The sequence below is a fragment of the Candidatus Zixiibacteriota bacterium genome (assembly GCA_016933955.1).
In the GTDB taxonomy this organism is placed as follows: domain Bacteria; phylum Zixibacteria; class MSB-5A5; order GN15; family PGXB01; genus JAFGTT01.
In genome coordinates, this window is sequence record JAFGTT010000031.1 from 1 (window position 1) to 113183 (window position 113183).

A 113183-nucleotide genomic window follows, 5' to 3' on the forward strand; every position below is an offset into this window, starting at 1 on the left:
ATATATTTAAAACATATTATTAACGGTGATGTTGTCAATCATTAAATATCGGGATTTTATTCGTTTCGGTAACGAATAAGATGTCGAAACCGCAGGGGTTTCGACCTACAGGGGCTGGTCAAAGTCCCCTCTCGAGAGGGGATTCAGGGGTGTGTAGAGCAGTTTGGGTAACACACCCCGTCTCTGCCTGCGGCATAAATGCCTCCGGCGGATCCACCCCTCTCAAGAGGGGATGAAGATGGATACCCGATCAGGTCGGGAATGACAAAAAAGGGGGTCGGGAATGACAAAAAAGGGGGTCGGGAATGACAAAAAAGGAATGGGAATGACAAGAATGGGGTGGGAATGACAGACTTTTTTCGGGAATGACAAAATAGAAATGGGAATGACAAAAAGGGGCGGGAATGATTCAATGCGGGGCAGACGAAGGAAGGCGTCTGCCACCCACGAAAACAAGAACTTAATATGTGCATTTCCGTATAACCAATTATCAGTAAGAAAATAGTCAGGAGAGCGGGACTCCTAACCTACCAGGATAAGAATAATATACGACAGATAAATCGGCAATAGTATTTTGGCCGGGAAAAGTGTTATATTACGATATGCTTATTCCGGGGGTGAAAAATAAATTGCTGATTGTCGATCTCGAGGCGACCTGCTGGGAAGGCAATGAGCGCGGGTTGCATAAGATGAATGAGATGGAGACAATCGAGATCGGGGCGGTGATGGTCGATCTTGAGGATCGCGAAAATATCCGTGAGTACGATATATTCATCCGGCCGGTGCGCAATCCGATCCTATCCGAATTCTGCAAAAATTTAACCTCGATCAGCCAGGGCGATGTTAATAATGCAGAGCCATTCCCGGTGGTGTTCCCCGGATTTCTGGAATGGGCCGGGGATAGGAATAATTACACCTTCGCCTCATGGAGCGGTTATGATAAATGGCAGTTCGAAAACGATTGCCTGTACCATAAGATCGAGTATCCATTTACGACTCATTTCGATATCAAGAAATATTTCGCCAGGGCGCATAATAATCAAAAAATGGGACTGGGTCGGGCCGTCAAAAAGAGCGGTCTGGAATTTGAAGGGACACATCACCGGGGAATCGATGATGCCCGCAATATCTGGTATGTCCTGAAGAAAATAATCCGGGATAACGATCAACTCAGCCTGTTTTAGAGGCGGCGCTTTTATCGAGATGCGGCGGATGGGGAAAAATCTGGCGGCCGCTACTGAACCATTTCAGGATAGAATAACCCATGAAATTGATCATGACGGGGAGCCGTTTTTCTTTTGGTTCATGGAAAGTGGTGAAAAATCCGGCCGCGGCCATTCGGAGAAGGCTGGAGACGGCAAACAGGATCTGGTAGTTGATAATTCTCTGCGAGCCGACCATCCAGGTGAAATCGATCAGGCTCTGAGCGATAATGCCGCCGATGATCGAGGCGACAAAGAAAGCCAGGCCGGTTAAAAGCGCGAACATGGCCAGGTAGATGGTGCGTTCGCCTCTGGGGCTGTTGGCGATGGGGATGTTGAAAGCGGCCAGGTTGAAGCCGGTCCAGAGGATGGCGGAATAAATCACCTCGGGGATCAAGATCCAGCGGTTGCCCGGATTCAGGAAGAGCCAGATGAGGGGGATGGCGGAAATCCCGAAGGCGCAGAAAACAACGACCGGTTTACAGCCGAAACGATCGATCAGTTTCCCCCAGGGTTTATTCAGGAGTATGGCCACCACCGCGGCGGCGGCCGAATAGAGGGAAATCATGGTGAAATTCATGCCGAGGTAATTGAGCATGTGGGGTGCGAAAAACGGGGCGGCGATTCCGATGGCCAGATTCCAGCCGATGAAAACCTTGGTTAACTGCCGGAAGTCTTTGTTTTTCAAGGGTTTGAAAAGATATGATAAATTTACCGGGGGAGGGGCGATTCTGGTGGCGGGATCGGGTACGCGGTTTAACAGGATTACGGCGGCGAGCGCGAAAACGCAGGCCGAGGCGATCAGAATGGCGAAGCCGGTGTTTTCCAGGTCGATGGGGCCGTACTGGTCAAGGATGATCCCTCCGGCGAGAGTGGAGACGATAGTTGATAAGGCCACGGCGGCGCTTCGAGTCCCGAAATAACGGCCGCGGATTTTGTCCGGGACCAGATCGGCCACCCACGACATCCATCCGACGGTGGCAATCATGATAGCGATATTGGAGATAATGACGATCGCAATCATGGCCTCGAGCCGCCAGGAACCGCCGAAAACCAGGATGGGGACAAGCAACCACCAGGACTGGCGGGCTATCGCGGAAAACCAGATGGTGATCTGTTTTCGTCTGCCGGTGCGGTCGATCAGGTAGGCCGAGAACAGCTGAGCCACCTGGGCGAAAAAAGGAATGGCGGCCAGGAGGCCGATTTCGAAATCGTTGGCGCCGAGCATCAGGGCCAGACCGGTCAGGAAGGCTCCCCCGGTCAGGGTGATAAACACCGTCGCCAGAGAACCCTCGACCGTCAGGATGGTCAGCCAGCGGCGCATGATCTCGTGGTTATGGTTTTCTCTTATGGCGGTTGTTTTCGTCTCCATCGTAAATTAGCCGGTTCGCGATTCGATTACTTATATATCGGCATTTTTCAGGCAGGCAATTTTGTGCAGTTATACAAAGTTGTCAAGTGGGTTGTGATTTTTCCGGATTGTTTTATGAGAAGGGGCGGGTAAGTTGTCTCCCCGCCCCTTTTAAATTCAAGCCGTTTTCTGGTAGAGGTGGACATCCGTTTGCGGGTAGGGGATGGTGATACCGTTTTCATCGAAAGCCATTTTGATTTTTTCGTTGAGGTCGAAGAAAACGGCCCAGTAATCGGCGGTTTTGACCCAGGGCCGGACGGCGAAATTGACCGAGTTATTGCCCAGTTCAACCACCCGGACCACCGGGGCGGGATCTTTGAGAATACGCTGATCAGTATCGATTATACCAAGCATGATATCGCGGGCTTTTTTGATATCATCGTCATAGCCGATACCGAAGACCATGTCAACCCGTCGGGTTTCCATGGCCGAGTAATTGGTAATATTCCCCCCGGTGATGGCGCTGTTGGGGACAATGACTTTTTTGTTGTCCGGTGAATTCAGGGTAGTGCTAAAAATCCCGATAGATTCGACCGATCCGCTGGTTCCCCCGGCCTCGACATAATGACCGACCTCGAAAGGCCGGAAGATGATCAACATGACCCCGGCGGCGAAATTGGAAAGCGAACCCTGGAGGGCAAAACCGACAGCGAGACCGGCGGCACCGATGATGGCTATGAAGGAGGTGGTTTCGACTCCCAGAGTACTCAATGAGGCCAGGATGACCACCACCAGCAGGGTGATCCGGGTCAGGCTCAGGACGAATTTGATAAGGGTTTTATCGCTTCCCTTTTTTTCAAGGATCCGGCTGATGGAACCGGTGATAATTCCGATCACGATCCGCCCGATGACGAAAATCAGGATGGCCCCAATTATCTTGAGGCCGTAGGCTGTTCCCCAGGTGGCCAGCCAATCCAGAATTTTTTGCATTTCCATGTTATTTTCCTTCCTTTGAAATTACTGATAATTCAGTCTGATTATAATGACATTGAAAGGAATTGACAATTGTTTAGTCCCGATTATATTAATCCGGTGATGATTATGTTTTTGAAAGACCGGCATTCCGGGCGGCAGGGCGCATTTGTCCCGGTTCCCGGTATCTCCCGATATCAGCCGAAATCATCATCCGGTCTCCAGGATGAGTAATCATCGATCAAAATTCTCAAGATCATTCGTAATAACAGTAAACCGTCAACCATAAATATCAATAGAGGTAAAAATGGCCATCATATTAAGCGGGTCCGAGCTGACAATCGAGAAACTGGTTCGGATTGCCCGAAATAATGAAGCGGTCGAGCTTCACTCCGAAGCTGTCGAGCGGATCAGAAAATGCCGGGCCATGCTCGAGAAAAAAATTCAGGCGCATGAAATCATGTATGGTGTCAATACCGGGATCGGTGAGTTTTCCGAAGTGGTTCTAACCGATGAGCAGGTCAGGGATTTTCAGAAGTACCTGATTTATAATCATTCGGCCGGGATAGGCGATCCGGCGCCGATCGAGTATGTTCGCGGGGCTATGGCGGCGCGGATCAATGTTCATGCCCACGGCAATTCCGGGGTGCGCCCGGAGGTAACATTGACGCTGGTGGAAATGCTCAATAAGGGTGTGACACCTTTTATTTGCCAGAAGGGATCGGTCGGCGCCTGCGGCGATCTGGCGCCGATGTCTCAGATTGCACTTCTGATGATGGGTGAGGGGAAAGCCTATTATAAGGGGGAGTTGCTTGAAGGCAAAGAGGCCCTGGACCGGGCCGGGATTCCGGTGCCGGGATTGAAGGCGCGCGACGGACTGGCGGTAATCAACGGGTCCAATGTATTGACGGCGATGAGCGCCATATTTCTGTATGATGCCAACCGCTGGTTGAAACAGGCCGAAATCGGGGCGGCCATGTCACTGGAAGCGCTCAAGGCCAATATGAAGCCGTACAGCGCAAGATTACACGAAGTGCGCGGTTTCATAGGGGCGGTTCGTTCGGCCGAGGCCATCCGAAAAGTAGTCGCCGGGGGCGACCTGGCGGAAAACCGGGTTAAATGCAAGGTGCAGGATGCTTATTCGATGCGGTCGACGCCGCAGGTGATCGGTGCGGCTCATGATGCCCTGGCATACGCCCGTTCGCAGGTCGAAATCGAACTCAACGGGGTGGGTGATAATCCGATCTTTTTCCCCGACGAAAATCTCCAGCTGTCCGGGGCCAATTTCCAGGGGACGCCGGTGGCGGTGCCGATGGATATGGCCGGGGCCTGTATTACCATGGTTTCGGTAATGTCGGAGCGACGGATGAACCGTCTCAACAACCCGGCCCTGTCGGTCGGACTACCGCCATTTTTGACCAAGGGCGCCGGGATGTTTTCGGGAATGATGCTTTCGCAATACACCGCAGATGCGCTGATTGTCGAGCAAAGAATTCTGTCCAGCCCAGCCTCGATTCAATCGATCCCGGCCGCGGCCGATCAGGAGGATTTCGTTTCGATGGGCATGAATACGGCGATTAAGAACATGCAGATTCTCGATAACGCTTATGGTATTCTCGGGATCGAAATGATGGCGGCCGCCCAGGCGCTCGATTTCCGCGATTACAAATTCGGCAAGGGGACTACCCGGGCCAAAGAAATCATCCGTAAGCATGTCGATTTTCTCGATATTGACCGGCCGCTTTATCCGGATCATACCAAAATGAAGGAGCTGGTTAAATCGTGCGAAATTCTCGAAGCGGTTGAAAAAGAGGTCGGACCGCTGGAATAAATAAGACCATATCAAGCCGCATCATGAGGAGCATGGTGCGGCTCGACATGATGACGGGGGGCTGAAAGCAGGGAGGGAATATGGAATACAGGGTTATCTGGGTGAAACGGAAATTCGTTTTCGATCTACCGCCGGAGATGTTTCCGATAGTGGTTGACCGCCTCCGGGGAACGCCGGCCCGGCTTGAAGAAAAGACGCTATCGCTATCAAAGGAAATTCTCACAAGGAATGAAGGAGATTCCTGGTCTATTCAGGAAATCGCCGGGCATCTGCATGACGCCGAGCAGCTCTGGCATGGGCGGATCGATGATTTCCGGGCGGGGGAGAAGGAATTCCGACCGGCGGATGTAACCGGCCGGATTACGATTAAAGCGAATCATAACAGCGCCGACATAAAGAATCTTCTGGTGGAATTTCGTAAATCGCGTCTGAGGCTGGTCGATCGCTTTGCGGAAATGACCGAAGATGAGGTCTCGCAAGCGGCGTATCATCGGCGGCTGGACGTAAATATGCGGGTGATCGATCTGGCTTTATTCATAGCCGAGCATGACGATCATCACCTGGCCAAAATCACCGATATGATTGAGAATTACAGCAAGTAGCCTTTTCACAGAATGAAGGGCTGATAAAAGGGCATATCTTTTGCATTTTGTAATTTCCGCCTTAAATTGGATGGCTGTATGGTATCTTAATACCAGCGGTGGTGGTGGCAGGGGGGGAACTCTGATTTGTTTTCCCATAAAAACCCGTTTAATAATCACCATTCAATAAATGAAACCCGTCTCATAAGAAAATCGTCTAAAATCTTAGAATCGGTTAAAATCAGACGGGAGACACCATGCGTAATTTTTTAATCTCACTAATCGTCAATATCCTTTTTCTGATACCGGCCGCCTATGCCGACTATTCCGAAATTCGGAATCTGGACCTTGAGGCCGATGGTATCGGTGTTATGGTAATTGACTGCGGGGCCGGATTCTTGAAAATCGAGGGAGCGGAAAATCTGGACAGGATCGAGGTCAAGGCGGAAATCGTTATCGAGGATATGTCGGGGAACAAGGCCCGGGAATATATTGAAAAATACGCCAACCTGAGTCTCGAGAACAAACATGGCCGGGCCGTATTGGTAAGTAATTTCGAAAACACCAAGACCTCGTTCTGGTCGCTATTTAGAAGTCAGTCGGCCTTGATTAACCTGACAATCATGGTTCCGAAGCAGATGAATCTTGAAATCGATGATGGTTCGGGGGATACCTGGATCAACGAGATAAAGGGGGATATTTATCTCGATGACGGTTCCGGGGATCTGGAGCTGACCAATATCAACGGTTTTATCGAACTTGATGATGGTTCCGGCGATGTTCATCTCTCACGCCTTGACGGCGATATCAGGGTCGATGACGGTTCAGGCGATATCCGGGCCGATAATGTGGCCGGGACAATCGAAATCGACGACGGCTCGGGGGATATCGAGGTTCGGAAAGTCGACGGCAATGTTGTCGTTGATGACGGTTCGGGCGATATCGAGATCAGTTATGTGACTCAGGACGTCAAGATACTCGATGACGGTTCGGGTCAAGTAAAAATCGCTCATGTCGACGGCCGGGTTAAAAGATAATCCCGGCCGCGGTCGATTATTATGGATGCGGCTGATCGGCCGGTTGTCCCGGAAGATTCCAGGTGGCCTTGCTGTTAAGATCGCGCTGGACAATGAACCATACCGCCGGTGAAAAGAACAGCCAGAGGATAAAGATTACCCAGCGGTCGTTTTTCTTTTCAAAAGCCTTTTCATAGAGCTCGCTGTACTTGTAGTCAGCGTAAAGATTGGCAAAGGGAATAAAAAGGAGGAAGGTCCATAAGCCGGGTTCGGCATAAGGGTCATTTGCAATTCTTTTCAATTCCGAGGCTGTTTGATAAAACCAATAAAAGGCGTAAAAGCCCAATGTGACAATCATAATAAGCACTTGAAGCCACATATTACGATACTTTACAGATTGATCCATCGAAATTCTCCTATCTTATTAGTAGTCCCGTTTTTGAAAAACAAGCAGGGTTGCCAGAAAGACAACAACGGCAAAACCCAGGGTCGAGAAGACCGGGTAGGTATTGACAAATCCTTCGCCGCGCATAAGCGGCTCGAAATTACCCGCCATTTCACCCATCTTCGGAGCGATATGATAAACCGTATTCAGAACGGTTTTCCACACCGAATCCCCGAGAAAGCCATAGACCACCTCACGACCCATAAGCAAATCAGTGGCAATACGAATGATGAAGTAGCCCATAATGGCAATTGCCCCGGAGCGGCTGGCGGTGCCGATGGCGAAGATGATTATATATATGACCAGAAAATAAACGAAAGCGAACAGGAGGCCATAGAAATAATATCCCGAAAAATATCCCAGACGAATCGAAATGGCCAGCCAGATAATGGTGGTTACAATGGCCATGATGGCGCACATGATGATATACACGGCAAGAAACTTCATCGTCAGCAGGGTCATTCGATTAATCGGTTTTGACAGGAGTAATTCCACCCGCCCCTTCTTCAGGTATGAGGGAAGGAATCCCGCTGAACCGAAAACCATCAGGAAGATCAAAAACCCGAGAAAGGCATCGATAAACCCCGCCAGAACTTCGGTAATCAATTCCGGGGATACCAGGTCACTTCCCATCACCGATTGACCGTCGATTTTAAAATTGGGAATAAGGACAATAATCAGCACCATGAACAAAGTCAGGGCGGCATAAAGGAAGATAATTTTGCGACTGGTGATTTCCAGGAGTGAATCGGTCAGTATGGCCAGGAATTTATTCATTGCCGATATTCCCCCTGATAAGACGCATGAAGCTTTCCTCGAGACTTATTTTCTCCGGGATTACCGAAATAATCCTGATACTGTTATCACGTAACAGGTCGATCAGGCCGTTGATCTGAGTGGCTTCCTCAAGAGATAGTATAATCAGGTTTCCGTTTACAGTCGCTTTGGGAAACTCGTCTTTGACCATTCGTTCCAGATCCTGCTGATCATTTTCAACCATCACCCGGTAGGCCGGTTTGGTACCGATCAGTCCCATAACAGGACCGGATTTAATCATTTTGCCTTTGTCGAGAATAGCGACTTTATCGCAGATAGTTTCCACCTCGGCCAGCAGGTGGGAGTTGAGAAAGACGGTTTTGCCGGATTTTTTCAGGTCCAGCAGGATATTACGGATTTCATGACGTCCGATCGGATCAACGCCATCGGTAGGCTCGTCGAGGAAGATCAACCAGGGGTCGTTGATTAACGCCTGGGCCAATCCCAACCGCTGCATCATCCCCTTGGAATATTTTCTGATCCTGGTATCACGCCACTGAGTCATGCCGACGAGTTCCAGCAGATTATCGGCGGCGGTTTTTATTTCCTTTTTTGACATCCCGGTCATGCCGCCGTAACATTGCAGAAACTGAAAACCGGTCATATAGGAGGGGAAACGGTGATTTTCGGGGAGATAGCCAATTCGGCGCCGGGCTTTCCAGGAATTTATTTCATGGCCGTTGATAGAAGCAGTTCCACCGTTGGGATGAAGGGAGCCCAGGAGTATTTTCACCAGGGTAGTTTTACCGGCCCCATTGGGTCCAAGCAAGCCGAAGATTTCTCCTTTGGCCACCTCCAGGCTGACATCGGAAAGAGCCTGGATCGGGCGGCCGCCAACTCCTCCGGAAAAACGCTTGGAGAGGTTTTGTATTTTGATACTCTGGCTTGAATCAGTCATGTTTTGTTCGATTTCCGAAATGTCGAATTGTCCCACAGTTAAATTATTGTGATCCGGATTAATTAAGACAATTTTACTATGGATGGCAAATAAAAAGCGGTTGTTCGGGGGAACTAACAGGGCGCATAAGCATATTGCTGTTCGGCAGGATTATACTGCCCTGGCCAGCGACACCAGACCCCAGATAACCAAGCCGATAATAATCAGGGGAATGGCCAGAGTGGCCACGGCCATTCCGATTCCGACCACCGCGCCGATCAGACCGGCGACAAGCCCGATAAAACCGCCAATCAAGCCGATAGCCAGACCGAACAGGCCGGCCAGAAGCTCAAAGCCGCCGCCAAAGAGTATTAAAATCAGGAGGACGATTAATATCCCCGTCAGGATCGATTTAGTCATGAGATGCCATCACTCCTTGTTTTTTTTAAATATACGGCCATGACGGACGGGTGGTTTCATATATCGCGATATGGGAGTCGTTCCGGGATTTAAAAGACAATAATAATTTCGAGATTTATCTTTCGACTTTTACATTTCGTAAAAACAGCGCCGCCTCTTCCGGGGCGACGGTGTTGATATAGATTCCCGAGCCGATTTCAAAACCGGCGGTAATGGCTATTTTGGGGATAATGACCATGTACCAATGAAAATATCGGGCATCTTCATCGCCTATCGGGGCCGATCTGATAATGTAATTATAATCGGGGTTATGCAGGCCGAAATATAGTTTGCCGAGAATTTCCCTTAAAATCCAGGCCAGTTCATCCTGTTCTTCGGCGGAATCGAGGTTAAGGAAACTGGGGATATGTCTTTTGGGATAGATTCGGCACTCGAACGGAGAGCGGGCGGCATAGGGGCAGAAAGCCGCGAAATTATCGGTTTCTTCGATGATTCTTTCCTTTTGGTCGATTTCTTCGCGGACCATGTCGCAGTAAACGCAACTGCCGAAATCATCATAGTACTGCACGGCCTGTTCTATGGGATAGCGGACATGAGGCGGGACAATCGGGGTGGCGATTATCTGCGAATGGGGGTGGGCCAGCGAAGTCCCGGCCCGGGCTCCGTGATTGCGGAATATTGTCACCAGGTTGATTTTGTCGTTTCGACTTATTTCGGTCTGGCGGAGCTGGTAAGCGCGGAGAATATTGGCCACTTCATCAAGAGTCATCAGGGCCGGATTCATGTCGTGGCGGGGATGCTCAATAACGACGTCGGCAACTCCGAAGCCCTTGGCGGCCATAAAATTTCCGACCCGCGTCCGGGTTACGGCCAGGTCCGGTTGCAGAGAGGCATATTTGTTGGGCACCACCCGAACCTGCCAGTTGTCATTATCCGGAAAAACGTAAACCGGTTTTTCGGTCTGGTTCTCATTATCGCGACAGAACGGGCAATCGGGCTCATAATCATTGAGGGTTTTTATCGGCGGTTGATTTTTGTGGTAATCAGATGGTCTTTTGCCTCGTTCCGGGGCCAATATAACCCATTCCTTGGTGGCCATATTCTGTCTGAATTCCGGCATGATAACTCCTGATAAAAATGTAATTCCCTCACCCAGGAATACAAGATTAAAATTATACGATCAATGGTCGTCGCTCCGGAGAAAATCCGGCTGTCATGATCGATACTATTTAATACGTTTTTGAAATTTCGGTTCACCTCGCGAAAGCAGATTGGCCAACTGGATATAGGAGTTGAGTTTTTTATCCATGTCGGCCGCTATTTCGGGCAGGGAATCGGCCAGGTTTTTTTCCAGATAGGGGGTATCATTCAGATTGAACAATTGTTTAAGGGCGTTAACCCAGTGAAAATAGAACTTATTTCCGACAATCATCCCGGTTTTTTCTTCATCGACAATAACGGCGAAGCCGGGATCATCTTTTCCAAGATGGAACTGATCCCGTCCCCAGGAATGGATTTTGGCTTTCGATAGAATCAGTCCGGCCAGGGTGGGAATGATATCCACCTGGCTGGCAGTGCGATCGATCGTAATGGCGCTGTCGCCAAGTATTCCCGGGGCGTATATGAGCAGGGGAATATGAAATTTATCCGGGTCAAGAGGGTAACGGCTGGACTGATGGGGGCAATGATCGGCCGTGAAGACAAAGATGGTACTGTCGAACACCGGATTGCCCCGGAAACCATCGACCAGCTGACCGATAGCCCAGTCGGAATAATAGAAAGTATTCAGCCGATCGTAATCGGGGACGGTATCGGCGTACAGTTTGAATCGGTCATCGGGGATGAGATATGGTTCATGGTTACTGATAGTCATAATGGTCAGGTTAAACGGGCGCGGATAGCGGTCGATATCTTTAACCAGTTTTTTAAAGACGACATGATCGAAAATCCCCCATTTACTCAGGCGCTCGGTATTATCGAAGGCTTTTTCGCCGTAGAATTTGGAGTAACCGACGCTTTTGAGAAAGCCGCGCATGTTATCGAACTCGATATCGCCGCCATAGGTAAAAATCGAAGTGTAATCGAAATCATCCAGCACCTGCGCCAGAGAGCGAAAGGGATAATCGGCGGCGTATCGTTTCATAATAGAGCGGCCAGGGAGCGAGGGAAAGGAGCAGGTGACGGCCGGAATTCCGCGATTGGTGCGAATGCCGTTGGCATAGAAATCGGTAAACAGGATACCATGTCTGCTAAGGCTGTCGAAACATGGGGTCAGGCCGAGGTTTGAACCCAGAATCCCGATTTGGCCGGCCGCCCAGCTTTCCATAATGACCAGGACGATATTGGGATGAAAGCCGAGGGTATATTCAGGTTCAGTCACATAGTCAAGGCTGTAGTTTCCCGGGTTGGGATCGGGATTCAGCTCCAGCATGCCCGCCACGGTCTTATACGCCTCGTCATTATCATAGAAGGAAAAGCGATGGATATGATATCCAAACAGGGTTTTACCGTCTTTGAGCTCCTCGTATATGGAATGAGACAATGAGAAAACAGGATTAAGAGAAAGCTGATTTAGAAATTGGCTATCACTGAAAAAAGCGATTCCCCAGTCGATTCCTTTCATCCCCAGCCGTCCCCTGATACCAAAGGCCAATAGAGCGGTGACGATCAAATATATCAGGCCGTTTCTGAAAATTCGGCGGGGCGAATGATAACTGGAGAAACGGATGAAAATCCATCTTATGACATACATAAATAAAACAGCGGTGACAATCCAGATCGGCAGTAAGAACCAGAATGAGGTGTCGGCTTCAATGCTGTAAAAGAACATCCCCGGCGATTCAAGATATTCGATGGCCCAGTAATTCATGCGACTGCCGAAGTGCTCAAAAAATCTCAGTTCCGCGACGCTGATGAAGAGCGATAGGATAAAAACGACAGCCAGCGGCAGGATAAAAACCGCCCGGTCGAGCTTTCGTTTGAAGTTGATGAATGGCAGAAGGGAAATTAAAAAGAGGGGGAGTATTATTATTGATACGACGGAGGTATCGAATCGGAATCCGAGCCAGAAAGAATGAAGCAGTTCGACAAACGGGCTATCTCCGACCAGATGCCGGTAATACAGCAGGAACATCAGCCTCATCAGGGTCCCGATAATAATACCAAGCAGATAAATACCGAACCAGATGGAGACTTTGTTGGGGATTCTTTTATACCATGTCATTCTTATAATACGCTTTTAGCGGTCTTAAACCCGGTATATTAATTGTATCCTTGGGCCGCCGATCGATCTCTTTCCTTATGTAATTGTTACAACCAGCGAGCGTCGGTGCCGTTCCAGTAGAAAATTCTTTCCTCGCGGTCTTTTTCCTCGGCCACCAGCCAGTAGAGAGTCCCGGAAGGAACTTTTTCGAAGACCAGCGGTCCGGTTCCGGCGGTTTTTTTGCCAAACGACTGCCACTCGTTATTATTCCAGAAAAGCAGTTCATATTCCACCCCGGGTGTCAGTTTGACACGAGCGACACCATCGGTCGAGGGAGCGTGTTCCATGGTGGTGGTTTCGGTGAGGCGGAGGGTGACGGTGTTAATGGTATCGGCGGCAAACCGGGCCGTGGTATCGCCAAGAAGGACCGGCGCTCCACAGGGGACGATGCTTTTATCGAGATACAATCCGGGAAGATAAATGATGTCCTTTCCCAGGTCAGTGAAATAAGCGATATTAAGCCCGTTGCTGTCCTCGATCCGGGCCCAGTCGATAGCCTTCCATTCACCGGAATTGAAAACACAGATATAGGCAATATCTATGGAATCGGGAGCGGTTTCATCGAAAAGGAAAGTATAATTAACAACAGGAATATAATCACGGGTAACATCGAGATAACTTTTACCCGCCAGCCAGCCGGGCACGGCCTCCTGTTTTTTTGTCTGGAAAGTCAGGTTATCTTTTTGCTCGGCAAAAGTCTTTCGATAGACCTTGGCCAGTTTGTAAGCCAGATGGTAATCCCCGGGATTACTCTCGGCTCCCATAAATGGAATCACCCGGCCGTCGGCTGTGACAATGGCGTTCCAGGCATGATTATTACCGGCGTTGGCCCAGTATGGGGTGTAGTCGCTGGTCACTGCCAGGCCATTGGCTCGAAAGGCATAGATGGTGATATTGGTCATATCCTCACACCGGCCCATCTTATGATCCAGCATTTCTTTTAAGCCCAGATCAGTCGGATGCAGGTAGAAACGTCGGTCGAATCTGAACCAGGCGCGGATATCATTATTGATGATAGCGGCGGCTTCGATCGGATCGGTGGAATCCTTCATGCGGGATTCGATATCAGCGTATTTTTCCATGAAATACCGGCGCCAATCCTCCAGCGGTTCATTGCTTCCGCGGTAAGGAAGGACATAATTGCAGAAATTATTAAACGACAGATTCCCGGCCCAGGGCTTATGGCGCCAGGCTTCAAAGGCCAGGTCGATTTGATTAATAAGATAATCGGCCGTGATGATGTCTTTATCATAAATAAGGGTGTCGCGATCGAAATCAAGAGTGCCTTTTTCGGATTCGAGCGAATCGAGGGTTTCCAGGAGTTTATCATAAGTTTCGAATGAAAGGACATCAAGGTCGATTTCCTGATCAGTCGAATCATGAAGATAATAAGTCACATAGCAGTGGCCCTGCATATTGCCAATCAGGAAATGGGCGGCGGCCAGTTTCAGAGTATCAGGGTCGGTTTTATAATGTTCCAGAACCTGCCGCAGTTGGGCGGCATTATCCCCGGCATCCGATAAGACGCCGGAAACATCCTCCGGGCAGGGACTTGTCCGGGTGCACGATGAAATTATCAGCGTGAGGCCCACGATGATAACGTTTAAACCGAGATATAACCTGCCTGTCATTTAATCCTCCGATAAAGAATGACTCCGTCTGCAATGATTAAAGATGGTACGATCTTTAACCATCGATGACAAGCATTAATTACGATTGGGCGCTTTACTCGACCGTGTTGAAAAGTCGATTCCAGCGGATGCGCTGAGGGAAATGGGCCGCATTATACAGGAATAAGCGGGGAACCGAAAGCGGATCGGTCAGGCTGACGGTTGGCGCCTCGGGATCCTCGGCCCAGGAAAAATGAATTATCATCGGCCGCCCGACGATAAGATCTTCGGGTACCGGTCCCCAGAAACGGGAATCATAGGAATTATCGCGGTTATCACCCATCATGAAGTAATGATTTTCGGGAACGACATAAGGGCCCCAATTGTCACGGCTGTTCTGATTGCCGGAGGGGCGGGGCATTACTACCCGGCTGATATATTTGGAATCCGGGGCATCGGGAACGGGTTGTCCATCGACATACAGCTGTTTATCCCGGATTTCGACGGTTTGGCCGCCGACCGCGATACATCGCTTGACATAATTGATTTTCCGATCGCCGGGGAATTTGAAGACCACAATATCGCCGGGTTGCGGTTTTTTGATGGCCGGCAGGCGCCAGTCTGTCAGGGGGATGCGTGCCCCGTAGATAAATTTATTACAGACAAAAAAATCGCCGATCAAAAGAGTATCTTCCATTGAGCCGCTCGGAACCTGCATAGTTTCCGCCACCCCGGTCTTGATTATCATGGCCAGGGCAAAGGCCCAAAGAACGACCTTGATATTATCTTTAAGGCCTGATTTTGAATGCGGTGTCATTAGTCGATCCTGATGCCAGAAAGTTAATTTAATATTATATCCCCCGGGGGATATGATTGGTTCCCGATTTATTTATCATCTTCCACGATCACGGCCGTCCCGTAGGCCAGAAGTTCGGCGGCGTGATTCATGATTTGCGATGTCGAAAATCTGGCATTGACGATAGCATTGGCGCCATCCTTGACCGCTTCCTCGATCATGCGATCAATGGCCTGTTCACGGGTCTCGGCCAGCATCTTGGTGTACTCCCTGATTTCCCCGCCGATCAAATTACGCAGGCTGGCCATAATATCTTTTCCGATATGGCGGACCCTGACCGAATTCCCCCTGACCAGTCCCAGCTGTTTGATGATTTTCTTGCCGGGAATAAAATCTGTCGTGACAACGATCATCTTTGAACCTCTCTGTAACGATCACGTGTGTAAGCAAACAATCGCTCTCGAATTGCGGAAACAAGCAGTACGACCATTCCGAGACCGCCGGCTCCGATACCGATTTTTAAAATAAGCGGTTGGGCCGGGTCCATGAAGAAACCTTTGACCAGGCAAAACAGGGCGAAGCCCAGGATGATTATAACCCCGATGGAAAGGAGAATCCATCCCAGTCCCAGTTCCAGGCGGCGATAGAGACTGCGCCAGTAATGATCCCAGACATGTTCCGGAATATCGGCATAACGCATAGCACCCGTCACCTCTTTCAGCCGGAGAAAAGTATTCATTTCCTTCCGGCATTCCTCGCATCCGGCCATATGTTTTTCGAACTCGGTTCTCTCTTCGGGCGATAGTTCGCCGTCGATATAGCCGGACAGCATAATCCTGTAATTTTTTTCATTTAAATTCATCACATAACTTTGCCAGTTTTTTTCGCGCATAATACAGGCGCGACATTACCGTTCCTTTCGGGATTTTAAGCAATTTGGCTATTTCATCGTATGATAGCTCCCGAAAGTGTTTCAACATCAAAATTTCCCTGTCCTCGAAATCAAGCTTCATCAGGGCATTTCTCAAGCATATGGCCTCCTCCTGTCTGATAAACTTTGTCTCCGGATTGCTCTCTTCCACCAGTAAAAAAGTGGTATCGTCAATATCGACCTCCTTTGACTCACGTTTTTCCCGACGTTGAAGGGTGTCTTTGCAAAGGTTGGCTATGATGGAATAAAACCAGGGGAAAAAGGACTGCGACGGATCGAACCGCCGGGCGGATTTGAAGACTCGTATAAACGCCTCCTGCGAGATATCATAAGCCTCATCCCGATTACCAACCATTCCCAAGGCCAGGTAGTAAGCCTTTCTTTTATATCTTTCGACCAGTTTTTTCATGGCCGCCTTTTGGCCTTTCTGCACGGCCGCCATCAGGCCGCTGTCGTCGATTTCGATAGTCTTCAAAGGATATACCCGGCTGATTTGGTTTTATTCGATTTTATGCCGATTTTTGGTCAATTTTAATAATATTAATCAATGGAAATGTTGATACCGTTTGGGAGACTGATCATCCGATCAATTTCCTTCCTGCGTTCCGGCTTATTTAACTCTCTGATAGATATAATCTTACGTCCGGACCTTCCTTTGCTGTCGGTTTTTTCGACGGCAAAATGATGATCAGCCAGCCCGGCAATCTGATGGAGATGAGTGATAACTAGCAGTTGCGCCTCTCTGGCGGCGGCCGCGAGTCTTCCGGCAACCAGATTGGCGGTTTGCCCTCCGATTCCGGCATCGATTTCATCGAAAACCATCAACGGGCGAAATTCCTTATAGTACTTTTTATCGGCGGCTTTAATAGCCAGCATGATTCGGGATATTTCCCCTCCTGAGGCCGTCCGGGCCAACGGCTTGAATGGCTCGCCGGGATTGGCGGAAATAAGAAAGCGACCGGTTTCCCATCCCAACGGTCCAGGTTTCAGTTTTCTTTTCTCGAACTCGATTCCATCCGGGTCGGACTCATAATCAAATTCAAACTCGAATCTGGCGGCTTCCATCCCGACCAGTTCCAGTTCCTGTCCGACTCTTGCGGCCAGATCGGCCGCGGCTTTACGTCGTTCGGCGGATATTTCACCGGCTTGCCTGCAATATTTATGGCGCAGATCTTTTTCTTCCGTACCCAAGATTCGGAGACGATCATCGACATCGATTTTAACCATCAATTGTTCATTAATCCGTGTGAGGGTGGTCAGTATGGCTTCCTCGGATCCGCCGTATTTTTTCTTCAGGCGGTAAATCTCGTCGAGCCTGAGATTGATTGCCTCCAACCGCTCGGGGTCATCGGGGATATCAGATAAGTAAGCTTCGATTTCGGATCGAAGTTCCTCGAGATTGATAATAGCCTGATCGAGCATTTCGGCCTTTTTTTCAAGTGATTTGTCCAACCCCGCCATGGTGGTCAGTTCCCGGCGGCAGGTATTCAATATTGACAGGGCGGTGCTATCATCACCGTCAAGAAGAGACAAGATGAGATTCGATTTTTCACCCAGCACCTGGGAGGAATCGAGAATTTTGCGTTCCGCCAGAAGTTCCTCCTCTTCGCCGGCGCGGATACGGGCCTTTTCAATTTCCTCTTTCTGGAAGAGCAATAACTCCCGTTCGTTACGTTCGGTGTCGCGGCGGGCTTCAAGGCCGGCGAGATCCCGTTTAACGCCCTGCCATCCGTGATATACATCCTGAAGGGCTTCGATCGGGTGGGTCAGTCCGGCATAGCGATCGAGAAATAACAGGTGGTTTTTTTCATCGAGTAATTGCTGATGTGAATGCTGGCCAAATAACTCGGCAAGATGGGCGGTGATTTCGCGCAACTGCACCAGCGGGACCATCCGGCCGTTGATAAAGCTCCGGGAAGCCCGATTTTCGGGGATTTCCCGGCGCAGGATGATAATGCTCTCCTCGTATTCAATTTGGAGGCTATCGAGTATGCGTTTGATGGTATCGTTACCGGAGAGATCGAATTCACCCTCGATTACGGCCAGTTTGGTGCCCGACCGAATATCGTCCTTGTCAGCTTTTTCGCCGAGTAGTTGGGCGATGGCGCCGACAATGATTGATTTCCCGGCCCCGGTTTCGCCAGTCAGGACATTCAGGCCCGGTTTGAAATCGATTTCCAGACGATCGACCAGGGCGAAATTTTCTATGGCCAGATGTTTTAACATAATGTCTATTTCTTGCGGCTTTTTATCAGGTTGGCGATTTCCTCGGCCAGCCGCCGGGCGGTTTCATTATCGCCGTCATCTTCAGCCGCTTTGAGTTCCGCTTTCAGGCGGTCAATAATTCTCTCGCGCCGGAAATAAAGGATTTGATTTAAGTAATCCCGAATCATGGTTGGGGCGTTGTCGCGATTCCAGTCGCGGTTGGCCAGTGCTGTCAGATCGGAAATCAGGGATTTATCCTCGAGCAGATCCACCAGAGTATCAACCGTAACCGCCCCTTCGGTTTCGTAAGCCGACAGGATATGAGCATATAAACGTCCCAGTTCAGTCATCTGGAAATCATCAGAGGACAATTTACCCCGGACGGTATCAATGAAATCAGGGAAATTAATAATGAGTGAGAGGAGATCACGTTCAAAATCATTGACCTTGCGCGGTTCCCTGATTTGAGTCGTCGGCCGTTCCTGTTTGAGAGCGGGAGCGAGCAGATTAAAAAAGCTACCGGGATCAACCCGGAGAATAGAAGCGGCTTCGGTTATAAAAATATCGCGGCGGGTTCGATCGCTGAGGCGTCCGGCCAGTTCGGCCAGTTCCTTGATTAGTTTTTCCTTTCCGATAATCCCCTGTTTTTTCAAATCGATATCCCGGGTTCGGAATTCCAGGTAGGGAAGAGCCTGTTCCCGGATTTTCTCAATACCATCGGCGCCGCTTTTGACGGCGACGGAATCAGGATCCTCGCCCTCCGGGGGGACCATCACTTTGACCTCCATCCCGGCATCATAGAGAACATCAACCGATCGCACGGCGGCGGTCTGTCCGGCCGAATCGGCGTCGAAAAAGAGGCAGGCCATTTCTGCGAAGCGAGCCAGAAGGCGTGCCTGGGCCGCGGTGAAGGCGGTTCCCGATGAGGCCACCACATTTTTAATCCCGGCCTGATGAAGCGAAATCAAATCGAAATATCCCTCGACAATAATAACCTCGTTTTTCTCCCGGATAGACTGGCGGGCGAAATTTAAACCATAGAGGACATTACTTTTGGAATATAAAATTGTTTCGGGGGAGTTGACATATTTGGCCGGTTCGCCTTTTCTCAGGGTTCGTCCGCCGAAGGCGATCGGTTTATCGCTCAAATTGAAGATCGGGATCATCAGGCGCTGGCGAAAACGGTCGTAGTATTTATCGTTTTTTTCCGAATAGCTGACCAGTCCTGCTTTGACCAGTTCTTTGGGGAACAGTTCTTTTTTCAGGGCATAGTTGAGAAAACCGTCCCATTCTTCGCCGGCCAGGCCGATTTGAAAGAATTCGATCGACTGGCCGGTTAGTTTGCGGGTTTCTTTGAGGTACCGGGAAATCTGATGCCGGTAGCGCTCGATTCGCATGGTCTTGCGGAAATAATCAAGGGCCACCTGGTGAGCATAGTGCAACCGCTCCAGCTCTTCTTTATAGGCACTGCTGACTTTTTTCTCCGGGATGGTAATTCCGGCGCGGGCGGCCAGATGGCGCACCGCTTCGACAAAGGTCATATTTTCATGTTCCATGAGGAAAGTGAAAACATTACCGCCTTTGCCGCATCCGAAACAATGGTAAATTTGTTTGTGGGGTGAGACCGAGAATGAGGCCGTTTTCTCATCATGAAAAGGACAGAGGGCCAGATAATTCAGGCCGCGTTTTTTTAGCCGGATGTACTGACTTAAAACATCCACGATATCGCTTGACTGGCGAACCTGTTCGATTATATCCTGTGGAATAATACCGGCCATTATTTCAGCTTCACAATCGTTACCCCGGCGCCGCCCTCATTCCAATCGCCCAGACGGAATTCTTTTACGGCCGGATGTTGTTTTAAGAAAGCGCCCAGGTTTTTACGCAGGGCGCCGGTCCCTTTGCCGTGAACGACATAAATCTGAGTCAAACCGGTCAGGACCGCCGAATCGAGAAATTTGTCCAGCGTCTCTTTGGCCTCCTCCACCGTCATGCCCATAAGATGAATTTCCGGACCGGGGGCCGAGAGATCGCGGGCTCCGACACTGCCTCCGGTCGCTCCGGAGTCTTTTTTATAATCAGTGATTTTTTTGAGTTCTGTCACCGGCACGGTACTCATGATATTTCCGATTCTTACTTTAGCCCGGTCATCACCGGCGAGACCGACGAATTCACCTTCTCTGCGGAGGGAATCTATCAAAACCATATCGCCGGGTTCCAATTGGTCGGGGCGGCTTTTTCGGGGAATATATTTGTGCTTAAGATGATCTATCTTAGCGGCGCGATCTTTCAGGAATTTATGAGTCTGTTTGACCGATTCACTCGAGGCCTTGCTCTCGCGGATCTGTTTGACCAGGCGCTCGATTTCTGTCCGGGATTCGTAGAGGGTTGATTCCAGTTCCCCGAGATGACGTTTCTTTATCTCGTCGATTTCAACTTCCAGGTTATTTATCCGGGTATTGTACTGCTCCTCGAGCCGGGAGGCGCTGGTCAGTTTCTGCTCCAGCGCGGTTTTATCATGACGGAGAATCGACAACTCCTTTTCCAGCGATTCTATCAGCGTGGTCAGGGAGCGCTCGCCTTTGCCAAGCAATTGGGCCGCGCGGCCGGCGATATCCTCGGGCAGGCCGAGGCGCCGGGCGATTTCAACGGCATAGGATCCGCCCGGGATGCCGACCTGAAGGCGGAAGGTGGGGCGGAGGGAAGCCCGGTCGAATTCGTATGAAGCGTTTTCTATTTCCGGCTGAATCATGGGCAGGGTTTTCAACTGGGAATAATGGGTTGTCACAATCAATTTGGCTCCGCGGCCAATCAGTTTGAGGATGATGGCCTCGGCCAGGGCGGCACCCTCCTTGGGATCGGTACCGGCCCCGATTTCATCCAGCAGAACCAGACTTTCAGAACCGGCATGGGAAACGGCATAAATAATCTGCCGGATGTGCGAGGAAAAGGTGGAAAGCGATAACTCGATCGATTGTTCATCGCCGATATCGGCAAAAACGCTTTTAAAGATGCCTATCTCGGAATCGACGCCGGCCGGGATATGCAGGCCCGACTGAGCCAGCAAGACCAGCAGTCCAACCGTCTTAAGAGCCACCGTCTTACCCCCCGTATTGGGTCCGGTGATAATCAATGCCTGGCGGGAATCATCGAGAAAAAAATCATTGGCGACAATTTCCTTTTTATTACCGGCATAGTACCAGAGAAGGGGATGCCGCGCCCGCATCAAATGGAGTTTGCCGCCGGTTATCAGCCGCGGCTGCCGGCCATCGGTCTTGATGGAAAAAGCCGCGGCGGCATGGATGTAATCGAGAATCCCGATCAACTCGCAGTTGGCCAGGAGTCGATATGAGCCTTCACCGATGAGGGTAGTGATATGTTTTAAAATCCGGTCGATTTCCAGCCTTTCATCCTGCATCAGATGAACCAGCCGGTTATTAGATTCGACCACTTCGTTGGGTTCGACAAAAAGAGTAGCCCCGGATTGGGAGCGGTCGTGGATGATGCCGGAATTGTGATGAAACTGCCCGGCGATAACCGGGATGACATAACGCCCATCGCGCTGCATAACGGTATCATCCTGCCACCCGGGGGATTTGGCTTTTTCCTGGAGGATATGTTCGAGCCGATGGATCAAGTTTCGTCGGGTTTCGCCGATATCGCGGCGAAGCTGTTTTAATTTCTGCGAGGCACCATCCAGGATTTCCCCGTTGAAATCGATAGTTTTAACGATTTCTGATTTAATCTCCGGAAAGGGATGCAACTCGGTCAGATATTCAGTAATGCGGGGGAAATTCTGCCGTTCCGAGCGGGCATAATCATGCAGTTCGGCGGAGATATCTATCAATTCCCTTATTTTCAGAATATCTTTGGGATCGAGACGCATGCCCTGAGTCCGGGACTGAACAATCAATTTGGTAACATCCTCAAGACGGGCCAGGGGAAAGGCATCGCCGAATTGAACGATATCTTTCATCTGGGTGACTTCATCGAGCCGGACGCAGATCGATTCCGGATCGACCGACGGGCCGGTGCGGTCGATCAGGTCGATTCCGTAGGGCGTCAGGCAGAGACCTTTCAAGATGGAAAGGATTTTGAAATATTCCAGGACGTCCAGGGTATGTCTGTCAAAACCGTGTATCATGGTACATAATAAATAAAAAGCCGGTAAATTACCGGCTCAAATATAAGAATTTATCCCGTTTATCAAACAGCTTATTTGATTAATTCGACTCCCGGGATCCGAAATAGCGGTCCATCTGGTAAATTACCCGGTAAACCTGTTCCCGCGATTTGGAGAGTTCCTGCCGATCGGTACTGGAGAGATCAGCGGACGGTTTTTGCAACAGGGTTTTTTCCACCTTAACCATGAAACTGGGATTTTTGGGGTGAAGCGTGGAGCTTCCCTCATAAAGGGAGGAGAGGGTTTTGGCAAAGGTCGGTCCGAGGAAAGATTGGTCGAAATCCGTATAAAAGCGGTCGGGCATGGGGATAAGAAATACAACAAAGGTCAGGAAACTCAGAATCATCCAGCCCCTCAAAGCACCGACAAAAGCCCCCCCGAGCTGATCTTTTTTCCCCAGCCTCTGCAGGTTGGCGAATTTGTAGAAAAGCATGCCGAGCAGTTTGAAAACGGCGTATACAAAAGCCAGCAGAATAATGAATGACAGAATAGCCGTCAAAAGCGGGGAGCCGCCCAGCTGTTCATAGACTTTGGTAGCGATTATATCAATATAATTGATGGAGACGATAACGGTCGCGGTCAGGACGACCAGGGCCATCAGTTCCCTGACAAGTCCTTTTTTAGAACCGATAATGACCGCCGCTACCAGAAGAATCAGAAGGATTATATCAACATAATTCATTGCCACACTCCTTTATGGCCAATAAATTTCTGTTTGAGTCAGTTACCGCCCCCGGACAACAGGTCGCGCACCAGTTGATTGACCAGTTTGCCATCAGCCTGGCCCTTGACTTTGGGCATCAGGTCTTTCATGACCAGACCCATCTTGGCCGGGGAGTCCGCACCGGTAATCCTGATAGATTCCCGGATTATTTCCCTGAGTTTATCCTCGGAAAGTTGCTGGGGGAGATATTGCCGGATGAGTTCCAGTTCGGTCGATTCTTTTTCAACCAGGTCCATACGGTTGCCGGCGCGGAATTGCTCGATCGAGTCCCTGCGTCTTTTGGCCGCGGCCGATAACACCCCGACGATATCATCGTCGGTCAGTTCCTCACCCTTTTCGATATTCTTATACTTAATATCAGATTTTAAGCCCCGAAGGAGAGTGACTTTATCCTGCTCACGGGCCTTCAGGGCTTTAATTAAATCGTCGTCAATTTTTTTCAAGAGCGACATAGAGGTTACTCATCTGTCTTTTGAAGCTTGCGCATTTTGCGGCGAGCCGCATTCAGCTTTCGTTTCCGTCGTTCAGACGGTTTTTCGAAGTGCTGACGCTTCTTAATATCTGAGAGAATGCCGGTTTTCTCACAAAACTTATTGAAGCGGCGCAGGGCTCTTTCGAATGATTCATCATCACGAACCCTAACACCCGTCATCTATATCATCCCTCCTTTCGGGCCATTTCGGCGAAAAATATACCATAGCAATCAATTATAACACAATTACATATGATGTCAACATAATATTTGAAGATTTCTAAAATACTTCCTTTTAGATCGAAGATTTAAACTTAAGCTTTACCCCCCCGGCATTGGACAAGAAATGAAAATGGATATGTTCGATAATCTGGCCGGCGGCCGCGCCATTATTTAATACCAGACGAAAGTTATTTTCCAGACCAAGCTGGGCGGCGATGGTTTTTATGGTATCCAGAAGCCTTAAAAGTAGATTTTCAGGTAATTCCGCCAGCCTTTCATAGTGGATCCTGGGGCAAACCAGAAGATGAATTTCGGCTTTGGGGAAGATATCAGCAAAGACGATCACCGTCTCATCCTCGAAAAAGACCCGGGCCGGTTTTTTCTTTTCGATTATCTCACAAAACGGACATTTCATAGTAACCTTATTTTAGTCAATAACTGAGATTCGGACAACAGTTAAATCGGCAATAAGTCGCTGGGCCTTAATTCTATAGAAAATGCCCAAAATGACGATAATTAAATGAGCAGCCAATTTTGCAACTTAGGGGTGTCATGTTAGCAATCATCGGATTAATCGTCGTGCTGGGCTCAGTAATCGCGGGGTATATGATGGAGGAGGGCCATCTGCTGGTCCTTTTTCAGCCGGCGGAATTCCTTATTATCGGCGGGGCCGCACTGGGATCTCTTTTAACGGCGACGCCGGTGAAAATGATGAAGAAAATGATCTCCCAGTTATTGGGGATTTTCGGTTCCGGTCCCACCAGTAAAGACTATACCGATCTGCTGGTGATGATGTATGAGTTATTCAATGTGGCTCGAAAAGACGGCTTGGTCGGACTGGAATCCCATATCGAACGTCCGCAGGAAAGCTCGGTTCTGACGAAGTACCCGAAATTTTTGAAAAATGAGCACGCCCTGCATTTTCTCTCGGACACCATGCGTCTGATCATCATGGGCGGTATCCCGGAACATGATCTGGAAGCTATGCTGGATCTGGACCTGGAACTTCATCATGAGGAAAACATCAAACCGTCCAGCGAGCTGACGACGGTGGCCGATTCCCTTCCCGGTCTGGGTATTGTCGCGGCCGTTCTAGGGGTGGTTATCACCATGGGCGCCATCGGAGGTCCGCCGGAGGAAATCGGTCATAAAGTCGGGGCGGCCCTGGTCGGGACTTTTCTGGGTATTCTGTTATCCTACGGGGTGGTGGGACCTCTAGCCCGGAATATCGGTCATATGAGTGAAACCGAGGCCAAGTATTATATCTGTCTCAAGCAGGGACTTCTGGCCTTCCATAAAGGTTTTGCGGCTTCGATCGCGGTCGAGTTCGCGCGGCGGATTGTGCCCAATGAGGTTCGCCCGGAATTTGTTGAGGTGGAAGAAGCCTGCCGCGCCGCGAAAACCAAATAACGCAAATCCATGAGCGAAGAAGAACCCAAAAAACAACCGGTCATTGTCGTCAAGAAAAAGGGCGGCCATGGCGGGCATCACGGCGGTGCCTGGAAAGTGGCCTATGCCGATTTTGTCACGGCCATGATGGCGTTCTTTTTGGTGATGTGGCTGGTGGCCCAGTCCGATGCGGTCAAACAGGCGGTTCAGGCCTATTTCCAGGATCCGGCCGGATTCATGAAGGGGCAGGGTAAAAATATCCTTAAAGGCGGTGAATCGCCGGTCGAGAGTTTTAAAAACAGCAAACCGAACGTGGCTACCAGGCTGGAGCAGGAACGGGAATCCCTGTCAAATGCCGGTGAGCGAATCCAATCAGCCATTTTGAACAGCGCCGAATTGCAGAGTCTTAAAGATTTCGTTGAGATCGAAATGATTCCCGAAGGATTGCGGATTCAGTTGATTGAATCGGATAAAAAAGAAAGCCACTTTTTTGATCTGGGGAGCGCCCGGCTCAAGGATAAGGCGGCACTTCTTTTGAAAGCCATTGCCCAGGAACTCGGCCAACTGCCCAATTATATTGTAGTCGAGGGACATACCGACAGCAAACCATATAACGGCACCAACAATTATACCAACTGGGAACTTTCGGCCGACCGGGCCAACAGCGCCCGCAAACTGATGGACGAGTCCGGGTTAAGGCGTGACCAGATTGTCGAAATTCGCGGTAATGCCGACCGGATCCCCAAAATCGCCTCCGATCCCCTGGACCCGCGTAACCGGCGGGTTGCCATTATTGTTCTCAACGATGATGCGGCCGCCCGATATGCGGCGAACTGATTATCTCTCCTGATCCTTCAAACTTAGTTTCGTTATCATGCCCGATAAATCCGCGGGGAATCACATTTGACATTATCCTCTTGATTATGTGATGCAAAAATATTAACATTAATTGATAGTACCGACAAACGAATTTGAAAATCGTGTATTTAAATATACCAGGAGGATAATATGTCCGGCCATTCAAAATGGGCGACCATAAAGCGTAAAAAAGGTAAAGCCGATGCCGAACGCGGTCGGATGTTTACCAAGTTGATTAAAGAAATAACCGTGGCGGCACGGCAGGGGGGCGGCGATCCCGATGCCAATCCCCGGCTGAGAACCGCTATCGGGACAGCCAAGGCGGCCAATATGCCGGCCGACAATATCAAGAAGGCCGTCCAGAAGGGCACCGGGGAACTGCCCGGGGTTAATTACGAAGAAGTTACTTATGAAGGATATGGCACGGCCGGGGTGGCGGTTTTTATCAGTTGCCTGACCGACAACAGAAATCGAACGGTGGCGGAGATAAGGCACCTGTTCTCAAGGTTCAATGGCAATCTCGGTGAAAACGGCTGTGTGGCCTGGATGTTCGACAAGACCGGTATCATTGAAGTCAACACGTCGGTGGTCGATGAAGACACCCTTCTGGAGATAGTTCTCGAAGCCGGCGCCACCGATATGAGCAAGCAGGGCGAGGTTTACGAAATAGTCACGCCGCCGATGGATCTGGAGCAGATAAGGGCCGCTATCGAGGCCAAATCGATACCGGTTGCATCCGCCGAAGTCACCATGATTCCCCAGAATACTATCAAGCTCAACGAGAAACAGGCGGAAACCATGCTCAAGCTGTACGAGGCAATTGAGGAGCATGACGATGTCCAGGCGGTGTATGCCAATTTCGATATTGCCGACAGTATCATGGAGAAACTGGCGGGATAGGCCATCCGGCGGCCGGCTGGCGGATTGATGGTTATTTTGGGTATTGACCCCGGTTTGCATATTACCGGATACGGTGTTATTGAATCCTGTGACTCCAAGCCCCGGGTGCTTGAAGCGGGGGTGATAAAGACCGGCCGCAATGTTGAATTCGAAGCGAAACTGGATGAAATTTTCGCGGAAACAGGTAAGATTATCAAGCAATTCCAGCCCGATTATATTGCGGTCGAAGAGCTTTATTCCCATTATGCCCACCCCAAAACGGCTATTATCATGGGTCATGCAAGGGGGGTGGTTTTTCTTCAGGCCGCAAGGAATAAACTGCCGGTGGTATCGTACGCCTCGACCCGAATAAAAAAGTCACTGACCGGGAACGGCCGGGCCAGCAAGATGCAGGTGCAGAGAATGATCCGCTCCACCCTGGGTTTAGAGCGGGAGGTGGAATCGGCCGACACCGCCGATGCCCTGGCGGCGGCCCTGTGTCATCATAACGCTCTGCTGGGAAGATGAAATGATATCGCAGATTTATGGAAAAATCAGCCGTTTGACCGAGGATCATGTTACTCTCGAAATCAACGGGTTGTACTATGAATTGATGATCCCGTCGGGTCTGTATAACGAGCTCAAGGAAGCGCGCGATACCGGGCGGGAGATCATGCTCCATACGATGTACTATATCGAGGCGGGCGACAAAAAGAGCAACCATTATCCGCGGCTGGTGGGATTCACCAAACCGGTCGACAAGGAATTTTTCCAGCTTTTTACGACGGTTTCGGGACTGGGGATCAAAAAGGGATTGAAATCGCTTACCCTGCCGATCCGGTCGATCGCCACGGCTATCGAGAACCGCGATGCCGCCACGCTGACCCGTTTGCCGGGGATCGGGGGGCGGATGGCGGAGAAGGTGATCGCCGAACTTAACGGGAAGATGGCCCGTTTTGCGCTGTCCAAGGCCGAGCAACCGCTCACCTCGGGGCGCAAGGAGCAACCGGATATTTTCGACGAGGCGGTGGAAGTTCTCAGCCAGTTACAGTACAACCGTAACGAGGCGGCGCGAATGGTCGAAAAGGCGCTGGCCGCCAATCCCAAAATCGATTCGACCGAGAAACTGATCTCGATTATATTCTCGCTGGAATCGGCGGCGCACAAGGCGGTCAAATAATGACGCGCGAACGGATAGTTTCCGGGGAGATCATTTCTCCCGAGGAAGAATCTTTTATTCTTTCTCTTCGACCGAAGCTGCTGGATGAGTACATCGGGCAGAAGAAACTAAAGGAAAAACTCAAGGTTTCGGTGGAGGCCGCCCGGAGACGGGGTGAGGCCTGCGAGCATACCCTGTTTTACGGGCCGCCGGGCCTGGGTAAAACGACCCTGGCACATATTATCGCCAACGAGATGGGGAGCCGCCTGGTGGCCACCTCGGGACCATCACTCAGCCGGACCGGTGATTTGATGGGGATTTTGACCAACCTGTCGGAAGGCGATGTCTTGTTTATCGATGAGATTCACCGTCTCTCGCCGGCCATCGAGGAGTTTATTTATCCGGCCATGGAGGATTTCAAGGTCGATTTCGTGGTGGACAAGGGAGCTTTCGCCAAAGTTATCAATATTCCTCTCAAACGGTTCACCCTGATCGGGGCGACCACGCGGGCCGGGTTGCTTTCGCCGCCGCTCCGGGACCGGTTCGGGTTGTACTATCATATCGATTTCTATCCGCCCGAGGAACTCCGGGAAATAATAATCCGTTCGGCGGGATTACTCGAGGTGACGATCGATGCGGAATCGGCCGGGGAAATTGCCCGCCGGGCGCGCGGAACACCACGGGTGGCCAACCGTCTGCTCCGAAGGGTGCGCGATTTCGTGACGGTCAAGAGCGACGGGATTATAACCCCGGAGCTGGCCTGCCGGGCGCTCGATGCCGAGGGGATCGACAGCATCGGGCTTGATAATCTTGACCGCAAATTCCTTCGGGTGATTGTCGAGTACTATAAAGGCGGCCCGGTCGGAATCGAGGCGCTGGGGGCAACACTCAACGAGGAAGTCGATACGCTGGTCGATGTGGTTGAGCCGTACCTGCTCAAAATCGGGTATCTCCAGAGAACCAGGCGGGGACGGATGGTTTCCCGTGAGGCCGTCAAGCATCTCGGTCTGAAAACAGACAAGACCGATCAACCCAACCTGTTCGAATAAATTCAATTATCTCCGTTCAGCCTGTCCGTTAGTTAATTGACATTTTAGTCTAATATGTTATATTAATATCAGATGGTATATTAGTATTGAGATTACCGTTATGAGTGAAATATCGGGCCGATTATTAGTGCTTTATGCGATATGTTTTCTGGTGTTTTTTGGATCTTATTCCAGAGCCGAATGGATAACAGGAGCGGTATTTTCAGAGCAGGCCGGAATCGATTCCCTGAACCAGTTCATGGTAATCCCGGATACTGATTCCAATTGCGTATTTGGCTATAAGATAATCCATTTGGGATATATTACGGAGGCCCCGCCCTTGATAATCAACTGGATGTCATTGTTAATGTAGACAATATAGCCTCAGGCTATGTTCCACCCAATTCCGCAGATAATTCGTGCGATTTGAACTATGATGGCTATTTTGATTTGATCACCGGCTATTCCAATGATATCCTCTATTATTATGAATTGCGTGTTTTTCTTGGCGGCCCGGAAGCCGATTCGATTCCGGATATTTATCTTGAAAATGCACATATCCCATATCCTCAGCGTAACTTGGGTGCTGAATTTGCCGGGAAAGGGGATTTTAACGGCGATGGGATCGATGATTTTGCGGCCCGTTCGGTAACCTCAGGCGGTTGCTGCTGGATGGGCTAGGTTAACGACAATCGGATGTAGTGCTGGATATTTATAATATTCTCGGGATGAGAATGAGAACCTTGATTAAGAAAGAACTCCCGGCGGGCAGTTATAATGTTTTCTGGGATGGTACAAATGATAATGGTCAGCCGGCGGCATCGGGAGTGTATTTTTACCAGTTGAAAAGCGGGGATGAAAGTTATACCAGTAAGATGGTGCTGTTGAAGTAGGGGTGTGTCAAGCAGATTGGATGACACACCCCGTCTCCGCCTGCGGCATAGATGCCTCCGGCGGATCCACCCCTCTGTCAGAGGGGATTAAGATGGATTCCCGATCGGGTCGGGAATGACAGACTTTTTCTGGGAATGACAAAAAAGGGGGTCAGGAATGACGAGAGGGAGCAGGGAATGGGGAAAGGGTAGGAAATAATAGGAAGTGGAAGTTGTAAGGAAATATCAACCGAGTATATCGCGACGACGCGTCACTGCCAGACCGGCCATACCCAGACCGAAAAGAACCAGGGTAATCGGTTCGGGAACCGTTGCCGGTTTGACTGTACTGTCATGGTCACCGTGATAACCGGTTTGGTCATCGCCGGACTGATCGGTTCCATGATCATGGTGGGCATCGTTCCATGATGCCGGAGGGGGAACCTGCTGATTGGATCCGGGATTATGATGTCCTCCGCCGGGGATGTTACCGTTGAACGGATGGGTCATTCCGGCTATCGGGAGAATCATTACGGCTAATAGCAGGACCAGTTTCCGGGCATTTCTTTTCATATAAAACTCCTCAAAAGCGGACAATAAATATCCTCAATTATATACGGTTATTTTAACACCGATAGAGGGATAATTGTTTCAGGGAGAATAATATTGTTTAAAAAACAACCCGATCGGCTATTTAAAAAAGCGGCAGAAAATAGCCGAGGTGTCTCGATATATCATAATACCACAATAACTTACGCGAGTTATGCGGCGGCGAGAGATTTAGAATGCAAGGCCGCCGCGAAAGATAAACATCGGACCGAATGTAATATCGTGTCTGTCATTACCACCGTTCGGTCCCCACAGGTATCCCATATCTATAACCAGACCCTGCTTCGCGGTAAGTTTATACAACATCTCCATGAAAAACTGGAAGGTTAAATAATCCGATTCCCCATAATTTGGAATATCCTGCGCCCATGCATAGCCAACCCCTACGGCGGGATGGAGGAAAAGGTCCGGGTCATTGGTTTTGATTCTGAATTTCGTGACCAGGCTGATGTCCAGAATGTAGTATTTGTCATCCCAGTACTCGAACTGGATAATATCTACAGCGGCGCCGAGATATAATTTTTTATGGATGGGATAGTCAAGATAGATTCCGCCCCAAACATCATCATCCGGGTTATAATCAAAATTATCGATCACGATATCACCATTGCCGTAATAGCCGAACTTGATGCCGAAAACGCTTGGATCTTTCGGCGGCGTGCCGGCCAGACAATCGGCCCATACAAAAAGAAATATGGACATAATAATAGCCTGTCCAATAATTCTGAAATTCAATTCGCACCTCCTGAATTCAAGAAAGATATAATATTTTAACATGACGGGATTAGTATGTCAATAATAAATACGGATAGTGACAGGAGGTGTCACCGATAGAACAAGACGCCGGTGTCTTCGACGGCAATGAAAATCATAAATCCGGCCAGAATCAGTTTGATAGTACGGCCGGGGATGCTGACCCGGAAAGGCAGTATCAGGAAGGCCCCGGAGACACCACTCATCGAGGTTAAAGTCGAGATACCGAAGGCGACCAGGGCCGGAAGCCACCAGTAAGTCTCAATACCGCTGATCGTAAAATGCACCATGCAATCGAATCCTATTCCGGGATAATCACCCGGGTTTCTTTTTTTCGTTTAAGGACGATAAAGATACCGGCAAGAATCAGTATCCCGCCGATCAGGGTCCACCAGCCGGGAATCTGATCGAAAAAGAAAATGGCCAGGATGGTGGCGCCGATCGGTTCGCCGAGAATGGTAGTGGCCACGAGATGGGCCGAGACATATTTTAACAGCCAGTTATACATGGTATGGCCGACCAGGGTGGGAATCAGGGCCAGAAGCAAAAAGATAAACCAGGTTTGGGCCGGGTAAGAAATCAGGTTAAGCCTGTAAAAGAGGGATATTATCAACAGGGTGACCGCGGCGATGGTATAGACCGGGAAAACGTAACCGAGATTGGACATATTGGCCCGCAGTTGACGGCCGATGAAAAGGTACAATCCGGCAAAGACAGCCCCGGCCAGAGCCAGCAGATCGCCGATAATGAATTCACGGCCGAGACTGAAATCGCCCCGGGAAATAATTATCATGCCGACGATGGCCACAGCCATACCGATGATTGACCGGGGTTTGATTTTTTCCCGGAGGAAAACAACCTCGAGAATCAGCACCCAGATCGGCTGGGTGGCCACGAGGATGGTCGAATTGGAAATGGTGGTATAGAACAGCGAGGTCACCCAAACGGTAAAATGGAGTCCCAGGACCAATCCGGAAATGACCAGCAGGATTAATTGGCGACGGGACAGGGAACCGAGGGTCCGGCGGATTCCGGGGAGGGCGGGGAGGGCCAGCAGAACCGAGGAAAAAGCCATACGATAGAAGGCGGTCGGAAGGGCTTCAGCGCCGGCCAGCTTGATCAGGATGGCGGCCCATGAAACCGCGAAGGTGGCAATAAAAAGAGAGAGATATAAAGTTCCTTGTTTTGCCATAAAATTAATTTATATTTTCCGCCCAATATACGTAGGCGCTGTTAATATGTCGATATATTTGCTTGTGGCGGTATTATTCTGGGGGTTTTCCTATATCGCCATTAAAAACTCACTTAATTATCTTACCCCGGTGGAATTGATCGCCTCCCGTTTTATTCTCGGGGCCGCCACCCTGCTGGTGATAATCAAGCTTAAAGGTTTCTCGCTGAAATGGAAGGGTCAGTTTAAAACCCTGTTGTTGTCGGCGGCAATATTATTTCTTCATTTCTGGGTAATGGCGACCGGGATGATAACCACAACCGCGACCAATACCGCCTGGATATTAACCACGGCCCCGATATTTATTGCTGTTTTGTCGTTTATATTGCTCAGGGAACCGATCTCCCGGATGCAGATAATCGGGATAGGTTTGGCCACGGCCGGAGTGGTTTTTCTGGTTTCCGGGGGCGATCTGGGTTCGCTCGACTGGATCTCCTCGACCGGCGACTGGATTGTCCTGGGCAGTTGCGTAACATGGGCCTTTTACACCATAGTCACCCGAAAATTGACCCGCCATCTCCATCCTTTGGTAGCCACTTTCTGGATGATTGCTCTGGCCGGGGCGGTGATTGTGCCGTACAGTCTTATCTCCAGCGGGATCCTGGTCTATGATATGCCGGTTGATGGGATAATCTCGGTGGTTTTTCTGGGTGTCGGTTGTCTGGCTATTTCGTTCTGGGCCTGGTCGGAAGGGCTGGCGAAAAAACCGGCCGCGGAAGTCGGGATTTATTTGTACATCGAGCCGATATTCGCCATGCTTGGTGCGGTTGTTCTTCTTCGGGAAGATATAACCATAGGGATTATCTCCGGGGCGGTCATGATTATGGCGGCGGTCTATATTTCCGAAAGATTCGGCAGATCCGGGAAGCCGGTCCAATTATAATCCCTGTCCAAAAAAATCCGATTAAATAGATTTAAAGGGTAGTAACCATTGATATATGTATTTTGACGCGATAAAAACACTGACAAGACTGAATATGCGAAGGACGATATTTATCGGTATTATTATATTCGGCGTTTTTTCCGTCAGCGACTGCTTTGGCAATGGCGGGCTATATGGGGCTCTTTCGGACAGAGTCCGGGAGAATCTGCGTGACCGGATCGAAGCGGCCGGGACACCGCCCGAAATCGAGGTGACCGAGGAATTGATTTATGCATCGGTGATGTTGCCCGGTTTCTATGAACGGCGCAGTTATTTTCCGGCCTGGAGCGATGACAATGGGCCACTGCCCGCGGTCGATTCCCTGGTCGAGGTCCTAAACCGGGCCGACCGGGAAGGTTTACGTTCGTCCGATTATCATCTAAAAAAAATAACGGAAATTATCGAGGACATCAGGAGCGGCCGCCGGTTATCTCCGGTTTCTTTGCCTCGCTATCTGGCGGATCTGGATTTACTTCTGACGGATACTTTTATGACTTACGGCTCACATCTGTTGAAAGGCCGGGTGAATCCCCAGACTATAGATCCGGAATGGTTTGCCAATATTCGCGAGATCGATCTGGCAATCACCCTTGATAGCGCCTTGGCGGGCAATAGAATAGGCGAGGCATTAAAAGCGTTACTACCCCCTCAGGCGGGATATTATTCTATGCGCCGGGCATTGGCCGGATACCGGATGCTGGCGGTAGCCGGAGGCTGGGAGAATATTCCGGATGGCCCCAAAATGCAGCTGGGCGACCGGGGAGAGAGAATCAACCGGTTACGACACCGTCTGGCGGCCTCGGGTGACCTCAAGGACAGCAATCGGGGCGATGGCGATTTATTCGATGAGAGTTTAAAGGAGGCGGTCATTCAATTCCAGAGAAGAAATGGATTGGAGCCGGATGGCGTGGTCGGCAAGGAAACCCTGGTGACACTGAATATCCCGGTGGAAAAACGGATTGAGCAGATAATTCTCAATATGGAGCGCTGGCGATGGCTGCCCCAGGATCTGGGACGAAGGCATATTATTATCAATATCGCCAATTATGAACTCGATGTTTATGAGAGCGATAGTGTGGTTCTTCCCATGCGGGTTATTGTCGGGAAAGACTATCGCCGGACGCCGGTATTCAGCGACAAAATTACTTATATGGTGGTCAACCCGTACTGGAATGTCCCTTTTAATATCGCCGTCAGTGATATTCTTCCGATGGTTAAAAAAGACCCGGAATACCTGACTCAGCAAAATATGAAGCTGTTTCAGGGACATGGCTCGGACAGGCAGGAAATTGATTACCGCCGGGTGGATTGGTCCGGGATCGACAAGCACAATTTCGATTACTGGATTCGGCAGGAGCCGGGACCAATGAATGCCCTGGGCAGAATAAAATTCATGTTTCCCAACAAATTTAATGTTTATCTTCATGATACCCCCGCCCGTGAGCTGTTCTCCAAAACAATTTGGAGTTTCAGCTCGGGGTGTATCCGGATCGAGAAACCAATGGAACTGGCGGAATACCTTCTCCGGGGAGATCTGCAATGGAACCGGGAAAAATTGCTGGCCGCTATCGATATGAAGGTCGAAAAGACAATTCGCGTCCCCGAACCGGTTCCGATTCATCTTCTTTACTGGACGGCCTGGGCCTCGCCGGACGGGACCATCAATTTCCGAAAGGATATTTATAACCGGGATGCGGTCCTTGAGGAGGCCCTGACCGAACATCCACCGGAGGCGGACCAGGGGTAATTTTTTAATTACGGAATGTTTATGGATGGACATGGAAGATGTCGGCCATTGACGGCGTTTCTGATTCCCTTCATAGTGATATTACTGTTACTTCTCCCGATTCATTTGGCCGCTCAGGAGTCCAATTTTCCACCGGGCAAAGCCGGGTTTGCGATCAAATTCAACGGTGTGGTTTCACCCTATACCATAATGAGTCGGTTTTTAATGCCCCGGGAGGAATTGAATGTTGAAGTAATCAGCCGGGGTACTTCCGGCATCTTCAGTTATAAGGCGGAAGGCGGTTTGATATTATCGCAGGCCGGGCGCAGTCTGAAATGGCGGGCCCCGGAAACGAGCGGGCTTTATAAAATCATAATTTCCCGTTCCGCGCCGGTTGATTCAATAATTCTCAATGTATTTGTGATGGTTTCCATGGCGAGGATGGAGGGAGAATATCAGAATGGGTACCGGATCGGTAAGTACCCGAAAAAATGGTACAAGGATCTTCCTTCGTACAAAGCGCCGGAGGGATTTATTGAAGTTACCAGAGAGGTCGAAAATACCCGTCTAACCCCGCATTTTACATTAAAGCAGTTTATCTGCAAGCAGAGTGGAGATTATCCGAGGTATATGGTTCTTCGGGAAAAACTTCTGATCAAACTGGAACTTATCCTGGAGAAGATAAATGAAAAGGGTTATTATTGCCGGACTCTTTCGATCCTGAGCGGTTTTCGAACGCCTTATTATAATCGGCAGATCGGGAATGTGAAATACAGCCGGCATCAATGGGGCGGCGCGGCCGATATATTTATCGATGAAAGACCGAAGGATAATATGATGGATGATCTTAACCGTGACGGCAAAATCAATTGGAAAGATGCCGCCATAGTATATGACATCATCAATGAACTTTTTGCAATACCCGGTTATGAGTATTTGAGGGGCGGGCTGGCCCGATATAAAAAAACCGCCAGTCATGGTCCCTTTGTGCATGTTGATGTCCGGGGCTGGCCGGCCCGCTGGGGATTTTAAAATGGTTTTTGATTGACACGGAGATGAGGCTAGCATGGAATTAATAACGGTGGTGGCAATCATCCTGTGCCTGATTCAATCAGGTATTTTCTCGGGTTTGAATCTGGCCGTATTCAGTATAACCCGATTGCGTCTCGAAATAGAATCGGAATCGGGCAACGAGGCCGCCCGCAGGGTTCTCAATCTGCGTCGTGATACCAATCTTACCCTGACAACCATCCTCTGGGGCAATGTGGCGGTCAACACCCTTCTGGCGATCCTGTCCAATTCCATTCTGACCGGATTGGGGGCGTTCATTTTCTCAACGGTGGTGATTACCTTCATAGGCGAGATTCTGCCCCAAGCATATTTTTCGCGACACGCGCTGAGAATAGCCTCAAGGCTTTATCCGGTGCTCAAATTTTACCGTTTTTTGCTGTACCCGCTGGCCAAGCCATCCTCGATGATTCTTGATTCCTGGCTGGGTCCGGAGGGCGTCCATTTTCTCCGCGAGCGTCATCTCCTTGAAATGATCAAAAGGCATATCGACTCTGATGAATCCGATGTCGATCGACTGGAGGGAATCGGGGCTCTTAATTTCCTGGTTTTCGATGATCTGGCTATTTCGGAGGAAGGGGAACCAATCGATACGGAAAGCGTTATCTGTCTTCACGTGGAAGGCAACCGTCCGGTTTTCCCTAAGTTTGACAGGTCTCCGGAGGATATATTTTTGCAACAGGTTGAGTCCTCGGGGAAAAAATGGGTCATTTTGACTGATCCCGGCGGTGATCCGCTTTTGGTTCTTGACTCCGATGGTTTTCTGAGGGCGGCCCTGTTTGGCGGTTCCACCTGCAACCCGTATGATTACTGCCATCGGCCTATTATTGTCCGACAGGCCGACACCGAGCTGGGAGAAGTGGTCTGGCGGTTAAAAGTCGAACCGAAGGATTATGAAGATGATGTAATCGATAAGGATATTATTTTGCTCTGGGGCGATGACCGGCGCATAATAACCGGGGCTGACATTCTGGGACGGTTGCTCCGGGGGATTGTAATCCGCGATGTGACCCGTGGTCGGAGTCCCGGTCCGGGTCATCAGCGGCAGACCGGTGAGGATCAGCGCGCTACTTAAAGGTCCGGCGGCTTATGACTAATCTGCTTTTACTGCTGACAGTTACATTCTGGGGGTTGTCCTTTGTGGGGACCAAGATCGCCCTTGACTATCTTACTCCGCCGGAAATAATCGCCCTGCGTTTGCTTCTGGGATTCCCGGTATTATATCTGGTGATGCGGCGAAAGGGCTTGAAAATCAGCTTCGACGGCCGCCAGGGGTTGATTATTATTGCCGCGTCGCTTCTGCTGGGAGTGCATTTTGTTATTCAGGCAATTGGCCTGATATATACTTCAGCGACCAATACCGCCTGGCTGATTGCCACCATCCCGGTATTTATTGCTATCCTGTCGTTTTTCTTTCTGAAAGAAAGATTAACGTGGAAGAGAATCACGGGAATCCTGACAGCCACCCTGGGAGTTTTATTGCTGGTCTCCGATGGGCATTTGAATAATCTGGACTGGCTGGAATCCGTCGGTGACTGGATTATTCTCGGGAGTTGTATTACCTGGTCGGCCTATACGATTCTGACCAGGAATATTTCACGAGTGATTAATCCGCTTTCACTTTCGGTGAGCATTCTTCTGATTCCGATGTTACTTTTGACACTCTATTTGATCGCTTTCACTCCGTTTGAGAAATTGACAGGTTTGCCCGTATCGGTAATTCTGGTTTTAATTTTTCTTGGTGTTTTCTGTCTCGGGATAGCTCATTGGTTCTGGTTGGAGGGACTGTCACGCAAGGGCGCCACGGAAGTGGGTGTATTTTTGTATATAGAACCGGTGGTAACGACGGTTGCGGCAGGGTCGATTCTGGGAGAAAAAATATCCATCTTTTTGGCGCTGGGGGCGGCTTTAATAGTGTTTGGAGTCTATCTGGTACAGCGGAAAAAACGGCCGTAAACGGCCTAATTAATTGATGCTGTGGAAGATATTCTCGGGAGGGATGTTTTTTTTATTGTCTTGGAGTCATTCCGGTTTTAATATTGACCGATATCAATAAAAAGACTTAAGAGGTGTTATCATGAGGAAAATCATCAATATTTATTGTTTTATGTTGATTTTTATCGCGTTGACCGGCGGCATGTCGGCGACAGCCGGAGTCAATTTGCGGGAGCTGGAAACGCTTTATGATTCAACCCGAATTGTCGAGGCGCCGATATTCGCTCCCAAAGCATTTGCCGATGCCGAGAAAAAACTGGGTGAGGTTCGGATGGCGATCGACCGCAAGAAAAAGGAGCAGACCATTGTCTCTTTGGCCGAGCAGTTTCGCGAATACGCCGAGAATGCCCTTAAGATCACGGGTGTGACCAAATTATCTCTCTCGGAGTACCTCGAACCACGCAATAAGGCCATTGCGGCCAAAGCACCCAATCTGGCTATTACGGAGTACCAGAAAGCCGAGGAGCAGTTTGTCAAAGCGACCCGAAAGGTCGAGGACGGGGATGTTAACGGCGGCATCAAGGAGGCCGAGAAATCGGTGAACTTATTCGATTTTGCCGAGCTCCAGGCAATCAAGGCCGATATAATGGGAGCCGCGGCGCGTTATGTGGAAAAGGCGGTGACCGATGAGGCGACCAAATACGCACCGACTTCACTGGATAAAGCCCGGACGGCTTACACCCGTTGCGACAGTATTCTTAATAAGGATCGTTATAACCGGACCGAATCGGTGGAAGCGATAAAGATGTCTGAGTACGAAGCGACTCATGCCTCGAGTATTGCCCAGCAGGTCCGATCTCTGGAGCGTAATGACCAGGCCTGGGAGCGGCTGATGCTGGTATATGAAATCGAGATGCAAAAAGTCGGCCGGGAGATGGGTCTGGAGAATCTTCCCTTTGATAATGGTCCGATGGCCGCCGCCGAAAGCCTGATTGTGGCGATCCGGGCCACCAAGGCGGCCCGTGCAGCAAGCCAGGAAACCAGCCAAAAACTGGCGGCGCAGTTGAAAAATATCTTTTTCAAGCTCGATATGGATGTCGAGGGGGATGATCCATTAAAACTGGTCGGGGTTCTGGAACGAACAGTTGCGGAAATAAAGGAGAACAAGGATCAGTTGTCATCCGAACTGAATGATAAATCCGAGAAGCTGGAGGAACTGAAATCAACTCACGAGCAAGTGACCTCGGAACTTGAAGAGAGGCGCATGAAGGAAGAAAAGATCGCGCGGGCCAAGAAAATTCTCAATCCCACCGAAGGTGAAATCTTTTTCAATCCCACCAATGATATTGTTCTGCGTCTGGCCGGTTTGTCGTTTACAAGCGGTTCAAGTGATATCAAGGAAGAACATATCGGGTTGTTGACCAAAGTGGAGGAGATTCTGGAGATGTTCCCCGATTCCAAACTGATGATCGAGGGCCATACCGATGACCTGGGTGATCGATCCACCAATATGCGCCTGTCGGAGATGCGGGCCTTTTCGGTAATGCAGTACATTCGCCGGTCATTGTCGATTCCGGCCGACAAGGTCAGCGCCGTCGGTTACGGTCCGGACAAACCGGTCGGGACCAATACCACCGCCGAAGGACGGGCCAAAAACCGCCGGATAGATATTATTATTTTTCAATGACACCCGGGAGCAAATGGACGGAATTGACGAGAGACGGCCAACATGATGGGTGAGTTCGGACGGAGGGTGGTATGGATTTGAAAGTTATGGCGCTTGATGCCGGACATGTCGATGATTTTTTCCGCGTTCATTCCGAAGAGAACGGTCATGGCTGGTGCTATTGCGTGGCCTGGTGGGCACCTACCTGGCAGGGGTGGATGGAGCGTACGGCCGAGGAAAATCGGCGGATGCGGGAGCAGTTGTTCGATGTCGAGCAGTACGACGGATACCTGATGTACGACGGGGACAAACCGATCGGCTGGTGCCAGGTCGGCCCCCGGGACAGGTTGCATAAGTTGGTTCTGGAATACAAACTGGCTCGTGATTCCGATGCCTGGGCGATAACCTGTTTTATTATAATCCCGAAATACCGTGAAATAGGCCTGGGCCGGTATATGCTGGAACAGGTCCTGAAAGATTTACAAAAAAAGGGAGTGAAATATGTTCAGGCCTTCCCGCGCCGGGGAAAGGACCTGGCCGTGGAGGATCTCTGGACCGGCCCCGAACGATTTTTTGAAAAAGCCGGATTCGAGCTGGAACGTGATGATCCCAAATATCCGATTTACGGCAAAAGGTTTTAACTTTTGATCGGTAAAATGGATTAATACGGTTCACGATCCGTTTATGAAGAGGGCCATTCGTTTTGAACGATATTGGAATGCCTGCCGATAATTCGATTAAATACCGCCTGAGGGGCCTTTTCTCTGTTTCAAATTTGTTTATTTACCCGTAATATATAAATGATGAATGAACCTTCACCGCCCCGCGTTGCCATAGTAAAATGTGACAGCTACGAAGAACATATCCTGGAGCCCCGGGTTCAGAATCTTCTGGAACTGCTGGGCGGATTGGATCGTTTTATCAAACCGGGTTCAAAGGTTCTTTTAAAGCCTAATCTGATTTCCGCCAAGGATCCTGCGCGGGCCATAACAACGCACCCGGAACTGGTCGCGGCGGTGGCACGTCAGGTGAGAAATCTTGGGGCGGACGTGATTGTGGGGGACAGCCCGGGCGGTGCCAAAAGAGGAATCAGGCGGGTCTGGGAGAATACCGGGATGCTGGCGATGGCTAAGAGAGAGGGACTGGAATTAGTCAATTTCGAAGCCGCGGGGGTGGAGAAGTTTCAATGTAACGGGCGGGCTTATTATCTGTCCAAACCGGCGGTTGAGGCCGATTTCATTATTAATCTTCCCAAATTAAAAACCCATGTTTTGACTCTTTTGACCGGGGCGGTAAAAAATGTTTTCGGTCTGGTTCCGGGTTTTCGCAAAGGCAACTATCATAAGGAATATCCCAAACCGCATCATTTTGCCGAGGTGATTGTGGATATTCTCTCGTTAAAGACCCCGGTTCTGACAATAATGGATGCGGTTTTATCTATGGAAGGGGATGGCCCGTCATCAGGGACCCCGCGCTGGACCAATCTTCTGCTGGGTTCACATGATCCGGTGGCGGTCGACGCGGTGGCTTCGGAGATTATCGGTTTGAAACCGGATCGGGTACCAACCACCAGAATAGCCTCCGAGGCCGGTTTGGGAATCGGCTATCTGGAGGCCATTAATATTGTCGGCGAGGCTCTTGAGTCGGTTAAAATCCCTGATTTCAAACTTACCTCGAATCGCAAAATGGAATTATTGCCGGGAGGGGTGGTGGCCATCCTGGGACCTTTTATCTGGATCAGGCCGGCCATAGATGCCGGAACCTGTACAAAATGCAGTACCTGTGTAAATTCATGTCCCACAGGGGCGTTACGTCTTGGTGGGGATAAAATACCAATTTTTGATTATGATTTATGTATAAGTTGCTGGTGTTGTCACGAATTGTGTCCATCCAAAGCGATCTATGTTAACAAATCATGGCTGGCCCGCAAGTTTATTCGATAGCCGAATTCGCAATAATTGCGTCGGCGCAAATATTGCTTGACAATTATTGATCAATTCACTAATTTCCTTTTAAAGGGTGAATCTCTTAATTTTGGCTGGTATTTTAAGGAAGTTTATTAATTAAAAATGGCTTTCAAAGGGTGTATAAAGTGAAATTCCTTTGAAAGCACTGATAGAGTAGGAGAGCTGTATATGAAACTAACCAAGGCTTTGGCAATCATATTTGCTATGGTCCTGGTTGTCATCTGCTTCAACGCCCCGGTCGTGTTTGGTGAAGATGAATACCCGTGGGATGAGGACAACGATAATTCCAGTGGAGGTATCCATGGAACGGTCGAGGATTCTCTGAAGTATGGGGATACGTTCAATCGACTGACGGCCGCTACCGGCGGGGCGAACGGCGGTAATACGGAGCCGTATATTTTTATTCAGTTCGTACCGATACTGGATATTATCATTTGGTATGACAATATTCCAGGGGTGCATGCGGATACCAAAGACGTCGTTAAAGCGGGTGAAAGTGAAGGTGTGGTTACCAGAACCAATGCAAAATAATTAAGAAGAAAAAATGAGCCTAACCTCACATCAAAATGCAAGTTTTGATACCAGGCTGCTTGAGATTGAGGAGCTATACCGCCAAAGAAAGCCTGATCTCGCCGGTGAGCAGCTGAAAGCCTTGGCTCCTGATGATTTTAAATCGGAGGGATTCGAGCGAGGGCTTTATCTGTTACTTCAGGCGACCGATCAGCTTCACTCCGGGAATTACAAGGAGTCTATCAGACTTGGGCTGGAAGCCAACAAGTTGCTGGCCTCCTCGGCTTTCCACCTGCGGGTGGGGCAGTTATTTCTGTTATTGTACAGGAACTATTCCGGTCTGGGTGATTTTAGAAACGCCGAGAGGTATGCTCAGGATGCGCTGGCCTTTTTAAGAAGGGCCGATGACAGCATTGGTATGGTGGGGGCGCTGAACGGTTTGGGCAAGCTCGCGTATATTCGCGGAGATTTTTCCAAATCAATTGAATTCATTACCGAGGCTATCGAATTATCGCGGGGCGACAATATTCGTATGGCCGAACTGATCGGCAACCTTGGCCGAATCGAGCTTCTGGCCGGTGGTTGGCAGAATGCCGAGGATCATCTGGGAACGGCCCTGAAGCTGGCCGGGGAACTCAATCAACCGCTATCAATAGCCCGCGGCTATCTTTCGCTGGGGCACCTTTATTTAAGACAGAGAAAGTTTAACCAGTCGGCGCAGGAATTCCGGGCGGCCGAGATTTTGATTGAGGCCAATAATTACCGCCGGGACCGGATTATTATGCTTGAGCTTGAAGGTGAACTGGCCTTTGAGCTGGGTGATATGATTCAGGCCCGAAAGGTTTTGACAAGGGCCTTTGATCTTGGCCGGGAACTGGCCCCGGAATCGGCTTTGATTACCCAGATAACGCGCCGGATGGCTCAAGTGGAATTGGCTCTTGATAATCTTGATGAAGCTTTGACATTGGCCCAGCGGGCGCTTGATCTGGCGGCCAGGCTGGGAGAAAAAGCCGAAATAGGTTTGAGCCGGATGATAATCGCCGAGATTTTTTCGGCTCGCGACAATAATCCCTCGGCTTTTGAATATTCGGAAAGCGGTCTTGAGATTCTGCGCGAAGTCGGTGATCCTTATGATTTGGGCCGGGCGTTGTTGATCCAGGCCAGGATTGCCAGTCAATCCAAGACAATAGGATTGAGCAAGATTGATAAATTGTTCGATGAGGCGTTCCGGATTTTTAACCAATTGAAATTATTCTACTGGTCGGCTGAAACCAGATTCCGGCAGGGCATTCTTTGCTGTCAATATTCAAGAATTTCCAGCGGTTTTAGAAATTTGCTGGAAAGCGAAAAGATTTTTGAAAACATTTCTGAGAAGGCCAAGATTCGATCGGTCCGGCTATTCAAACAGGAATTATCCAAGATAGCGGTAACGGCATCACTTTCAGCCGATAATGAATTCAAGATTTTCGGGGATTATTTTACCGAGACGGAATATTCGAACCTGAAAACGGGCCAAATCCAGAATATAATTGATATACTGAGTCAGCGGACAAGAGCCAGCCGGGTGATTATTTACAAGGCCGGGCAACAGGCTCATGATGCCCTGACCAATCTGGATTTAACGCAATTGCAGCGCCGCCGCTTTATCCAGCAATTCGATGATTTGCTGGGCGAGGAATTTAATCCGGACAAACCGACGCTGATTCTTGACAGCCGGAGAGACCCGTTCATAAACGATCTTCTCCAACCGGGAGGGAACGAGGTCATTTCGAGTGTTATGGTAATTCCGCTTATGATGGGGAAACAGGTTTCCGGCTATGTTTATCTTGACCGGTTGTCATCGAACGGGGATTTCCGGCCGTTCGGGCAGAAGGAGTTAAATTTCGCGGTCAGTTTTGCCGATTTGATTTCTCTTAAGATGGCCGAATACGAGAAGTTTCTCCTGGAAGAAGAAAACCGGAGGTTGAAATCCCAGTTAATGGAGGAGGCCGCTTTTCCCAACATTATAACCCAGAACAAGCAGATGCTGGAAATGCTGGCCAGGGTTCAGCAAGTGGTGAATTCCAATATCTCCATATCCATCGAGGGTGAAACGGGGAGCGGCAAGGATCTTCTGGCCAAGACGATTCATTACAGTTCCAACCGTAAAGACCGGCGTTTTATTTCGGTTAATTGCGCCGCCCTGCCGGAAACCTTGCTGGAATCGGAGCTTTTCGGTCATAAGAAGGGCGCTTTTACGGGGGCCGACCGTGACAAAACGGGGCTCTTTGAAGAGGCCAACGGCGGGACTTTTTTCCTCGATGAAATAGCCGACATGCCGTTGTCGATTCAGGCTAAGGTTCTTCGTATTCTGGAAGAAAAGGAGATTGTCCGTCTGGGTGAAACCCGGCCGATCAAAGTCGATGTTCGTATTATTTCGGCCACCAATAAGGATTTGAAGGTGGAAATGGAGGCCGGTCGGTTTCGCCAGGATTTATATTATCGTTTAACGGCTCTATGTTTTAAGATTCCGCCGCTTCGTGAGCGAAGGGAAGATATTCCGCTTTTGATCGATCACTTTGCGGAAGAAAAGGTAAAATTCGCGCCGGAGGTTTTGCGAAAGCTGATTACCTTCGACTGGCCGGGTAATGTCAGGGAACTTGAAAATGAAATAAAGAAATTGATATTACTGACCGGTGAAAAAGGGATTGTCGATGTTAAACTGCTTTCCGGCAAAATCCTCGACCGGGAGGATCGGGAAGACTCATATGAGATGACTCAGCCGTCGGATGTGAATTTTGACGCCCAATTTTCACTTTACGATTATCTGGCCCAGTACGAGCGGCGATTCATTATTAAGGCTCTCAGGGAACAGGGCGGGGTTAAGAAACATGCGGCCGCCATTTTGAACATTCCCGAATCAACCCTGCGTCTCAAAATCAAGCAGTATAATATCGACCTCAAGAACCTGAGTATCTCCGGTTGAATAAATATTCCCGGCCCAAATTTTTTATGTTTTCTTTTTCGTCCTATCTTGTTTAATTATAACAGGAGGTGAAAGTTATGCCAGGCAAAGTACCATCGAAAAAAGAAAAGAAAAAACCGAAAAAGAAAAAAGAAAAGAAAACGGAAAAAACAGGTTAGAGTTATTTCCTTAAAATTAAGCCCCGTTTTGACGGGGCTTTTTTTATTTTGTCGCCTTTCGGTTCCGAGAAACCGATTGAAATCCGGCGAGTTTTATTATATTATTGATCTATGGGGAATAAACATATCTGGGCTCCGTGGCGCGCCGAATATATTCTGGGAAAGAAAGAAAAAGGTTGTATCTTCTGTAATCGTTTGAAAAAGCGAACTGATGAGAAAAATCTGATCGTCTATCGCGGCCCGAAAGTATTCGTGATACTCAACAGATTTCCCTATAACTCGGGTCACAGCATGGTGGTTCCCAATCGCCATGTCGACAGTCTGAGTGCCCTGACGCATGAAGAGCTGTGCGAATTTATCGACACCATCCGTGTGACGGTTGAGGTTACGCGAGAGGCTTTCAATCCGGATTCTTTCAATATCGGAATGAATATGGGTCATGGCGCCGGGGCCGGTATTCCGGAGCATATTCATATGCATGTCGTGCCTCGCTGGAGTGAGGATACCAATTTCATGCCGGTTATCTGTGACACCGAAGTCGTCTCTTTTCCCCTTGACATGATTTATAAAAAGCTGAAAAAAGGATATGATGGACTATGCCTCGGCGGAAAATCCCGACCAAAGCGGAGTTGATCCAGCTTCAAAAACTCTATAAGACCGACGAAAAGATTGCCGAGCGGCTGGGCAATATTTCGCCGCAACTGGTGGCTTACTGGCGGCGGAAGAAAAATATTCCCAAGCATTCTTTCCCCAAGTTTTCGCGGCAGGAAATCGCGGATCTGTGGGAGCGATTCGGTGATGATTACCGGTGCGGTCTGGAACTGGGGATTTCCAAAGCGGCTTTTTATAACTGGCGGCGTAAGTACGGCCTGAAAGAGAAGCCGGCCTTTTTGAAGCTGGAGCAGTTGGAACTGGATCTGGGCGGACCCAGCAAAAGTACCGGTCGGAAGGCGAATTACGGTCATCAAACCATCACCCAGAAAATCCTGGCTGAAACGGCCGGACTGGAGCGGGTCGAACCGGGGGAAATGATCGAAGCGGAGCCGGATCTGGCTCTGTCGAATGATAATACCGAGCAGGTCATAAGGCAGTTTTTAAGTTTCGGATTAAGCTATGTCTGGAATCCGAACCGGATTGTGATTGCCCTGGATCATAATGCCCCGGTTTCTTCGCTGGCCGCGGCCGAGGGGCATCGGGCAATCAGGGAATTCGTCAAAAGGCAGAATATAAAGTATTTCTATGATGTTCGGGAGGGTATCTCGCACCAGTTGATTATCGAACGGGGGCATATTCTTCCGGGGCAGTTCGGGGTTGGAACCGATTGCCATGCGACCTCGTATGGAAGTATCGGCGCTTTTGCGACCGGGATCGATACCGAGGAGATGGCGGCGATCTGGGCCACCGGGAAAATCTGGATCAAAGTCCCGCCGACCATAAAGATTATTATCAACGGCCGGATGCCAATCGGGGTTTTTGCCAAGGATGTTATTTTATTCGTGGCCAGTAAGCTGAAATGTGACGGGGCAGTTTACCGGGCGATTGAGTTCAACGGGAACGCGGTCAGCCAGATGTCCATCTCGGAACGTTTTACCATGACCAATATGGCCATGGAGTTGAATGCCAAGGCGGCCATATGTTCATTCGATACCATCACCCGCCGTTATCTTTCCGGCCGGACCAAGATGCCGTACAGGCCGGCCCTGCCTGATAAGGATGCTCTTTACGATGAAACGTACGAATTCAATATCGATCAACTGGTGCCGCAGATTTCCTGCCCGGATAAGGTGGATAACGTTGAGACCGTGGCCGATCGGGCCGGACTGCCGGTGGACCAGGTGGTGATCGGGTCATGTACCAACGGCCGATTTGATGATCTTCGAATTGCCGCAGATATAATCAAGGATAAGAAAATTCATCCCGAAGTGCGTTTGTTGATATTCCCCGGATCACGGGAAATCTATCTTGAGGCGCTGAAGAAAGGTTTGATCCGGGCCCTGGTGGAAGCCGGAGCGATGATTATGAGCCCGGGATGCGGTTGTTGTACCGGTCTGCACCAGGGAATTCTGGCAGCCGGGGAGAGATGTCTGGCCACGACCAATCAAAATTCCCGGGGGCAGATGGGTTCCCCGGAAGCAGAAATATATCTGGTGTCACCTGCCACCGCCGCCGCTTCGGCCCTGCGGGGAGTCATCACCGATCCCACCGGTTATTTCAAATAAGGGTCAGCCTTCACATTTTGCAACCCGTTTGTCATTCTGTTTAGCCGCATAAGATTATAGAAGGATTAAGATCAACATTTTTCGGATATTGCATCATCAGGGTGCAGTGTGTATATTAATATCATATGAATATGATAATAACCGGAAGGACTGTTCTTCTGGGTGATAATATATCCGCCCGGATGATTTATCCGGATGAAGGCAATAAATCCTTAAATCCGGCGGAAATGGCGGCGCTTTTATTTAACGGGATTGGCGACACCGACCATCCCCGGTCAAACGTTGATGATATTATCGTGGCCGGGCGCAATTTCGGTATCGGGGATAACAGTCTTCCGGCAATAATGGCTTTACAAGCCGCCGGGATCAGGGGGATAATCGCGGTTTCGTTCGGACGGTATTTCTTCCGACGGGCCATCAATCATGGTTTGCCGATTATAGAAGCGGAAATGCCGGGAGGGCTTGCCGGCGGTCAGCAGATCGAGATAAACCTGTCCGGCGGGAAAATATCCTTTCCCGGGGGCGAGAAATTTTTTCAGCCTTATCCTGATTTTATCCTGAGGATTATTGAAGCGGGCGGATTGATCCCATCGGTGACCGCTGGAGTTTCACGCAGATAATCTTAAACGAATCTCCCAATCAAAATCCAATAAAACATCAGTCTTTCATCGAACTCAAGAATTTCTGGTTGTTTTTGGTTTTCTTGATGCGGTCGATGAGAAATTCCATGGCTTCGATCGGATTCATTTCAGCCAGGAATTTGCGAAGAATCCAGGTTTTTGACAGGACATCCTCGGGCAGAAGCAATTCTTCTTTACGGGTTGAACTCCGATTAAGATCCATAGCCGGGAAGATGCGACGATCGGACAGTCTCCGGTCAAGAACCATCTCGAGGTTACCGGTACCTTTGAATTCCTCGAAAATGACTTCATCCATCCGCGATCCGGTTTCGATCAGAGCCGTTCCGATTATGGTCAGTGAACCGCCTTCCTCGATATTACGGGCGGCCCCGAAAAAGCGTTTCGGTTTATGCAGGGCGTTACTGTCGACACCGCCTGAGAGAATTTTCCCTGAATGGGGGACGACGGCATTATGGGCCCGGGCCAGCCGGGTGATACTGTCGAGAAGGATAACGACGTCGTGCTTGTGTTCCACGAGACGTTTGGATTTTTCCAGAACCATATTGGCGACCTGGACATGGCGCTCCGCCGGTTCATCAAAGGTCGAGGAAACCACTTCACCCCTGACCGAACGTCTCATGTCGGTTACTTCCTCGGGACGTTCATCGATCAGCAAAACAATCAACTTGACATCGGGATGATTGATTGCGATGGAGTTGGCGATTTTCTGCAGGATGATGGTTTTTCCGGCTTTCGGCGGCGAAGTAATCAAAGCCCGCTGACCCATGCCGATCGGGGTCATCAGGTCCATGATGCGGGTAGTTAATTCATCGGCATTGACTTCGAGTTTGAATGGCTGGTTGGGGTAGAGAGGGGTCAGATTATCGAACAGGATTTTGTTTTTGGCGGCTTCGGGATCTTCATAATTAATGGCTTCGATTTTCAACAGGGCAAAGTACCGTTCGTTGTCTTTGGGAGGGCGAACCTGTCCGGAGATGGTATCCCCGGTTTTCAGGTCAAACCGCTTGATTTGCGATGGGGAGACATAAATATCGTCTGGGCCGGGCAGATAGTTATAATCGGGCGAGCGCAAAAAACCATAACCTTCATTCAGAATTTCCAGCACTCCCTCGGCAAAGATCATGCCTTCCTGCTGGGACGAGGCGGCTTCCATGACCTTGAAAATCAGCTCGGATTTTCTCAGGCCGGAGACGCCGGGAATATCCAGTTCCTCGGCGATACCGAGAAGCTCGGCAATAGTCTTGCTTTTCAGCTTTTCACTGTCGGTAATATCAACATCAATCTTGCTCATAACAGGACACTCATGTATTTTTGGTTTTTATTTATTATCTGATTATGGACGAGGGGAATTAATCGAGAATTTCCACCGGAGCATCCCCCCACAGCTTCTCCAGTGCATAGAACTCTCTTGCCGATTTCTGGAAGATATGAATCACCACATCCACATAGTCAATCAGGATCCATCGTCCTCCCCGGGCACCCTCGATATGCCAGGGATTTAAGCCCTTTTCGGACAAACCGTCGCTGATGGCGTCGGCAATGGCCTTGACGTGCTTGTCAACATCCCCGCTGACAATGACAAAATAGTCACAAATGCTGGAGATGTTTTTCAATTTCAGGATTTTAACGTCGGAACCTTTTTTGGAGAGGGCAAGTTTTCCTGCCGTTCGTGCGATTGCCAATGGTGTTATTTTCAAGTTCCTCTTTCAGTTCTCCTTGCTTGAGGTTTGTTCGATAAGATTCACGAAGTCATCTCCCAGAACCAGGGTTGCTGAGATACTTCGATAATTGCTGTCAATCGGCTCGTAAACGATATTATCAGAATCTATATTTAATTGTTGAGCCAGAAGTCTGGCCGCCGTAAAGTCCCTTTCCCTGGAGATAATGAAACTCTTGTCGACATGATACGAATTAAAATCATCAATATCAACAATATTCAATTCCAGCGGCATTTTTACCAGTTTCGGTAAGGCTTTGGCCGTCCGTCCGGCCGCCCCCTGGGTTCCGCAACCGTTCAATATCTGCAGGCGAATAGTATATTCCGGCGAATCGACGGTTTTTGAAAGCCCCTGGGTAATGCGGATGGCAAAACTGGCCCCATAAATCACCACCAGAGTAAAAATGGCGATAATAGCCATCTCCAGAAAACGCGAGTTTTTCTTCGGACGAGGGGAGTTTCTTCTGATCGAAATATTTTTTCTGGTTTTTTTCAGCAGCATTTGAATAACGATATTAATGAAGAGACAGGGTTAATCATCCAGGAGTCGCCGCCTCCAATCATTAGCCCAATAATTATAGGGGTAGTAATAACTGTAGGGGTTATAATATCCACCCGGCAGATGAGCAAAGCCGATCGATAGGCGAAAATTATCGGAAGGGTGATAATCCAGATTGAAGGCCGGATAGAATTGAGCCTCGGCATCGGTAGCGCTGTTAATCAAAGCTCCCGGATTGTGGGCTATACCCAGGTTGATGTCCAGGGACAGGGAAGGGGTGAATTCGTAGAAAAGACTGCTGGTATACAATCCGACTTGCCCTGATGTCCCGCCGCCGGAGAAAAAGGTCACCGAATACGACTGGGACCATTTAACCCTTGATAAGTCGATAAGCGAAAAGGGCTTGATGGCGGGCTGTAATCCCAGATAATCACTCTTGGCCGATTGGATTTCGGCCTGGTCAACCAGTTGAGCCAGACTGCCGACAGGTCCAATAGAAAACATCACGACTGCTATAAATATAAATCTTTTCATAATTGACTCCCCCGCCACTGGCAGGCCATACTATAAATTACGGACTTTAAAAGATGTTGTCAAATAATTTCTGATGTATAATTATTTTCGGCACTGCCGTAAGTTTTTATTAGTTTTATAAATAATACACTTCGTGGAGGGATCCAGACTAATCTTTTTTAAATTCTCTTTCCAGGGCAAGAAGTTGTTCGACCGAATTTACCCCCGTGACCTCCAGTGGATCGCTGATTTCATAGACGGCGCAGGGTTTTCCGGCCGCCTGCAGAATTTTAATGGTGTCGGTCAGGTAGTATTCTCTCTGGGCGTTTTCATTGCCGATTTTCTCCAGGCTGTCGAAGAGGCTCCGGCAATCGAAACAAAAGGTTCCGGAATTGACCTCCCTGATCTTTTTTATATCCTCCGAGGCATCCTTATCCTCGACAATATCCAGAAGAATATCGGTTCCGGGCCGCCGGATAATCCGGCCATACCCTCTGGGGTTATCAAAACTGACCGAGAGACAGGTGGCGGCGGCTCCGTTTTTATGATGGACCTTGATTAAACCGCTGATGGAATCAAGTGAAAGAAAAGGGACATCACCGGCGGCCACCAACACGGTGCCCTTGAAATCGATCAAATTCGGTCGGGCCATCAAAACGGCATGACCCGTCCCCAATTGCTCTTTCTGCCAGACAAATTCAACATTGAAATCCCGCAACTCTTCGATAACCAGATCCCCCTGGTGCCCGACCACGATAATAATTCGATCCCAATCGGTATCGGTGATGGTTTCCATCAGATGCCGAATCATCGGTTTGCCCTTGATTCCGTGGAGAACTTTGGGCAGATCGGATTTCATTCTTTTACCCTTGCCGGCGGCAAGAATAACGGCGGCCTTTTTTTCAGTCATAACGATAGAGGGAATCAGATGATTTTATTTTTGTGATCGACTTTGACGATTCGGGGTTGATGGGGGCCGGCTTTGTCTTTATCAATCAGACCATAAGAAATAATAATAACCAAGTCTCCGATATTTCCTTTACGGGCGGCCGCGCCATTGAGACAGATAATGCCCGATCCGGCTTTACCCTCGATAACATAGGTTTCCAGTCGTTCGCCATTGGTAATATTGGCCACCTGGACTTTCTCGAAAGGGACAATATCGGCCGCTTTCATAAGATCCGAATCTATGGTTATCGAACCCTCATAATTGAGATTGGCCTCGGTTATGGTAGCCCGATGGATTTTCGATTTACAAATAGAAATAAGCATATTAATTATCCATTACATATAACCGGACAATAATATAATTGTTTCCGAATTTTTGGCAAGTCCGAAATACATCTCCGAATTCTTGCAAGCCTCAAGCCAGGGGATTTAAACCGATATAGGTCTTTATTTGATCTCAATTCAATTACTCGGGATATCGGGCGATTTTTTATTTAATCGACCAGCTTCTGTTTTAAGAAATCAATGGCCTTTACGGGTGTGGGATCGACACCATTGAGAACAGCCAGATAAAATGAAGCGAAATCCCCGATCTGAATCAATGAAAAAATACGCCCCAACGGAAAATCACCCTGCGAAATGACATCAACCACCTCAATCCCGTTATTCTCCAGATAGCCCTTGACCACTGACATCCGCTTCTGAATCCGCTCATGGTCATCACTATCGCGCAGGAAAAGGGCAATCAGGTGATTGCGGTAAGGATCGATTTTATTGAATCCAACCAGTTCATTATGGTTGAATTCGGGGAACTGATTATTGAAAGCCAGCGACTCGGCATTTTCGCAAATCTGCCCTTTCCATCGGGTGCCGATGACCTCGGTCAAATCGGGGCCGGTGTAAATAAGGGGAATCCGATTAAGCAATTTGGCCGCCAGAGATTTAGCCGGGTTTTTTGATTTCGGAGTCTCGACCGCATAAATTTCCCGGTAATTTTTCAAACCCCTGACTAATTCATCCAGATCCTTTTCAACACCTTCAATTATACCAAGCTTTTCCATGATGAATAAAATCGGAACGACTGAAAAACCAAGGGCCGACCGCGGCGGAAAACCGCCGGGAATGGTTATAATCGGGTGATTGTTGCGGGCGGCCAGATCGGCCAGTTTTCCGCCGGTGGTGATGGCGATTATTCGGGCTCCACGGGCGACCGCCTCCTGATAGGCCGACAGCGTTTCCTCGGTATTCCCCGAATAGGACGATGCCATAACCAGGCTGTCGTTATCAACATAGCCGGGCAGATGATAATTGCGGCAGACGGCAAAAGGTATTTTGAGACGTGGACCGAGAAATGATCGTACCAGATCACCACCGATGGCCGAACCGCCCATACCGGCCACGACAATATTGCGGATGGTATCAAAAGAAGGGAGTTCTATTTTTATAGTGCATCCGATCTCCGCGGCCTTTTCGAGCTGTTCGGGAAATCTGAATATTCGGTCGTACATATCCGATGGATCGACCTTTTTGAGATCGAGGGAATCAAGATTCATCTATCACTCCAGTGAGTCGGCGTACTGATACAAAACCGCCTCGATATCTTTAAGTTTGTGCATACCGATAACTTTATTGGCAAGTTCTACGGTATCGGAATATTTTATTTTGGGGATTATTTTACAGGCCCGATAGAGGCGCGACGGATTCATGGAGAGCTGGTTGACACCCATGCCCAGAAGAAGCGGGATGGTCGGGATATGCCCGGACATCTCTCCGCAAACGGTGACGGGGATATTGTGTTTGCGGGCGGCCTCGATGGTCAACCGAATCATTTTCAGGACAGCCGGGTGGAGGGGGTTGAAGATCTGGTCGAGTTTCTGGTTATCCCGGTCGGCGGCCAGGGTGTACTGGGTCAGATCGTTGGAGCCGATAGAGAAAAATGATGTTTTCTGAGCCAGAATGTCGGCGGCAAGAGCGGCCGAGGGAACCTCAATCATAATACCGATCTCGATATTCCGGTTATATGATTGCCCGATTTTGCTCAATTCCATCATACAGCGTTTGATGATTCTTGAAGCGCGATCCAATTCCTCGACATCGGCAATCATCGGCAACAGCATTTTAACATTGCCCCGGGCTGAAGCCCGAAGAATGGCCTTAATCTGGTTTTTGAAAACTTTGGGCATATCAAAGGCGGCTCTTATACCGCGCCATCCCAGGGCCGGATTGTTTTCCTTCCGGTTGTTGACCGATTTATAATATTTGTCCGAGCCCAGATCGAAGGTTCGGATAACCACCGGCTGGGGGTAATAGCGGCGGGCGACCTGGTCATATATTTCAAACTGCCGGTCTTCAGGCGGGAATTTGCCATTATGCAAATATATAAATTCGGTCCGATACAGCCCGACACCGACGCGGCGTTCCGCCAGGATTTCATCGAGTGGTCCGGGCAGGTCGATATTGGCGGCCACATCGATTTCGATATTATCGGCCGTTTTTGGGGGGAAATATGGTAATTCATCCAGTTTTAAGACCTGGAGGGCGGTCAATTTGGGGGATTTCTTCCGCAGACGATTCCAGGTCGAAGACGTTGGGTGGATAGTTACCAGGCCTTTATCCCCGTCAACTATCAACCTGTCGCCGGTTCGGACCTTGAGATGAATATCCGGGATTCCGACCACGGTCGGAATCAGAAGGGAGCGGGCAATCAAAGCCATATGGGAATTAGCGCCACCTTCGGAAGTCACAATGGCATTGACTTTGCGTTCGTACAGACCCATGACCTCGGCCGGCGTGAAAAGTTTGCCGATAAAAATAGTCCCCTGCATGGCCTGGCCGATATGCTGAACCACCTGACCGGTCAAGCGGCGGATAATCCGATTGGAGACAGATTCGATATCGACGACCATCTGGCGCATGTAAGGATCACCGGAGGCTCTCAGCGGGGATGTGGTTCGCTCCACCATGAGACTGTATATATATTCGGCGCTTTTCAGGTGTCTTCGGATACGGTCTTTGACGCTCTTGAGAAATTCATGATCGGAGGCGATCAGCAATTGGCTTTCAAAAATTTTCGCCACCGGGCCGCCGATTTTTTCGGTTGCCGATTTTTTCAGAGTTTCCAGTTCAGCCACCGATTCGGAAACGGCATCATCAAGCCGGGCGATTTCACTATCGACTTCATCGCGTCCGATGACACGTTCCTCGACCGTTTGTTCCAGGCTATAAACCACCCGGGCCTCGCCGAAAGTGACTCCGGGAGCGGCCGGGATACCTTTAAAGGTCGATTCTTTTTCTTTTATTGCCATATCCTGTTCGGTGGTCAATGAAATTTATATGTTTCTTAATCAGGGGCGCAACGATTTTATAGATTTTTTAATTCACCGAAACCGGAAGCCACAAGTTTGACCAGTTCTTCCACCGCTTCTTTTTCATCCTCGCCTATCGCAGAAATAATCAATTCGGCACCTTTTTCGGCCGCCAGCATCATAACTCCCATGATCGATTTGCCAACCACTTTCAGGCCATCCTTTTCGATGAATACTTCCGCCTTAAAACGGCTGGCGTGAGTAACGAACATGGCTGACGGGCGGGCATGCATGCCCAGTCTATTGATTACCTTAACCTTCTTTTCGACCATATCGAGTATCAGTTTAGAATGTACCTTTTACCGGATAACTCCCTGATAATGCCTTTCAATTCCAGGGCCAGCAGAATCTGCATTAACTCGGGGACGGCAAGATTCAGCGAGCGGGAAATCCTGTCGATATGGATCGGTCCCTCATCAAACAGCCCGACCACTTTTTTCTCGGTATCGGTAATATCCGGGATATTTTCCACCCTGGTCACATTTACCCGGCCTTTCAAACGGGGCAATTCGGAGTAAATATCCTCGACCGAGATCAACAGGGTGGCACCTTCCTTGATCAGGCGGTTGGTTCCCATGCTGGTCTGCTGGCGGGGCGAGCCGGGGACGGCAAACACCTCGCGATTCTGGATCAGAGCATGACCAGCTGTGGACAACGCCCCGGAACGAAGGGCGGCCTCGATTACCACCACTCCCTGTGATAAGCCCGAAATAAGGCGATTACGGCGGGGGAAATGGGGGCGGTCGGGAGGCGTTCCCGGCAGGAATTCAGAAAAGACGCAACCGGATTCGATTATCTGATAAAACAGCTTTTTCCCCTCGGGCGGATAAATGATATCCAGAGAACATCCAAAAACAGCAATGGTTCGCCCTCCCGCTGTCAGAGCGCCCCGATGGGCGGCGGTATCAACGCCGCGAGCCATGCCGGAAATCACTGTGATCCCATTACCGGATAGATCGGCGGCCAGGCTTTCGGCGAAAATACGGCCCTCCTCCGAGGCCGAGCGAGAGCCGACCACCGCAATGGCGTTGGAGTCCCGGTCGGTATAATTGCCGGCATAAAAAAGGTATGGAGGCGGGTCGGGGATATGTTTAAGAGATTCGGGATAATCGGTGTCAGGGTAGAGGAAATATTTCCATCCCCTTTGAGAAATTTGTTCGGCGGTTTTGACCGCTTTTTTTCGATTTTGTTTTTCATGAATATTCGAGGCCGTTTCGCGGCCGATATGGGGCAGATCGGACAGCTCGCCTATAGTGGCTCCCAGCACCGCGGAAGCTGATCCGAGGGCCTCAATCAACAGGTGCATCCGTTTGACGCCGATGCCGTCGATTTCACCCAGGGTAATAAGGTCAATCAGGTGTTCATGTCTGTCATTTGCGGTCGAGTTCATTTTCGATTCTATTCAGCAATTCCTTTGAGCCATATCCGGTTACCGCCGAAAGCATAATATAATCCGGATTTGCCCGGTCCGAAATCATTTTTAATTGTTCTTTATCGAGAAGATCGACTTTATTCAATACCACCAGATACGGGCGACTCAGGAGATTTTTATCAAAATCACCCAGTTCTTTTTTCAATATTGCCAGGGTTTCCTCGACCGGGTCGGCAAAGATATCAATCAGGTAGATCAGCAATCGGGTTCTCTGGATATGTTTGAGAAATTGAATGCCCAGGCCTTTTCCCTCTGAGGCGCCTTCGATGATACCGGGAATATCGGCCATGACAAAGGATTTGAATTCGCGCAATTTGACAATACCCAGATTGGGAACCAGGGTGGTGAAAGGGTAATCGGCGATTCTGGGTCTGGCCGCTGAGAATCTGGCCAGAATAGTCGATTTGCCGGCATTCGGCAAACCCACCAGACCGACATCGGCCAGCAGTTTCAATTCCAGCGAGAGGGTGAGAGATTCACCGGGCTGGCCATTTTCGGCCCGGCGGGGAGTCTGATTGGTTGGTGATTTAAAATGGTCATTGCCGTGTCCACCCCGTCCTCCCCGGGCGATAACAATTTCGGCGTTATCCTCACTCAGATCGGCCAGGATGCTGTTGGAGCCGAGGTTTTTAACCACGGTTCCTTTGGGAATGGCAACGACCGTGGATTCACCGGATTTCCCAGTTCGAAGGTTACCCTCGCCTGGCTGACCGTTTTCGGCTTTGTATTTTTTCTTATAACGGAAATCGAGCAAGGTGGCCAGGTTGGAATCGACTTTGAAGATTACATCGCCGCCGCGCCCGCCATCACCTCCGTCGGGCCCGCCTTTCTGGACATATTTCTCCCGGTGGAAAGATATACATCCCGGTCCGCCGTGGCCGGCCTCAACAGTAATTTCCACGTAGTCTATAAACACACTATCACCGTATATAATTTCCGCCTTCCGGGGCGATTATTCCGCCGCTGGTCCGGCGCAGACAGAATAATGCCATGACGAGGGGGAGTATAAAACCATGAATGCGATTTGGGAAGCTATTTTTTCAGATATTCAGCCAGCCGGAGACCGAAATTATCCCGGTTGATGCCCTTTTCCATATAGCCTTTATAGGTTATGGAAATATCGGCGGTTTCTTCGGAGACAACGATTGCGACGGCGTCGGAGACCTCGGTAATTCCGATCGCCGCCTTATGACGCATCCCGTACAATTTGCGGTACCGCGGATTCTGAGTCAAGGGGAGAGTGCAGGCCGCGGCAGAAATTATTTCGCCGGCGACAATGACGGCTCCATCATGAAGAGGCGTATAGGGCGTAAAAAGGGTAATAATCATCTCCGACGATAATTCGGCATTCATTCTTTTCCCGGTCTCGATAAAATTTCTAAGACCGACCGTCTTTTCAATCACGATCAATCCACCGTAGCGCAGTTCGGAGAGACGGATGGCGGCCCGGGTGAGTTCTTTGACCGACTTACGTTCTTCAACCCTGACAAAATATTGAAACAGCCGGGAATGACCCATCTGAGCCAGCATCGATCTCAATTCCGGCTGAAAGACAATGACCAGGACGATTATACCGACGGTGGCCAGGTTGGAGAACAGCCAGGATAAACCCTCGAGCTGGAACCAGAAAGAAATGAAAGCGACAATAAACAGCAGAACCAGCCCGGTGACCATTTGGGCCGCCCGGGTTCCTTTCATCAGCGCCAGCAGACGGTAAATGATAAGTGAGACGATCAGGATATCGATCAGGTCAATCAGTCTGAAAGAAAGGAATTCAATGCGAAAAAGTTCCATAATTAATTATATCGATTCTTCGATGGCATTCAACACTTTTATTGCCTCAACGGTTTCGGCCACATCATGAACCCTGACAATATCACATCCCGCCCTTATGGCCCAGCAGATGGCCGCCAGTGAACCACCTATTCTTTTATCGGCATGGGATTTGATTCCGGTAATCATGGATATAAAAGACTTCCGCGAGGCTCCGACCAGGAGAGGTTGACCGAGGATTTTGAATTTATCCAGATTATTCAATATGTTAAGATTATCCTGAAGTCGTTTTCCGAAACCGATCCCCGGATCGAGTATCAGTCTTTCAGTCTTAATCCCGGCCTTTCGGCAAAATTCGATTCGTTCCCTGAAGAAATCTATAATTTCGGCAATGCAGTTGGAATAGCGGGGCTCATCCTGCATGGTCTCCGGTGTTCCCAGCATATGCATTAATATAACCGGGACAGCGGTTTTGGCCGCGAGTTCGGCCATGTCAGGATCGAAACGAAGAGCCGAGATGTCGTTGATAATATCGGCCCCGGCTTCAAGGGCTCGACGAGCCACGGCGGCCTTGTTGGTGTCGATCGATATCGGGATAGCCGATGATTTTCGAAGGGCTTCGATCACGAGAATAGTTCGCTTCAGTTCTGTTTCGAGAGTGACTTTTTCGGATCCGGGGCGGGTCGATTCGCCGCCGATGTCGATAATGTCGGCGCCCTCCTCAGCCATTTTCAGGGCCCGAGTAACGGCCAGGACCGGATTGAGATAACGACCGCCATCGGAAAAGGAATCCGGGGTGACATTGAGAACACCCATTACCAGGGTTCGATTCATTTCCAGCGGCCGCCGTCCGGCCAGTTCCAATAGATGGTGATTTTTCGTGATCGTCATTTGCACTTATGGTCTTCCGCCTAATAGTGAGGCTAATATAAAAGAGCCGATGGTCAACGGCAAGATTATTTATGGTGTGGAATGGAACAATTGCCGTCATCGATATAACCGGAATGTCTTATTGCTTGATCAGGGACATGGCTTCGGCCCGGGTCGCATCTTTGCGAAGCAGACCTCGGACGGCGGAGGTAACCGTTTTGGAACCGGGTTTCTTGACCCCGGTCATGGTCAAACAGAGATGTTCGGCCTCAATAATCACAAGAACGCCTTTGGCGCTGAGGACACTGTAAATTGTCTCGGCGATGTCGGTCGTCATCCGTTCCTGGATAGTCGGACGGTGGGATGTCATTTCCACGATTTTAACCAGGTTGGAAAAACCGGTAATCTTGTTTTGTTGAGGAATATAGGCAATATGGACTTTGCCGAAGAATGGCAGAAGATGATGTTCGCAAATGGAATAGAAGGCAATATCCCGAATTATAATCAGTTCATCCTTGTTGGGGGAGGTGTACAGCTTCAGGGCTTTTTCGGGTTTGGCTTTAATGCCGCTGAAAACTTCGCGATAAAATTCGTAAATCCGTTCCGGGGTACGAGTCAATCCCTCCCGGTCGGGATCCTCACCGATTCCCTCGAGAATCAGCCGGACTCCCTTTGTGATTTTTTCTTTATCCATCAGCTCTGGGCGCCGGTTCCAGTTCCGGTTCACCGGCTGAGCCGGCGGTTCCGATGATGACATCGATTTCCTCGCCGGTGATGACTTCCTTTTCGAGAAGGGCGCGGGCCAGTTTATCGAGTTTGTCTCGGTTTTCGGTCAGGATATCATATCCGGTTTTTTCGGCGTGAAGCAGAATCTTTTTGACTTCTTCATCGATTATCCGGGCGGTATCCTCGGAATAATCGCGATGCTGGGCGATTTCGCGCCCGAGGAAAATCTGTTCATCACGTTTACCATAGGTAATGGGTCCGAGTTTTTCCGACATCCCCCATTGGCAGACCATCTTCTGGGCAATATCGGTTGCCCGCTCGAGATCGTTTTTGGCGCCGGTGGAGGTTTGATCAAAGATGATTTTCTCAGCCAGCCGTCCGCCCATGGCGTACACCAGCCTGGTTTCCAGCCTTTCCTTGGTATGGATATGTCGTTCATCGACCGGCAAATAATGTGTCAGTCCAAGCGCCATCCCTCGTGGAATAATAGTCACTTTATGGACCGGGTCGGCATTGGGCAGGAATTTGGCGACCAGGGCATGGCCCGCTTCATGGTATGCAATCACCTTTTTCTCTTCCTCGGGAATGACCAGGGAACGGCGTTCGGCGCCCATCATAACCTTGTCCTTGGCCTCCTCGAAATCCAGCATGGTGACCGAGTCGCGGTTATTCCTGGCGGCCAGCAGAGCCGCTTCGTTGACCAGATTGGCCAGATCCGCGCCGGATAATCCCGGCGTTCCGCGGGCAAGGATATCGAGCTTGATATTCTCATCGAGTTTAATTTTTTTTGTATGAACTTTCAGGATTCCCTCGCGGCCGCGAATATCAGGGGCATCGACCACAATCTGGCGGTCGAATCGGCCCGGCCGAAGCAGGGCGGGATCGAGAATATCGGGACGGTTGGTGGCGGCAATCAGAATGACTCCGTCATTGGATTCAAAACCATCCATTTCGACCAGGAGCTGGTTTAAAGTCTGTTCGCGTTCATCATGCCCGCCGCCCAGACCGGCGCCGCGGTGACGCCCGACAGCATCTATTTCATCGATAAAAATAATACATGGAGCGTTCTTTTTGCCCTGTTCAAAAAGGTCACGGACCCGGCTGGCGCCGACCCCGACAAACATTTCGACAAAATCGGAACCGGACATGGAAAAAAACGGCACTCCGGCCTCACCGGCCACGGCCCGGGCCAGAAGGGTTTTACCCGATCCGGGAGGACCCAGGAGAAGGGCACCCTTGGGGATTTTCCCGCCGAGTTTCTGAAATTTGCCGGGTTCTTTTAAAAATTCGATAACTTCATGCAGTTCGACTTTGGCCTCATCGACTCCGGCAACGTCATCGAAGGTAACCTTGGGACGTTCATCAGTCAGCAGTTTGGCGCGGCTTTTGCCGAAAGAAAAAAGACCCCGGGGACCGGAGGCACCACCCTGCATTTGTCGGAGGAAAAAGAGCCAGATGAAGATCAAAAGAAACCAGGGGGCGATTGAAATCAGGATGGAAAGATAGTTGAGTCCTTCGGTTTTGGCGGAAATAATAACCCCCGCCTGTTCCAGGCGATTAACGAGAGTGAAAGTGTTATCGTCGAAGGGCAAACGGGCTTTAAATTTGGTGTAACGGTCGCTTCCCTTTTCGGTGCTCAGCATGGTTTCGGTTTTTAAACGACCTTCCATCTGGCGTTCGACAAAGGTAACGGAAGCGATGTTGCTATTTTCCAGCTGATGAAGAAATTCGGAATAAGATATTTCGGCCACATCATCGCCCGACGAAGAATAAAGGCTGAAAGCAAAGATGAAGGCCAGGATGATTATCACCCAGAATCCCATATTGCGGGCGGGGCCTTTCCAGCTGAAAGAATTTTTGCCGTCAGGATCATCCTTTTTATCCCGTCCGGTTTTCCGGGGTGGTTTATCGAAAAAATCGTTATCGTCTTCTTTGAAACTCATCAAAATTCAATCTCCTAATACAATATACAATATTACCGGTAAAAACCGACATATTTCCGGCCGAGGTTACTAATTTATTACCTTGCCGACAAAGGGAAGGTTTCGATATTTTTGCGATTCATCGAGCCCGAAACCAATAACAAAATCATCACCGGCATCAAAACCGGCATATTTAACGTTCACATCGACCTGTCGGCATTTCGGTTTATCCAATAGCGCAACAATTTCAATTGACGCCGGTTCCTGAAGCCGGAGATGATCGATAATGGCCTTGACGGTGTGACCGGAATCAACCACTCCCTCGACAATAAGGATATGCCGTTTTGATAAAGGGATGTCGGGCCCTCCGAACATGGAGATGCAATTATCCTGAATGCGGCCATTGGTGTAACTGCTGGCCGAGATAAATTCCATTTCCACAGGAATAGTGATATCTCTGACCAGGTCCGCCATAAAAATAACGCATCCTTTAAGAATGCCGATCATAATGGGTTCTTTGCCCTCATAGTCTTTTGAAATTTGCAGGCCCATTTGACGGATTCTCCGGGCGATGACATCCTGCGGGAAAAGCAGTTCGAATTTATGCAAATCCCTGATCTTTTTTTCCGATGAATTCAAGTTCCAGAACCTTTCCGGTTTTTTTGTCGATTTTAACCCGGTCGGCCAGTTGGTGACCGACCAGCCAGATAATACCTTTCCGGTCTGCGACCACCGGGATTTCATCCCTGATTACCGGCGGGATCTTCTTATCGGTAAGGAAATTGCCGACCTTACGGGTACCTTTCATACCCAGCGGGGTAAAACTGTCGCCCGTTTTGATTGATCGGAAGGATAATGGCGGAGAAATCTTATCAAAGTCGATATTAATTTTCATACCGGCCTTCTGAGTTTTCATGATGGCTTTTCGGGGCGAAGAAATAAAGCCACATCTCAGATCGGCCATCAGTCCCTCAATCGGGGTGGTTCCCGGTAATTTCAGTTCGCGCCGTTTGATGGTCGTTTTCCCCCGCAACAGGTAGAGCCTGTCATTATACCTGACGATCTTGATTCGACCCGCCAGATCGAATGCTTTATATTTGCCTTCAGCCAGCCTGATAATTCTCTCCACATCGGCAAAACTGCCGAAACCCGGACGGCCGCCGATTTTATCCAGCAACTTCTTAATCAGCCGCCGTTTCAGCCAGCTATCATACGCGGACAATCTTTCTAAATCAACAATTATTTTACCCCCGGGGGTAAATCCGGCGATCTGCCTCAGTTCTTTTGTCGTAACATCTTCCAGGACGGTATTTTCCTCACCGATGATTTGCCCCAGATTAAAGACCGACTGTCGGATTTTGTTGCCGAAGTGCTTTTCAACAGCCGGTAATATCTTGTTTCGGATATAATTGCGGCTGTAATCTGACTTGAGATTGGAGCGGTCAAGTAAATATGGTTGTTTGATTTTCCGGAGGAAACCGAGTAAATCCGATTTGGGCAGGTTAAAAAGCGGCCGAATAAAAATATCGGAACGCGGTTTGATAGGGTTCAAACCCTGTGGGCCGGTTCCCCGGAATATCCGGAAAAGAATGGTTTCGACGGTATCGTCAAGGTGAAGTCCCTGGGCGATTTTATCATAACCCTCCTCGATGGCGATTTCGCGGAGAATCGCTTTGCGGAAAAGATGGCCGGCTTCCTCAACCGAGATTTTCATCTCCTTAGCCAGAGCCGGAATATCATCCTCAATCAGGATAAAATCTATTTTCAGATCGCCGCATAATTTTTCGCAGAATTCGATTTCTTTTTTGACCGCCCGCGGTCGGATTTTGTGGTTTATATAGCAGGCCCCGAGGGAAAAACTCAGTTTTTGAGATAACCGACAGAGTATCATTAGTAAGGCGGTGGAATCGGGTCCGCCGGAGAGAGCTACCAGGACTTGATCGCCTCTGGAGATCAATTTTTTCTCCAGAATATTATATTCGACAATCTGCAAAATTCCAGTCATACCGGGAATATAAGGATATTGATACAATCCAAAAAGCCAAAAAGCAAAAATACTTTTATGTCCGTTAGATTCATTGCCGGCACGCCATGTAACCATTATATGACAGCCAATATTTAATTGACGGGCATGATTGATCCGGGTATATTCGTATCTTAATTATTTGGAGGAATCGATGGAACAGCCGCAAATCACGCCGCAGTTGGTGAAGGATCACGGATTATCCGACGAGGAATATCAAAAGATTATAAAAATACTCGGCCGGGAGCCGAATTTTACGGAACTGGGAATATTCTCGGTAATGTGGTCGGAGCACTGTTCCTACAAGAATTCCATTGCCCTGCTCAAGACATTACCGCGCGAGGGTGAGGCCCTTCTGGCCAAGGCGGGTGATGAAAACGCCGGTGCCGTCGATATCGGCGACGGGCTGGCGGTGGTTTTCAAGATCGAGTCGCACAATCATCCCTCGGCGGTCGAACCATACCAGGGAGCCGCGACGGGGGTAGGCGGAATTCTCCGCGATATATTCACCATGGGTGCCCGGCCGATCGCCTCACTGGACTCGCTCAGGTTCGGAAATCCGGATAATCCGCGGGTGCGCTATCTGCTTGATGGAGTAGTCCGGGGAATCGGTGATTATGGTAATTCATTCGGGGTACCGACGGTGGCCGGGGAGACTTATTTCGACGAGGCCTATACCGGTAATCCACTGATAAACGCCATGGCGGTAGGGATGGTCAAATCGGATCGAATTGTCTCTGGGACGATCCGGGGCGAGGGCAACGCCGTTATGATTGTCGGCTCCAAGACCGGCCGGGATGGAATCCACGGGGCAACCTTTGCCTCGGAGGAATTAAGCGAGAAATCGGAAGCCAAACGGCCCTCGGTTCAGATCGGCGATCCGTTTACCGAGAAACTGCTACTGGAAGCGACTCTTGAGATTATCGACAGGGACCTGATTATAGGCATCCAGGATATGGGTGCGGCCGGGATCACCTGCTCCTGCTCGGAAATGTCATTTCGGGGAAATGCGGGAGTGACCATCGATATCGAGAAAGTCCCGGTGCGGGAAGAGAATATGATTCCCTATGAAATCCTGCTTTCGGAATCTCAGGAGCGGATGCTGGTGTGTGTTAAGCCGGGTAAGGAAAAAGAAGTCGAGGAAGTCTTCCGGAAATGGGAGTTGAATTCGACGATTATCGGTTATTCCAACAACAGCGGAATTTTCAGAGTCCGGCAGAACGGCGAAACGATTGCGGAGATTCCAGCGCGGGCGCTGGCCTTGGGCGGGGATACCCCGGTGTACCATCGGGAAACAAAAAAACCGGCCCATATCGAAAAATTAAACCGGATTAATCTTGACGATTACCCGCTTGACCGGGATTGGAATAAGACCCTTCTGATTATGCTGGGGGCACCCAATATCTGTTATAAAGGATGGGTTTTCGATCAGTATGATTCGATGGTGCGGACCAATACGGCGGTCGGACCGGGTTCCGACGCGGCGGTTTTGAGGGTTCGTAAAACCAACAAGGCGCTGGCCTTGGTGACCGACTGTAACGGGCGATACTGCTATCTCAATCCCCGTGAAGGAGCCCGCCAGGCTGTGGCCGAGGCGGCCCGGAATATTGTCTGTTCCGGCGGAAAACCGGTGGCGGTGACCAATTGCCTCAATTTCGGCAATCCCTACAAGCCGGAAATTTACTATGGTTTTGTCGAGGCCGTGGCCGGGATGAGCGAAGCCTGCCGGGTGTTCGATACCCCCGTCACCGGCGGTAATGTCAGTTTTTATAACGAAGACCCCGACCGGGCGGTTTTCCCGACCCCGACCATCGGGATGCTGGGGGTGATCGAGGATATCGAGCGGATCACGACGCAGTGGTTCAAGAATAATGGCGATTTGATTTACCTGATCGGTGAAAACCAGGAAGAACTGGGGGCATCGGAATATCTGCATACGATCTCCGGCAAAAATACCGGCCCGGTCCCCGACCTTGATTTGCATCTGGAGAAAAATATCCAGGATACGGTTCTGGAAGCGATCAAACAGGGGATGATCAAATCGGCCCATGACTGCTCCGACGGCGGGCTGGCGGTGGCGCTGGCCGAGTGCTGTATTTCCGAGCGGGGGAAAATGCTCGGGGCCGAGGTGCATCTCGATGATCCCATCCGGACCGACTGCCTTCTGTTCGGGGAGACGCAGTCGCGGATTGTGGTATCGGTGGACAGCGCCGAGGCCGAGCGGTTGTTTGACCTGTGTGTCGAGAATCATGTGCCGATCGCGGCCATCGGAACGGTGGGGGGAGACAGGCTGAAGATCAGCCGGTTGATCGATCTGCCGTTAAGCGATCTCGAGGAGGCGTACTACAACAGCCTGCCGCGAATTCTGGCGAAAGCGTAGTTTTCATAGAGGGGCGGATGAAGGCCTCTGCCGCCGGTATAAAACAATTGGAATAGTATTAGTAGTATTGTAGGCCTAAACCCCTGCCGAAGGTCCGGAGCGAAGCGAAGGAGGTTTCGACATATTGATTTTTTGCCGAAATTGTAAATACGATATCGCTTTCACGGAAAAATCAACTGATATTAGGCATATAAATATATTTTTAATAGCAGTATTGTTAATCAATAAATATCGTAATAAATAAGTTGTCGAAACCGCAGGGGATTCGACCTACAAAGACTTGAATTCAACATTTGATGGCTTTCTGTGGGGAATTGGATAAGAGGGAATTTATAAGAAATAAATAGTCAGGAGCGCAGGACTCCTGACCTACTCAGCTACTTAATTACGGTCAATCATGGCCGTATTATCATTGAATCCGAGTAATCGTTGTGGTAAAACTCTGTTTGCTTTTGGAGCGGGATTTGTTATAATCTCCTCCTATGGCGATTTATTTTTTCTCCGATGCCCATCTGGGCGAGGCCGATAAGGAAAAAGAACGCATCAAGATCGAGAAAATCTATGCCTTTCTGGACCTGGTTCGGGCCGACGGCGAGAAACTGTATATCCTCGGAGATTTATTCGATTTCTGGTTCGAATATAAAAATGCCATCCCCAAGGAACATCTCCAGGTGGTTTTCCATCTGGCGGGACTGGTTGAATCGGGGATGGAGGTGCATTATATCAGCGGTAATCATGATTTCTGGCTGGGGGATTTTTTAAGCCGCGAGGTGGGGATCGAGATTCACCGCGACCAAGTCGAGACCACCGAACAGGGGAAAAGAATATTGCTGATTCACGGGGACGGGATCTCGCCCTCGGATAAGGGCTACCGGGTGCTGAAAAAAATCCTCCGTAATCCGGTCAATATCTGGCTGTATCAGAAATTGCCGGTGGACTGGGGAATTCCGCTGGCCCGGTATGTGGCGGGAAAATCGCGCACGTACACCTCGGGCAGAACCCTTCAATTTCTCAAAGATTACGAGAATTACGCCGCCTGGCAGATCAAGGCCGGGTACGACGCCGTTATTGTCGGGCATTTGCACTATCCCATTCGCAAGGAAATCGAGGGCGGGGTGTATCTGAATACCGGGGATTTTATCGAGAATTTTTCTTATGGCCGGATGGAGAACGGGGTTATCAGCCTGGAGTATATTTGATAAGTGGATGCCGGAATATGCAAATAGTACGATCAATAGGAAAAATGCAAAAGATATCGCGCCGGCTGGCGGCGGAGGGGAAAAGAATCGGGCTGGTGCCGACCATGGGATTTCTCCATGAGGGGCATCTGTCGCTTATCAAAAGGGCGCGGAAGATATCGGATACCGTGATCACGAGCATCTTTGTCAATCCGGCCCAGTTCGCGCCAGGGGAAGATCTCGATAAATATCCGCGCGATGAAAAAGGCGATATTGCCAAAATAAAAGAGGCGGGAGGCGATATTGTCTTTATTCCGAAAGCCGCCGATATGTATCCCGATGATTTTCAAACCTATGTCAATGTCGAAAAAATAACGGGCACCCTCGAAGGCGCCTCGCGGCCGGGACATTTCCGGGGAGTGACGACCATCGTGAGCAAGTTATTTAACATCACCCGCCCGGATGTGGCCGTATTCGGTCAGAAAGATTATCAGCAGGCGGCGGTTTTGAAACGTATGGCCGCCGATCTGGATTATCCTGTCAAGATCGTGGTGGCGCCGACGGTTCGGGAAAGCGACGGGCTGGCGATGTCATCACGGAATAAATACTTCACCCCGAAGCAGAGGCCGGATGCGGTGTGTTTGTATGCCTCATTGCAAAAGGCCCGCCAGACGGTGAGGCAATCCGGTTCCTGCCGGGCGGCCGTTCTGAGACGGAGCATGGAAAGTATTATAAAGAAAATCTGCCCGACGGCGGAAATAGACTATATCGCTTTCACCGATTACGAAACGCTCGACTCCGTAAACCCGGTAAGACCGGGCTGTATTGCCAGCCTGGCGGTGAGGGTGCACGGGGTAAGGCTGATCGATAATATGAAAATGTAAAATATTCCGAGCAATATTTGAGTGAATGCATCTATATTCGAAAGAGGTTGACAAAAAGACCGAAACGGTTATCTTTAACGCGTGAAAAACATATTGAGCCGCAATATCTTCAAAACCATAATTCCCTCACTAATAATAATCCTGTTCTGGGCAGTTTCCGCTTTAGGACAGACAGATTCGGCGACTGCCGATTCGAGTTTGTCTGATTCGATTGCGGCGATGACAGGCGAAGTTATCACCTCGGCGGCGGACTCCACGGCGGCACCGGTTGGCGGAATGTTTCGGACCGATCGAGTCGCCATCCTGGTATTCATGCTGATTTTTTCCAGCGCGGTTCTATTATACACGCGCTGGGCGCGGAAAGGCAAGGAGCTTTTTGTCCGCAAGATTCCGGGAATTGCGGCGGTGGAGGAGGCGGTCGGGCGCGCCACGGAAATGGGCAAACCGGTTTTGTTTATCCCCGGGATTTCGGATGTCGATGAAATCGAGACAATTGCCGGCCTCTCGATTCTCGGACGAGTGGCTAAAATAACGGCCCAGTATGATACGCCTCTTTCGGTCCCGGTCCGGTACCCGATGGTGCTGGCGGCCGGGCAGGAAGTGGTGGAGCAGTCATATCTCGAAGTCGGGCGGCATGATTCTTATGACCGGGATACGGTCCGTTATGTGGCCGGAGAGCAGTTTGCGTTTACGGCGACGGTGAATGGCTGGATGGTACGGGAAAAACCGGCGGCCAATATATATATGGGGGCGTTTTTCGCCGAATCGCTGCTTCTGGCGGAAACCGGTAACGCGGCCGGAGCGATACAAATCGCCGGAACGGCCCGCCCCGAGCAGTTGCCGTTTTTTATTGCGGCCTGTGATTATACCCTGATGGGTGAGGAATTATATGCCGCCTCGAGTTATCTCAGCCGCGAACCGCTTTTACTGGGCGGACTCAAGGGGCAGGATTTTGTCAAAGTTCTGATTATTCTGGCCATAATACTCGGGATCATCATGACTCGTCTGGGTTATGGAGAATTTTACAGTGATATTTTTGATGTTTCGTAGGTGGCCATGAGGTCGACATTACCGGTTATGGTTGCTTTCATTTCCGGGATTGTGATGGTTATCAGCTTTTTCTTCAATCCCGAACGGACTTTCCTGGGCCGCCTTCAGGATGATATCCTTCAATGGGTGACGATTGTCGGCGGATTTACGCTGGTTCTGGGCGTTTTTTCGATTGTCCGGGTCAATGCCCGGGCCGTCGCCCGGAAAAGCGAGGGGTGGTTTTTCAAGCTGATGACGGTGGTTTCAGTGCTGGCGATGGCTCTTCCCTCGATATTGCCGACTTCGGTCAATTCTGCTTTTGGAAAGTTATTTTACGCCATTTTCCCGGCAAGCTGGGGATCATTGTTCGGAACGGGTCCCGGATCGATTTATGATACCCTGTTTATCTATGTCGATTCTCCCATGATGGAGACGATGTTTGCGACGCTGGCCTTTTATATTGCTTCGGCGGCCTACCGGGCTTTCCGGGCCCGCAGTGCTGAAGCACTATTGTTATTATTGACGGCCTGCCTGGTGATGCTCTGGCGGATTCCAATGGGAGAGGCGTTTTTGAGATTATTCAGCGACAGCCTGCCGGATTATATCAATATGTATGTCATGAATGGGTTCAACCTGTCGGTCCAGCGGGGAATTATTATCGGGGCGGCCCTGGGGATAGCTTCGATGTCGCTCAGGATACTCCTGGGAATCGAACGGACTTATATGGGGAAGGGTTAAGGATGAAATTCTGGGACCGGGTGGCCAATATAGACCGCCGCTGGATATACCTGATGGTGGCGGCGGCGGTGTTTTTCCCCATGATCGTGGTCATGAAATTCCCGGTGGAGTTAACGCCGGAAACCAGGCAGTTGTTCAATGCCATCGACAGCCTGCCCGACAGCAGTGTGGTGATGCTGACCTTCGATTATTATCCCTCGGCCATGGCGGAAACCCGGCCGATGTCGGAGGCGGCGCTCAGACATATGTTCTCCAAAAATATGAAAGTGGTTACGCTTTCCAATATTCCTTTGGGGGGGCCGACCATTGCCGAGTCCGTGACCCGTGCGATAGCCAAAGAGTATGGCAAGGTATACGGGGTCGATTATGTCAACCTGGGTTACCGGGCGAATTATGTGGCGGTGATGCATGGTCTGGCCAGCTCGATTGAATCGATCTTCAAATCCGATTTCACCGGGACGTCTCTGAAAGACCTGCCGTTGATGGATCATGTTAAAAATTACCGGGACATCAAATTTATTTTCGTGGTGGCTGATAATGCCACAATCGATTACTGGATTTCGATTGTCAATGCCCAGTACGGAGTTCCGGTCGGCGGCGGTGTCACGGCCGTGGTGGCCCCGAAAATGTATGCTTTTGTGGAGGCGCGGCAATTGACCGGATTACTCGGCGGGATGAAAGGTGCGGCCGAGTATGAAAAGATGGTGAAAATTGCCGGAAGCGCCACCCGGGGGATGGATTCGCAGTCGCTGGTTCACCTGCTGATTATATTTTTCGTGATTGTGGGGAATATCAGTTTTTTCATTACCCGTCGAAAGGATAAGGGATCAGCCTGATGGTCGAGAATCTGGCATTTATGGATATTTTCGGAATCTGGGTCCGGGCCTTTTTTATTCTGGCGATTTTCTCTTTTTTATACAAGGATAACGCCGTCTATAAATTCGCGGAGCATGTTTTTGCCGGGTTGTCGGCGGGGTATTATGTTGGTTTGATCTGGCAGACGGTGATTATCCAGCAGCTGGTCAACCCGATGTTCGATGAAGGCGATTGGGTTCTGGTATTTCCGGGAATACTGGGGATCCTGATGTTCGCCCGTCTGATCCCGAAATGGTCGTGGGTAAGCCGGGTGTCGCTGGCCTTTGTGATCGGTAATACGGCCGGGATCTATCTGATCCAGTCCCTGCATGGTATGATCTTCAAACAAATTTACCCGATGATGGACTCGCTGGATTTCGGCGCCGGTTTTGACCGGATACTGCTGGTCCTGATTGTTATTGTCGGGGTTATTTCGACCCTGATTTATTTCTATTTTTCCAAGGAACATACCGGTCTGATGGGTGTGACCGCCAAGGTCGGAATCTGGTTTATCATGATCGCTTTCGGGGCCCATTTCGGGTATACGGTAATGGGCCGGATATCTCTGCTTATCGGGCGGGCGGAATTTCTTTATTACGAATGGGGCGGCAGTCTCATTCATCTGTTTTAATTCAAGATTAATCGGGCCGGAATTCTTTTTTGAGATTTATCTGGCATTCCGTATCAGCTTGATATATAATAAATCCGATATGTATTTTCGAAGTTGGTGTTTGACTGATTCTTTATCTTGAATATTAAACTGATATGAAGCAAGCTCTTAAGATTATTATTCCGGTGGCCGGGGTCGGCACCCGGATGAGACCGCATACTTTCACCGCTCCCAAGCCATTAATCCCGGTGGCAGGAAAGCCGATATTATCTCATATAATCGATCCGCTGGCGGGATTGAATCCCGCCGAGGTTGTCTTCGTGGTCGGCTATTTAGGGGGGCAGATTGTTGATTTCATTAAAACCAACTATCAATTCAACGCCACTTTTGTCGAGCAAACCGATTTGCTCGGGCTCGGTTTTGCCATCCACCTGGCGCTTCGAGAAACATCGGACAGCCCGTGCCTGATAATTCTCGGCGACACCATCGCCCGGACCGATTATAAACGCTTTATATCGAAGAAGGGTAATATTGTGGGGCTTAAGAAGGTCGAGGATCCGCGCCGATTCGGAGTGGCCCTGGTGGAGAACGAGAAAGTTATCGCTCTTGAGGAAAAACCGAAAAATCCCCGTTCGGATCTGGCTTTGATAGGGCTGTATTATTTCGAGGATTCGGCGCCCCTTAGGACGCGGCTGGAAAAGTTGATCAAGCTGGGCAAGAAAACGGGCGGTGAGATTCAGTTGACCGATGCCATGGAATTTATGATTAAGGATGGAATCGAATTTAAGCCTTTTGAGGTGGATAACTGGTACGATTGCGGTAAAAGAGAAACGCTTCTGAATACTAACCGGGCATTGTTGTCGGAATCGAGTGAGGTGGCCGATTATCCCGGTTCGGTGATTGTTCCGCCGGTGTATATATCCCCGTTGGCCGAGATCGAGGATTCGATTATCGGGCCGAACGTTTCGATTTCCGAATATGCCCGGGTAAGCCGCTCGATTATCCGCGAATCCATTATTTCCAGCCGGGCCACAATCGAAGACAGTCTTCTTGAGGAGTCGGTAGTCGGCAGTCTTGCCGTGATCCGCGGCACCTTTCAGCGCCTGAATATCGGCAATTCTTCGGAAACAGGTTATTTTTAATTCTCAGATAAAGCCATAAGGAGGACAGCATGTCTGGGGGTAATTTTTTATTTACGTCCGAATCAGTCACGGAAGGACATCCGGATAAAATATGCGACCAGATTTCGGATGCCATTCTGGACGGGGTTCTGGAACAGGATAAAAACGGCCGGGTAGCCTGCGAGAGTTTCGTAACGATTGGCCTGGTCATTGTCGGTGGCGAAATCACCACCAGGGCGTATGTCGATATACAGCGAACGATACGCGATCTGATTAAGGAAATCGGCTATACCGATCCGCAATTCGGATTTTCATATAATTCCTGCGCCATATTGAATGCTATCGGGTCCCAGTCTCCGGATATTGCCCAGGGTGTCAATCGGGGCGGCGCCGGGGATCAGGGATTAATGTCCGGGTATGCCTGCCGCGAGACGGAGGAATTGATGCCGATGCCGATTATGCTGGCTCACAAACTGACCAAGCGGCTGGCCGAGGTGAGGAAACGGAATATCCTGCCGTATCTCGGCCCGGACGGCAAATCGCAGGTAACCGTCGAATACCGCGACGGCAAACCGGCCAGAGTGGATGCGCTGGTAATTTCCACGCAGCATAGCGAGCACATTCTTGACAGTACACATATGCAAATAACCAAAACGGCCCGGGATGAAATTATCGACACCGTGATCAAACCCATTATTCCGGGAAATATGCTGGATAAAAATACCAAGTACTATATCAATCCGACCGGGAAATTCGTGATCGGCGGACCGCAATCGGATACGGGTATGACCGGGCGGAAAATCATTGTCGATACATACGGCGGTATGGCCTCGCACGGCGGCGGGGCTTTTTCAGGGAAAGACCCGACCAAGGTAGATCGCTCGGCCTCATATATGGCTCGCTATATCGCCAAGAACGTGGTCGGATCCGGTCTGGCGGACAAATGCACTATCCAGCTTGCCTACGCCATCGGAGTGGCGGAACCCGTATCGATGATGGTTTTCACGGATCGGTCGAACAAAATCGATGAAGACCGGATTGTGGAATTGATAAAGAAAAATTTCGAATTGACTCCGCGGGGCATAATCGAGTCGCTTGATCTGCTTCGCCCGATCTATACCAGGGCCTCGGCCTACGGGCATTTCGGCTGGGATTATCCCGAATTCACCTGGGAAAAATTGGATAAAGTCAAGGACCTGCAGAAGGATGTATGATGATGTCAAAACTCAAATACGATATATCCGATCCGAAACTGGCGGGTAAAGGTAAATTACGAATCGAATGGGCCGAGCGGAATATGCCGGTTTTGAGGTTGATCCGTGAGCGGTTCAAAAAAGAAAAACCGCTGAAAGGAATAAACCTGGCCTGTTGCCTGCATGTTACGACGGAGACCGCCAACCTGATGATTACTCTCAAAGCCGGCGGTGCCACGGCGGCTCTTTGTGCCTCGAATCCGCTCTCGACCCAGGATGAGGTGGCGGCTTCGCTGGTCAAAGATCACGGAATTTCCATATTCGCCCGGTTCGGCGAGGATAAAAAGACCTATTACCGGCATATCAACCAGACTCTCGATATTAAACCGCATGTAACCATGGACGATGGGGCGGATCTGGTCTCGACTCTTCATTCCTCGCGCCGGGAACTTCTGAACGGAATTATCGGCGGGACCGAGGAAACGACCACGGGGGTAATCAGGTTGAAGGCGATGGCTCAGGATAGTGCCCTGATGTATCCGATCATTGCCGTCAACGATTCCAAGACCAAACATTTCTTCGATAATCGCTATGGTACCGGCCAATCCACGATCGATGGAATTCTCCGGGCCACCAATGCCCTGATCGCCGGTTCGACGGTGGTGGTGGCCGGGTACGGCTGGTGCGGCCGGGGACTGGCGACCCGAGCCAAGGGAATGGGAGCCAATGTCATTGTTACCGAGGTTGATTCGACCAAGGCTATCGAGGCGGCGATGGATGGATTTATGGTGATGCCGATGGCCGAGGCGGCCCGCAAAGGCGATATTTTTGTGACGCTCACCGGGGATATCAATGTTATCCGGATGGAGCATTTCAATAAAATGAAAGACGGAGCAATTGTCTGCAACTCGGGGCATTTCAATGTCGAGCTGGACCTGACCTCGCTGGATAAGAACAAAAAGAAGAAGCGTTTGGTTCGGGATTTCGTTGAGGAGTACACACTTAAAAACGGCCGGAGGATTTTTATCCTTGGAGAGGGACGGTTAATAAATTTGGCCGCGGCTGAGGGTCACCCGGCGATGGTGATGGATATGTCATTCGCCAACCAGGCTCTGGGTGTGGAATACCTGGTCGGCCGGGCGGGGTCGATGAAACAGGCAGTATATGTGGTCCCGGAAAAGATCGACAACAAAATCGCAGAACTGAAACTGAGATCGATGGGAATCAGGATCGACCGGCTTACGCCGGAACAGAAAAAGTATCTGGCCTCATGGGAAATGGGGACGTAATTCCGAAAGAAGGACAGGCAGAATAATGAATAATGCGGCCGGGTGATGAACCCGGCCGTTTTTTATTTTATATCCGTTTGAAAAGTTTTATCAAGATCGGGCCGATGATGCGGTTGCAGAGCAGTTCGGTGATAATTCTGTAACGCCATCCGGTGATATAGATAACTTTACCCCTGGCCAGCGCCTTCAATGACAGGTCAACGACTTTTTCCGATGTTAACCAGAGCCAACCGGGGATATCGGTCCGGTTGAAATTTTTTATTTCGGGGCGGTCATGAAATTCGGTATAAGTGAACCCGGGGCAGAGGGCCTGAAGGCGAATATTTTTATCTTTGTACTCCGTATGAAGGGATTTGGTGAAACTGTTGACGTAGGCCTTGGTGGCGCAGTAGGAAACACATCCGGGACCGGTCAGGAAAGCCGAGACGGATGAAACATTAATAATATCACCGCCGCCGCGAGCCATCAAACCGGGCAGGGCGGCATGCGTCAATATAACTATTGCGGTTACATGGACCGAGAGCATATCCAGATGTTTGCCGACATCGTTTTCGAGAAAATGGCCGGAGATACCAAAACCGGCATTATTGATAAGCACTCGGAGGGAACGGCAATTTTTGATATGGTCGGCGACGTTTTCGATATCCTCGCGGCGAGTAAAGTCGGCGATCAGGATTTCCACCGTGATATGATATTGATCTTCCAGTTGACGGGCGAGACTCTCCAGTTTGTCCCGGCGTCGGGCGACCAGTATAAGATCATGGCCGCGCCCGGCCAACCTGCGGGCGAAGGTGGCGCCGATACCGCTTGAGGCGCCGGTGATGAGAGCGGTGCCGGGATCGTGCATACCAGGATTACTTTCTTGAGCGGGCCATGATGACCATGCCGATCAACAGGAAAATGCCATTTATCAGCCAGGCGGCCAGGTCGGGATGGAGTTTTTCATTATAACCGAAGGACTGGGTAATTTTAAAGGCCACGAAATAGACCAGGGCAATACCGGCACCGACGGCGAATGATACCGCTACTCCGCCTCGTTTCGGGTTGGAGGCGATGGGGACGCAGATCAGGATGACGATGAAGGATGAGAAGGGATAAGACAATTTCAGTTTCAGGTCCACCAGTTCATGAGTGAAAGGCTCGCCGCCCTGTTTTTTAAGATTGATTCGTTGCTGAAGTTCGAGGTAACCCAGATCCTCCGGGTTGCCGGTCGGCACCTCGAAATCGGCCGGCTTATAAGTTATAAAGGCGGCGTTGAGGGAATCGAATGTAGTAAAGGAACCGCCGGAATCGGTAAAGACGCGTTTCATACCATCATAAAGCATCCAGTTCTTTTCCGTGAAGCGAATCTCTTTAGCGGAGATCAATTCGGCCAGCCGGCTTTTATCGGCCTGGTAAATTTTAACATCGTTACCGATTTTTCGGTCGATATGGTAGGATTTAATGGTGAAAAACAGGCTTTTATTGACCTGCATCTGAATCGGGCCGATCAGTTTTTTGGTCCGGTCACTCCGTTTCTTGATATTGTATTCTTTGATTTCGATCCGGCGTTTATTTCCCTCCGGGAATATCTCCTCGTTGTAGTAGATATGAGCCAGGCTGAGTAAGAAGGTGAAAATTAAAAAAGGCATGGCGATCCGATAAAGCGAAAGGCCGCTGGCTTTCATGGCCAGGATTTCATTTCGCCGGGCCAGGATACCGATTGAGGTTAGTGCCGCCAGAAGGACAAAAACCGGTAGAAAGGACTTCAGAATCCAGCCGGAAAAATAGAAATAATAAATGAATATTTCCGACAAAGGAACGTTATGATCGATAAAATCCCGCAGTTGCTCGACCATGTTGATGATTACGATAAGAGCACCGATCGCAAGGGTCATCAGGATCAGCGAGATGAGGAAGTACTTGAGCAGGTAACGGTCGATTATCTTTATCATCTTATTTCCTGAAAAATGAAAAGAGCGGTTTTTCGGTAATTACCTTGATCAGAAGGTACAATCCCAGAGCCCCGGTCAGGATATTGGCGGCCCACATGGCCGCGAACGGCGAGATTAAACCGCGGTCGGAGATATCCTCACCACCGATCAGAAAACCCCAGTAGAATGTGAAAATGATAATGGAAATGGTGGCCGTGATTCCCAGCCCGCCGCGTCGGGCGAGAATAGCCAGGGGGGCACCGATCAGGATAAAGGCAAAGGAGGCCGCGGGGATCGAATATTTCTTGTAGATTTCGATTTTGTACTTATTGATCAGCCGCTGTTGTTCCTGGATCTGTTTGTAATCGCGCTGGAGTTTCTGATAGAGATTGCTCATATCGGCTTTCAGGAAGGCCAGGGCCGCCGAATCGGTCCGGGTGGAGTCGGGAGGATAGACCAGACTGTCGGCCAGAAGAAAATCGAGTTTATTATCAATTACATTTTCCATTTTATTGTAAAAAGGTTTAATCGCCTTGCGGGAATTATCAACAACTTCCTGCATGGCCGCAATACCCATCTCCCGGTCGGTCCGCAGATTCGATTCCGAACGCCTTAGTTCCGATCCCACCCCCTCGACATTGATAACATGCTCCTGGAATTCAAGCATCCGGTAGTTGGCCGGATTTTTGGTATCAAGCATATGGACCTGACCGTCAAAAAGAGTAAACTGAACAGTCCGGCCGTTGTCGATAAATTTCATCAATCCCGATTTGGCCACGGTAATCCGGGGTTTGGTCGGATTCCTGGTTTCGGTAATTCTGACCCCTTCCACTTCGGAAGTTTTGTGATTGATTTTATTGATAAGAATGATATAACCGCTGATATCGGTGATAAACACCCCCGGTTTGAAAGTCAGGGTGGGACGCATGGAGCGTATGGCTCCGGTCAGAATCCGCGCCTCATGATTCAATTCGGGCAGGATTTTATCGGAAAACTGGATCATCCCGAAGGTCAGCACCCCGGCCGCCACCAGAAGCGGGATTAAAATACGCAGGAGGTTGATACCCGAGGCTTTAATGGCCACTATCTCGGAATCCGAAGTCAACCGTCCGAATGTCAGGAGGGTGGAGACCAGGACAGCCATAGGGACCGCCAGAGCCAGAATCCAGGCCAGGTTGAGAAAAATCAACTCGATTACTATCAGGAAGGAGATATCCTTATCAATCACCATATCAATGATTTTGGGGATGGTCTCCAGAATTAAAAGAAAGGTGATAATAATCACCGCAAAGATAAACGGCGGAATATGTTCCCGAAGGATGTATCTGTTCAGTATCTTCATTATTCCCGGCAATATATGCCTTATACAGATCAAGAACAAAGAAAAATTACTTTACGGCCCGTTTCATTCTTTATATCTTAAAAAATGTCCGAGGGATGGTAAATCTATGATTCGTGATTTTGTCCAGAATGATGTGGTGACCGTTTTTGTAACGGTCCGCCGCAAACAGATCCGCGAATATAATGGCACCACGTATATTTCGTTTGAATTCGGCGATGCCTCAGGTCGTATTGCGGGAATCTGGTGGGAGCCGGATCAGTCGGCCATTGAAGTCCTGCAGGAGGGCGAGGTGGTCAAGGTCAAAGGGGCGGTGGCGGAATATAAAGGCAAGCCGCAGTTGAAGGTCATTAAACTGCGGAAAGCGGAACCGGAAGAATACAATTTGGCGGATCTGTTGCCGCATTCCAAATTTACCCTTGAGGAACTGCGGGGAAAGATATTATCCCTGATCGAGAGAGTGGAAAACAGCTTCGTTCGGAAGTTGATTTCGGCTTTTTTCGAGGATGAGTCGTTTTTCACATCGTATCTTAAGGCTTCGGCGGGGAAATTATGGCATCATTCATTTATCGGGGGGCTGGCCGAGCATTCGATCAACGTCACTGAGATCTGTCTGGATATGGCCGGCCGGTACAAATTTCTTGATCGGGACCTGCTGATATTCGGCGGGTTGTTCCATGATATGGGCAAAATTTACCAGTACCGGATAACTTCGTTTATCGACTATACCGATGAAGGACGCCTGATTGGCCATATCAACCAGGCCGACAGCCTGATCGCCGAACGAGCCTCGCGGATTGAGGCTTTTCCGCCCGAACTGCTGATGAGACTGCGCCATTTAATCTTGTCCCATCACGGCCAGGTGGAATTCGCCTCGCCGGTGGTTCCCCAGATTCCGGAAGCCTTTGTTTTGTATTACGCCGACGAAATCGATTCCAAGATGGGGGCAATTGACCGTATCCGCGAAAAAACCGGGGGCACCGGCTGGTCGGAATTCGTCAACCTGCTCAATCGACATCTTTATTTTTCGGAAGAGCCATAGCCAATATGTCCGGATGCAGTGAGGCGGTAATTCTGGAGATGCGCGAGGTGTCGCGCGAGATAGTTCATAATGGACGGAAACTAAAAACGGTCGATGCGGTTACCTGCCGATTCAACCGGGGCGGAATTTATAATATTGTCGGTCCCTCGGGAGCAGGGAAATCATCCTTATTGCGTCTTCTAAATCGTCTCGATGAATCCACCTCGGGCGAAATTCGATTCAAAGAAAAACCGATCCAATCATATCCACCGGTTGAGTTGAGGCGCAAGGTGGCCATGCTGTTCCAAACTCCCTATCTGTTTCCCGGGACAATCCTTGAAAATCTCAAATATTGCCGTCCCGACCGCGGTGATTTTGATTTCTTGGATCATCTGAACCGGGTAAGTCTGAAACCGGAGGTGGCCGAAAAGGATGCGGGCGATCTTTCGGTTGGAGAAAAACAGCGGGTGGCGCTGGCCCGTTCACTGATGCTGGAACCGGAGGTGATTCTGCTGGATGAACCAACCTCGGCTCTCGACCCGACTTCATCGAAAAAGATCGAGGAACTTATTCTCAGGCTGTCGCGCGAATTGAGTCTGACCACGATTACGGTGACGCACAGCCCGGAGCAGGCCTTGCGGCTGGGGGGAGAGACTCTATTACTGGTGGGAGGGCGGTTGATTGAAACCGGACCGACAAGCGAGATTTTAACCCGGCCGCGGACGGAGATGGGCCAGAAGTATATCGACCGGGAGTTGTCATGATCGAAACCGGATATCTGCAGATATTGATGGCGGCAGTACTGGTGGCGGTGGCTTTTATTCTGACCAGAATAAAAACCATCCCGGTCGAAAAAGAAATCATGCTCGGGTCAGTCCGGGCATTCGTGCAGTTGATTGCGGTCGGGTACGCTCTGGATTTTATTTTCAAAACGGAATCGATCTGGTTGATAATTCTTTCGGTAGCAGTCATGATGGTGGTCGGCGCCTATACCTCGGGCCAGCGAGCGGAACATTTCCGGGGAGGTTTCAAAATCGCCCTGGTGGCGCTATCGGCAGGATCCATAATCACTCTGGGGTTGATGCTGGCATTGAGGATTATTACTATCGAGGCTCGCTATATTATTCCCCTGGCCGGTATGATTATCTCTAATGCCATGAATGCCTCGTCGGTGACTTTTAACCGGATCGGGTCGGATATGAAAAACAATCGATTGGCGATTGAGACGGCTCTGGCTCTGGGTAAAAGTTGGCAGGAGGCCTCGCGGCGGTATTATCGTGAGGCGGTTAAGGCCGGGATGATCTCGATTCTAAATTTCATGAAAACGGTCGGGATTGTGGCTCTTCCGGGGGCCATGACCGGTATGATTCTGGCCGGGGCCTCACCGCTGGAGGCGGTGATTTTGCAGTTAATTGTCGGGTATATGTTGCTATCGGCGGTCTCGATTTCGGCGGTAATTGCGGCCGAGCTGTCGATCAGGAAATTTTTCAATGCCGCCGATCAATTTGTCGGATAATAATTTCAGCTTGATTTTCCGTTAATATTGACTAAATTGGTTTTTTCCGGTTTTGGCCGGATTTGAAAAATCGGTTTTGCGACGGAGAGGTGTCCGAGTTGGCCTAAGGAGCACGCCTGGAAAGTGTGTAGGGGTTAACGCCCCTCCAGGGTTCGAATCCCTGCCTCTCCGCCATAATTTTCTTAAATCCTCTAACATTTTACTTGACATAATCTTATAATTGTAGATATCGGCAGCAGATAATCGCTGTGACCATATTGTGACCACTTGTTGCAGGCAATCTGATATGGGCAATATCCACCAAAGAGGCAAAGTCTGGTATCTCAATATCCGGGTCAAGGGGCGAAGAATCCGTAAAAAGGTTAGCTCCTCTAAGAGAATCGCCGAACTGGCTCTCAGGGATGCCGAAGTTAAAGCGGCCCGTGAAGAATTCGGGTTCGCCCGCCATGATATCACCATCGATAAATTTGTAGAGCAGTTTCTCGAATACTCCAGAGCCAATCATCGGGAAGCAACCACTAATCGTTATGGAGCGGTGATAGATCATCTCAGGGAATTCCTGAAAACAAAACAGGATATTACATTCATGTCCGAAATATCAACTGAAGTGGTTGATCAGTACAAGGTCTTTCGTAAAAACGCTATGGTCAATCCCAATGGTCATCCGGTGGAATCTGATGATGATATTGAGGAATATCAAACAGGATATTTGTGCAAATGAGTTATCGGTAAGAGATTCAGTATTGGATAAAGCCATAACCATGACTGGTTTCTATGCCGGCCGGGATGAATGCAAAATATCGACCGATGATATTCAATGTCTTATTATGGATGATTCCACAACACCATTCCTGGGTGACTATGCCAAAAAGCGCCCGGTCTGGCGGATTACCTTCCGCGATATAAATCTTAAATCAAGGGACGGTCATCCGGCTGATGAGGAATTTAGCCGGGATTTTAATGTTTATATCGATTCTTTAACCGGTCACCCGCTTAAGATCACCTGCAATTACGGAACCACTTCCCTCGATGAGTGCCCCGAATTAAGTGCCGATGAAGCAGAAAAACAATTGAAAGGGGAGAGGTACATTGGTTTTCCGGATAAGGTTCCTCCGATCAGTTTCAGTTAAGCCCTTCTGGCCGGTATAAACCCATTCAGTGCCAAACGAATCCAGGGCCAATATGTAATGTATTCCGATAATAATCATACATATCACATTGCAAATCACAACCTGCATTACCATTATCCTCAACATATACCAACAAATCATTATAACAGTATTCTATTGAATAAATTCCCCCATTATCCTCATCTAATATAAAAAACTTGAATGAATTTATATCCATCTCAGCTTTATAGATTAATGCATCTACCCTGAAATAGTCATAATTGGTATTAAATCCAGTGCTATCCGAATCAATCAACGGTGGCAAATAGTTAAAATAAGGCAATATTAACATGGGGTGATTAAACATACCGCTTGGATCGTAATTCACAGTATTCAATTTCACTCCGAAATGAAGATGATGCAGCATCAGACCATCGCCATCTCCAGATCTGACAAAAGGGGCTCCTTTAATGAAGTAATCATTGATTTGCAAATAATTGAAGATGTCGTCATCCGTAAGATGGCAATATGATGAGTGTATAGGAGAATCTATTCCATTATCATGAGTCAACACTACAGTTTTATAACCATAATTATACTTAATGTATACTATTACACCATCTTCAATAGCATGAATCCAACGAGGTTCTCCTGTATATATATCAACGCCATTATGGAATTCATAATATTGGGATACATTATCAACTTCATATCTCGGGCCAAACGCGGATTGTAATGTGTCCGGTTCTGAATTCAATCCACTTATTGGCCAAATAAAATCGTATGATGAATACTCTATGGAGTATGTCGTTAATGGTATTATAAAAAAAAATGGCAGTGCAATGAATATAGTATTATTAATAGTTATTAATACTCTTAAAAGTTGCATGTTTGTACTCCAGAACGCCAGAGACTTCTTGACCTTTGTTAAAAATGACATTCAGGAAATCCGGGTTGTTATTGCTTATGGGATACGATATACCATCTGATTTAACCATATATCCGGTTCTGAGGCTGTTATTTGGCAATTGAACAATAATGGTTGAATATTCTTCAAAAATACCGCCATCCTTTGGATAATATTTGATGTCAGGCAAATATACTTGGGAACCACGCAGATAATAGAAAGAGGATAAATGGAATCCTTCGGGAAAAGGCTCAAGCCTGGCCAATTCTATATAACCGTTTAATGACTTCTTGTATAGATTATATGATGGTTTGTTCCCAATCGGTGAGTGAATAAGCGTCAGAACATAATCACCGTTGTCGGTGATAATGATATTTTCAATACCCCAGACACCAGGCCGAAGATTTGGAAAAACGCTCTTGGTTTGACTTGTTCTGTCAAAAACTACAACACTGTCGGTATTATATATGGCAAAGACCGATCCGTCCGGGTTGCTTGATAACCCGATTTCAAAAAAAGCCTTTTTCACTTCGGGAAATACATACTGCTCAATAACATCGAACTCGGGGATTCTGATTATCTTGACAATATAGCCTTCGGCAAATATCAGGGTGCTGTCATCGATGGCATGCATATTCCAGACAGATATAGAATGATCGATATTCCCGATGACATTACCAGTTGAATCATAAATAGTTGGTCTGTCTACGATTCCGAAAAAATAAGTGGAATAATAGTATAGACCATTTGGAGAGGAGTATGTATAAAATCTGGTACTAAAAGAAACTATGATGCTGTCTTTATCTATATCATAGATCTGTACTATATGATTACCTTCAGAAATTATACCATTTAGAACAACTTTATTTCCATTGGCAATCAGCCTGCAATCCACTATTCCGCCGCTTAAACTCACCGAGCGAAATTGCTTTCCATCGGAATCGAAAATGGTCATATGGGAGGCTTCTTTGGTAAAGGTCAGGGTGACAATTCGTCCATTAAGATAACTTATACTCTGAAGACTCCGTGGTTTGATAATATCCGGCAAAGTTATTGATGAATCGGTTACTGTTTCACATTCAGATAGTACTTCCGATTTGCTGCATGCTCCTGAAAGCAAAATAAGTACCATGATTACTATTAAACATTTCTTCATAATCAAACCTGTTAAAGAATCCTGCCATTCAATAAGGGCTTTTAAACGTAATCCCCCGGAAAAAATCACAATGCCGTCCTATCCAGGCGCCGGAATCATGCAGATGAGTCAAAACGAATTACCCTCTTTATCCTAAAATGGGGATTCGGGATGTCAGGCAAGATGGCTTATCATATCCCGCAAATGTATATGGACTTATATAAAAATAATAAACTGGAGTTGATTGTCAAGAATAAACTCAATACCGGAATATAAAAAATCCCAAGGATCATGAATTAAAACATGTTCCATTTATAATTTATAAAATACTATTAATCTCAATCCGTTTTATTATCCTTCCCCCTTTCGATTTCTTTTCCACCCATTTTTCGATGTCGGTTGATTTGAAGCGGATGAATTTGCCGATCTTGATATATGGAATATAGCCCTGATGGGTCCACTGGTAGATGGTCGAGGGCTGGACACCCAGGACATCGGCTATCTCGTGTGGATTCAGGAGCTTTTCCATAAATCAGTATATCTCCTTTTAAAGCTCCTCTTTTTCCTGTGATCCCAGTCAAGAAAATCTTGAAAAGCGTGATAAAGTGCATACATCTATTTTCCAACCAAGCCTGTTTTTTCCAAGATCCAAGATATTAATTCTGATCGGGGCGCAGTTCGGCTGGCATGCCTGATGAGAAAAATACATTAAGATTGCCCGGTCGGATAAATCCGGGCGCCCTAAATTATTTGAATATTTAAATGCCTGTTTTCCATTTATAATCCGGATTTTGAACGTGCATATAATATTGAGTTGATTTAATCGACGGTTTTTATTAAATTGAAATAACAACCATACTTCGGAGCACAACTCAATGAAATCGAGATTCAGTCATTCTGTACTAATAATTTCAGTTATGATAATTATGATTTACCTTTCGGGCGTGGTTTTTGCCGGAGAGGCGGATACCACCGGAGTGGAAATTCTTATTCACCAGGCCGATTCCCTTCTGGCCGCAAGAAATCTCGACTCGGCCGATGTGGTGTACCGGGCGGCCGTGGATAAGGCCGGAACCGATTCGAGTATGGAAGATTCCACCGCGGTCATGGCGATGTTTAAGCAGTCAATTTGTGCCTTTGAAAGAGGGTGGCCAAATGAGAGCGATTCCATCTGGCAATTGTGTCATCCCCGGCTTATCAAAATCTTCGGTGCAGAAAGTCGCGAGGCGGCGAATTCATTTTTCCATGGGGGCGATATACAGGGGGAAAATTACGAGTTTGAAACCGGTCTGGAATTTCTTGAAAAATCATTGGAGATCAGGGAAAGATTGTATGGAACCGAAAGTCCTGAATTGATTCGTCCGCTCAACCTGATGGGAGGGTATTTGAATGCCATGGATATGACAGATGAGGCTTTTGAATATCTCAACCGGGCCCTGGCGATTATGGAAAACCGGGGACAGGCCGATTCGCCCCTGTTGATAGAAACCCATCTATTCCTGGGGGATATTTATTGCAGGACGAATATTTCGCGGGCGATGGAATGTTATCGCCGCGCGATTGAGATCGGGCGGATAGCCGGGAGGCCGAATTATCATCTGGCTCTGGCTTATTCCTATCTTGGCAATTTAATGTTCGGCGAGGGTGAAATAGGCCAGGCAGTCGATTATTGCGAAGAGAGTTTACGAATATTGAAAGCACTGTATGGTGAAGACAATATGCGCTATATCAGCACCTTATGGTCCTACGGTCACGCCTGTACCGAGTACGGATATTATGCCCGGGGTATGGAGATGCTGAACAGGGCCATTGCCTTTCTCAATAAATATTCGCAGGAATATCCTGTGGCTCTTTTGCAGTTGTACAACCTGATGGCCTATTTGTACAGCCGGCAGGCAAATCATGAACTGGCCATTGAAATGTATCAAAAGGCGCTTGAAATTCAAAAGCGGGTGAGGGGTGAGAATAATTATTCGACGCTGAACACTCAGGAATTAATGGCCAAGCAATACCAGATTCTCAAGGATTACAAAAAAGCGGCGGAAATTATTAAGGGGGTAATTGAAAGGGGAACGGCTAACGGCATGTATGAGACAGATATGATGGCTCAGTCCTTTATGGTCATGGCCGCGGCTTGTTTCGAAATGGGGGAATATGATCGGGCCGATTCACTTTATTGCGAAGGACTTGCAATTGCGGGTCGGGTGTATGATACCACCGGATTCGATTATTCATGTTATCTGGCCCATATCGCCGATGACAACCGGCAACTGGGCCGATATGATCTGGCGGAGAAGCAATGGCTCGAAGTCCTGGAATTGCATAAGAGAAATTTGATTGAGGATCATCCGTATATCGCCATTTCCTATATATCTCTGGCCGCCATATATGCGGCCACCGGCAGGTATGAACAGGCGGTCGAGTCTTTTCTTGTTGCCGTCCGAAAGAGATATAATTTTATCACCCAGATATTCACCTATGCTTCGGAAAATCAGAAACTGAGATATTTGAAAGAATTCCGAATGATTGTCGAACCGCTTTTATCGCTGGCCTTGCTGTCGGGATTGGAATCGGCCCGGGAAGCTTCATATGAGATGCTTTTGAAGGGAAAAGGACTGGTAGTGGATGTCATGTCATCGGAAATGAGGGTAGCCGCGTGCGGCATTAATTCGGATATCGGAAACCTGGGAGAGTTCCATACCCGCACCTGCAATGAAATCGCCGCCAGGGTCCTGCGGGGGCGTAACAGCCGCGATGAAAAATCGGGTCTTGATTCTTTGTATCTTATCAAAGACTCGCTGGAAACAGAATTAAGCAGGTATTGCCCGGTCTATAGCGATGAGATGAATGGACGCAATATCAACGTGGAGCGGGTTATACGGGCTATTCCGCCCGGATATGTCCTGATTGATTTTATTCGGTACCGTCCCTTCGATTTCAGCCGATCAGGTCGGGATGACGAGCTTTTTTCTCCCGAACATTACCTGGCTTTTATTATTAATGATCAGGCGGAAATAAGCATGGTCGACGTTGGCGAGGTTTCGCTGATCGACAGCCTGGTGGAAATTACCCGGAATCGTATTTATGAGTCGGAAGCCAGGGTTTTTTCCCCAGCCGGGATAACCGCCGAAAAAAATCTTAAAGAGGTGACCGGAAAATTGTACGGTTTGGTAATAGAACCGCTTGAAGCCTTTTGGGGTGATCGGGATCATCTGCTTATTTCACCCGATGGGGCTCTTCATTTTATACCTTTTGAAATTTTAACCGACCGAAAGAATAACTATCTTATAGAAAAATATCATATCAGTTATGTCACCTCGGGCCGTGATTTGTTGAGGTTCAACTCACCTGCTGATTTTTCGGGCTATGCCATGCTGATGGCGGATCCGGATTATGATGCGAATCTCGGAGATGATACCCCATCGGGAGAAACTAAAAATTCCGAACTGACGGATTTACACTCGAATCATCATCGGGGCGCCGCCTCCTGTCTTACCGGTCCTTTTCCGCGTCTGGGATACAGCCGCGAGGAAATCAAAGCAGTTGAGGATAATATTAATTCCCTAAGCAATCTTTATATTGAAGAATACCTGGATATAAATGCCAGGGAATCGGCCCTGATGGCGATCGGGCAATCTCCCGAGATTCTTCATCTGGCCACTCATGGATTTGTTTGCCAGGATAAGGAAGCTCGTGATAATCTGAAGATTTATATCGAGAATCCTCTGCTGAATTCAGGACTTATCCTGGCCGGAGGAAACCATACTCTGAGTCATAATGATACGAACCCGAAGGATGAGGACGGTATCCTGACCGCTCTGGAGGTTTGTGGAATGAACCTGCATGGAACCCGGCTGGTAACGCTATCGGCCTGTGAAACGGCGTTGGGTGACATTTTATACGGCGAGGGAGTCGTCGGTCTCCGCCGGGCCTTTCAGCAAGCCGGAGCGGAATCGATTCTCATGAGTCACTGGAAAATATCCGACCGCGAAACATCGGAATATATGTCACGGTTCTATCGATATTGGCTGGGAGGACTGCCGAGGCAGGAGGCTCTGAGAAAAACCTCTCTGGAGTTGATGAATGAAACCAGGAAGAATTACGGCCATACTCACCCCTTTGCCTGGGCCGGTTTTACTCTGGTCGGCAATCCCAATTAGACATATGCGTATTCAATCCCCGGCGGGCTCGATCCGGAAATAGTATCGTACCGGAGAATTCTGCGGCCGCCCGGATTTCCGAACACTCAGAATATATTCTCCCGGTGTAATGATCCCGCCCGGGAGCAGAAGACGGCCGGTCTCGAAATTATCAAAAGAATCGAAGGTATCCGAATTAAAGATCACGGTGCTATCTTCTTTGGTCAGGCGGATAGAATGGGTCTGTCCGGGTTCGCCTTCGGGGTAACGGAAGGCCAGGATAGCATTTTGATCAGCCTTGAGTCTGAATGAGATAACCTGGTTCGATCTGGTTTGAATCAGGGTAATTTCTTTAACCGGGCGGGCATCCTCGGCCGGATTTTGAAAAAGACCCCGATATGCCGGCCAGAGCAGAAGCAAAATGATGATCAGAGAAATCAGCGGCCTGAGAATAATGGGACGATCCGGCCAGAGATGTTTCCACAGGCGGCGTCCGGCCGGCAGGTGATCCTCCTGCAGAATTCTCCGGGTGGTTTCTGCCACCTTATCATTGGCTTTAAGCAATACTCCGCGGGGAGCGAATCTGACTAATTGATCATGGCAAAACCGGCATCCGATCAGGTGCGTTTCAAAGCGGTCGCGCTCCTCTTCGGACAGCAATCCCAGTTCGTAGGCATGGAGCAGGCGACCGGTTTCGGGATCTGTGCAATTATCGGCGTTTTTCATTTTTACCCTCAAAAATACAATCATTGAGAAGATTCCTGGCCCGCCACAGGATAACGTACAAATTGTCCCTCGTAATCTGCATCCGATCGCAGATTTCTTCAGTGTTATATCCCTGCTGAACCAGATTTAAGGCTCGGGCATACCTCCGATTGAGTTTCATAACCTTGCCAAGGCATTTCAATAAAATTCGGAGAATATCGGGATTTGGGGCAATATTCGAATCCCCGATGTATACATCGCCATCAATCTCGGGCGCGATTAACTTATTTATCATTTGTTTTCGCTTAAGAAAGGTTGCCATTTTATTCTTCAATATTTTCTGGGCCCAGGCATTGTATTCATAGGGATAACCGAGAGATTTATAGTTTTCATGAACCGACAGGCAGGTCTCATGGGCAATATCCTCGGCATCCTCTTTCCGTAATATTAAACCGGCGATAACTCGAAATCTTTCACGAAGAATTTCGAATAATTCTTTTTCAGCCCGGGCGTCTCCATCGACCGCCATTTTCCAGAGATGTTTCAATACCTGTTCGCCTTACCCGGCCTGTTGATGCAAAAATGGTTTCGGAAGATATCCCCGACCGGTTTTATGCCATTTACGGCATTAAAGATATTGTCCCGGTCGAGTTATTGCAAATAATGTTGAAGAAATCTTCGGCAGAATTTCGCAATTAGCGGACCCGATTTTGCAGAGGAATCAATAATCCGGAAGAAATGAAAAATCTTAATAAAAAAGGGATAGAGTCATTCTATCCCTTTTATTCTTTAAACAGAATATACTATTGGCAGATCGGTACGGGGCCCTCTATGTAAATGTATGATATTAAATAAGTGACATCCAGAATGTTAATAGCGCCGTCACCATTGGTATCAGCCGAAATCAGGGGATCGGGAGCGAAACCGGATTTGTAAAGATAGGTAATCATAAAGGTGACATCAAGAATATTAATCGTCTCATTACCATCGGCATCGCCGCAGAGATAATTCGGACCGATAGACAATTCCATTATTTTTTCATCGTAACTTCCCGTAAAATCGGCGGCCCGGGCGGTGAAAGTAATCAAACCTTCGGCCATAGGTATCCCCGAAAGCAAACCGGTGGTCGAAAGGGTTAAACCGGTTCCTTCGAGATCATCATTACGATCGCCCCAGGTCAGAGTACCGGTTCCGCCGGCGGCTTCTAGCTGTTGAGAATATTCTTCGCCAACCGTACCATCGGAAAGGTCAGCAGTTATTATTTCCACAGTTGGATTAAGAATAAACTCAAAGAGCTTATCCTCATAATCACCGCAACCGTCGCTGACACGGGCGGTAAATGATACCGTCTCGGAGGTTAGTGGTGTTCCGGAAACAAGGCCGATTTCACTCAATGACAAACCGGTCCCATCCAGATCGTCATCAAGATCAATCCAGGCTTTGGTGCCGGTGCCGCCGGTGGCGGCAAGCTGCTGGGAATAAGCCGATCCGGCGGTCCAGTCAGGAAGCTCGGAAGTGGTTATGGCCAATGATTGATTAATGGTGAAGCTAAACGGTTTTTCATCAGACTGCATAGCCTCATCAGTTACCCGGGCGGTAAATGAAACGGTCCCGGCATCGAGCGGAGTCCCCGAGAGCAATCCGCTTGACGAGAGCGTCAATCCGGTGCCGATCAGGTCGAGATTGATATCCGACCAGAGCAAGGTTCCGGAGCCGCCCGATGCGGTCAGCTGGCGGGAATATGCATGCCCGGCTGTCCAGTCGGGGAGGGTTTCGGTAGTAATTATCGGGGCATTAAGGTTGCATTCATAAGCCGAGACCTCGAGATCATCGATGTTCCAGCCGCAGTATACCCATCCACCATCGGTTATGCCCATGGTGAAACGGATATATACGGTTGACTGGTTATCGGCGTATTCAGAAATATCATAGGTCATTTCAGTCCAGGCGCCATCGGTTATCTCACCGCTGTTTTCCCAGATATTTGTCCAGTTTGTCCCATTGGTGCTGATCCTGACATAGGCATGATCATAGAGCGAGGATTCGACGCCCAGCCAGCGCCAGAAAGTCAAACGGGTTCCGGTAATACCGCCGCAATCGATAGCCGGGCTGGTGATATGGCGTTCGGACATGTTATTCTCATAATCGCCGCTGAGATTGTAACCGAATACCGATGAACCTCCGTGGGCACTGGAGGGATCGGTGTTACCGTGGGAACCGCCACCCCCGGTCGGGGTTCCGCGTCCCCATGATCCCCCGGATATTGTCCAACCCTGGTCAGTCTCGAAATCATCGGCGAAAGCAACGGACAGTCCCGTGGCGATCACCGGCTGATACGGGGAACTGGGGTTGGGGTAATACATCCGTCCATTGGCTTCTTCCTCGGCACTGAAGTAGTATTCCAGTTTATCGCCGCATGAGACAACCGGAAGCGTGGCCCGGTAACGCATCGAGGTCAGCATTGTCATATCATCGGTTTGAAGCGTACCATCGTTAATTTTGTAGTGAACCTGAGCGCTTCCCGGAACCAGGACACCATCTCCCACCCCGGTTATGACAACTTCAATATCGGTGGCATCATTGGGCGGGATGATATCGGGAACACCGTTGGGGAAACCGAAGGAAAGGGCGGCCACACCGCCGATAGAGATAGTCGGATCGCCGAACAGGTTGAGTTCGTAATAACACCAGCGCATGCAGTCGTCGTCGATCCGATAAAGATTATCTTCCTTGGAATCGTGATTGGCGCGACCGAGTTCGGGTTTGCCTTCGGCCGGGCTAAATATGGCATCCCAGAATTCGCGGTTGAATCGTTGTGAAGCGCCATCGGTGCTGTTCAATTCACCCCAACCGTAACGGGCATTCATAATCGCCGCGAAAGCCCCGTTATCGGTTTTAATGGTAACATGCTCGGCCCAGCAATCCATGGAGGAGCTGTCAAAGTAGCCGGCCAGACATGTCTGCGAATATACGAAATTTATATCGGTATTGGTCAACTCACTCAGGACATGGCTGTTATACATCTTCATGGCATAATCGGGACTACCGTGACCGAGGTGATTGACAATATGAAGACCGTTATTTATTCTGGAAACGAGTTCAGACCGAGGCCAATCATTGCCCGACCAGTCCCTGTCGAAAAGTTCATCGATATTATAAACATTCGACGGGAATCCGGTGGTGGTGTAACCGTGGCTGTCGGAGCCATCGATCAATTCCTCGAGATAAGAGGCGGCGTAATCGGCAACTCCGCCGAAACCAAGATATTCACCGACCAGAATAACATTCTGGAGATACTGGCCGCCGCAATTTAGATAACCAATCGTTTTGTTGACGAAGCGCTCGGCCTCGGTGGCATTGCCCACCGCTGCCCGTCCGATATAAACTTCGGCCACCAAGTCAACATCACCGCCGCCTTCACCGTCGGTTGGTTCACCCCAGTTGCTGTCGCCATCATAATTATAGGTACCATCAAGGCAACCAAAGAAAACATCGGAGGGCATGGCGGTTTCTATTTCCGGCCAGTAACCATCATCACTGGCCACATAAAGATTCCGCGCCGGAATTAAATCGTCATCGCCGCCGATCAGGACATATTGAATCCCATCGTTCAGATAGCGCTCGCGGATATAATCGCGGACATCGGCGGGAGTGGTACTTCCGATTTCCGTGGTGGTATGAATTTCGGTGATAATTCCGGTCGTATCATGATAATCCTTGAGCGGCTGGAAGGAGGAGGCCAGCGCCGGGGTAGTGATTATCAGCATATCGTAACTTTTGGTGCCTTTTACGGGTGCGGAGGAATAGCTGTATACCGTTTCATTATTATCGATTTTGGATAAAACCTCCGTTTGGTCAATCTCGAGCCCGCGATACAAGGGGGCCGATTTGTAATTATCAGCGGTATTGACGATCACCGTCAGACGAGGATAATAAGCCAGCTCACCGGTTGTCGGCAGGTATTCCACCGGCTGCAGTTTGAGAACCAGAAAACTATAACCCCGGAAAGACTGCAATCCGGCCGACTGATAACGATCGGTCGGGTAGGGCTTATCGGACATATAGATGTTTTGATCCAGAACCGGTTCCTGAATTTCCGTCGGCGGCATGGATAACCGGTATTGCCGCGCGATCGGTTCGATATAATAATCGTCGCCCAAAACTATTCTCGATTCCCCAATAACCTCGATGCTTTCAATTTCGGAGCCATAGGGAATCAGGATTCGGGCGTTTCGGCCGGGAAGAGCCGGCTGACCGGCTTTACCGCAGTTGGGGGCATCAGTCATCACAACCCGGTCGTACAATTCCGAGCCGATTCGAACTTCCTCGATCTGCGGCCGATCAAAATAGTAATCGACAGAAACCTGTCCGGCCCGGATCGAATTGGTGCCGAACAGAACCATCATAACCGCTAGAAACAGAAGTGGTATCATGCGGCTACTGACAGGTGCGACTCTCTCTTTTTGTGGCATTCTCAGTTCCTTTATATTATGGAAGTAGTTGTTTTTTGGGCCGATTTTTTTGGCCGGATTGTAATATTGATGTGATAATAGCTAAGTCATACTATCCCCGTCGCGGGATAGCTGGATAAATCCGGCAAATTAAAAGGCGTGACATCAGGCATTAAGCGAGACCCTGGTTAGTTCTTTCTTACCTCAATATAAGCCAACAAACCATTCTGTCAAGAATTAACAGGTTCGTATGGCCAAGTCTCCGACCGGCTTGGCATAATTATGGGGGCGGCCCGGAATTATTAAAACCTGAAATATTCTATTGAAAAGCGGCTGGACTTCATTTACTTTTAGTTGTAATTATGATTAAATCAGGGAAAGGAAAAGAGCATGGCGGAACAATATATATTCACAATGCTCGGTCTTAATAAATTCTACGGTCAGAAACAGGTTCTCAAAGATATTAATCTCTGTTTTTTCCCCGGAGCGAAAATCGGGATTGTGGGTGAGAACGGATCCGGCAAATCAACGGTCCTTCACATTATGGGTGGTCGTGATGAAGAATTCCAGGGCCGGGCGGAACTGAGCCGGGGCTATAAAGTTGGAATCGTCAAGCAGGAACCGGAGCTTGATGACCATTTGACCGTTCGACAGGCACTCGAACAGGCCTTTTCCGGGCCGATGACCCTGATGAAAGAATATGAGGAATTGACAGAAAAGATGGCGGAACCTCTTGAAGATGACCAGATGAACAAACTCATGGATCGGATGGGGATTCTGCAGGACAAACTCGATGCCTGCGATGCCTGGAATCTGGATCAAAAACTTGAAGTGGCGGCCGATGCGCTCTGTCTTCCGGCCGATGATCGCATTATCGAAAGCCTGAGCGGAGGCGAAAAACGGCGCGTGGCCCTGTGCCGGGCGCTTCTGGAGCAACCGGATTTACTGCTTCTGGATGAGCCGACCAACCATCTTGATCCGGAAACGGTGGACTGGCTGGAAAACCAGTTGCGCGAGTATCCCGGGACGGTTATCGTGGTGACGCACGATCGGTATTTTCTCGACAATGTCACCCGCTGGATTCTGGAATTGCAGGGCGGTCAGGGGATACCGTACGAGGGTAATTATTCATCGTGGCTGGAACAAAAACTGTCGCGTCTGGCGGCCACCGAAAGAAAGGATTCACCTCAGGCCCGGGCGCTGGAAAGAGAACTGGCCTGGATTAAGATGAGCAACAAGGATCGCCATGAACTCGCCCGAACCAGACTGATCGAGTATGAGCAACTGGTGGCCCGCGGAGGAGACGAGGAAAAAGCCGACAGCAATATCATCCAGATTGTCTCCGGCCCGGAACTGGGGAACCAGGTGATCGAATTCAAGGGCGTCAAAAAGCAGTTTGGCGATAATTTGCTGTTTGAGAATCTTGGTTTTCTGGTCCCACGTTCGGCGGTGGTGGGACTGGTGGGACCCAATGGGACCGGTAAGACAACCCTTTTCCGGATGATTGTCGGCAGGGAAAAACCGGATGAGGGGGAACTTAAAATCGGTTCGACCGTAACGTTGGCGTATGTGGATCAGGGACGGGAATCGCTCAAAGGGGAACATACCCTGGTCGAGGAAATCGGCGAAGGAGCCGAGGAAATAATGTTCGGGAAGCGCGCCATTCCGGTTAGACAGTACCTTTCGCGGTTCGGTTTCAAAGGCCCGGTGCAACAGAAATCGGTCAATGAATTATCCGGCGGGGAACGTAACCGAGCTCATCTGGCCAAGATATTGAAAATCGGCGGAAATGTACTTCTGCTCGATGAACCCACCAATGATCTCGATGTCAACACCCTGCGGATGCTCGAAGAGGCTATTAATAATTTTCACGGCAGTGTCCTGGTCATCAGTCATGACCGGTTTTTCCTGAATCGTATCTGTACCCACCTGCTGGTTTTTGAGGGAGAGGGAAAGGTGCGCTGGTTCGAGGGAAATTACGAGGATTACGAACAATGGCGCCTCAAGGAAATAGGCGACAAGTTATTTGATGATCGCCGCAACCGGTACCGCAAACTGGTCAGGAGTTAGAGGATAATTATGATTTCTGCTCATATTTCGAAGATTTCCGGGGAGTTGAAAATTCCTTCCGGCCGAGTCGAGGCCACGGTGGCGTTACTCGATGATCAGGCGACCGTGCCGTTTATTGCCCGTTACCGCAAAGAAGCCACCGGGAGCCTGGATGAGGTGGCCATCACCACTATCCGGGATCGAATAGCGCAACTTAGGGAACTGGATAAACGCCGCGAGGCAATATTAAAATCGCTCGAGGAACGGGAGCTTCTCACCGATGAGTTGAGGGAAAAAATCAATGCGGCCGGGACAATGGCGGTCCTCGAGGATATTTATCTGCCGTTTCGTCCCAAACGCCGAACCCGGGCCACAATCGCTGTCGAGCGCGGACTGGAACCCCTGGCCGAGATTCTTTTTGCCCAGGAAAATATCGATCCGGGAAAAGAGGCCGAAGCCTTTATCAATGCTGAAAAAGAAATCAATACTATTGATGAGGCCCTGGCCGGGGCGCGGGATATTATCGCGGCCTGGATCAGCGAGGATGGCGATGCACGCTCAAAAATGCGCGATTTGTTTGTCCGCGAGGGATTCATTCAATCGAAAGTGATTGTCGGCAAAGAAAACGAGGGAGCCAAGTTTTCCGATTATTTCGACTGGGAGGAAAAACTGACCGAAGCTCCATCGCACCGGATTCTGGCCATCCGGCGTGGAGAAAACGAAGGCTTTCTGAGTATGAGTATCTACCCGCCCGAGGATAAGGCGATCGCCCTTCTGGAAAGAATGTTTATAAGCGCTTCCAACGCCGCCTCGGACCAGGTCATAATGGCCCTGCAGGATGGTTATAAACGGCTTCTGGCGCCCTCGATGGAAACTGAAATGAGGGTGGAATCGAAAAAACGGGCCGATGCCGAGGCTATTAAGGTTTTCGCCGACAACCTGCGGGAGTTATTGATGTCGCCTCCGTTGGGCCGCAAGAGTATCCTGGCCATAGATCCCGGTTTTCGGACCGGCTGTAAGGTGGTCTGTCTTGATAATCAGGGGCGGCTGGATTATTACACCGCCATTTTTCCGCACGCCAGTGAGGCCGAAAGAAATAATGCCGCGTCGGAAATCCGCGCCCTGGTGGAGAGGTACGATATCAAGGTCATCGCCATCGGTAACGGAACCGCCGGGCGCGAAACCGAAAGTTTTGTGCGCGGTCTGGACCTGCCGGGGCATGTTTTAATCGAGATGGTCAATGAAGCGGGAGCCTCGGTTTATTCGGCCTCGGATACAGCCCGGGAGGAATTTCCGGATCACGATATTACGGTGCGGGGGGCGATTTCTATCGGTCGAAGACTGCTGGATCCGCTGGCCGAGCTGGTCAAGATCGATCCCAAGTCGATCGGGGTCGGGCAGTATCAGCATGATGTCGATCAGGGATTATTGAAGGATGGTCTGGACGATACGGTGATAAGCTGTGTCAATGCGGTCGGCGTTGAAGTGAATACGGCCAGCAAACAGCTTCTTACCTATGTTTCCGGATTGGGATCGCAACTGGCGCAAAATATTGTGGCATATCGTCACGAAAACGGACCTTTCCAATCACGGCAGGCTTTTATGAAAGTCCCCCGCCTGGGACCGAAAGCCTTCGAGCAGGCGGCCGGGTTTCTGCGTATTGCCGATGCCGAAAATCCGCTGGATCGTTCGGCTGTCCACCCGGAAAGCTATACCATGGTCAGCCGCATGGCCAAAGACTTGGGCTGTACTATCGGAGATTTGATAGCCGACGACAGCCTTCGGAAAAAAATCGTCCTGGAGAATTATGTGACGGATAAAATCGGGATTCCGACTCTGACGGATATTATGGATGAACTGGATAAGCCCGGACGCGATCCCCGAAAGGCCTTCGAAACTTTCAGCTTCGATCCCGATGTGAATTCCCTTGAAGATTTGAAAATCGGGATGAGACTCCCCGGGATTGTCACCAATGTCACTCGGTTCGGGGCTTTTGTCGATATCGGGGTACATCAGGACGGTCTGGTTCATATCAGCGAACTGGCCGACCGCTTTGTAAAAGATCCGGCCGAGGTGGTTAAGGTCCAGCAACGGGTGAAGGTGACAGTTCTCGATGTCGATCTGGAACGTCGGCGGGTGGCCCTGTCGATGAAAGATAAATAATCCTCAGATAAATCCAGAAGGCCGCGGGGGATGTTGCCCGGCGGCCTTTTATCGCTTTGCTAAAATCCGCAAGAATAAGGGAAGAACGAAATCAATAATCTTTATTCTTCAGTATTTTCTGTTTCTTCCCACTTTTTTAATTCATCGATGTTTCGCTTGCCCCAGTCCTGAATAAGCTTGACGACCTCGGGATCTGCCGATGTCATCAGCATAACACTGCCCCGCTGAGTTTCGACAACTTCGTATTTGACACCCTTTTGCATCAACATCCCCATCGCCTGGCACATACCGCACATTTTCACGGGTTCGCCTTTGGCGAATTTTTCACCCTCGACATCCATCATATGGGAAGCCTTTCTGAGGGAGGGGAGGTATTCCTTATCAACGGTGGTCACACTTATTAAGCCATTGCTGATATTGTGATGCTCCCAGACTGTATGATCCAGAAGGGCAGGGTCATCGAGAAGGTGCTTGCAAAAGTCACAGTTGGCCATATCGAACCAGGGTTTCTCCTCGGAGGAGGCCAGGGCCGCGATAATGAAAACCAGCAGTACGGCCAAAACGGGCATGGTTAATTTTTTCATCATTTCTGTTACTCCTTTAAAAAGTGTTGGTTATTCAATGGATTATCTTCTGATTCTGATTATAATTCAGTCATATTTTATAGCATATCTTAACAACTATGTCAATATTGGCAAATCACATTTTTTGATCGGGACAAAAATTTTTATGATATTTATGTGGATTTTCTAAATTATTATATGGTAGCCAAAGTAGTATATCCGGTTTGTTGAAATAGACCTGCCGAATGGCAGACAGATAACTATGAGAAATCATAATAAATTCTATGGTAAACCCGAATATTACGATATTGCCTTTGATTTCAGGGATATCCCCGCCGAATGTGATTTCCTCGAGACAATCTGCAGGAAATTCAGCGAGCGGCCACTAAGCAGTATGCTGGAATTATGCGCCGGGCCGGCTTATCATAGTATCGAAATGGCTCGTCGGGAAAAAAATGTCACCGCCCTGGATATTTCAGAGGATATGGTTGCCTATGGTCTGGCGAAGGCCAAAGAAGCCGAGGTTTCCTTCAAGTACATCCCGGGCGACATGACGGATTTTAAGCTGTCGGAATCATATGATCTGGTTCTACTGGCCATGGATTCGATCAGTTACCTGCCGGATAACAAAGCAGTTTATGATAATTTCAAGTGCGTTTCCCATTGTTTGTCCGATAAGGGGCTTTATGTCATTGAGATCGGTCACCCCCGTGATTTTCTCGGCCGGGATCGGGCCTCGGTTCCACGGTGGAAAATGAAACGAGGTTATAAAGAGGTGGAAATTCAGTGGGGCGATGAATCCGATCCCTTTGATCCGATCACTCAGATAACCCAAACCTCGGTAAGACTGAAGTATTCAGATGGTCTGGAGCGGGGAGAAATATTCGATCGGGCACCCCAGCGTTGTTTCACCTGCAATGAATTTCTGGCGCTGGTGGATGCGGTCCCGTATTTCGAGATAATGAAAATGTACGGGTCCATGAATGGAGAAATCCCTTTCAGCAACGACAAGAAATCGTGGCGGATGATCCCGATCTTGAGGCTCAAATGAGGCCCGCGATTTTTATATTAGGATTCATTAAAACCAGGAGCGATGATCATGCTTGGTCCCGGTATGGGCAGGATATTTGGAAGGGAGGCGAAAAATGAAAAATGGCTGGAATAAATGTCCTCGATTGGCGGCAGATATAATTATCGCCCATCCCGACAGCGAAATCATCTTGATTAAAAGAGGATGTGAACCATTTAAGGGGTTCTGGGCTTTGCCGGGAGGCGGGGTCGAAATAGGGGAGACGGTCGAGGAGGCGGCCATCCGGGAGGCACGGGAGGAGACGGGTCTGGATATTCGGCTGGAGGGTTTGGTTGGAGTTTATTCGGAACCGGGGCGGGACCCCCGCGGACACACGGTTTCCATTGTCTACCGGGCGACACCGATCGGCGGGCGACTCAAAGCCGAGACCGATGCGGCGGAAGTAATGAAAACCGGGGATTATTCAAGATTTAATCTGGCGTTCGATCACTCGCGAATTTTAAAGGATTATGACAGGCTGAAAAAGGGCGGACAGGGGGGCTGAAACTTTACTATTCTTAAGCTCGTCTTAAGGATAGAAATGAATATATGGCCCAATATGCAAGTATATTAGATTAAAGGAATTAGATCGGGTCGTTTTGGCCGGAGAATCGGATTGTGTGGAAAAACATTAAAGGATTAAATAATCTGGAAATATTCTGCTGGCTGGCGCTTCTGGCGGCGGCGGCGTTTATCGATCCGGTAGCCGAAGGTCACAGCTCATTTTGTCTTTTTAAGAATCTTGGTTGGGCCTGGTGTCCGGGGTGCGGATTAGGGCGATCGATTGCCTTTTTATATCATGGCGAGTTGCTGTTATCTTTGAAGACTCATCCGCTGGGGATAATCACGGTAGGAGTAATCATATATCGAATAATTTATCTTCTGCGCAGAAAACTATGGCTTTCTGCCGGATATGAAGGAGGAAGCGATGCCTGACGTTTATCAGCTACTGCCCGAAATTCAGGGTGAAGAATTGTTATATATCCAGGGTTTGCTGAAGGAAATGAGCGAAGAAAAGGCTCGTCAATTCGCCATGATTTATCGCATGCGCCGCCGAGACCCTCAGACGGTTTTACTGCTTACCCTGATCGGTTTTCTCGGTTTTGCCGGGATACAGAGGTTTTATGTCGATCAGATCGGGATGGGATTGATCTTTCTCCTGACGGCAGGACTGTGCGGGATCGGGACAATTATCGATATTATCAATTACAAGCAGTTGTCCTTTGAATATAATCAGCGTCAGGCCTTTGAAATAAAGAACACCCAGACAACCTGATAAGCGATGATACTATGGGGGTCAGCGAGGAATATCGGGAATATATTCTGGAGAGGCTGGAGGTTACGGGACGGATAACATCGCGGAGAATGTTCGGTGGTTTGGGATTATATCTGGAAGGTGTCTTTTTTGCCCTGGTCAGTGATAATGTTCTATATTTCAAGGTCGATGAAGTTAACCGACGTGATTATGAAACGGCCGGAATGGCTCCCTTCAGCCCGTACGGTGAAAATTCGTATTCAATGAGTTATTATGAAGTCCCCGAGGAAATTATTGAAGATGACCAAGCCCTGGCGGCCTGGTCATTCAAAGCTTACGAAGCGGCCCTCAGGAATAAGAAACCGTCCCGCAAAAGGAAAACCAAAAAGGTGATCGAATAGTAAAAAGGTCGGTTCTTGTGCGGTTTACCAGTTGTCGCGTATTCCCCGGAATTGGGCATCGGTTACGATTAATCTTGTCAGGCTCATAATGTGGCCTTTTTCGGCTTTGATTATAGCCCTGAGCTGATCGCTATCACCAAGAGTCTCCATAAGTTCCTGATAATATAGCAGGGTTGACTTTTCGAATGCCAGAGCCGCCCCGAGAGCCTCATCGGCGGTCTTTATATCGCCGGCCCTCTTAAACTGCTCGATTCGGAAAAACTCCGATATGGCGATAGCTTTGACAAAGAGCCCGACCTCGTAATTACTCTCATTGTCATCGATCGGTGTTTTATCCAGGATAGCTCTGAATTGGGCCTCGTGAATTTTCTCATCCTTCGAGAGATTGGAGAAAATCTCGGCGATGTCTTTCTGGGAGGAAAACTTACGGGCCATTTTTTCATAGAACTCGGCGCCCAGTTGCTCGGTTTTTGCGGCCAGTTGCAGGCTTTTATGAAGCGTCAATTCTTCCATGATTGTCTCCTTACAATGCAATTAATATTGTTTTATTATAAGACATGGATGTTGAATATTCAAGTTCTCATTTGGAGTAATCTTGCTTATATGAAGGCCGGTGACAATGGACATACGGGCCAATTCAGTGCATATTATTGCACAATGATTTATATATTTTGTTAAAAAAAACAATTTTATAGAAAATAGCTTGACATCAAGTATAAAACTGGTAAATTATAGAAGTATAAAAAGATACATGTCTTTTTAGAAACTCTTTTTGGAAACCTTTTAAAACAAATTCTTGCCTCTATAATTATGCGAGAATCTGCCAAATTTATTTTCTTAGATTTATTTAAGTGAATTGGCTTTAAATCTTTTTTATCCATTAGGAGGAGGTGGTTTTAGCGGAAATTTACAAGCAATCAGACAGTTTCCCACCCAATGAACTGTCATCAATTCTGGATGTGAGCAAGAGTAGCTAATCGTTAAAAGAGAGGTGAGTTAATGCTCAGAATGAAATCTATGCTAACGCTCGTCCTGGCTCTGACAGTATTTATGGCTTTCAGTTTGTCAGCAACCGGGAATGAGAAACCAATTGTATTACCCAGCAAAGTTGCATTGAATCCGAATCAGGAAGGTCCGGCAACTCATCCCGATGAGGCTGAGGGGCATGTGGACAGCTATGTTCCGTTGGTAGAGGAATCTGAACCTCCCGTTCAGGAACCGACTGATGAAGAACTTGAACAGGATCGTCTGATTTCCAAAGTTGGCACCTCTGCCGGTTCCAGTCAGCCGACAACCGGTGTCAAAACAGGATATATTTCAGAAGGATTTGAAGGCGGTGTGGTTCCTCCGACCAGCTGGTCGGCTATTGTCAACAACGCTTTCACCTGGGAAATCGATGCCAGTACTTCTTATGAAGGCACTTACAACGCCTCCTGTTACTATGATGAAAACTATACCGGGACTCAAGACGAGTGGCTGATCAGCCCGGCTATAGATCTCAGTGGCGCAACTTCGGATCTGAAGCTGGAATTCGCCTGGTACGGCAGTTATTACTGGGCTGTCGATCCCTATGATAACTACGACCTGGAAGTCTGGATCTCCACCGATGGTGGCACCACCTTCCCGACCAAACTCTGGGATGAGGACAGCTATGGTCTTTTCACCAACTGGACCTGGTATCTTTCGACCGTTGACCTGTCGGCTTATGTCGGCGAGTCCAATGTCGCCATCGGTTTCCGTTATTACGGCTATGATGGTGCTCATTTTGCGATCGATGCCATTTCTCTGAATGACGATCCCCCGCCGACCGGTCGTTGCTGTTATGGTGACCCGCTGGCGCCGTCATGCGGTGATTTGACCCAAGCGGACTGCGAGGCCCTGGGTAATATGCTGTCATGGGATGTCGATCTCAATTGCACCGACAATCCATGCCAACCCGCCGGCCCCGGCGACAACTGCAACAACCCGATAAAGGTTACCTTGCCGGCCGATATGCCTTATACCGATGCCAACCAGTATACCTGCGGCCGCGGTGATGATTATGCCGCCGCCGATATGTGCTATACTTATGGTTATGGCGGCGGTGAAGACATTGTTTACGAACTGAAAGTGACTGAAGAAGTTACGATCCAGATGACGATGGATCCCAAGGGCGACACCTGGACCTATGTGGAAATCAGGACCGAATGTGTTCCGCCCAACGGAACCTGTGTTTATTATTTCCGGAGTACGGCCGGCGCCGAGTACTATTCCGAGGCCGTGACTCTTGCGGCCGGGACATACTACATAATTATCGACACCTGGCCGGATCCGACCTGTCTCGCTGATTTCGATTTCACGATCGATACCTGGCAACCGCCGGTTGGCCGTTGCTGCTATGACAATCCGGTGCAATGTGCCGATGTGACCGAAGAGGATTGTACCCTCCTTGGCGGTACCTGGGATGAAACCCTCAACTGTACCGATAATCCCTGCCCGGCCGCTGCCGGCAATGACTGCAATAACCCGATTGAAATCAAGCTTCCGGGTGATATGCCGTATGCCAACAACAACACCACCTGCGGTCGCGGTAACAACTACGATGCCACCTGTCTGGGTTACTATGACGGCGGCGAGGACATCATTTACTGGCTTGATGTTGATTCACCGATCGACGTCGATATAACTGTCGATCCGTATACAACTACCTATGTCGGTGTCCTGGTTTCCGAAACCTGTCCTCCCGGCGATCCATGCCTGGCTTACAAGACGGCCTATAGCGGAGTGCTCGAACTCAAAGGCGTTCATCTTGATCCGGGCTCCTATTACATTATGGTCGACACCTGGCCGTCACCTGATTGTATTCCAACCTTTGATCTGACAATCGAGGAATCTGGCGGCACTAACCCGGGTGATCTCTGCAGTAATCCGATTTCCTTGAAACTGCCGGGTGATCTGCCGTATACGACGATTGATTCCACCTGCGGTCACGATGATTATTACAGCACCACCTGTCTGGGCTCCTATGACGGCGGTGAAGATGTCATTTTTGAACTTGATATCGACACCGAGATTGACCTGATTGTCACTCTTGACCCGATGGGAACCACCTATACGGGTATGGCCATATCCGATCAGTGCCCGCTTCCTTCCAGTAGCTGCCTGGTTATGGCGACCAATTCCGGCAGCAGCGTGTATGATATGTCGGTGACTCTCAGCCCCGGTCTTTATTACCTGATGATCGACACTTATCCTTCGCCTTACTGTATCCCCATGTTTGAATTGACCATGGATATCGACACCAGCACGCCTCCTCCGAACGACAATTGCGAAGATGTTACGCCGGTTACTCTGGCCTGGGAAACCACGACCACCTTCACCGGCAATAATACCAACGCCACCAACCAGTGCACGCTTCTCGACGACGACGGTCATGCCTGGGAGGCCTTTACGATTACCGGTCTGGCCAATGTCGTGGTCGATTACTGCGGCACCGATCCGGCCTTTGAACTGGTTTATATCGTTCTGGCCACAGCCTGCCCGTGCGAGGGCGGCGAGCTGATTTATGCCGACCCTACTGATTGGGATTTATGCGGCGACGGCAATGTCACCATGTATTTCAACCAGTTGCAACCCGGAACCTACTATATCCCGGTTCTTTCGGATCATCCATCCTACCCGGATTATTATTATGAAGGTCCGTATCAGATAAATGTCTGGGCGGAACAAACCGAACCGGAATACTGTGCGGCTTCAGGCGGTTGCGATGAATATATCGCCAATGTCACTTTCGGCGAAATCAACAACAGTAGCGATTGCGAAGGTTACGGCGATTTCACCGACCAGACGGCTTATGTGGCTTATGGAGTCGGCTACCCGATTGCCATTACCCTGGGAACAGCATACAGTTCCGATTACGGGGCAGTCTGGGTTGACTGGAACCAGGATAAGGACTTCCTTGATGCCAACGAGGAGATCACCCTCGATGTCAATTACGGAGTCGGTCCTTATACCGGAACCATAACGGTCCCGATGGATGCTGTTTCCGGTGCTACCCGGATGAGAGTTCGTCTCAACTACAGTTCATATCCCGGCCCGTGCGGCTCGACCACCTATGGTGAAGTTGAAGACTATACCCTGATGATCGGCGGCGAACCTTCGGTTCTGACCCTTGACCCGACGGAAATCGACTTCGGCGTGGTTGAACCGGCGACGACCGGAGGAACCGATCTGATTCTGGGTGCCGATGGCGAATTCGACATCAGCTTCGAGATGTCGGTTGCCTATGGCAAGAAGGCCAGTGTCGGCGGCGGCCAGTGCCTGCCCGATCTAAAGGCTAATCCTTTCCAGAGTTCAGGCCATGTTCCGAGCCTTACGGCTTCCAGCAAACAGCTTATGTTTGAAGGTTTTGAAACCAGTGTCCCGCCATCCGGCTGGACGACAGTGGTGAACAATCCTTATACCTGGGAGCAGGACAGCTATGCTCCGTATGAAGGGCTCTATAATGCCACCTGTCTTTATGATGAGACATATTCCGGGACTCAGGACGAGTGGCTGATTAGCCCCGCGATTGATTTCGGCGGAGCCAAATACGTCCTCGACTTCTGGTGGAATGGCAGTTATTACTGGGCAATTGACCCGTATGATAACTATGATCTTGAAGTCTGGATTTCCACCGATGGCGGCGCCACTTTCCCGACCAAGCTCTGGGATGAAAACAGCTATGGTGAATTCACCACCTGGGAGTGGAACAACTCCGTGGTTGACCTGTCGGCCTATAAGGACGAAAGCAATGTCAAGATTGCCTTCCGCTATTATGGCTATGACGGGGCGCAGTTCTCGGTCGATGCCTTCGCTATCAACGAGGCTCCTCTATCCTGGTTGAGTGCGGTTCCTTCCAGCGGGACTGTCCCTGCCGGTGGAACCACGACCGTGGCGGTGAATTATAATACCGCGGATCTCGATCTCGGTGTTTACACTGCCGATCTGGTCATCACTCATACGGGCGCCAAGGGGACCGACATTGTTCCGGTGACGATCGAAGTCGGTCAGACCGGCAACAATATTATTTCCATTGAACCGGCCCCGATATATGCCTTTATGGCCTTCGGTTACGGCGGCGATGTGGATATCAATGTCTACCTCGGCGGCGAATTTGCCGGCGGCGGACATGTTGTCGATGAAATTGATGGCGGGACAATTACTCTGAATGGTGTCGTCCCGGATGCCGTGGAGCAGCTTGATGGTTACGAAGATTTCACCGGCGCAGTGATGAAAATCACGCTCAATGCGCCTGACTTCCTCGGCACCTATCCGTTGCTCTGGGATGTCGACGATTATGATTATACCGTAGCGGCCGATTTCGCGGCGGGCGGAAGCTTCACCGAAGTCGGTGTGGTTACATTGTATGGTCATAAATCGGGTGATGCCAATTTCGATAACCACATTAATATTCTCGACATGACCTACCTTATCAACTACCTGTATCGTAATGGTGACCGACCGCAACCGGTTGTTCAAACCGGCGATGCCAACGGCGACGGGGCGATCAATATTCTGGATGCTACCAGGATAATGAACTACCTGTATCGCAATGGTCCGGCACCGACCCATCCGTAAAGTAGTTGAGGTATCAATTACTGGGACAGCTCTTCCGGGCTGTCCCTTTTTTATTGACTATATTTCCTCCCGGGAAATAACACCGGCAAGATTCCGCGGCGGTTAACTCGTTTTTGTCAAATGATTGCCTTTCGGAACAGAAACCGGAATCCAAAACAGGATCGTTCATTAATGTTGTCTACGGGATGGTCACTTAATTCCATATCCGAATAATAGTAGTAGCCGCCATTATCAGGGTATTCCGTGCTTATTAATTAGCTTTGGATTCTATCCGATAAGCTGATCATATGGTTACCCGCTGTTATGATATCTGGCTGTTGATAGACGTAGATATTATGCAACGGGCAAATAAAAAAAGGATGGGCCGACGGCCCATCCCTGTATGATACAATGGGAAGTATAAATCTAAGGGCAAACCGGCTGCGGCCCGCTCTTATAAAGGTAATTTATCAAGTATGTTACATCAAGGATATTGATGGAACCGGAATTATTAACATCCCCTGAAGCCTGCGGAACAGGAGCCGGTCCCGAAAGATAGAGATAATTGATAAGATAGGTGGCATCAAGGATATTAACTCCACCGCTTTGATTGACATCACCGCAGATGAAGGCAAGTTCGGTGGCAAACGAACGAGCCGTACTCCATTCGCCCCATCCGGCCGCGTTGTGAGCCTGAACCCGCCAGTAATAAGTGGTACCCTCAAGCAGATCCGAAACCTCGTAAGTCGAAACGGACATGCTTATTTCTTTTACCGGTTCGGTAAATGAAATATTCGAATCAATCTGAAGAGCATAGTTGTCCACCCCGGATAGGTCATCCCAATCAAAGGCGATCGGCAAAGCGACCTCCTCGGCGCCATCGGCTGGATAAACCGGGGTTGGTGCCGGAGGCGGGGCCAACTGGTTTTCAACCGTTAAGGTAACCGGAACATTCTGGGTCGGCAGATCGGGATCATTACTGACAATTGTCAACTGGCCGGTGTATTCACCCTCATTAAGATCAGCAGCATCGAACGAAACCGCAATGGTGTCGGAAGCATAGGGATCGACCGAACCGGAAGCGGAACTGATATTAAGCCAGCCGGCGGCTCCGAGCGATACCGCCAGATTATCATGCATATAGGCGGCATTATAAACGACCTGCAAACCGTCATCGCCGGCATCGTTTTCGATTCCGATTGTCGCCCCGGATAAACCATCGGCATCGGAACCGGGATCCATCGTCAGGTACTGAAGCAAAAGCCTGCCATTGGGGTACAGAATGGCCTGAAACGTCAGTGATCCGGTCCCGCCGCTGGAAGTATAATTCCGAATGCTGACAAAACTGACAACAAACCGAGCCTCCGATGCATCATAATAATAGTATATATTGCCGCCCTGGCGCGGATCAAGATCGTCCCACCACATGGCAATATAATTATTGGGCGTGGCCGAGTTGGGTATTGCGACATTGGTACGGGTTCTGACTCCGGAGTCGAAAGACAAAATACCGTTGGACCCGATATAGATACTTGAATAGCTGTTTTCATAAAAGGGGAAATCGAATCCGATTACAATCGCCCCGGTCGTATCATCATCACCAAGGCCGGACACCTCGGTACCGACGGTCGATATATCGATCCATCCAAAATCCGGTCCGGCCGGATCATCGGAATCAACCCAGCTGTAACCCCAGGTGTCGGGGCCGCCCGCACTCTTATCAACTCCTCCGAAGAAGGGTTCATTACTCCCCGATTCATCTCTATCGACAGGTCGATAACCGATCGGTTCGGGATTGAGGGAAGATATCGGCAGAGTCACCGCCTTGCCATTGAACATCTGGCGGCTGATCGCATAATCGAGGCGACCCGGTCCGTTGTTTGATATGATGAAGTCCTGAGATGATTGTCCATCGGTTTCCAGTGTTTCGCTGATCGATGTTTCCGGCAGGAAAATATCGGGTGCATAAATGTGCAGATTAACCGAAATATCACCGCTGGATAAATCAGGATCATTGCTGGTAAAGGTAATCTCGCCGGTATGATCCCCCGGAGTCAGACCTTCGGTAACGATTTCCACGGGAAGTATCAGGCTGTCACCGATATCGATATTATGCTGATCACGATCGAAATCGATCCAGCTGTCGGTGGAATTGAACATGATTCTCAGCAGGGCGGACCCGTTATTATATATTTTCAGATATTTCTGATCGGTATCTCCCGGCTGGAGTGAATCTCTAATGTCATCAGGCGTGTAAGACAGCTCGGGTTCACCCCCGGTACCCTCACCATATCCGGTAATAATTATATCATCGATATTCCAGCCGCAATAAACCTGCGAACCATCGGTCGGCCCGATTCCGAACCGGATACGGAAATCGGGATTACTGTCGGCGTAAGCGGCCACATCATAAACCTGTTCGCTCCATGACGATTCATCCATAGTCCCGGAATTCTGAAAGAGAGTCGTCCATGAGGTGCCGTCGTACACATCGAAATAAGCATGGTCATAACTGCTGCTTTCGACACCCAGCCAGCGGTAGAAGCTGATTCCCACATTGCTGAAATTGGAGCAATCGATATAGGGCGAAGTTATCCAGTAGGTGGTGCTGAGACCGCTGCTATAGGCACCGTCCACGGCTGTCAGATCATTGCCCATCAGGTAATTGTCAGATGTCGGAGTATGATCCGAGGCGGGGTCACCGGTGCCGTTGCCGCCGGTTCCTCCGGTGGCGGGTCCGATCTGCCATTCGCCGGAGCCGCCCAGCCCGGACCAACCCTGTTCAAAAGAGAAATCCTCATAAAAAACCTGGGTTCTGGTACCGATGAAATAGTTGAAATTGAGCTGTTCGGAATAACCCCCATCGGCAGTGACATCCAGGGTTAAATCAAAATATCGATAGTTTGATGATTCTTCTGAAATAATAAACTCATACTGAACGGTTGAGATAGCTGTCCCGCCTTCGGCCGTGATGGTCGGGAAGGTCGAGCTGTTCTGGGTGACTGAAACATCGGGATCGGTGGTGGAGAGAATGCCAAGCGTATTATAGGCATTACCGCCGCCATTATTTTTCAAGGTAATATTCAAGGAAACCGTGTCTCCCGGACCAGCCTCGGGTCCGTTGTGGCTTTGAAAAACCAGAACCGGATCATCGCTGAGAGGTTGCAGAGCGACATCGAGCCGGACAGCGTGATTGTCGGTAACGGTAACATTATTTTCCGTGTGGGTCACATAACCCGGAGCGCTGATTTCGACCGTATAGGTTCCAGCCTCGATCATCCGGTGATAGTCGCCGACATCGGGATCGGTTTTAACCTGGGAATTATCGAAATCGTGGCCAACAATGGTTATAGTCGCGTCAAGAGGCAAAGAAGTAACCGCATCAGTAATAATTCCTCTGATACCGTTCAACCCGTTTTCGAACCAGTTGAGAAAAGAACTGCGGTTGTAAATCCAGTGAGCCGGGAGTTGACTGCCGGGAAGAAGCATGGTGGTCGAAAGCTCTATGGTTACCTCGCGGCAACCATGCCACCAGTTCATATAATCCTGGCGGCCGCCATCGACTTCGTACCAGGCATACCCGTTGGTGATACCGTCATTGAAACCATCCATATAGCCGCTGCTGTAAGCATGAACGGTGTCGGCATAGGCTTGAGAGACATCAATATACCATTGGTTGTCGGCATGGAGAGTGGACCAGGTATCCCAGGGATAATTGACCACTTCGGCCCCGCCGTGAAAATTGGCGGATATGACGAATTTATTGGCTTCCGCCAGATTCATCATGACGATGGTTTCCGGTTGCCAGGGATACCCATCGGGATGGTCACCGTCCTGGGGATCGGGAAAATTTCGATTGATATCGACGCCGTTGGCATTATACCGGGTGGCTCCGGAAACCGAACTGTTACCGCCGGCATAGGTGCCATCCGGGTTGGCCAGCGGATTGATCCAGATTTCGCAGCTGTCCACCAGGCGGGTAACCAGAGAATCGGTTCCGTAGGCATTCAGAAGGGAATCAATCAGACGCAACATCAGTATATAACCGGTTGTTTCATTACCGTGCATGGTGGACGTGAACATCACTTCCGGCTCATCTTCCTCGGATCCGAGATTGTCGGAAATACGGGCAAAAAGAATATCCCGCCCTTCGACCGTCTGGCCGGCGTTGACGATTTCACACAAACCCGGGAAATCGCTTTCGAATTCATACATCATATCCACATAAGCTGTGTAAGTCGGATACGAATCCCAGGCCTTGATATCGTCCTTGGAAACAGCCATTTCGGGCTCAATCAATGTTCCTGGATGAGGTAAGACAGTTATGGAATATCCCAGATCCCGGAAATCCTGAAACTGCCTTTCATTGGCATATGCAAAAACAGTGTTGCCTTCGACATTATCTATTGAGATTAACTTGGTAATCTTGCCCAACTCCTCTCTGGAGTCGATAGTGAACTTGAAATAGGCCTCCGATGAGACGGCGGCAAGAGGGGCGAGGATAAATACGAGGGCGATAAAGGAGAGAAGAAATAAGTGTTTCATCTTACATCTCACAAAGGTATGTAATTATAGGTCCAGGCGGCGGTCATAGCGGGGACCGTCGTCATGTGGTTAGTTTCCTTATTCACTGTAAGATAAATACTTTTTTAATTCTGTCAATCAATTAAAAACCGCCCGGATCGAGTATCCGGATGTCCGGTTTCAATTTACAGCCATTGCCCGACTCCCTGAATATGTCATCCGATGTTTTACCCGTGTTTTTTTGACGAGAAATTAAGCGATCTGGTGGTTTCACGGGTTTGCTTTACCAATTGTTGAATTCTCCGACTGGCTTCGGAAACACGAGAATTGAAACCGGGTTCAAGCATGTTGAGATTCTCGAGATTGCCTTTTGATGAAATCGTCAGCGGCCGGTTATTTCGCCGTTTTTTATCCGGGATTTCATTATCTGTTTCAGGTCTGGAGGAACGATAATCAGGTGATTTCTCTTCACCGCGTTTAAGGCTGATTTTCAGCCGTCTTTTTTCCTGATTATAATCGGAAATTACCCGGATGATATCGAGATTGTGACGTCCGGCGGTTTTCAGTTTTTCAAGAGCACTATTCAGAAAATGTGATAGATTTCCATTATCATCGGATTTAATATTTTTAATCTGCTCCAGGGTGTCACCCTTAAGTTTATTGAATAACAAATCCTCATCGCTGATGGTATGACTCCCGGTAAAAGACATGAGGATAATAATGAAATCGATCACAAAGGCCAGAACCATTGAAAAAATGGCCAGGTGATCAAGAGCAAACAGGTCGCCAATAACCATAAGAAAAGCCTGTTGATTGCTGGTCGGGGATTCAACATACCGGGCCAGGAAAGGCGGCCCCGGCACCTCTATTTTTCCCGCCATAACAGCCCCGGCGGCCGCGGTCGGAAATTCTACCCAGGCGGAGTTGACCAGAAGATTCTGGTCGGTTACCGGCAGGGCGCTATTAAGGATAAGGGAGAGAGAATCGACCCGACTGATATAAGATTCAATGAAAGCCAGGTTTCGGCGGGCCTGATCCTGCTGAGTCAGAAGATAATTAAGTATGATTCCTTTGCCTTTGCCCTGGCGGTAATCGCGTCCTTCCCGCTTTTCCCAGGACTCGACCGTTCGCCGGGCACCCTCGATAATAGCCTGAACGAAGGCGTCATTACTGCCCTCATCGACCACCGTTGCCCAGCCTTTGTCCTGCTCCAGTTGAAGAAGTTGTCCGATTCGTTCCACCTGGTATCGTCCGGTTTGGGCCGCCTCGCGCGCCTTCATGCGATACTGGGCCATAACCGGCCGGGCGGCCTCGGCATATCCCGCCCGGGCATCGTGCGACCGGGTCGGTGATTTCAGAGCTGTGTCAAAATTGGCATAGGAAAAAAAGATTGAAAAAGTGGCCGCGGCCAGAAACACGGTGACATATTTAGCTCGGTTGGTTTTTATTTTCATCAAACTCCAGGCGATTCCAAGAAGGGCTATCTGCAATCCGAAAGAACCGATCAGAGCCAGAGGCGTGTTCAGCAGGATTTTCATTCCATAATAGGTCGTGAAAAATGACAGGATAGAAAGAAGAAATATGCCGGTATATATCATGATGGCTGTGAGCCCGTTTAATCTGGTCGAAAACATAGGATAACCCCTTCGTCGCCTGATTGTTGAAGCATGTATATATCTACATAGGAAATATCGGCAAAGGGCGGTTATTAATTACCGGATAGTCAATGAAAACGGGGGATTGGCGAGTTGGCCAATCCCCCGGATAAACGGAGTTAAGCAGATTTAGGGCTGGCAGATGGGTGCCGGGCC

The 113183-nt window shown here is 49.3% G+C and carries 103 protein-coding genes and 1 tRNA gene; 50 read left to right on the top strand and 54 right to left on the bottom strand.

Going from position 1 to position 113183, the window contains the following annotated elements; all coding sequences use genetic code 11:
• The first annotated feature begins 602 nt into the window (after positions 1–602).
• Positions 603–1184 (top strand): exonuclease domain-containing protein, encoded by a 582-nt coding sequence (locus tag JXQ28_10725; protein MBN2278204.1) that lies wholly within the window; start codon positions 603–605, stop codon positions 1182–1184.
• On the opposite strand, the gene JXQ28_10730 is transcribed toward JXQ28_10725, so the two are convergent.
• Both JXQ28_10730 and JXQ28_10735 read right to left on the bottom strand, forming a co-directional pair.
• Positions 1171–2574, bottom strand: coding sequence for an MFS transporter (locus tag JXQ28_10730; protein MBN2278205.1), 1404 nt, complete (start codon positions 2572–2574; stop codon positions 1171–1173). The two genes, JXQ28_10725 and JXQ28_10730, sit on opposite strands and share 14 nt — an antisense overlap.
• A 156-nt stretch (positions 2575–2730) precedes the next feature.
• On the bottom strand, positions 2731–3543 hold the full coding sequence (locus JXQ28_10735) for a mechanosensitive ion channel (protein ID MBN2278206.1): 813 nt from the start codon (positions 3541–3543) through the stop codon (positions 2731–2733).
• A gap of 289 nt (positions 3544–3832) precedes the next feature.
• Here JXQ28_10735 and JXQ28_10740 point away from each other — a divergent pair, with 289 nt between their 5' ends.
• From JXQ28_10740 to JXQ28_10750, 3 genes are all read left to right on the top strand, one after another.
• Positions 3833–5356: an aromatic amino acid lyase gene (locus tag JXQ28_10740; protein ID MBN2278207.1), complete on the top strand. Its 1524-nt coding sequence runs from the start codon at positions 3833–3835 to the stop codon at positions 5354–5356.
• A gap of 80 nt (positions 5357–5436) precedes the next feature.
• Positions 5437–5958: a DinB family protein gene (locus JXQ28_10745; protein MBN2278208.1), complete on the top strand. Its 522-nt coding sequence runs from the start codon at positions 5437–5439 to the stop codon at positions 5956–5958.
• A 236-nt stretch (positions 5959–6194) separates the two neighbouring features.
• Complete coding sequence (locus JXQ28_10750) at positions 6195–6974, top strand: DUF4097 family beta strand repeat protein (GenBank protein ID MBN2278209.1); 780 nt, start codon at positions 6195–6197, stop codon at positions 6972–6974.
• A 19-nt stretch (positions 6975–6993) separates the two neighbouring features.
• Here the strand turns inward: JXQ28_10750 and JXQ28_10755 are convergent, their stop codons facing one another.
• From JXQ28_10755 to JXQ28_10840, 18 genes are all read right to left on the bottom strand, one after another.
• The gene (locus JXQ28_10755) at positions 6994–7359 is read right to left on the bottom strand and encodes a DUF4234 domain-containing protein (protein MBN2278210.1); all 366 of its coding nucleotides are present in this window, start codon (positions 7357–7359) and stop codon (positions 6994–6996) included.
• An 18-nt stretch (positions 7360–7377) separates the two neighbouring features.
• Positions 7378–8175, bottom strand: coding sequence for a hypothetical protein (locus JXQ28_10760; GenBank protein MBN2278211.1), 798 nt, complete (start codon positions 8173–8175; stop codon positions 7378–7380).
• Entirely contained in the window at positions 8168–9112 is a 945-nt protein-coding gene (locus JXQ28_10765) for an ABC transporter ATP-binding protein (protein ID MBN2278212.1), read from the bottom strand. Before JXQ28_10765 ends, JXQ28_10760 begins: the two co-directional genes overlap by 8 nt.
• A gap of 150 nt (positions 9113–9262) precedes the next feature.
• The gene (locus tag JXQ28_10770) at positions 9263–9511 is read right to left on the bottom strand and encodes a hypothetical protein (GenBank protein ID MBN2278213.1); all 249 of its coding nucleotides are present in this window, start codon (positions 9509–9511) and stop codon (positions 9263–9265) included.
• A 115-nt stretch (positions 9512–9626) separates the two neighbouring features.
• A complete protein-coding gene (gene galT, locus JXQ28_10775) occupies positions 9627–10631 on the bottom strand; it encodes a galactose-1-phosphate uridylyltransferase (protein MBN2278214.1) in 1005 nt (334 codons plus the stop codon).
• A gap of 105 nt (positions 10632–10736) precedes the next feature.
• Complete coding sequence (locus tag JXQ28_10780; GenBank protein ID MBN2278215.1) at positions 10737–12734, bottom strand: sulfatase-like hydrolase/transferase; 1998 nt, start codon at positions 12732–12734, stop codon at positions 10737–10739.
• An 86-nt stretch (positions 12735–12820) separates the two neighbouring features.
• Positions 12821–14404: a transglutaminase domain-containing protein gene (locus tag JXQ28_10785; GenBank protein MBN2278216.1), complete on the bottom strand. Its 1584-nt coding sequence runs from the start codon at positions 14402–14404 to the stop codon at positions 12821–12823.
• Between the two features lie 94 nt (positions 14405–14498).
• Entirely contained in the window at positions 14499–15200 is a 702-nt protein-coding gene (gene lepB, locus JXQ28_10790) for a signal peptidase I (GenBank protein ID MBN2278217.1), read from the bottom strand.
• 68 nt (positions 15201–15268) lie between these two features.
• Positions 15269–15592, bottom strand: coding sequence for a YbjQ family protein (locus tag JXQ28_10795; protein MBN2278218.1), 324 nt, complete (start codon positions 15590–15592; stop codon positions 15269–15271).
• Positions 15589–16041: a zf-HC2 domain-containing protein gene (locus tag JXQ28_10800; protein ID MBN2278219.1), complete on the bottom strand. Its 453-nt coding sequence runs from the start codon at positions 16039–16041 to the stop codon at positions 15589–15591. The genes JXQ28_10795 and JXQ28_10800 overlap by 4 nt, the downstream gene beginning before the upstream one ends.
• Positions 16028–16585, bottom strand: a complete 558-nt coding sequence (locus JXQ28_10805) for an RNA polymerase sigma factor (protein ID MBN2278220.1) — start codon at positions 16583–16585, stop codon at positions 16028–16030. Before JXQ28_10805 ends, JXQ28_10800 begins: the two co-directional genes overlap by 14 nt.
• 65 nt (positions 16586–16650) lie before the next feature.
• Positions 16651–18336, bottom strand: coding sequence for a DNA repair protein RecN (gene recN, locus JXQ28_10810; GenBank protein MBN2278221.1), 1686 nt, complete (start codon positions 18334–18336; stop codon positions 16651–16653).
• Positions 18337–18341: 5 nt separating this feature from the next.
• Positions 18342–20093: a DNA primase gene (locus JXQ28_10815; protein MBN2278222.1), complete on the bottom strand. Its 1752-nt coding sequence runs from the start codon at positions 20091–20093 to the stop codon at positions 18342–18344.
• On the bottom strand, positions 20093–22459 hold the full coding sequence (locus tag JXQ28_10820) for an endonuclease MutS2 (GenBank protein MBN2278223.1): 2367 nt from the start codon (positions 22457–22459) through the stop codon (positions 20093–20095). Before JXQ28_10820 ends, JXQ28_10815 begins: the two co-directional genes overlap by 1 nt.
• Before the next feature lie 79 nt (positions 22460–22538).
• The gene (locus tag JXQ28_10825; protein ID MBN2278224.1) at positions 22539–23180 is read right to left on the bottom strand and encodes a CvpA family protein; all 642 of its coding nucleotides are present in this window, start codon (positions 23178–23180) and stop codon (positions 22539–22541) included.
• Positions 23181–23218: 38 nt separating this feature from the next.
• Entirely contained in the window at positions 23219–23674 is a 456-nt protein-coding gene (locus JXQ28_10830; GenBank protein ID MBN2278225.1) for a GatB/YqeY domain-containing protein, read from the bottom strand.
• A 5-nt stretch (positions 23675–23679) separates the two neighbouring features.
• On the bottom strand, positions 23680–23874 hold the full coding sequence (rpsU, locus tag JXQ28_10835; protein ID MBN2278226.1) for a 30S ribosomal protein S21: 195 nt from the start codon (positions 23872–23874) through the stop codon (positions 23680–23682).
• A 115-nt stretch (positions 23875–23989) separates the two neighbouring features.
• Positions 23990–24331 (bottom strand): HIT domain-containing protein, encoded by a 342-nt coding sequence (locus JXQ28_10840; protein ID MBN2278227.1) that lies wholly within the window; start codon positions 24329–24331, stop codon positions 23990–23992.
• Positions 24332–24468: 137 nt separating this feature from the next.
• On the opposite strand from JXQ28_10840, the gene motA reads away from it, so the two are divergent.
• The 8 genes from motA to JXQ28_10880 all read left to right on the top strand — a co-directional run bounded on the left by motA (position 24469) and on the right by JXQ28_10880 (position 30122).
• Entirely contained in the window at positions 24469–25326 is an 858-nt protein-coding gene (motA, locus tag JXQ28_10845) for a flagellar motor stator protein MotA (GenBank protein MBN2278228.1), read from the top strand.
• Positions 25327–25335: 9 nt separating this feature from the next.
• The gene (locus JXQ28_10850; GenBank protein ID MBN2278229.1) at positions 25336–26142 is read left to right on the top strand and encodes an OmpA family protein; all 807 of its coding nucleotides are present in this window, start codon (positions 25336–25338) and stop codon (positions 26140–26142) included.
• Positions 26143–26313: 171 nt separating this feature from the next.
• Positions 26314–27063, top strand: a complete 750-nt coding sequence (locus JXQ28_10855) for a YebC/PmpR family DNA-binding transcriptional regulator (GenBank protein ID MBN2278230.1) — start codon at positions 26314–26316, stop codon at positions 27061–27063.
• Between the two features lie 27 nt (positions 27064–27090).
• Entirely contained in the window at positions 27091–27570 is a 480-nt protein-coding gene (ruvC, locus tag JXQ28_10860; GenBank protein MBN2278231.1) for a crossover junction endodeoxyribonuclease RuvC, read from the top strand.
• Between the two features lies 1 nt (position 27571).
• Positions 27572–28222, top strand: coding sequence for a hypothetical protein (locus tag JXQ28_10865; protein ID MBN2278232.1), 651 nt, complete (start codon positions 27572–27574; stop codon positions 28220–28222).
• Positions 28222–29250, top strand: coding sequence for a Holliday junction branch migration DNA helicase RuvB (ruvB, locus tag JXQ28_10870; protein MBN2278233.1), 1029 nt, complete (start codon positions 28222–28224; stop codon positions 29248–29250). Before JXQ28_10865 ends, ruvB begins: the two co-directional genes overlap by 1 nt.
• A 405-nt stretch (positions 29251–29655) precedes the next feature.
• Entirely contained in the window at positions 29656–29910 is a 255-nt protein-coding gene (locus JXQ28_10875) for a hypothetical protein (GenBank protein MBN2278234.1), read from the top strand.
• Positions 29911–29963: 53 nt separating this feature from the next.
• Positions 29964–30122 carry a hypothetical protein gene (locus tag JXQ28_10880; protein MBN2278235.1) on the top strand — a complete coding sequence of 53 codons (159 nt, stop codon included), beginning with the start codon at positions 29964–29966 and terminating at the stop codon, positions 30120–30122.
• 225 nt (positions 30123–30347) lie between these two features.
• Here the strand turns inward: JXQ28_10880 and JXQ28_10885 are convergent, their stop codons facing one another.
• The 4 genes from JXQ28_10885 to JXQ28_10900 form a co-directional block, all read right to left on the bottom strand.
• Positions 30348–30674 (bottom strand): PEP-CTERM sorting domain-containing protein, encoded by a 327-nt coding sequence (locus JXQ28_10885; protein ID MBN2278236.1) that lies wholly within the window; start codon positions 30672–30674, stop codon positions 30348–30350.
• Between the two features lie 207 nt (positions 30675–30881).
• A complete protein-coding gene (locus tag JXQ28_10890) occupies positions 30882–31445 on the bottom strand; it encodes a hypothetical protein (protein ID MBN2278237.1) in 564 nt (187 codons plus the stop codon).
• Positions 31446–31534: 89 nt separating this feature from the next.
• Entirely contained in the window at positions 31535–31753 is a 219-nt protein-coding gene (locus tag JXQ28_10895; protein ID MBN2278238.1) for a hypothetical protein, read from the bottom strand.
• 11 nt (positions 31754–31764) lie between these two features.
• Positions 31765–32655: a DMT family transporter gene (locus JXQ28_10900; protein ID MBN2278239.1), complete on the bottom strand. Its 891-nt coding sequence runs from the start codon at positions 32653–32655 to the stop codon at positions 31765–31767.
• A 46-nt stretch (positions 32656–32701) separates the two neighbouring features.
• Between JXQ28_10900 and JXQ28_10905 the strand changes: the two genes are divergently transcribed.
• From JXQ28_10905 to JXQ28_10965, 13 genes are all read left to right on the top strand, one after another.
• Positions 32702–33577: a DMT family transporter gene (locus tag JXQ28_10905; GenBank protein ID MBN2278240.1), complete on the top strand. Its 876-nt coding sequence runs from the start codon at positions 32702–32704 to the stop codon at positions 33575–33577.
• Positions 33578–33671: 94 nt separating this feature from the next.
• Positions 33672–35363 (top strand): L,D-transpeptidase family protein, encoded by a 1692-nt coding sequence (locus tag JXQ28_10910; protein ID MBN2278241.1) that lies wholly within the window; start codon positions 33672–33674, stop codon positions 35361–35363.
• A 21-nt stretch (positions 35364–35384) separates the two neighbouring features.
• Positions 35385–36374: a peptidase M15A gene (locus JXQ28_10915; GenBank protein ID MBN2278242.1), complete on the top strand. Its 990-nt coding sequence runs from the start codon at positions 35385–35387 to the stop codon at positions 36372–36374.
• Positions 36375–36408: 34 nt separating this feature from the next.
• Positions 36409–37485 carry a DUF21 domain-containing protein gene (locus JXQ28_10920; protein ID MBN2278243.1) on the top strand — a complete coding sequence of 359 codons (1077 nt, stop codon included), beginning with the start codon at positions 36409–36411 and terminating at the stop codon, positions 37483–37485.
• Positions 37486–37499: 14 nt separating this feature from the next.
• Complete coding sequence (locus tag JXQ28_10925; protein MBN2278244.1) at positions 37500–38366, top strand: DMT family transporter; 867 nt, start codon at positions 37500–37502, stop codon at positions 38364–38366.
• Positions 38367–38487: 121 nt separating this feature from the next.
• Positions 38488–40032: an OmpA family protein gene (locus JXQ28_10930; GenBank protein ID MBN2278245.1), complete on the top strand. Its 1545-nt coding sequence runs from the start codon at positions 38488–38490 to the stop codon at positions 40030–40032.
• Positions 40033–40103: 71 nt separating this feature from the next.
• Positions 40104–40652, top strand: coding sequence for a GNAT family N-acetyltransferase (locus tag JXQ28_10935; protein MBN2278246.1), 549 nt, complete (start codon positions 40104–40106; stop codon positions 40650–40652).
• A 159-nt stretch (positions 40653–40811) separates the two neighbouring features.
• Entirely contained in the window at positions 40812–41954 is a 1143-nt protein-coding gene (locus JXQ28_10940) for a DUF362 domain-containing protein (GenBank protein MBN2278247.1), read from the top strand.
• Between the two features lie 192 nt (positions 41955–42146).
• Positions 42147–42509 carry a hypothetical protein gene (locus JXQ28_10945; GenBank protein ID MBN2278248.1) on the top strand — a complete coding sequence of 121 codons (363 nt, stop codon included), beginning with the start codon at positions 42147–42149 and terminating at the stop codon, positions 42507–42509.
• Between the two features lie 13 nt (positions 42510–42522).
• Positions 42523–45453, top strand: coding sequence for a sigma 54-interacting transcriptional regulator (locus tag JXQ28_10950; GenBank protein ID MBN2278249.1), 2931 nt, complete (start codon positions 42523–42525; stop codon positions 45451–45453).
• Positions 45454–45722: 269 nt separating this feature from the next.
• Positions 45723–46244, top strand: a complete 522-nt coding sequence (locus JXQ28_10955) for an HIT domain-containing protein (protein MBN2278250.1) — start codon at positions 45723–45725, stop codon at positions 46242–46244.
• Entirely contained in the window at positions 46208–47830 is a 1623-nt protein-coding gene (locus JXQ28_10960; protein MBN2278251.1) for a 3-isopropylmalate dehydratase large subunit, read from the top strand. Before JXQ28_10955 ends, JXQ28_10960 begins: the two co-directional genes overlap by 37 nt.
• Positions 47831–47955: 125 nt before the next feature.
• A complete protein-coding gene (locus JXQ28_10965; protein ID MBN2278252.1) occupies positions 47956–48450 on the top strand; it encodes a 3-isopropylmalate dehydratase small subunit in 495 nt (164 codons plus the stop codon).
• A gap of 37 nt (positions 48451–48487) precedes the next feature.
• On the opposite strand, the gene rho is transcribed toward JXQ28_10965, so the two are convergent.
• The 17 genes from rho to tilS form a co-directional block, all read right to left on the bottom strand.
• Positions 48488–49741 (bottom strand): transcription termination factor Rho, encoded by a 1254-nt coding sequence (rho, locus tag JXQ28_10970; protein MBN2278253.1) that lies wholly within the window; start codon positions 49739–49741, stop codon positions 48488–48490.
• 79 nt (positions 49742–49820) lie between these two features.
• Positions 49821–50147, bottom strand: a complete 327-nt coding sequence (gene rsfS / locus JXQ28_10975; GenBank protein ID MBN2278254.1) for a ribosome silencing factor — start codon at positions 50145–50147, stop codon at positions 49821–49823.
• A 30-nt stretch (positions 50148–50177) separates the two neighbouring features.
• Positions 50178–50690, bottom strand: a complete 513-nt coding sequence (locus JXQ28_10980) for a LytR C-terminal domain-containing protein (protein ID MBN2278255.1) — start codon at positions 50688–50690, stop codon at positions 50178–50180.
• A gap of 30 nt (positions 50691–50720) precedes the next feature.
• Positions 50721–51221: a hypothetical protein gene (locus tag JXQ28_10985; GenBank protein MBN2278256.1), complete on the bottom strand. Its 501-nt coding sequence runs from the start codon at positions 51219–51221 to the stop codon at positions 50721–50723.
• Positions 51222–51369: 148 nt separating this feature from the next.
• Positions 51370–52110 carry an NTP transferase domain-containing protein gene (locus JXQ28_10990; GenBank protein ID MBN2278257.1) on the bottom strand — a complete coding sequence of 247 codons (741 nt, stop codon included), beginning with the start codon at positions 52108–52110 and terminating at the stop codon, positions 51370–51372.
• A gap of 14 nt (positions 52111–52124) precedes the next feature.
• On the bottom strand, positions 52125–52472 hold the full coding sequence (locus JXQ28_10995) for an aspartate 1-decarboxylase (GenBank protein MBN2278258.1): 348 nt from the start codon (positions 52470–52472) through the stop codon (positions 52125–52127).
• Between the two features lie 170 nt (positions 52473–52642).
• Positions 52643–53701, bottom strand: a complete 1059-nt coding sequence (locus JXQ28_11000; protein ID MBN2278259.1) for a bifunctional phosphoglucose/phosphomannose isomerase — start codon at positions 53699–53701, stop codon at positions 52643–52645.
• Positions 53702–53704: 3 nt separating this feature from the next.
• Positions 53705–55453: a phosphoenolpyruvate--protein phosphotransferase gene (gene ptsP, locus JXQ28_11005; GenBank protein MBN2278260.1), complete on the bottom strand. Its 1749-nt coding sequence runs from the start codon at positions 55451–55453 to the stop codon at positions 53705–53707.
• A 56-nt stretch (positions 55454–55509) separates the two neighbouring features.
• Positions 55510–55785, bottom strand: a complete 276-nt coding sequence (locus JXQ28_11010; GenBank protein ID MBN2278261.1) for an HPr family phosphocarrier protein — start codon at positions 55783–55785, stop codon at positions 55510–55512.
• A gap of 8 nt (positions 55786–55793) precedes the next feature.
• Entirely contained in the window at positions 55794–56903 is a 1110-nt protein-coding gene (gene dprA / locus JXQ28_11015; GenBank protein ID MBN2278262.1) for a DNA-processing protein DprA, read from the bottom strand.
• Positions 56884–57861, bottom strand: a complete 978-nt coding sequence (obgE, locus tag JXQ28_11020) for a GTPase ObgE (protein MBN2278263.1) — start codon at positions 57859–57861, stop codon at positions 56884–56886. Before obgE ends, dprA begins: the two co-directional genes overlap by 20 nt.
• A gap of 116 nt (positions 57862–57977) precedes the next feature.
• Entirely contained in the window at positions 57978–58739 is a 762-nt protein-coding gene (gene cdaA / locus JXQ28_11025) for a diadenylate cyclase CdaA (protein ID MBN2278264.1), read from the bottom strand.
• Positions 58740–58745: 6 nt separating this feature from the next.
• Complete coding sequence (gene folP, locus JXQ28_11030) at positions 58746–59609, bottom strand: dihydropteroate synthase (GenBank protein MBN2278265.1); 864 nt, start codon at positions 59607–59609, stop codon at positions 58746–58748.
• 118 nt (positions 59610–59727) lie between these two features.
• A complete protein-coding gene (gene folE / locus JXQ28_11035) occupies positions 59728–60285 on the bottom strand; it encodes a GTP cyclohydrolase I FolE (protein MBN2278266.1) in 558 nt (185 codons plus the stop codon).
• Positions 60275–62137 (bottom strand): ATP-dependent zinc metalloprotease FtsH, encoded by a 1863-nt coding sequence (gene ftsH, locus JXQ28_11040; protein ID MBN2278267.1) that lies wholly within the window; start codon positions 62135–62137, stop codon positions 60275–60277. The genes folE and ftsH overlap by 11 nt, the downstream gene beginning before the upstream one ends.
• 189 nt (positions 62138–62326) lie before the next feature.
• Complete coding sequence (gene hpt, locus JXQ28_11045) at positions 62327–62875, bottom strand: hypoxanthine phosphoribosyltransferase (protein ID MBN2278268.1); 549 nt, start codon at positions 62873–62875, stop codon at positions 62327–62329.
• Positions 62838–64241 carry a tRNA lysidine(34) synthetase TilS gene (tilS, locus tag JXQ28_11050; GenBank protein ID MBN2278269.1) on the bottom strand — a complete coding sequence of 468 codons (1404 nt, stop codon included), beginning with the start codon at positions 64239–64241 and terminating at the stop codon, positions 62838–62840. Before tilS ends, hpt begins: the two co-directional genes overlap by 38 nt.
• 172 nt (positions 64242–64413) lie before the next feature.
• Here tilS and purL point away from each other — a divergent pair, with 172 nt between their 5' ends.
• The 10 genes from purL (at position 64414) to JXQ28_11100 (ending at position 75536) form a co-directional block, all read left to right on the top strand.
• Positions 64414–66639: a phosphoribosylformylglycinamidine synthase subunit PurL gene (gene purL, locus JXQ28_11055; GenBank protein MBN2278270.1), complete on the top strand. Its 2226-nt coding sequence runs from the start codon at positions 64414–64416 to the stop codon at positions 66637–66639.
• Positions 66640–67121: 482 nt separating this feature from the next.
• Positions 67122–67838, top strand: coding sequence for a UDP-2,3-diacylglucosamine diphosphatase (locus JXQ28_11060; GenBank protein MBN2278271.1), 717 nt, complete (start codon positions 67122–67124; stop codon positions 67836–67838).
• Between the two features lie 17 nt (positions 67839–67855).
• Positions 67856–68701, top strand: a complete 846-nt coding sequence (locus JXQ28_11065; GenBank protein MBN2278272.1) for a pantoate--beta-alanine ligase — start codon at positions 67856–67858, stop codon at positions 68699–68701.
• A gap of 81 nt (positions 68702–68782) precedes the next feature.
• On the top strand, positions 68783–69751 hold the full coding sequence (locus JXQ28_11070) for a hypothetical protein (protein ID MBN2278273.1): 969 nt from the start codon (positions 68783–68785) through the stop codon (positions 69749–69751).
• 6 nt (positions 69752–69757) lie between these two features.
• Positions 69758–70468: a hypothetical protein gene (locus JXQ28_11075; GenBank protein ID MBN2278274.1), complete on the top strand. Its 711-nt coding sequence runs from the start codon at positions 69758–69760 to the stop codon at positions 70466–70468.
• Between the two features lie 2 nt (positions 70469–70470).
• Positions 70471–71304 carry a hypothetical protein gene (locus tag JXQ28_11080; protein MBN2278275.1) on the top strand — a complete coding sequence of 278 codons (834 nt, stop codon included), beginning with the start codon at positions 70471–70473 and terminating at the stop codon, positions 71302–71304.
• Complete coding sequence (locus JXQ28_11085; GenBank protein MBN2278276.1) at positions 71304–71954, top strand: hypothetical protein; 651 nt, start codon at positions 71304–71306, stop codon at positions 71952–71954. Before JXQ28_11080 ends, JXQ28_11085 begins: the two co-directional genes overlap by 1 nt.
• Positions 71955–72088: 134 nt before the next feature.
• Complete coding sequence (locus JXQ28_11090) at positions 72089–73075, top strand: NTP transferase domain-containing protein (protein MBN2278277.1); 987 nt, start codon at positions 72089–72091, stop codon at positions 73073–73075.
• A 29-nt stretch (positions 73076–73104) separates the two neighbouring features.
• Entirely contained in the window at positions 73105–74268 is a 1164-nt protein-coding gene (locus JXQ28_11095; GenBank protein MBN2278278.1) for a methionine adenosyltransferase, read from the top strand.
• A 2-nt stretch (positions 74269–74270) separates the two neighbouring features.
• Positions 74271–75536 (top strand): adenosylhomocysteinase, encoded by a 1266-nt coding sequence (locus JXQ28_11100; GenBank protein MBN2278279.1) that lies wholly within the window; start codon positions 74271–74273, stop codon positions 75534–75536.
• Positions 75537–75603: 67 nt separating this feature from the next.
• On the opposite strand, the gene JXQ28_11105 is transcribed toward JXQ28_11100, so the two are convergent.
• The 3 genes from JXQ28_11105 to JXQ28_11115 are packed head-to-tail and all read right to left on the bottom strand — an operon-like array spanning position 75604 to position 78791.
• Positions 75604–76383 carry an SDR family oxidoreductase gene (locus JXQ28_11105; GenBank protein ID MBN2278280.1) on the bottom strand — a complete coding sequence of 260 codons (780 nt, stop codon included), beginning with the start codon at positions 76381–76383 and terminating at the stop codon, positions 75604–75606.
• Positions 76384–76390: 7 nt separating this feature from the next.
• Entirely contained in the window at positions 76391–77470 is a 1080-nt protein-coding gene (locus tag JXQ28_11110) for an LptF/LptG family permease (GenBank protein MBN2278281.1), read from the bottom strand.
• Position 77471: 1 nt separating this feature from the next.
• A complete protein-coding gene (locus tag JXQ28_11115; protein MBN2278282.1) occupies positions 77472–78791 on the bottom strand; it encodes an LptF/LptG family permease in 1320 nt (439 codons plus the stop codon).
• Between the two features lie 106 nt (positions 78792–78897).
• Between JXQ28_11115 and JXQ28_11120 the strand changes: the two genes are divergently transcribed.
• The 6 genes from JXQ28_11120 to JXQ28_11145 all read left to right on the top strand — a co-directional run bounded on the left by JXQ28_11120 (position 78898) and on the right by JXQ28_11145 (position 82455).
• Positions 78898–79830 carry an HD domain-containing protein gene (locus tag JXQ28_11120; protein MBN2278283.1) on the top strand — a complete coding sequence of 311 codons (933 nt, stop codon included), beginning with the start codon at positions 78898–78900 and terminating at the stop codon, positions 79828–79830.
• A gap of 5 nt (positions 79831–79835) precedes the next feature.
• Complete coding sequence (locus JXQ28_11125) at positions 79836–80573, top strand: ATP-binding cassette domain-containing protein (protein ID MBN2278284.1); 738 nt, start codon at positions 79836–79838, stop codon at positions 80571–80573.
• Entirely contained in the window at positions 80570–81325 is a 756-nt protein-coding gene (fetB, locus tag JXQ28_11130; GenBank protein MBN2278285.1) for an iron export ABC transporter permease subunit FetB, read from the top strand. The genes JXQ28_11125 and fetB overlap by 4 nt, the downstream gene beginning before the upstream one ends.
• Before the next feature lie 83 nt (positions 81326–81408).
• Positions 81409–81499: transfer RNA gene (locus tag JXQ28_11135), tRNA-Ser, on the top strand.
• Between the two features lie 112 nt (positions 81500–81611).
• Complete coding sequence (locus JXQ28_11140; protein MBN2278286.1) at positions 81612–82046, top strand: phage integrase SAM-like domain-containing protein; 435 nt, start codon at positions 81612–81614, stop codon at positions 82044–82046.
• A gap of 22 nt (positions 82047–82068) precedes the next feature.
• Complete coding sequence (locus JXQ28_11145) at positions 82069–82455, top strand: hypothetical protein (GenBank protein ID MBN2278287.1); 387 nt, start codon at positions 82069–82071, stop codon at positions 82453–82455.
• A 25-nt stretch (positions 82456–82480) separates the two neighbouring features.
• Here the strand turns inward: JXQ28_11145 and JXQ28_11150 are convergent, their stop codons facing one another.
• The 3 genes from JXQ28_11150 to JXQ28_11160 form a co-directional block, all read right to left on the bottom strand.
• Positions 82481–83323 (bottom strand): M23 family metallopeptidase, encoded by an 843-nt coding sequence (locus tag JXQ28_11150; protein ID MBN2278288.1) that lies wholly within the window; start codon positions 83321–83323, stop codon positions 82481–82483.
• Positions 83292–84566 (bottom strand): hypothetical protein, encoded by a 1275-nt coding sequence (locus JXQ28_11155; GenBank protein MBN2278289.1) that lies wholly within the window; start codon positions 84564–84566, stop codon positions 83292–83294. The genes JXQ28_11150 and JXQ28_11155 overlap by 32 nt, the downstream gene beginning before the upstream one ends.
• 229 nt (positions 84567–84795) lie before the next feature.
• A complete protein-coding gene (locus JXQ28_11160) occupies positions 84796–85005 on the bottom strand; it encodes a helix-turn-helix domain-containing protein (protein ID MBN2278290.1) in 210 nt (69 codons plus the stop codon).
• 346 nt (positions 85006–85351) lie between these two features.
• Here JXQ28_11160 and JXQ28_11165 point away from each other — a divergent pair, with 346 nt between their 5' ends.
• The gene (locus JXQ28_11165; protein ID MBN2278291.1) at positions 85352–88636 is read left to right on the top strand and encodes a CHAT domain-containing protein; all 3285 of its coding nucleotides are present in this window, start codon (positions 85352–85354) and stop codon (positions 88634–88636) included.
• A 12-nt stretch (positions 88637–88648) separates the two neighbouring features.
• Here JXQ28_11165 and JXQ28_11170 read toward each other — a convergent pair whose 3' ends face one another.
• From JXQ28_11170 to JXQ28_11180, 3 genes are all read right to left on the bottom strand, one after another.
• Positions 88649–89341, bottom strand: coding sequence for a zf-HC2 domain-containing protein (locus JXQ28_11170; GenBank protein MBN2278292.1), 693 nt, complete (start codon positions 89339–89341; stop codon positions 88649–88651).
• Positions 89325–89867: an RNA polymerase sigma factor gene (locus JXQ28_11175; protein ID MBN2278293.1), complete on the bottom strand. Its 543-nt coding sequence runs from the start codon at positions 89865–89867 to the stop codon at positions 89325–89327. The genes JXQ28_11170 and JXQ28_11175 overlap by 17 nt, the downstream gene beginning before the upstream one ends.
• A 256-nt stretch (positions 89868–90123) precedes the next feature.
• Entirely contained in the window at positions 90124–93792 is a 3669-nt protein-coding gene (locus tag JXQ28_11180; GenBank protein MBN2278294.1) for a choice-of-anchor J domain-containing protein, read from the bottom strand.
• 369 nt (positions 93793–94161) lie between these two features.
• Between JXQ28_11180 and ettA the strand changes: the two genes are divergently transcribed.
• Both ettA and JXQ28_11190 read left to right on the top strand, forming a co-directional pair.
• Positions 94162–95841, top strand: a complete 1680-nt coding sequence (ettA, locus tag JXQ28_11185) for an energy-dependent translational throttle protein EttA (protein MBN2278295.1) — start codon at positions 94162–94164, stop codon at positions 95839–95841.
• A gap of 9 nt (positions 95842–95850) precedes the next feature.
• On the top strand, positions 95851–97983 hold the full coding sequence (locus tag JXQ28_11190) for an RNA-binding transcriptional accessory protein (GenBank protein ID MBN2278296.1): 2133 nt from the start codon (positions 95851–95853) through the stop codon (positions 97981–97983).
• Between the two features lie 101 nt (positions 97984–98084).
• Here the strand turns inward: JXQ28_11190 and JXQ28_11195 are convergent, their stop codons facing one another.
• Positions 98085–98570, bottom strand: a complete 486-nt coding sequence (locus JXQ28_11195; protein ID MBN2278297.1) for a hypothetical protein — start codon at positions 98568–98570, stop codon at positions 98085–98087.
• 238 nt (positions 98571–98808) lie between these two features.
• On the opposite strand from JXQ28_11195, the gene JXQ28_11200 reads away from it, so the two are divergent.
• The 5 genes from JXQ28_11200 (at position 98809) to JXQ28_11220 (ending at position 101271) form a co-directional block, all read left to right on the top strand.
• Positions 98809–99597, top strand: a complete 789-nt coding sequence (locus JXQ28_11200) for a class I SAM-dependent methyltransferase (GenBank protein ID MBN2278298.1) — start codon at positions 98809–98811, stop codon at positions 99595–99597.
• A gap of 94 nt (positions 99598–99691) precedes the next feature.
• Entirely contained in the window at positions 99692–100120 is a 429-nt protein-coding gene (locus JXQ28_11205; GenBank protein MBN2278299.1) for an NUDIX hydrolase, read from the top strand.
• A 113-nt stretch (positions 100121–100233) separates the two neighbouring features.
• Entirely contained in the window at positions 100234–100551 is a 318-nt protein-coding gene (locus JXQ28_11210; GenBank protein ID MBN2278300.1) for a DUF2752 domain-containing protein, read from the top strand.
• Complete coding sequence (locus tag JXQ28_11215) at positions 100544–100891, top strand: TM2 domain-containing protein (GenBank protein MBN2278301.1); 348 nt, start codon at positions 100544–100546, stop codon at positions 100889–100891. The genes JXQ28_11210 and JXQ28_11215 overlap by 8 nt, the downstream gene beginning before the upstream one ends.
• 14 nt (positions 100892–100905) lie before the next feature.
• Positions 100906–101271, top strand: a complete 366-nt coding sequence (locus tag JXQ28_11220) for a TfoX/Sxy family protein (protein MBN2278302.1) — start codon at positions 100906–100908, stop codon at positions 101269–101271.
• Positions 101272–101295: 24 nt separating this feature from the next.
• Here the strand turns inward: JXQ28_11220 and JXQ28_11225 are convergent, their stop codons facing one another.
• Entirely contained in the window at positions 101296–101784 is a 489-nt protein-coding gene (locus JXQ28_11225; protein MBN2278303.1) for a ferritin-like domain-containing protein, read from the bottom strand.
• A 504-nt stretch (positions 101785–102288) separates the two neighbouring features.
• On the opposite strand from JXQ28_11225, the gene JXQ28_11230 reads away from it, so the two are divergent.
• Positions 102289–106869: a choice-of-anchor J domain-containing protein gene (locus JXQ28_11230; protein MBN2278304.1), complete on the top strand. Its 4581-nt coding sequence runs from the start codon at positions 102289–102291 to the stop codon at positions 106867–106869.
• A gap of 405 nt (positions 106870–107274) precedes the next feature.
• Here the strand turns inward: JXQ28_11230 and JXQ28_11235 are convergent, their stop codons facing one another.
• Together JXQ28_11235 and JXQ28_11240 are read right to left on the bottom strand one after the other, a co-directional pair.
• Complete coding sequence (locus tag JXQ28_11235) at positions 107275–111393, bottom strand: carboxypeptidase regulatory-like domain-containing protein (protein ID MBN2278305.1); 4119 nt, start codon at positions 111391–111393, stop codon at positions 107275–107277.
• A 206-nt stretch (positions 111394–111599) separates the two neighbouring features.
• Complete coding sequence (locus JXQ28_11240; GenBank protein MBN2278306.1) at positions 111600–113006, bottom strand: hypothetical protein; 1407 nt, start codon at positions 113004–113006, stop codon at positions 111600–111602.
• Positions 113007–113183: the final 177 nt, after the last annotated feature.

Bases quoted from the DNA above. Each gene is read 5' to 3' on its own strand.
- JXQ28_10725 (MBN2278204.1), top strand. From the start codon at position 603: ATGCTTATTCCGGGGGTGAAAAATAAATTGCTGATTGTCGATCTCGAG.
- JXQ28_10730 (MBN2278205.1), bottom strand. From the start codon at position 2,574: ATGGAGACGAAAACAACCGCCATAAGAGAAAACCATAACCACGAGATC.
- JXQ28_10735 (MBN2278206.1), bottom strand. From the start codon at position 3,543: ATGCAAAAAATTCTGGATTGGCTGGCCACCTGGGGAACAGCCTACGGC.
- JXQ28_10740 (MBN2278207.1), top strand. From the start codon at position 3,833: ATGGCCATCATATTAAGCGGGTCCGAGCTGACAATCGAGAAACTGGTT.
- JXQ28_10745 (MBN2278208.1), top strand. From the start codon at position 5,437: ATGGAATACAGGGTTATCTGGGTGAAACGGAAATTCGTTTTCGATCTA.
- JXQ28_10750 (MBN2278209.1), top strand. From the start codon at position 6,195: ATGCGTAATTTTTTAATCTCACTAATCGTCAATATCCTTTTTCTGATA.
- JXQ28_10755 (MBN2278210.1), bottom strand. From the start codon at position 7,359: ATGGATCAATCTGTAAAGTATCGTAATATGTGGCTTCAAGTGCTTATT.
- JXQ28_10760 (MBN2278211.1), bottom strand. From the start codon at position 8,175: ATGAATAAATTCCTGGCCATACTGACCGATTCACTCCTGGAAATCACC.
- JXQ28_10765 (MBN2278212.1), bottom strand. From the start codon at position 9,112: ATGACTGATTCAAGCCAGAGTATCAAAATACAAAACCTCTCCAAGCGT.
- JXQ28_10770 (MBN2278213.1), bottom strand. From the start codon at position 9,511: ATGACTAAATCGATCCTGACGGGGATATTAATCGTCCTCCTGATTTTA.
- galT (MBN2278214.1), bottom strand. From the start codon at position 10,631: ATGCCGGAATTCAGACAGAATATGGCCACCAAGGAATGGGTTATATTG.
- JXQ28_10780 (MBN2278215.1), bottom strand. From the start codon at position 12,734: ATGACATGGTATAAAAGAATCCCCAACAAAGTCTCCATCTGGTTCGGT.
- JXQ28_10785 (MBN2278216.1), bottom strand. From the start codon at position 14,404: ATGACAGGCAGGTTATATCTCGGTTTAAACGTTATCATCGTGGGCCTC.
- lepB (MBN2278217.1), bottom strand. From the start codon at position 15,200: ATGACACCGCATTCAAAATCAGGCCTTAAAGATAATATCAAGGTCGTT.
- JXQ28_10795 (MBN2278218.1), bottom strand. From the start codon at position 15,592: ATGATCGTTGTCACGACAGATTTTATTCCCGGCAAGAAAATCATCAAA.
- JXQ28_10800 (MBN2278219.1), bottom strand. From the start codon at position 16,041: ATGAATTTAAATGAAAAAAATTACAGGATTATGCTGTCCGGCTATATC.
- recN (MBN2278221.1), bottom strand. From the start codon at position 18,336: ATGTTAAAACATCTGGCCATAGAAAATTTCGCCCTGGTCGATCGTCTG.
- JXQ28_10815 (MBN2278222.1), bottom strand. From the start codon at position 20,093: ATGGCCGGTATTATTCCACAGGATATAATCGAACAGGTTCGCCAGTCA.
- JXQ28_10820 (MBN2278223.1), bottom strand. From the start codon at position 22,459: ATGATACACGGTTTTGACAGACATACCCTGGACGTCCTGGAATATTTC.
- JXQ28_10825 (MBN2278224.1), bottom strand. From the start codon at position 23,180: ATGAATTATGTTGATATAATCCTTCTGATTCTTCTGGTAGCGGCGGTC.
- JXQ28_10830 (MBN2278225.1), bottom strand. From the start codon at position 23,674: ATGTCGCTCTTGAAAAAAATTGACGACGATTTAATTAAAGCCCTGAAG.
- rpsU (MBN2278226.1), bottom strand. From the start codon at position 23,874: ATGACGGGTGTTAGGGTTCGTGATGATGAATCATTCGAAAGAGCCCTG.
- JXQ28_10840 (MBN2278227.1), bottom strand. From the start codon at position 24,331: ATGAAATGTCCGTTTTGTGAGATAATCGAAAAGAAAAAACCGGCCCGG.
- motA (MBN2278228.1), top strand. From the start codon at position 24,469: ATGTTAGCAATCATCGGATTAATCGTCGTGCTGGGCTCAGTAATCGCG.
- JXQ28_10850 (MBN2278229.1), top strand. From the start codon at position 25,336: ATGAGCGAAGAAGAACCCAAAAAACAACCGGTCATTGTCGTCAAGAAA.
- JXQ28_10855 (MBN2278230.1), top strand. From the start codon at position 26,314: ATGTCCGGCCATTCAAAATGGGCGACCATAAAGCGTAAAAAAGGTAAA.
- ruvC (MBN2278231.1), top strand. From the start codon at position 27,091: ATGGTTATTTTGGGTATTGACCCCGGTTTGCATATTACCGGATACGGT.
- JXQ28_10865 (MBN2278232.1), top strand. From the start codon at position 27,572: ATGATATCGCAGATTTATGGAAAAATCAGCCGTTTGACCGAGGATCAT.
- ruvB (MBN2278233.1), top strand. From the start codon at position 28,222: ATGACGCGCGAACGGATAGTTTCCGGGGAGATCATTTCTCCCGAGGAA.
- JXQ28_10880 (MBN2278235.1), top strand. From the start codon at position 29,964: ATGAGAACCTTGATTAAGAAAGAACTCCCGGCGGGCAGTTATAATGTT.
- JXQ28_10885 (MBN2278236.1), bottom strand. From the start codon at position 30,674: ATGAAAAGAAATGCCCGGAAACTGGTCCTGCTATTAGCCGTAATGATT.
- JXQ28_10895 (MBN2278238.1), bottom strand. From the start codon at position 31,753: ATGGTGCATTTTACGATCAGCGGTATTGAGACTTACTGGTGGCTTCCG.
- JXQ28_10900 (MBN2278239.1), bottom strand. From the start codon at position 32,655: ATGGCAAAACAAGGAACTTTATATCTCTCTCTTTTTATTGCCACCTTC.
- JXQ28_10905 (MBN2278240.1), top strand. From the start codon at position 32,702: ATGTCGATATATTTGCTTGTGGCGGTATTATTCTGGGGGTTTTCCTAT.
- JXQ28_10910 (MBN2278241.1), top strand. From the start codon at position 33,672: ATGCGAAGGACGATATTTATCGGTATTATTATATTCGGCGTTTTTTCC.
- JXQ28_10915 (MBN2278242.1), top strand. From the start codon at position 35,385: ATGGATGGACATGGAAGATGTCGGCCATTGACGGCGTTTCTGATTCCC.
- JXQ28_10920 (MBN2278243.1), top strand. From the start codon at position 36,409: ATGGAATTAATAACGGTGGTGGCAATCATCCTGTGCCTGATTCAATCA.
- JXQ28_10925 (MBN2278244.1), top strand. From the start codon at position 37,500: ATGACTAATCTGCTTTTACTGCTGACAGTTACATTCTGGGGGTTGTCC.
- JXQ28_10930 (MBN2278245.1), top strand. From the start codon at position 38,488: ATGAGGAAAATCATCAATATTTATTGTTTTATGTTGATTTTTATCGCG.
- JXQ28_10935 (MBN2278246.1), top strand. From the start codon at position 40,104: ATGGATTTGAAAGTTATGGCGCTTGATGCCGGACATGTCGATGATTTT.
- JXQ28_10940 (MBN2278247.1), top strand. From the start codon at position 40,812: ATGATGAATGAACCTTCACCGCCCCGCGTTGCCATAGTAAAATGTGAC.
- JXQ28_10945 (MBN2278248.1), top strand. From the start codon at position 42,147: ATGAAACTAACCAAGGCTTTGGCAATCATATTTGCTATGGTCCTGGTT.
- JXQ28_10950 (MBN2278249.1), top strand. From the start codon at position 42,523: ATGAGCCTAACCTCACATCAAAATGCAAGTTTTGATACCAGGCTGCTT.
- JXQ28_10955 (MBN2278250.1), top strand. From the start codon at position 45,723: ATGGGGAATAAACATATCTGGGCTCCGTGGCGCGCCGAATATATTCTG.
- JXQ28_10960 (MBN2278251.1), top strand. From the start codon at position 46,208: ATGCCTCGGCGGAAAATCCCGACCAAAGCGGAGTTGATCCAGCTTCAA.
- JXQ28_10965 (MBN2278252.1), top strand. From the start codon at position 47,956: ATGAATATGATAATAACCGGAAGGACTGTTCTTCTGGGTGATAATATA.
- JXQ28_10980 (MBN2278255.1), bottom strand. From the start codon at position 50,690: ATGCTGCTGAAAAAAACCAGAAAAAATATTTCGATCAGAAGAAACTCC.
- JXQ28_10985 (MBN2278256.1), bottom strand. From the start codon at position 51,221: ATGAAAAGATTTATATTTATAGCAGTCGTGATGTTTTCTATTGGACCT.
- JXQ28_10990 (MBN2278257.1), bottom strand. From the start codon at position 52,110: ATGACTGAAAAAAAGGCCGCCGTTATTCTTGCCGCCGGCAAGGGTAAA.
- JXQ28_10995 (MBN2278258.1), bottom strand. From the start codon at position 52,472: ATGCTTATTTCTATTTGTAAATCGAAAATCCATCGGGCTACCATAACC.
- JXQ28_11000 (MBN2278259.1), bottom strand. From the start codon at position 53,701: ATGAATCTTGATTCCCTCGATCTCAAAAAGGTCGATCCATCGGATATG.
- ptsP (MBN2278260.1), bottom strand. From the start codon at position 55,453: ATGGCAATAAAAGAAAAAGAATCGACCTTTAAAGGTATCCCGGCCGCT.
- JXQ28_11010 (MBN2278261.1), bottom strand. From the start codon at position 55,785: ATGGTCGAAAAGAAGGTTAAGGTAATCAATAGACTGGGCATGCATGCC.
- dprA (MBN2278262.1), bottom strand. From the start codon at position 56,903: ATGAACTCGACCGCAAATGACAGACATGAACACCTGATTGACCTTATT.
- cdaA (MBN2278264.1), bottom strand. From the start codon at position 58,739: ATGGAACTTTTTCGCATTGAATTCCTTTCTTTCAGACTGATTGACCTG.
- folP (MBN2278265.1), bottom strand. From the start codon at position 59,609: ATGACGATCACGAAAAATCACCATCTATTGGAACTGGCCGGACGGCGG.
- ftsH (MBN2278267.1), bottom strand. From the start codon at position 62,137: ATGGGATTCTGGGTGATAATCATCCTGGCCTTCATCTTTGCTTTCAGC.
- tilS (MBN2278269.1), bottom strand. From the start codon at position 64,241: ATGACTGGAATTTTGCAGATTGTCGAATATAATATTCTGGAGAAAAAA.
- purL (MBN2278270.1), top strand. From the start codon at position 64,414: ATGGAACAGCCGCAAATCACGCCGCAGTTGGTGAAGGATCACGGATTA.
- JXQ28_11060 (MBN2278271.1), top strand. From the start codon at position 67,122: ATGGCGATTTATTTTTTCTCCGATGCCCATCTGGGCGAGGCCGATAAG.
- JXQ28_11065 (MBN2278272.1), top strand. From the start codon at position 67,856: ATGCAAATAGTACGATCAATAGGAAAAATGCAAAAGATATCGCGCCGG.
- JXQ28_11075 (MBN2278274.1), top strand. From the start codon at position 69,758: ATGAGGTCGACATTACCGGTTATGGTTGCTTTCATTTCCGGGATTGTG.
- JXQ28_11080 (MBN2278275.1), top strand. From the start codon at position 70,471: ATGAAATTCTGGGACCGGGTGGCCAATATAGACCGCCGCTGGATATAC.
- JXQ28_11085 (MBN2278276.1), top strand. From the start codon at position 71,304: ATGGTCGAGAATCTGGCATTTATGGATATTTTCGGAATCTGGGTCCGG.
- JXQ28_11090 (MBN2278277.1), top strand. From the start codon at position 72,089: ATGAAGCAAGCTCTTAAGATTATTATTCCGGTGGCCGGGGTCGGCACC.
- JXQ28_11095 (MBN2278278.1), top strand. From the start codon at position 73,105: ATGTCTGGGGGTAATTTTTTATTTACGTCCGAATCAGTCACGGAAGGA.
- JXQ28_11100 (MBN2278279.1), top strand. From the start codon at position 74,271: ATGTCAAAACTCAAATACGATATATCCGATCCGAAACTGGCGGGTAAA.
- JXQ28_11105 (MBN2278280.1), bottom strand. From the start codon at position 76,383: ATGCACGATCCCGGCACCGCTCTCATCACCGGCGCCTCAAGCGGTATC.
- JXQ28_11110 (MBN2278281.1), bottom strand. From the start codon at position 77,470: ATGATAAAGATAATCGACCGTTACCTGCTCAAGTACTTCCTCATCTCG.
- JXQ28_11115 (MBN2278282.1), bottom strand. From the start codon at position 78,791: ATGAAGATACTGAACAGATACATCCTTCGGGAACATATTCCGCCGTTT.
- JXQ28_11120 (MBN2278283.1), top strand. From the start codon at position 78,898: ATGATTCGTGATTTTGTCCAGAATGATGTGGTGACCGTTTTTGTAACG.
- JXQ28_11125 (MBN2278284.1), top strand. From the start codon at position 79,836: ATGTCCGGATGCAGTGAGGCGGTAATTCTGGAGATGCGCGAGGTGTCG.
- fetB (MBN2278285.1), top strand. From the start codon at position 80,570: ATGATCGAAACCGGATATCTGCAGATATTGATGGCGGCAGTACTGGTG.
- JXQ28_11140 (MBN2278286.1), top strand. From the start codon at position 81,612: ATGGGCAATATCCACCAAAGAGGCAAAGTCTGGTATCTCAATATCCGG.
- JXQ28_11150 (MBN2278288.1), bottom strand. From the start codon at position 83,323: ATGCAACTTTTAAGAGTATTAATAACTATTAATAATACTATATTCATT.
- JXQ28_11160 (MBN2278290.1), bottom strand. From the start codon at position 85,005: ATGGAAAAGCTCCTGAATCCACACGAGATAGCCGATGTCCTGGGTGTC.
- JXQ28_11165 (MBN2278291.1), top strand. From the start codon at position 85,352: ATGAAATCGAGATTCAGTCATTCTGTACTAATAATTTCAGTTATGATA.
- JXQ28_11170 (MBN2278292.1), bottom strand. From the start codon at position 89,341: ATGAAAAACGCCGATAATTGCACAGATCCCGAAACCGGTCGCCTGCTC.
- JXQ28_11180 (MBN2278294.1), bottom strand. From the start codon at position 93,792: ATGCCACAAAAAGAGAGAGTCGCACCTGTCAGTAGCCGCATGATACCA.
- ettA (MBN2278295.1), top strand. From the start codon at position 94,162: ATGGCGGAACAATATATATTCACAATGCTCGGTCTTAATAAATTCTAC.
- JXQ28_11190 (MBN2278296.1), top strand. From the start codon at position 95,851: ATGATTTCTGCTCATATTTCGAAGATTTCCGGGGAGTTGAAAATTCCT.
- JXQ28_11195 (MBN2278297.1), bottom strand. From the start codon at position 98,570: ATGATGAAAAAATTAACCATGCCCGTTTTGGCCGTACTGCTGGTTTTC.
- JXQ28_11200 (MBN2278298.1), top strand. From the start codon at position 98,809: ATGAGAAATCATAATAAATTCTATGGTAAACCCGAATATTACGATATT.
- JXQ28_11205 (MBN2278299.1), top strand. From the start codon at position 99,692: ATGAAAAATGGCTGGAATAAATGTCCTCGATTGGCGGCAGATATAATT.
- JXQ28_11215 (MBN2278301.1), top strand. From the start codon at position 100,544: ATGCCTGACGTTTATCAGCTACTGCCCGAAATTCAGGGTGAAGAATTG.
- JXQ28_11220 (MBN2278302.1), top strand. From the start codon at position 100,906: ATGGGGGTCAGCGAGGAATATCGGGAATATATTCTGGAGAGGCTGGAG.
- JXQ28_11225 (MBN2278303.1), bottom strand. From the start codon at position 101,784: ATGGAAGAATTGACGCTTCATAAAAGCCTGCAACTGGCCGCAAAAACC.
- JXQ28_11230 (MBN2278304.1), top strand. From the start codon at position 102,289: ATGCTAACGCTCGTCCTGGCTCTGACAGTATTTATGGCTTTCAGTTTG.
- JXQ28_11235 (MBN2278305.1), bottom strand. From the start codon at position 111,393: ATGAAACACTTATTTCTTCTCTCCTTTATCGCCCTCGTATTTATCCTC.
- JXQ28_11240 (MBN2278306.1), bottom strand. From the start codon at position 113,006: ATGTTTTCGACCAGATTAAACGGGCTCACAGCCATCATGATATATACC.